Consider the following 115,343-nt stretch of genomic DNA (forward strand, 5'->3'; position numbering starts at 1 on the left):
GCAAAACAGGCCCTCGGGACCAAAACCATTGCAGCCACAATCTGGGAGGCGGCAAAGCGAGGGTTGATTGACGATAGCAGCGAAGAGTTCATCAGTGATAAGTGACGACTGTCACTGTTGGCGGTCCCGATGAAGCGGCGATAGATATCGGCGAACGGGCAGTAGCAAATGCGAAAATTGATGTAGATTCAAGGGAAATCGTGACGGTGTGGCCAGGTGCACCCAAAAAAGACCAGGGTATGTTTATCTATCCGGTCGAAAAAGTTGCGCCTCAGTCACTTCACAATCTAACAGGGCCACCAACAACCACCCGCTGAGTAGCACAAATGGCAACTGCCGGCAAAAGCGAAGCATTCAGCGAACCAAAAGCTTTTGATGTTACCGGCCGTCGCAGGCGGTGCTATTTGTGAAAAGCCCGCAGCCGGCCTCGAACCACTGCCCTGATAAGCACCTGACACCACTTTTTATTGATTGCTTTTCGAAGACTCCGTATGATTCCGTCGCGTAAATGGTAAACCGTTTTGCCGCTGGGGCGGCGCTCCCTTAAAGTACGGGGCCATCTTAAGACCTGTCGATGGAAAGACCAGGACCGGCAGTTTTATCCTGCAAATACCTTCGATATATTCGTTGCCGGTATCATCGGCTTTTTACCTATAATCGCCCGACGGCAAACGAATACCCGAAACATCCACTTATCAGGACAGTCTGGCTATGCGTTACCTTTTGGTTCTAATATCCTTGTTTTTGATCTACCCCTCTCACGCGACTGAGCGCGCCGTCGACTTCACCGCACCCGAACTGCCGCAGAGCGGACATATCGTGATACCGGTTCGCGAAGGCCTGCAGTGGACAACGGCTGGTCAACAGGCGGATCAGCGCTTGAACGCCGCGCTGAGTCGCGCTGCCGAAAACGCCGGCTTTACCGGCAAGGCAGGCAAAACGTTGACACTGTTCAGCGTCGGCGACTATGCCAGGATCGACCTGGTCGGCGTTGCCCCGACGCCCCTGACTCAGGCCGAACTACAGGACTTTGGTGGTGCTGTGGCGACGGCCATCAAAAAGGACAGTGGTCTCGATATCCAGATATTAGCCGAGGGCATCGAGACCGGGGTCGGCAATCCCGGTGCCCATATCGCGCTTGGCTTTCAGTTGGGAGACTATGCCTTCAAGCGCTATAAGCGCACCAAGGGCACGGACCGCCAGCAGGGTCGCGTGGTCATCCTGGTGGGCAACGCCGAAAGCTCGGCTGCTCACTACCGGGAAGAACTGGCTCATTTGGCAAAAGGCGTGGCATTCGCCCGGGACATCGGCAACGAGCCGGGTAATGTTATTTACCCCGAGAGCTTTGTCGAGCGCACCAGGACTGCCATGAAAGGCCTGCGCCGGGTCAAGATTGAGGTTATGGCGCAGAATAAACTCGAGCGCCTCGGTATGGGCGCCCTTCTCGGCGTCGGCGCCGGCTCGGCACGGGAACCCCGTCTGTTGATTGTCGACTACCGGGGACGTGCCGGCGATGAGACAGATATGGCGCTGGTCGGCAAAGGTATCAGCTTTGACACCGGGGGTATTTCTATTAAACCCAACAAAAATATGTGGAAGATGAAGTCCGATCTTTCCGGCGCGGCCGCCGTGATGGGCACCCTTATGCAATTGGCCGCGCGGGAAGCCGCGGTCAATGTGGTGGCGGTTGCGGCGCTGGCGGAAAATATGCCCTCCGGCACCGCCATTCGCCCCGGCGATGTCCTCACCAGCCTGTCCGGCAAAACCATCGAGATTATGTCCACCGACGCAGAGGGCCGCCTGGTGCTCGCCGATGCGGTGACCTATGTCCAGCAACGCTATAAACCCGCCCTGCTGGTGGATGTTGCCACCCTGACCGGCTCAGCGGCACGGGCCCTGGGCGACGATTATGGCGCGCTTTTTACCCGTGACGATACGCTGACCGAACTATTTGCCAACGCCGGCACCCAAAGCGGCGAAACGGTCTGGCCACTGCCGTTGAACGCCGGCCACTATGAACAACTGGACTCCCTGATCGCCGATCTTAAAAATACCGCCGATAAACCGCCGGGCGCCAGCACCGGTGCGGCATTTATCGGCAGTTTTATCGATGCAGAACAGGCGTGGGTGCACCTCGATATCGCCGGGGTGGACTGGCGGGATAAAGCTTTACCCACAGTCCCGAAAGGACATGCCGGCTGGGGTGTTCGTCTGCTCGACCAGGTGATCCGAATACGGCTCAACCAGTAAATATCATAGCGCTACCTTCGCCCAGGGAGTGCCGCCCGGTGCGGGCCGCACCGGTACGCGACCACTGTGCCAGAGGTAAGGCCCGGCGGGGTGCGCTGTCCCACCATTTGGGCAAACGTCAAAAACCAGGGAGCCTGATCAGTGGCGCTGACAATGACTGAATCCAACACAAAGGTGATCCAGGCTCGAGCAGCCATCGCTAACGCTAAAATTCTGGAGCGGCTCAGCGCCTTCAAACCCGAGATTGTCAGCACCATCTTCGTTGAGTTCGATGTGGAAGACAGCGATATCGATATTATCTGTCGCTACATGCACAAACCGCGCTTTGTCGATACCCTAAAATCATTTTATGGCGACAGTGAGCAGTTTTCCTGTGATATTCGTAACGACCATGTTTTAAGCCGATTTTACTACCAAGGCTTTTTGTTCGAGATCTACGGTTCGACATTGCCCGTCAATGAGCAAATGGCCTATCAACACTATAAAGTCATGCAACGCTTGTCGAAGATGGGCGGCAAACGTTTTCAACAACAGGTCAGGCATAAAAAGCGCAACGGCTTTAAAACTGAACCGGCCATCGCATCGCTGTTACAGCTCAGCGGGAATCCCTATCAAGCTGTGCTTGCGCTCAACGACCATTCAGACATTGAACTGGCGGGCTACCTCAAACACTGCGTGTAGCCAAACCCGCCAAACGACGTAATACCCATCAGATTTTATACGGCCAATTTGCCAGTTGCCGCCGACTGAAGCCCTGTTGTCCGTCGCCACCGTCAGCGCGCCGCAGCGCCTGAATAATTTCCCTGCGCGTATCGCGCGGATCGATGACCTTGTCGATTAAATTGCGCCCGGCCGCCGACCAGGGTGCCGTGCCCTCGGCCAGCGCCGCCACTGCCTCCTCGCGGGCCAGTTCGGGGTCCTCAGCCTGTTGCAACTTGCGCCCGAAAGCTACATTGACCGCGACCTCGGGCGCCATAAACGAAATGTCCGCGGTCGGCCAGGCCAGCAACACATCGTTGTTGGCACGCCCGCCCGACATATTGCAGTGTGCCATACCGTAGGACTTGCGCACCACGATGCTCACCCGCGGCACCGTACTCTGGGCCAGACATTCGATAAACTGCATAATCCGATTCGGCATCTTGCGCTCCTCGGCCGCCCGCCCGACCAGGAACCCGGGTGTATCGTGCAGGAATACCAGCGGAATATGGTAGGCGTCGCACAGACAGATAAACGACACCGCTTTCTCACAGGCGCCCGGTCCCATGGCACCGGCAGTCACCATGGGGTTGTTGGCCAGGAAACCCACCACCCGACCGTCGATACGGGCCAATGCGGTAATCAGGCTGCCGTCATAATAGGGTTTCAATTCGAGCAGGCTGTCCATATCGGCAATCAGCGCCAACAGGTCGTGCATATCATAGGCCTGTTTGCGATCGGCGGGCACGATGTCGAAGACACCGTCGAGCAATGCGGTCGCCGGCTCCGCGCAGGCAATCCGGGGCGGCAATTGTGCGGCGTTGGCCGGCAGATAATCCAGCACCCGGCGAATCAACGCCAGGCAGTGGGGCTCGTCATCGGCAACTAAATCCACCAGACCGGTCTGGCGGGCATGCATCTCCCAACTGCCGAGTTCCGCGTGACTGCTGGTTTCACCGGTGGCCACCTCGAGGATAGCGGTACCGCCCACCGCCATCACCGACCCCTTCACCTGCACCACGATATCGGAGATAGACGCATACCAGGTGGGGCCGCCAAAGCAATCGCCCATAATGGCGGTAATCATGGGTACGGCGCGATTGCGCGCCGGCAGTTCACTCGGATACGACAAGCGCATCATACCGGTGGACCCCATGATATCGGGTACCCGCGCGCCGCCGGCATCACCCAGATAAACACAGGGGTAGCCCTTGTCCTTGGCATAACCAAACAGCTTGCCGGTTTTATTGGTTCCCACATAACCGCCGGCACCGGCCAACACGGTAACATCGTCGGCGCCCACCGCCACCGTGCGGGTATTAATGCTGCCGAAGCCGGTAATCTTGCCGTCGGCGGGAGTCTTCGCTTCCATACCAGGCCATTCACCGACTGCCAGCAGTCCGTATTCGTCGAAACTGTCCGCGTCCAACAGCGCATCGATACGCTGGCGGGCATTGAGGCGTCCTTTGTCGCGCTGGCGTGCCAGCTTGGCTTCCCCACCCATGGCAAGTGCCTGCCGGCGGCGGCGCGCCAGTTCCGCCACACCGTAACGACTGTCCACCCCATCATCCCCATTCTCACTCATGGCATCACCTCGATCTCTTCCAGAGCAACCAGTAACGTATCGGCCTCTACCGTATCACCGGCCGCAACCCATACTTTTTCCACCCTGCTTCGGGTCTGGGCTCGCGTGGTCGACTCCATCTTCATCGACTCCATAACCACCAGCGGCGCGCCCCGCTCCACCTGCTGGCCGGCACTTACCAACACCTCCACCACCCGCCCCGGCATCGGCGCGCGGTAACCGCCGTGCTGATGGCGAGTTGACGCCAGCGTAAACCGCGACGCCAGGGGCAAGTACAGGCTGCCGGTGGCGATGCTGTGTAAGGCAATCGCATCTCGCGCCACCCGCAGGGTGTAAACGGCACGCACCCCATCGATCGACAGGTCGAAGCGCACTACCCCGGCGGGCAGCACCTCAACCCCCACTATGTCAACGGCGAAGTGTCGATCTCCGAGGCAGGCATCGAAAACCGGCGTCCGGTTCGCCACCGGGCGCGGTTCAACCTGTACCACCACCTCCCGATCCAGCCAGTGAAACCTGACGGTCGTCGCCCCGGTGCCGGCAGGCAGGACAGGGTTGCGAGTGCGCGGTTCGGACAGATCACGATGATGCTCGCAGTACCCCACTGCCGCAGCGATCAACGCACACTGGGCCACGGCGCCCCGCGGTCGATTGCTCAAGTGTTCGGCGTGTTGCTGCAAAAACCGGGTGTGGGTACGGGCGGCGCCAAACGCCGGCAACTGCAATACACTGCGCAGATAATGCTGGTTAGTGGTGAGGCCCAACAGCACACATCGCTCCAGGTGGTAGCTCAGCGCTCGCAGCGCCTGCGTGCGGTCTTCCGCCCAGCTAATCAGGCGCGCTAACAAAGGGTCGTAAAAACTGCTCACCGTTTGACCACTGTGGATACCGCCATCGATACGCAGTCCCGCGCCGCCAGCCGGTTGCCAGTAATCAATGGTGCCGGTTTGCGGGCTGAACCGGCGGTCCGGGTCTTCGGCATACCAGCGGCACTCGATAGCATGTCCGCGTATAGTGAGATCGGCCTGGGCCAGTGTCAGCGCCCGGCCTTCGGCAATGCGTATCTGCCACTGCACGATATCGATCCCGGTGATGGCTTCAGTCACCGCATGCTCCACCTGCAGGCGGGTATTCATTTCCAGAAAATAGAACTCGGCGTCGGCCTCCGGCAGGCCATTATCCACCAGCAGGAATTCGACGGTGCCGGCACCGGTGTAGTCCACGGCACGGGCGATGGCGACTACCGCCTCGCCCAGGCGGCGGCGTAAAACAGCGCCGAGCCCCGGGGCGGGCGCCTCTTCGATAACTTTTTGCTGGCGGCGCTGAATCGAGCATTCCCGCTCGAACAGGTGGATGATGTTACCCTGCCCGTCGGCCAGCACCTGGATTTCGATATGCCGCACGCGCTCAAAATAGCGCTCCAACAGCACGCTGTCGTCATTGAATGCGCGCCGGGCTTCGTTACGGGCGGCGGTCAGTGCCGCCGCAAAGGCATCGCGATGTTCGACCAGCCGCATACCAACACCGCCGCCACCGGCGGAAGCCTTGATCAACAGCGGGTAGCCGATCGTGTCAGCCACCTGTAACAGATGTTGTGGGGATTGGTCGGCGCCGTGATAACCGGGCACCACCGGCAGTTGTTGCGACTCGACCAGGGCCCTGGCAGCAATTTTGGAGCCCATGCGCTCGATCGCGGCGGCGGCCGGTCCGATAAAGGTAATATTCGCCTCGGCGCAACGCGCGGCAAACACCGCATTTTCTGACAAGAATCCGTAACCCGGATGGATCGCATCGGCATCGCTGCGACGAGCCGCCTCCAACACTGCATCGATATTCAAGTAGGTGTCGGCCGCCAGATCGCCCGGCAGGCGCACCGCGGTATCCGCCGCCCGGCAATGCAGACTGCCGGCGTCGCTGTCGGCGTAAACGGCGATAGTGGTGATATGCAACTCCCGGCAAGCCGCGGCAATGCGAACGGCGATTTCACCGCGGTTGGCGATGAGCAATCGTTTTATCATGGTATTTCAGTCAATTGCGAATCAAATTTTGAGGCCGGAATTATGGCCACGGGGTTGCGGCGGCCAACAATTTATTTGGTGTATAGCGGTTTATTCACTCTGCTTATGTCGATATTTTTTATACCCGGCGGCGTTAGCCGGCACCTGGTGTCACCGTATCCCGGCGTCCCCGGTAGATTTCCGTGAATATTACCCAGGCGCCCGGTGAAATAGTGCGATGACTTCGCCATGTGGCGACAGTCGTTATAAGAACACCCTGCGGCTGTAACCACAACTTTACACGCTGTGCCGAAATACTTTACAAAAACTTCTATACCTAACTGTAAGTAATTGATATTTAACACTATTTATAATTGGAACGGTCCTTGCTCACGATGAAGTTGCTCCTGCAAATTGCAGTTGCTCCTGCAAATCGCAGCGCATCGCCACCGGTGATGTCGCGGGAACGCGGTAAGTATTTTAAGTATGGAGGTCGCAAGGCATGTTTACATCCAACAATTTCAGTCTCAATCTGGCCGCTCTGGCTACGATGTTTATCGCCGCCTTATTAACAGCCGGCGTTACGCAAGCGGCACCGGCCACCGCCGTACCCGCCGCGCTCGAGCGCGGTGCTCAACTGCCCGGTGAACAACTGCTGGCATCGGGCCTGGAACTGCTCGCGGGGGCGGAAACTGGCAGTACTGCTCTGTTGCTCAATAGCCGGCGCCCGAGCCCGACATTTGGTTCGCTGAACCCGGCCACCATCGACCTGGCCCATACCACGCTGGATGTTTTTGACGCTGTGCCGATTGCCGACCGGGCTACCGCCGATGGCTTTGTCGCGACCCCGGACGGCAGACTGTTTGCCGCGTTTCTCGAACCTGGTGTCGTGGAGGACGGCGCGCTGCTGCTGGCGGCCACTGCGGCTGCGCGGCAACCTGAAGAGGAAGAAATCGTGGATACGGCGATACTGGCCGGTGCAACCCCGGAACCTGGGACGCTGGTGTTACTGGCACTCGGCCTGGCCTCGCTGGTGGTCGCTAGAAATCGCGCTTGAATCGCGGGCTCTGTCCCGTCGCATTTCACGGCCCGCCCCGACTGCTATTCTGACAGGCGGACCGCAAAATGCATTTCGGCTTACGGTGAATCAGGCAACCCGGGAATTCGCCGCGTCTATCATCGTCGAAGAGAGCAGCGCATAAGCTTGCGTCCAGGCCGCTTTAACCTCATCGTTGAAATCTTCGCCCAAACCCTGTTCCAGCGTCCATAACAGCGCCTCACCGACGGTGGCATAGTGACGATTCTCTACCCCGTAACCGACATGGCGCAGAGCCAGGTCCTGCAATGCCGGCACCAGTTCCTCGAGCTGCGTAAGTTTGCTCACCACCGTGCCGATCATACGCATCAACTTAACACCCTGCGCTTTCATATCGCCGGTGAACAGAGGCTGGACTGTCGGATCGAGAGCGAACAGCCGGTCGTAGAACAACTGCGCGGCGGTCTCCGAAATGGGCACGACCTTGGCAAAAGTCGATCGGACCAATGTAATTTGTTCGGGAGTCACTTTTTTTCTCCTGGGTTTTGCTTTCACAACCCGGTTGCAGCGAGACATCCTGCCGGTGTTTGATTTTTGACACCGGCTAGTCGCGCGCTCGCAGGACATTTGACTGTGCCGTGATAATGTCACTGTTCAGCCGCAATCACCGGACCTCTACCACTGCAATCGCAGACAAGTACCCACAGTATAGACACGCCTGACACCACGGCTAGCGCAGGCCGGAAAAATCCTGGAAAAGCAATTGCCCCGCGCCGGCCGACACAGCCGCCACACTGCCGATAACGTCACGCGTCGACGTTGAGGCGCACAGCAGAACCATGATAACAACCCCGACAAAGCCCAACCTGGGGTACGAAAACCTTTCGCCTGAGTCCATTATCGAGCAAAATAGCGTGCACGTAATTATTGGCGTCGTACCCGGCCCGACCGCGGTGTCCGCCCGGCGCCCGGACACTTTGGCATTGGAGTACCTACATGATTACCCTTTACGGTTTTGCCGCCAGCAACTACTACAATATTGTTAAACATACGCTGCTGGCCAAGGAGATAGACTTTACCGAGACAGTGGTCTACACCGGCAATAAAGGTGACGATTACCTGTCCAAGAGTCCCATGGGTAAAGTGCCTTGTATAGAAACTGAGCAAGGCTGCCTGTCCGAGTCCAGTGTCATCATCGATTATCTGGAAGACGCCTATCCCGAAAAACCCTTGTACCCGAGCGATCCGTTTGCGCGGGCGAAAGTGAGGCAGATCACAAAAATTGCGGAACTCTACATCGAATTACCGGCCCGGCGTCATATTCCTGAGGTAGTGGCGAAGACGCCCAGACTGGAGGAAGCTTATAAGGAAGCGGGCGGAGTCATCAAAAAAGGGCTCAGGGCACTGGACCGACTGCGCGGCGATGGCCAGTTTCTGTTTGGCGATAAATTGACCTATGCGGATATCTACACGCGCTATTGTCTAAAAGTCGGCAAGCTGGTCGGCTATAAGATTTACGACTGGGACATACTGGAAGACTTCGAGCGGTTAAAGGCCTGGGATCGGGCCATGGCGGAGGATCCCATCTCCCGCAAGGTGGATGCCGACGCTGCCGCAGCGCAGGAGGCTTTTTTCGCCAAAGTCAGACAACAAACCTGAAGCGAAAAACGCCGCTGCAGGTGACCGGTTGCCGCTGGTTTGACACGCCGGTATTGCAAAGCGTTATCACGGGTTGAACGCTTTATAGCCCGACGGGAAGGACAAAGCCCTAGTTATAGTCCACCGGCGGCGCAATCGATACCGGTTTTACTCGCCGTCTTCATCACCCTCGTCGCGATAGCGCTGCGTCGACCGCCAGCCCTCATGGACCAACTGGTTCTCAAGCTCAATCAGCCGGTCGGTTGCCGCTTCGATCTGATCGTTTAGCACCGCATTGGAAAACTCTTCATCAAACGGCCAGCGCTGTTTACTCCAGCGCTTTTCAAGCGCGGTAAACTGACCCCTTTCCTCCGCCTGAATTAATAGGCTGCCCCAAGCCGTTTGTTCGAGTCGCGCAGCTTCCAGCCGTTGCCGGCAGCTCACAACGTCGCCATCCTGACCCGGTCCACAGAAAAAGTTCTCCCGTTCATCCTTCTTTTTATCATCACGCCCCATTTTCGCTTGAGTGGTGGTCATCAATCTGTTACCCGCCATTGCCTAATCGGTTATCTGACTGCCGCCGGTGCCGGCATCACACGCCTAAACCGTCGCCAAAAACCAACACATAAAACCTCGGTAAAGCTTGAGACAGCCCTAATGTACCAAACCGCAACTCCATAGTCCTATTTAGTATCGAGATGAATTTAACAATACTATTTTTTTATATGTAAATATGTACTATTTAATGCATAGAAGAATATTTTTAAAATGTATTTTTATACATATTTAAAATAACGAGAGCACTTTTGCCATGACAGAAAACTATATATGGGAATGCAAAGGGCCGAAAGGAACTTTAGAATCCATGGTAACTGAGACTTTAAAACCGACAAATCAGGAAGATAAATTGAAATTGACGACTCACCAATTTGATATCGCAGTGGTTGAAATGCCGCGTTTATCAGAAAAAATGCGCGAGGCGATGTGGCGCGTTGTCGTCAACGGCGACTCGCAACGAGAAGTGGCCGTCAGTATGGACCTCTATCAAAATCATCTGAACACCAACATCAACAACCTCAGGGCAATTTACCTGGCCAAGGTTGAGGAGAATGGTTTTGTCTCCAGAGAGATGCTGGTCCCCGTCCATCTGGCACAGGCCATCGAGGACATTGAAGTGTCCACCACCAGACACTTGCTGGAGTATCAGCAGATCCAGCGCAAATTGAAACAACAGCCCGACTCGGAGCCGGAACAGAGTGACTAATCCGACCGACCGGTTGGTTCTCGCTGACTACTCGCAGACCCGATCACAAACCAAAGGTCCGCTGTGAAACCTGAATTCACGATCCCCTTGCAGTACTAACGACTGCTCAACAGCCAAAAAAGTATCAATCCTTGCGGCAATACTCTCACCTGCGGCAACTTTCTCCGCCAGACCCAGATAATCCTGGTAGTGACGCGCCTCAGACTTCAACAGCGACAGATAAAAAGTTTTTAATTCCTCATCGAGGTGGGGCGCAAGCTTGGCAAACCGCTCGCAGGAGCGCGCTTCGATGACCGCACCGACAATCAGCGTATCGATTAACCTGCCCGGCTCAGTGCTGCGCACCGACTTGCGCAGCTCGGCGGCATAGCGCGAGGCACTTATCTGCCGGTAGTCGATGCCACGTTTTTCCATCAGCGCAATCACCTGCTCAAAATGTCGCAACTCTTCCCGCGCCAGACGTGACATTTTATTGAGCAGCTCAAAGTCGTCCACATACCGGTACATCAGATTCATGGCAGTGCTGGCGGCCTTTTTTTCACAGTTGGCGTGATCGATCAGCAACAGCGCCGGATTTTCCAGGGCGGTGGCGATCCAGTCGTCGGGCGTTTCGCAGCGCAAAAACTGCACGATATGATCGATTGGCGTCATAGACAAACCTGGCGAATTTCACCCGGGGCAATATAGCGGTCGTAGTGGGCACAGGAAAGTGTGTAGTAATCGGCATCGATCATTTCCTTGATCCTGACCAGTCCGATATTCCTGCTGGCCGGTTGCAGCCGCAGACCATAGGCATCAAGATCGGCGATCTGACTGGCGCCGGCGCGCAGCAGGTCAAATACCCAACAATAGGGATTGCGGCTGCGATCAAAACGAATTTGCTGGTGCTCGATCTGGGCCAACAATCGGGTCTCATCCACAATCTCGAGGCGGGTCTGCACCACCTGGGTCAGAAAGCCCTCCAGCCGCCGGGCAATAGTGGCGCGCTGACTGTGGGTATAGGCGTTCCAATCGATGACCTCGTGGGCGAAGCGCTTGCAACCGCGACACACAGCATCGCCGATGCCGGTCGAGCAAATGCCCACGCAGGGGGTGCGGATTGGTTTAATCATAAAGCAGTGAAACACGGTTTTGGCGCTGTCGGGTCCAGATAATACCAGCGACTGCACCGGGGTGCCTTAGTTTTGTCATATCGGTTAAATGGCAACGGGTAACCTCATTACATCGACGTCGTCGTTTGCACCCGTGATTATAAAGGTAACAATAACGGGAAAAGTGATGAGGGCAGACTCGGGCGGATACCAGATGCAAGACTTGCGCATCCCCCTGGGGTGAGGCTGCCTGCACAGGAAAACCAGCGGCAAGAGGTCGCCGGCGCAGCGCCTGACCCGGTTCGCATCCAAGCCCCACATCCAACTGAACCGGATCGGAGGGACTGTTCTATAGTAATACAACGACTGACAACTATATCACCCGAGCGGGAGCCGGTGTCGCAATGCAGTGCAAAGCCCCTCCTAAGTCGTTGATTTTACTATTAACTTAACAGCCAACTGCGAATAGTGTAAAATCTCGGCCCCGCTGCGGGGCGTTGCGGCCCCGATTCATCGATGTGGCTATCATAGAGTGAGGAACACAACCGTGCTTGAAGCTTACCGTAAACATGTGGAAGAACGCTCAGCAGAAGGCGTCCCCCCCAAGCCCCTGGACGCCCAACAGGTCGCCGAGTTAGTAGAGTTGCTGAAAAATCCACCTGCCGGTGAAGAAGGCACACTCCTCGATCTGATCACCCACCGGGTTCCTCCCGGCGTCGATGAGGCCGCCTATGTCAAGGCCGGCTTCCTCAGCGCCATTATCAAAGGCGAAGCCAGTTCCCCGCTGATCAGCGAAGCCGCCGCGGTGCAACTGCTCGGCGGTATGCACGGCGGTTATAATATTGAAACCCTGGTGGAGCTGCTCGATAACGCCGAACTCGGCGGCCTCGCTGCCGGGGAACTCAAACATACACTGTTGATGTTTGACGCCTTTCACGACGTCAATGAAAAAGCCGAAGCCGGCAACGAGCAAGCCAAAGCCGTCCTGCAATCCTGGGCCGAGGCCGAGTGGTTCACCAGTCGCCCCAAGGTCCCCGAGAGCATCAAGGTCACCGTTTTCAAAGTTACGGGTGAAACCAATACCGATGACCTCTCCCCTGCCCAGGACGCCTGGTCGCGACCCGATATCCCGCTGCACGCCAATGCCATGTATAAAATGGAGCGCGAGGGCCTCACCCCCGACCAGCCCGGCACCCTGGGTCCCCTCAAGCAAATCGAAGCCATCAAGGCCAAGGGCTACCCGGTGGCCATGGTGGGCGATGTGGTGGGCACCGGCTCATCCCGCAAATCCGCTACCAACTCCGTGCTCTGGTTCTTCGGCGACGACCTGCCCGGCGTGCCCAACAAGCGCGGTGGCGGCATCTGTATCGGCGGCAAAGTGGCGCCGATCTTCTACAACACCATGGAAGATGCCGGCGCCCTGGTGTTCGAGGCACCGGTGGACGAGCTGAAGATGGGCGACATCATCGAAATTCGACCCTACGACGGCAAAATTCTGTCGGAAGGCGGCGAAGTATTGTCGGAGTTTGCCCTCAAGTCCGACGTGCTGCTGGATGAGGTGCAGGCCGGCGGCCGTATTCCGCTGATTATCGGCCGCGGCCTGACCAGTAAAGCCCGCGAGGCGCTGGGCCTCGGCGAGTCGACGGCCTTTCGCAAACCGGCGCAACCCACCGATACCGGCAAGGGTTATACGCTGGCCCAGAAAATGGTCGGCCGCGCCTGCGGTGTGGAGGGCATACGTCCCGGCACCTATTGCGAGCCGAAAATGACCACGGTGGGATCTCAGGACACCACCGGACCCATGACCCGCGACGAACTCAAAGACCTCGCCTGCCTGGGCTTTTCCGCCGACCTGACAATGCAGTCCTTCTGCCACACGGCCGCCTACCCCAAACCCGTGGATATCGATACCCAGCATTCTCTGCCGGACTTCATCATGAACCGCGGCGGCGTTTCGTTGCGCCCCGGCGACGGTATCATTCACAGTTGGCTCAACCGTATGCTGCTGCCCGACACCGTAGGTACCGGCGGCGACTCCCACACGCGTTTTCCGATCGGTATTTCTTTTCCGGCCGGCTCCGGTCTGGTGGCGTTCGCCGCCGCCACCGGTGTCATGCCGCTGGATATGCCGGAGTCGGTGCTGGTGCGCTTCAAGGGCGAGATGCAACCGGGCATTACGCTGCGCGACCTGGTGCACGCCATTCCCTACTACGCCATTAAGCAGGGCCTGCTGACGGTAGAGAAAAAAGGTAAGAAAAATATTTTCTCCGGCCGCGTCCTGGAGATTGAGGGGCTGCCCGATCTGAAGGTGGAGCAGGCATTTGAACTGTCCGACGCCTCCGCCGAGCGCTCCGCCGCCGGTTGCACGATCAAACTGGACGAAGCGCCGATTCGCGAATACCTGACCTCCAATGTGACGCTGCTGCGCTCGATGATCAAAAACGGTTACGGCGATGTTCGCACCCTCGAGCGCCGCGCCCGCAGTATGGAACAATGGCTCGACAATCCCGAACTGATGGCGGCCGATGCCGACGCCGAATACGCCGCCGTTATCGATATCGATCTGGCCGAGATCAAAGAGCCGATTCTCTGCTGCCCCAATGACCCGGACGACGCCAGACCGCTGTCGGAAGTTCAGGGCGACACGATCGACGAAGTGTTTATCGGCTCCTGCATGACCAATATCGGTCACTTCCGCGCCGCCGGCAAACTACTCGACGCCACTGACGAAGAACTCTCCACCCGCCTGTGGCTGGCACCGCCGACCAAGATGGACGCACACCAGTTGATGGAAGAGGGTTTTTACAATATCTACGGCCGCAAGGGTGCGCGTATGGAAATGCCCGGCTGTTCTCTGTGCATGGGCAATCAGGCGCGTATCGCACCCAAGTCCACAGCCATTTCGACCTCGACGCGCAACTTCCCCAACCGCCTCGGTGCCGGCGCCAATGTTTATCTCGGCTCGGCCGAATTGGCGGCGGTAGCAGCGGTCATGGGTAAGCTGCCGACACCGGCAGAGTATCTGGCGTACGCCAACAAAATCAACAGTATGGCGGGCGATATTTACCGCTATCTCAATTTCAACGAGATACAGGCTTTCCAGGACGCCGCCGACGAGGGCAAGAAGATTGCCGCGGTTGAAATTCAGGAGGTCGCTGTGTAAGCCGCCTCGCCAGGCGCAGGGTGCGGTGTAAAAAGCCGGCGGCCCTCACGGTAAAAAAACCCGCCTGCCCGGCGGGTTTTTTATTTCCCGGCGCAGCGATGAAAACGCCACAGTGCGGTTAAGAGAAGGCTAGTGCTTCGACCAATAAAGATTTTCACCTAAGCGACCTCAGTGCAACCGAAGTGAAAATCTTTTCTGATCAAAGCACTAGGTTGCTCAACACAAAACAAGTCACCAGGCTAACCACCATCACCCCGATAAAATTCAACACCACCCCTACTCTCGCCATCTCTGTAATGGTAAACAAGCCGCTGCTGTAGGCCACCGCGTTGGGCGGTGTCGCCACCGGCAGCATAAACGCGCAACTGCAACTGATGACCGCCGGTACCATCAGCAGCGCCGGCTCGATGCCGGCGGCCAAGGCCGCCGCCGCCAGCAGCGGCATCAACAACACCGCGGTGGCCGCATTACTGGTGACCTCGGTCAGAAACGTCACCGCCAGGCAAATAAGCCCCAGTGTTACCAGCAGCGGCAAGGCCACAAAGCCAGACAGGGATTCGCCGATGGACTGACTCAAACCGGTGGCGGAAAAACTCCGGGCAATACAGATGCCCGATCCGAATAAAATCAAAATCCCCCAGGGAATCCGCTCGGCACTCTGCCAGTCCAACAGTTTTCCACCTTTGCCGTTGGGAATTAAAAACAGGGCGATGGCCGCCAGCAAGCCGACGCTGGCATCATTGGCCGAATTCAAACCCGCCAGTTCGCTCCAGCCGCCAAACGGCTCCTTGCGCGTAATCCACAACAACGCCGTCACCGAAAATACCGCCAGCATGCGTTTTTCCTCCGCGCGCCAGCGACCCACATCCGGCAGTACCAAGGGCTCGGCGCGAGCCAGCCGGCGGGTAATCCACCAGCAGATGATCGGCAGGAACACCAGCGTTACCGGCAACGCCATGCCCATCCACTGCGTAAAACTCAACTCCGTGCCGGTGGTTTCCTGGTAGACCTGCATAAACACCAGGTTGGTGGGTGTGCCTATCGGCGTGGCGACACCGCCCACACTCGCGCCGTAGGCAATACCCAACATCACCGCAACAGCGAGCAGGCGATCGCGGCTCTGTTCAAGCACCGCCAGCGCGATGGGCAGCAACATCAGCGCCGTGGCGGTATTGGAAATCCACATACTTAGCACCGCCGCGGCCAACATAAAACCCGCCACCAGTCGCCAACCGCCGGCCGCACCGGTCAGGTTCACCATCGCCAGCGCCAGGCGCCGGTGGGCGCCGCTTTTTTCCATCGACGCCGAGAGCATAAACCCTGCCAGCATCAACAGCACAATCGGACTGCCGTAGGCCTGCCCCACCTGCGCCGGGGTCAACACCCCTGTCAGCGTAAACACAGCAATCGGAATCAACGCGGTGGCGGCAATGGGCAGCGCTTCAAAAATCCACCACACGGCACAGAGCACCGTCACACCGGCGGCGATAGCGGCGTCCATCGGCCAGGCGTTGGCTTGCATGGCAATCACAGTAATCAACGCCAGGGTGGGACCAGAAAACAAAGCAGCACGTTTTACCATTTTTTCACTCTACTGTTTTTATCTAAAAATAGTGTCTGAAAATAATGTCTGAAAGCTTTTTCCGCCGCGCCGGGCCGCTTGCCGGGTCAGGAGAGTTTTGTCGGCCGGAGCAGTTTTAGGCCGCCAGATCGCACCACCGGGTTGGTGCGACACCTCGGCAATAGCCGGGTTAAAGCAGCCACAAACTCAACAACCAAACCACGAACGCCGCGATGGAACCCTGTACCAGGGAACCGAGGGTTTGCAGTTTATATCCCTGCTGCACGGTCATACCCGAGAACTGGGTAACCACCCAAAAATAACTGTCGTTGGCGTGGGACACGACCATGGAGCCGGCGCCGATGGCCACCACCACCAACGCCTTGGCCACCGCCGTGTCGAAACCGAGGCTGTCCATCAACGGCGCCAGCAGACTGGCGGTGGTAACAATGGCGACGGTCGAGGAGCCCTGGGCGGTTTTAATCGCAGCGGCAACCAGAAACGGCAGCAGTATCCCCAACTGCCAGTCCGCCATGCGAGCGCCGATCACCTCGCCGATTTGCGAGGCCTGTAAGACACTGCCGAAGGCACCGCCCGCGCCGGTGATCACAATAATCACCGCAGCGGCGGCAATCGCCTCGCCGATCCAGCCGCGATCGGAGAGAATCCTGGCATCGAGGCGTCGCGGAATCGCCAATACCAGCATCACGCCAATCAACAGCGCCACCGATGGCTGCCCCACGAACACCAGGAAGTTGACCCACTGCCCATCGGCAAAGGGCCGGCTCGGCAACTCGGCGATCGAGCGCAGCACAATCAAGCCGATCGGAAACAAAATCGGCAGCGCCGCGGCCAGCGCCGAGGGCTGCTTGCTTGACATCAGCTCCCACTCCTGCAACTCGTCGCGGCCGGCATCGGCGCCTTCGCCGAGCGTCACTTTGGAAGCCACATAAACCGCAAACAGAATACCGCCGATCAACGCCACCAGGCTGACCACCAGCCCCCACACGATAACCAGCCCCAGGTCGGCCTCGAGAATACCGGCGGCGGCGACCGGCCCCGGCGTCGGCGGCACCATCGAATGAGTGGCGAACAACCCCAGGCTCAACGCCACCGCCCCCGCCGCCAGCGAACCGCCGGCCTTTTTAACCAGGGCTTTATTTACCGGCGACAACAGCACGAAGCCCGAATCGCAGAACACCGGCATGGACACCAGATACCCGACCACGCCCATGGTCGGGGTGGTGTTTTTCTTACCGGTCAAACGCAGCACCGCCTGGGCGATTTGCTGCGCACCACCCGACTTCTGCAAAAAAGTACCGATAATGGAGCCCCCGACAATGACGATGCCGATATAGCCGATGGTATCGCCAAAACCCCGATTGACCGCCGCGACCACTTCGACCAGCGGCATACCGCTGAAAACACCAAAGCCGAATGCGGCAAAAACCAGGGCGGCGAAGGGATGCAGTTTGTAGACACTGGTGGATACGACAATGAATAACACGGCGACTATAAGCAGCGCGATCAACGACATAGGCCGATCTCTCCGAAAAAGTTTCCCCACTGATACCGGAAGCGACCATGACCTCCAGCTAGCGGACGGGTTGTTATTGGGTTGTTATTGAAACTTGGATGCATTGTAATTATTATTAACCAAATTCAAGGCAAAAGGCTATAGTGTTATTTTTACTACATATCGTGACAGCAATAGTAGCACTGTTTTGAGTCATACATATATCCCGATACAAAACTGGATTCCGTGCCCGGGGTGATGGCAAACTGGCTCTTTACGCCACCCGCCGGGCGAGACCCCGACGCAACACCGTTGCATAACTGCCGGGCAGCGCGAGGCGAGTGATAAAATGCCGTCGCAGTGGTTTGGCTGTTATGAAGCAGTGTCTAAATACCTGAGTAACACTTCCAAACACCAGCAATGATAGAGAGGCGCAGTGGCAACCATTTCAGATTTACTGAAGTTCAATTGGAACGAGCTGACCAAAAGCGACAAAAAGGTCGGGCGTGCACTCTTGTCGGCCTACCCACTGGCGGGCCTCGAAACCCTGGCGGATTTGGCGGAACGGGCGCAGGTCAGCGTGCCCTCGGTGATTCGCTGTATCAAGAAGCTCGGCTTTGACGGCTATCCGGAATTCCAAAAGGCGCTGCACCGGGAAATTCAGATCGCCATGAGCAGCCTGCTCACCACCGACAACAGCGGCACGCCCGCAGCGCCGGAAACCCAGCACGACGTCGATGACGGGGTGCGCCTGTTGCAGCAGTCGATTGCGGAAACGTTCGATCGGGTACAACTCTCAGAGCTGCGCGCCGTGGCAAACCTGTTATCAGACCCCCGCAGCCGAATCCTGGTTGTGGGCGGTATCGTCAGTCAGGTACTGGCCCGGTACTTTCACACCTATATGATCCGTATTCGCCCCAATATCGATTTGGTGGAGAACAATCCCCTCGAACGCTCGGAGCGCCTGCTGGATATCAACAAAAAAGACATAGTCGTGGTGTTCGATTTTCCCAACTATGACAACGACAATATTTCCTTCGCGCGACTGGCAAAGGAACGCAACGCCGCCGTCGTGCTGTTTACCGACCAGGCCATGTCCCCGATCTCCAATTTTGCGGACTCGGTGATTACCTCCAGTACCAAATCGGCCTCCCTGTTCAACTCCATGGTACCCGCCATGTCGATTCTCGAAGCCCTGTTTTCGGAGTTGGTGCTGATTATCGGCACCAAAGCCCGCGATCGGATCAAACGCCTGTCCGGCGTGCCGGGGGATGTGGCGGTAAACTGGGACCGGGAACACGACGACGATGTCAAAGCCGGTGCTCACCACAGTCTGATCGGCCGCCTCACCTGAAGGCAGGTCCTTTAGGGTACTGCCACCACCGCTATCCACTTCTTAATGCCTAACGGCACCTGCGGTCACTCGCTCTCTCACTGTATAGATCGGCCAGACCCGGATGGCACTCGATTCAGGTACCTAGTTGTGATGGTGCTTAAGCGAAAGTGTGCTAATTGATCGGTCTGCCTCTGGAGGGCACTTTCAGAAACACGCCGTGAACCCGTCCATGGGGGCTTCACGACAGCATCCCTGCTGTCGAGAGTTTCTGAAAGTGCCCTCCAGAGGCAGACCTACCCTCGTATCTTTAACCAAGGTCGGTGTGGCTAAAGTCAAGGTCAATAAACTGTACAAATCTGTTTAAGTCCCATCACAACTAGGTACCTGAATCGAGCGCCATCGCGACCAGCCCCCTGTCACCGAAGATTACTGCTAGACGTTCATATCTTCATGTTATATATTTTACAAAATATAAAAAATTTATATATTTTGTAGTTTAAAAATACAAAAAATAATACTGATGTACCCGATACATCAGAAAAAGCAGTGACAGAGCGATGAGGAGAGTTATGAAAACCCAATCAAAAGTTCTTTATAAACAAGAACTTAAAAAAACCTATAGATATATCCTGGATACCCTGAGACCCGCCTTTGCCGTGCCGGCACTGATGTTATCGCTGGGCGTGGCCGCCCAGGACGGCGGGGTCATCGGGCGGGTCACAGACCCCGACAACAACAAGCTCCAGGGCGCCGTGGTGATGATCGAGACGCTCGGGAGAAGAGTGGTCACCGACGCCGAAGGGCGCTTTCGCCTGCAGGGCCTGCCGGACGGCACCTACCAGGTCACCGTCGACTACCTCGGCTTCGAGCCGATCGAGGGCAGCGTCACCATCGCGGGCGGCGATGCCGTCAGTCAAGATTTCCGCTTTGGGGAAGACACTGTCGAGTTGGAGGTTATCGAAGTGGTCGGCAGCCGCGCCGCCATTATGTCGGCGCTGAACCAGGAGCGCGCCTCCGACACCCTGAAGACCATTATCGCCTCCAGCGATGCGGGCAAGTTTGCCGACCAGAATATCGCCGAAGCCCTGCAGCGACTGCCGGGTATTTCCATTGAGCGTTCCGACGGCGAAGGGCGCTTTGTCAGTGTGCGCGGGCTGGGTCCGAATTTCACCAACGTCAAGCTGAACGGCGCCCGCGTGCCCTCGACCGAAACCGCGCCCGACCGCGACCGGGCGGTGGCCCTGGATATCATACCGTCGGAGTTATTGGAGAACCTGGAGGTCAGCAAAGTCGTCACCGCCGCCGACGACGGCGATACCATCGGCGGCACGGTATCGATCCGCAGCCTGTCGGCGTTTCAGCGCGACGGCCAGTATGTCTCCTACAAAGCTGAACTGGGTTACGACGAGCGCGCCGAGGAAGACGCCTACAAAGCCTCGCTGATTTACTCGAACCTGTTTGCCGACAACACCTTCGGTATCGCCATCTCGCTGACCGCTCAGGATCGGGACTACCTGATCGAAAATATCGAGGGCGACGAAGGCGACGGCATTCTCGATCTCGACGGTACGGAAACCCTCGGGCGCCTGGACCTGCGCACGCTGGACCTGGGCCGCGAGCGCCGCTCGGCCAATATCAATCTGGATTACCGGCCCACCGATTCGGCCCGCTATTTTGCCCGTTTTACCCACTCCTACCTGCTGGAAACCGAATTCCGCAACCGGGTATCGAACCAGTTTCGCGACGACCCGGAACTCTCGGGAACCAACCGGGGCCGCGGCGACAACCTGCGCGTGCGCAAAGAGTTTCGCGACCAGGATGAAGAGCAGGAAATTCAGACCATCTCCATCGGCGGTGAAAACTTTGTCGGTCCCTGGAGCTTCGCCTACAACGCCTCCTTCTCCGAAGCGACTCGCGAGGAGGACGATTTTCGCGCGCGTTTCCAAAACCGCAGAATCGACAATGTCAACTTCCGGTTCGGCACTGACAGCTATCTATTGGAACCCGCAACCCCCGCAGACCTGGCCGATTTCAACGATCGCAGCGACTACGAATTCGATCGCTTTCGCATCACCACCGAAGACTCCGAGGACAAGAACACCGAGTTCACGCTCGACGTGCACAGGGATATGGACTGGGGCAACCTTAAGTTCGGCGCCAAGTACTTCAAACATGAAAAAGTCAACGATATTGAAAACAACGAGTACGAGGACGCCTTCAACGAGGCCGAGGATATTACGCTCGCCGATTTCCAGGCGTTTACACCGGATTTCTCCCTCGGCGACTGGGGTCCCGGCGCCCGGGTTCCGGAGGTTATCAATTTCTATCAACGCCAGTTTGCCCAGGGTAACGTGGATGCCACCGACGACGGCGATATCCGCGACAACCTGATCGACGGCTTTGTCAACGACTACGATTCCGAGGAGGAAATCCTTGCCGTCTACGCCCTGGGTAATTTCAATATCGGCGAGAACATGGTCTTGAATGCCGGTGCCCGGGTGGAGCAAACCGATTTCAGTTCCGCCGGCTTTGTCGTCAACACCGGCGATTTCAGCGGCGCTCTCGCCAGCCCGGTCAGATTCGACAAGGACTATACCGATGTGATGCCGTCGGCGAATCTGCGCTGGAACATCCGCGACGACCTGGTCTTTCGGGCCGGGATTTTCCGCTCCGTGGTACGTCCGTCCTTTGCCCGCAACAATCCCGGTATCGCCGTGGATTTTGACGAACTGGACAATGAACTCAACGTGCAGGCGGGTAATCCGAACCTCGAGCCCTTCAGCGCCAACAACCTCGACCTGAACCTGGCCTGGTATCCGGAAGCAGTGGTGGCGGTGTTGCAGGCGGGTATTTTTTACAAAGATATCGACGACTTTATCTTCCGCGCGACCGTCGATGAGGACTCCCGTGTCGGGCAGGAAATTATTAATCGTTCCGGCGATCCCCGTTTCGCCACCGCATCGGATATCGATATCCGCACCTCGCTCAACGGCGAGTCGGCCAAGGTCACGGGGCTGGAACTGTCCTACTACCAGGAACTGCCCGCCGGCTTTAACATTGCCGCCAACGCCACCTTTGTCGACAGCGAAGCCGATTTGGAAACGCGGCAGGTGTCGCTGATCGGCCAGGCCGACGTCACCGGTAACCTCACGCTCGGCTGGGCCGATGAGAAATGGGACCTGCGCCTGAGCGCTGCTTACACCGACGACTTTCTGGTGCGTATCAATGATGAAGAGAACGTCAACAACGATTCTTATACCAATGCGCGGACCCAGGTCGACTTCGATCTCAAATACCAACTCAACGACCGGGTGCAGATTTACTTCGACGCGCTTAACCTGACCGAGCAAGAAGAATTCAATGAGTTCCGTTCCAGTGGTTCGGGTTTCGTGCAACAGTACCAGAACATTGAGCGGACTTTTCTGATTGGGGTGCGCGGTAGTTTTAAGTAACGGCTGGGGTTTATTTGGCGAATTAATACCAATCGGCCCGACTCTTGCCACTCAACCTCCGGGGACTCTACGCCAGCATCCGGGCTGGCGAAGGTCTCGAACCCTTGCACCCGGTAAGGACCTTATATCGAGGTCCTCCCTTTCCTGGTTAGGCACCCTCGCGGTGCCTTTTTTTATCCGTTTTCTCGCTAGTTCAACAGCGGATCGCCAAGCTCCAGCACGTGTACCGCCAATAGTCCCAACAACCCCACCACCACGATATAGTAAAGCATTGGCAGTATGGTCTTGCGCAGGGTCGCACCCTCGCGGCCCAACAATCCGACAGTGGCCGAAGCGGCTACCACATTATGGATGGCGATCATATTACCGGCGGCCGCACCGACCGACTGCAAGGCGACAATCAGCACACCCGACATCTTCAAACTCTCAGCCACCCCGTGTTGAAACAGCGCAAACATCAGATTGCTGACCGTATTACTGCCGGCGATAAAAGCGCCCAGCGCGCCTATGGCCGGCGCCAGCAACGGCCATACCGCGCCGGTTTTGATCGCCACCCACTCGGCCATGGCAATCGGCATACTCGGCAGGTCCAGCGCGTTAACACCCGAGTGAATATAAATACGCACCATCGGAATGGTGAACACCAGCACGAAGCCCGCTCCCAGCAACAACCGGGCGGAATCGCCGACGGCCCCTTTGAGCGCTTTGGCGGACATCTTATGCAGCCAAACAGTAATGGCCACCACCACAATAAAAACAAACGCGGGCAGATACAGCGGCGTGGTCGCGGCATTGATACCGGTGCCAAGAATATCGCTCCAACTGAGGGTCACACTTTTCAGCCAGTCGCCAACCGGCAGATCGCGCAGGCGCGTCAGTACCAGCAGCAGCGCGACCAGCAGGTAAGGTGTCCAGGCCCGGGCATAGGACATGGCGGGTCGATCAGTTGGGGGCGGAGCTTCGACCTTCAAGGTACCTATCCACTCTGCCGGCCACTGGGAGGTCGGGGCGAAGTCCCAGCGATCCGCCGGCACCAGAAATTTTCGATGGGCGGCAAAGGTTACCAATGCCATACCGGTCAAGGCGCCGATAATCGAGGGAAACTCGGGTCCCAGCAACAACCCGGTGAGCGTATAGGGCAAGGTGAACGCCAGCCCCCCGAACAGGGCGAAAGGAAGAATAGACAAACCCTCAGTCCAGGATTTGTTGCGTCCAAAAAAGCGGGTCATCATCATCACCATTAACAACGGCATCGCGGTGCCGGCAATCGCGTGCAATATCACCGCCTTGGCACTGATCAGCAGCAGATAATCATTGAAGATCAAGCCAACCTCAGCCAACTGCGCGTTGAGCGCGGGGTTTTCCAGACCGCCGGCGATCCCCACCAGCACCGGCGTGCCGGCCGCGCCGAACGTCACCGGCGTGCTCTGCGCCATCATCCCGAGCATCACCGCCGCCATCGCCGGAAACCCGAGCGCCACCAGCAGCGGCGCGGCAATGGCCGCCGGGGTGCCGAAACCCGCCGCCCCTTCGATAAAACAGGCAAACAACCAGGCAATAATCACCACCTGCACCCGCCGATCATCGCTGATAGTGTCAAAGCCGCTGCGAATCACGGCAATGGCACCGGATCGCTGCAACGTATTCAACAGCAGGATTGCGCCAAAAATAATCAACAGAATATTCCCGGTGATAAACAGCCCCTCGATACTGGCCGCCACGATATGCACCAGCGGCACCTGCCAGGCGAACCCGGCAATCACAGCGGCGCAAATAAAAACCGCCGGCATGGCTTTCAGCGCCGGCATTTTGCAACCGACCAGCAACACGCCGGCCAGTAAAATCGGCACGACGGCCAGTAACGCCTGAAGCGGCAGACTCATGGTAACGCACTCCTGTCGGGTAGCAGGGCGATCGGGTTGGATAGATGTGCGACTGGCCGGAAGCCATTAATCACGCATGTATTAAAAATTACATATTGTTGTTTATTTTTACAGAATGGTTTAAATTTAACACGCCTGCCCAATTTATCAAAACGATAAAAGCAGCTATAAAAACAACATTATTCGATGTGGGAGAGCGCATGAGTATCGCGAGCTACACTACGGCTCTGCTGGTGACGGCAGGGCTATTGCTGCACTGTCCGCCGGTTCTGGCCGGGGGCAAACTCGGACTGAATCATATCTGGTCGCGACTGGCAGACCTGAACGGCGAACTGGGGTCGGTCGAATCGGCGGAGTTTTCCCCGGACAGTCGCTACATTGTCTCCGGCACAAAATTTGATAACAGCGTGCGCATCTTCCGCACCGCCGACGGTCATCAACTGTGGGAACATACCCTGGCCCAGGAAATCGAACGGGTGGCCTGGACCCGCGACGGCCGCCAGGTGTGTTCCGTCAGCGAGGACGGTATGCTAAATGTGTTCGACGTCGACACTGGCCGTATTGTTTTCAGCCACGAACACGGCAACGGAATCGACGGTCTCAGCGCCTCCCACGATGGCAAGTACCTGGTAACGGGACGGGAGAGAATCAACGGCAAGGGCGTCAGCAAAGTCTTTCGCACCGGCGATTGGTCGCTGGTAAAAGAATTACCCCACCCGGGCACGGTCAACGAGCTGGACTTCTCATCGGACGATAAATATCTGGCCGCCGCGGGTGATTTTCACGTGAGGATATGGCGTGTCAGCGACTGGAAACTGCACAAAGAAATCAAACTGGATAAAAAACATTACTTTACCGACGCCAAGCACATTTATATCAACACCCGTTTCAACCCGGACGACAGTCTGCTGGCAGTGGGCGCGACCCAGGGTTACGTTTACTTTATCGATGTCGACACCGGCGAGATCATCCGGCGTATGAACAAATCGGGCCAGAAAACTGAAACCGTTGAGTGGACCAAGGACGGGCGTTATTTTTTAGTAGCGGGCCACGGCAGCAGTATCGATTTTTTTAAAGTCGAGCACATCCTGAATCGGGATATCGGCAACGACGCCATCCCCTATGCGCTGCGCGCACCGGTGACCGACTCCCTGGAATATATGGACTTCAACGCCGCCGGCACCCTGTTGACCACCGCCCACCAGGACGGCACCGTGCAACTGTGGACCTTTATGTCGGACGACCCGTTAATCAACCAGCGGCGCCACCGGCAGGTGCGCGCGGAGCAGGATGCCAAGGCGAAAAAGGCCGGCAAAAAAGTCGAATAGCGCCGGCCCAGTAGCGTCGAGCCGAGTTGACACCCCTATGTAGCGGTGAAAAGATCGATGCGGAAACAGCCCATGCAAAACAGTAACCCTAACTGTACTCGGAACCCACTGGCGCAATAACCTATCTCAATCCGGAGGCTTTCATCACTATGAATCGACGCGCATTTTTTAAAAGCACCGCGACCCCCCTGTCGCTGGCAGTGGCGGGCAGCCTGGCGCCCCTGGCAGCGCCGGTGCTGGCCCGGGAGCGGGGCCAGGCAAAGATCGCTCAGGTTGAGGCCTTTGCCGTGCCGAAAGCTATCTATGCCAAAGTCACCGATGACGCCGGTAACACCGGCTGGGGTGAATGCGGCCACGATGGCGGTGCGCTGGTGGCGGGCGTCGTCAAACAGTACCTGCGACCTGAATTGATCGGCGGCGATGTGTTCGATACCGAGCCCCTGTGGGCCAAACAGTTTCACGAAATCGATGAAATCGGCCCGGGCGGCCTGGCTTCACAGGCAATGGCAGGGGTGGATGCGGCGCTGTGGGACCTGCGCGGCAAACTGCTGGGCGTTCCCGTCTACAAACTGATTGGCGGCAAGTTCCGCAGCAAGTTTCCGATTTACGGTTCCTTCAGCCGCAGTAAAGGCCGCGGTAAATATCGCACGCCAGAGGAGTGCGCGCGCTACGCCGAAGACCTGATGGAAGACGGCTTTCAAGCCATTAAACTGCGGCTCGGTATCCGCGAGGAAAACCAAGACCCCGCCGATGACCCCGCCCTGCCCTGCGCCAAAGCCGTGCGCAACGTCATCGGCGACGATGTGCCGCTCTATGTGGATGCCAACAACGGTTACTCACCGGCCCGAGCCATTCAAATCGGTCGCGCCCTGATCGATGAATGCAATGTGTCGGTGTTCGAGGAGCCCGTGGCCCAATATCAATACGGTTCCTTGGCCAAGGTCGCCGAGGCACTGCCGATGTTTATCGCCGGCGGCGAACACGAGTACACCAAGTGGGCGTTTCGCGATCTTATCCTGCACGGCAAGGTCACGCTGCTCACTCCCGATGTCAGCAAACTGGCCGGCATCACCGAGGCCAAGAAGGTTGCGGCCCTGGCGGAAGTCTTCGACTTGCCGATGTCCGTCCACAACGCCCGGCCGACGTTGCTGACCGCCGCGCACTGGCACTACGTGGCCAGTTGCCAGAGCGCCCACCGCCCCCAGGAGCACCCGGGCAACAAACGCCACAGTCATTTGTGGAAATACTTCGAGAATAAAATTACCGTTAGCGACGGTTATGGTTATGTCTCTGAGGAACCCGGTCTCGGTCTGATCGTCAATGAAGCGGCTATCAGGCGCGATCAGTTGGGTGTTTGAGCAAGCGCCAGTGGGACGCCTGCAACTTAGCAACTGATTAAATTCACTGCGGTATATCGATCCAGTAATATGTACTTAAGTTGCTAAGTTGCAGGCGTCCCGAATGGCACTGCCTTAAGCGTATTTTCATGGGTTTATCGATCGCCGAACCAGTCGCATCGACCTCGATTAGGCGTACTGAAGGGAGGTCTGGCTCTGGCTGAAGCCTTCAGAAACTCTCGACAGCAGGGATGCTGTCGGGAAATCCCCATGGACGGGTTTACGATGTGTTTCTGAAGGCTTCAGCCAGAGCTAGACCGGTCAACTAGCACATAGTTGCTTAAGGCAGTGCCATTCCAGGCGTCCCCAACCTATAATGCGGTTCACACCCACCCCCCAGCCAGCGGAATCACCTGCCCCACCATATGCCGGGTCCGGGGCAGAGCCAGATACAGGGCCAGCTCCGCCGTTTCACCCGCCTCTCCCACCCGCTTGGCGGGCACCATCTGTTGCAAGTGCGCCTTGAATTTATCGGTGGTGATAAAACCCTCGGGGTAATAAGTATCGTTCTTGATATAGTTCTGCGCAATCGCATTGACCTGCACATTGAACTTCGCCAGCTCCAGCCCCACCGCGCGAATAAACGCATTCTGGGCACCGCGGGCGGCGCAGTAACCACTGGCATGGGGTATGCCGCGCAGGGGCGCGGCGCTGGTAATGGCGATAATCTTGCCGCTGCCAGCCTCCTTCATCGCGCCGGCAAAGTGTCGCACCACGCGCATCAAGGGATGCACCAGGCTGTCAAACAACGCAAACCAATCGCCATCCTCGATAGTGTCGACCGCGGCGGTAAGCGGCGGCTGGGCGAAATTGGCAATTAATACATCGGTGGGCCCGGCCCGCTGTGCCAGCGCCTCTACATCCGCGGCACTGGCAAGGGCCCCGGTGTCGGCAACAATCTCAGCACCGGCAGCGCCAAAACGCGCGGCAATAGCCGGCCCCATATAGCGATCAGCGGCGGTGACAACCACCTTGGCACCGGATAAGTCTGTCATATCACACCTCCGTTGGGCGGCAGAGAAAACATGGGCATGCACGCCGGGGAATTACAACGCGATTGCGGCGGCGCGGGCTGGCAGTATTCAGATCTCAAAAAACTCGGTAATCGTGTCTTTTTCCCACATAGCGTCTTGGTAACCGAGCTCAATCAATTCGTTGCAAAACGACTTCGCAAACAGCAGATAGCTGGCCGCCGCCGCGCCGCCGCCGCTGGCCGTGGCGCCGGTCGAGCGCATAAAAAAGCGCATGCTTTTCGGCAGGTAGCGGATTTTGCGTCCGGCGATTTTATCCAGTTCCCGCGACGGTGAAATAACCAGACTTTTAACCGGCCGCAGCGGCATACCAGCCGCCAGGCGATCCTCCTCGGAAATCATTTCCAGCAAGTCGTTAACCCGATCCAGATGCTCGATATCCCCTTCCAGACTATCGATAAAAGCACTGTTAAACATATGCCCGATAATCTGCGCAATGGACGGGGAATGCCTGGGCGGCACCCGCCGTTTGCCCCACTGGGCCGGATTGCGGTTGCTGCTCACCCCGATCACAAACACCCGGTCGGCGCCCAGGTGCAGCGCCGGGCTGATCGGCGCCAGTTGTCGCATGGCACCGTCACCGTAGTATTCCCGGTCGATACAGACCGTGGGGAATATCGTCGGGATGGCGGCGGAGGCGATCAGGTGGTCCACCGTCAAACGGGTGGGCCGGCCCACCCGGCGGTAGCGGCGCCAGCCGGCCAGGTCCGGGCGCCCCTGAAAGAAACTGACCGATTCACCGGAGGTGTAACCCATGGCGGTGACACAGACCGCCTCCAGATCGCCCTCGGCAACGGCGACATCGATATTGTCGAAATCGATGGTGGTCCGCAAAAATTCCCACAGCGGTGTGTTGTCGAGCAGGGCGATGGGCGTGCGCCCCACCCCCTGGTTAAACAGCGAGAACACCATGCGCGCAATCCCACGGCTGAGGTCGCGCCAGCCGGTGCGGAAAATTTTCTCGATCTCGATGTTTTCCCAGATATTGTGCAGGTCGTCCACCGCATCGCTGAACTTGCCGGCGTGGGTGGCCAAAGCCAGGGCATTGATGGCACCGGCGGAGGTACCGCAGATAATGGGAAACGGATTGTGGGCAGATGCGGGCAGAAGCTCGTTGAGCGCGGTCAATACACCGACCTGGTAGGCGGCCCTGGCACCGCCGCCGGACAGGATCAAGGCCCCTTTACTCGTGTTTGTCTCGGAATCCGGTAACTCGCTTGCCTCTGCCTGCGTCATGAATCAGCCTGAAAATCCTTGTCGTTGCTTTTAGTATTGTGTGCCTTGGGCGATTGGGCAACCAATCGGGTATGATCGGTCACCCGCCGGCACTCAGGCCGCCGCAGAGGTCTCCTTTTCTTTCAACTCGCGACGCAGGATTTTGCCCACATTGGATTTGGGTAGATCGTCGCTAAATTCGATAAAACGGGGCACCTTGTAAGCCGTCAGATTCTCACGGCAATAGTCACGGATGGTTTCCGCTGTTACGGCGCTGTCGGATACCACCACAAACAGCTTCACCGCCTCGCCACTCTTCTCATCGGCGACACCGATGGCCGCCGCCTCCAACACCGCCGGGTGCTGGCAGACCACGTCTTCGATTTCATTGGGATAGACGTTGAAACCGGAGACAATGATCATGTCTTTCTTGCGGTCGACGATACGCAGGTAACCGTCCTCCTGCAACACCGCCATATCGCCGGTTTTCAGCCAGCCCTCCCCATCCAGTATCTCGGCGGTGGCCTCGGGCCGCTGCCAGTAGCCCTTCATGACCTGGGGCCCGCGCACGCACAGCTCACCGGCCTCGCCGGCGGGCAACGTCCGGCCCTGCTCGTCGATGATCTTCAACTCGGTCTCGGGCAAGGGCGTACCGACGGTGCCGCGCTGAATGGCGCCGGGGGGATTTGAGCTGACGGTGGGCGAAGTCTCGGTCAAACCATATCCCTCGGACGGTTCGATACCGGTGACTTCCTTCCATTTGGAAGCAGCGTCCTCGGTCAGCGCCATACCGCCGGAGGACGTAATGCGCAGCGCACTGAAATCGAGGTCCCGGAACCCGGGGTCCCGCACCAGCGCATTAAACAGCGTATTGAGCCCGACAAAACCGGTAATCCGATGGCCGCGCAACGCTTTCACGACGCTCGGGATGTCGCGGGGGTTGGGGATCAGGATGCTGTGGCAGCCGACGCTGGCCAGCCCCACGCAATGCAGGTTAAACGCGTAAATATGGTACAGCGGCAGGGGCGCCACAAACACATCGGCACCTTTATTCAGGGTCTCTTCCACGTGCAGCAGTACCTGTTCCATATTGGACACCAGGTTGCGGTGGGTCAGCATCGCGCCTTTGGCCACGCCGGTGGTGCCGCCGGTGTACTGCAGCGCCAAGATGTCCTCGGGCGCCCGCGCCACGGCCTGGAATTGGCCACTGGCTCCCAGGCGCATCGCGGTGCGCCAGGTGATCTGGTTGGGATAGCTGAACGACGGCACCATCTTCTTCAGGTATTTCACCGCCGTATTGATCAGCACCCGCTTGAGCGGCGGATGCAGGTCGGCGATTTCGGTGACAATCACCTCCTTGACCGGGGTATCGGCAATCACCTTGGCGGCGGTGTCGGCAATATTAGCCAGCACCACCAGCGCTTTGGCACCGGAATCATTTAACTGATGTTTGATTTCCCGGGCGGTGTAGAGAGGATTGGTGTTGACTATCACCAGCCCGGCCCGCAGGGCGCCGTAAAGTGCCACCGGGTATTGCAGGATATTGGGCATCTGCAGGGCGATGCGGTCGCCGGGTTTCAGGTCAGTGCAATTTTGCAGGAAGTGGGCGAACTGGGCGCTGAGGCGGTCCAATTCGGCATATGACAGGGTGTGCCCCAGACAGGTGAAGGCGGCATTGTCCGCGTACTCTCGAAAAGTCTCATCTAAGACCTCGGTAACCGTGCGATTATTATTTAACACAAACTCTCCCCCAACTCGGTCGCTCATCGTTTATCGTCGTTGTAACCAGTATCGTCATCACCGTGGCCATGACCATCACTATCGTGGTAGCCACAATCACAGCAGGGTTTTCGCCGAGCCATCTACCGGCTTAATTTCCGACGCCGTAAAAGGCAGATGCGGCGAAAGCTAAAACACATCGAAAAAAGGACCACTCTGCCGAGTAGCCCTTTTGACTGTTCGTATATTAACGGGTTATGCCGCGAGAAAAAAGCTTGTCGAGGGCGGTCGCCAGGCGCATATCGCCATTGACCTTGACCTTGCCGAAGATAAACGCCTGGGCACCGCTGAAGGTCCCGTCGAGCACGCTGGTCAGTACGTCCAGGTCCATCGCCAGGGTAACGGACGGCGCCTGATGCTCACCCTCGCAGAGTTCACAGCGGCCGTCCACCACGGTCAGGTAGTAGTCGCCGGCGTCGGGGATATAGAACTGAAACACCTCGTCCATACCGGCGGCGGCACTGGCGTCAAAACGCTCAGTCAGGCGACTGAGCGCTTCCGATTGACACGCCATGCTGGCAGCCCCGGTCGGTTAAAAGGCAAACGCTTCGGCATCCAGGTCCATCAGGTTGCCGGCGCCGGACTTGATCGTGGTCTCCAGCGTCTGGGTGCGGGGCAGAATCCGCTGGAAGTAAAAGCGAGCGGTTTGCACCTTGGATTCGTAGAAAGCCCGATCGCCGTCACCCTCGGCCAGTTTGGCCTGGGCCACCGAAGCCGCCAGCGCCCAGAAATAGGCCAGGGTTACATAGCCGGAGAACATCAGGTAGTCCACCGAAGCGGCTCCCACCTCGTCGGGGTTCTCCAGGGCGACGCCACCAATATGCAGCGTCAGTTCGCCCCATTTGGCATTCAACTCCGCCAGCGGTGCGATAAACGGCTCCATCTCGGCATTGCCTTCCTGGGCCTGGCAGAACTTGTGTACCATTTTGGTGAATACCCGCAGCGTCTCACCCTGGGTCATCAACACCTTGCGACCGAGCAGATCGAGGGCCTGGATGCCGGTGGTGCCCTCGTAGAGCATGGCGATACGGCAGTCGCGCACGTTTTGCTCCATGCCCCACTCCTGGATAAAACCGTGGCCGCCGAAGCACTGCAGCCCGAGGTTGGCCGCCTCGAAACCGACTTCGGTCAGGAAGGCCTTGGCGATGGGGGTCAACAGACTCAACAGGTCATCGGCCGCCTTGCGATCCTCTTCGCTCTCGGCGTGCTCGCTGCGATCCACCTGCTGCGCGGCAAAATAAATCAGCATGCGACCGCCCTCGGCAAATGCCTTCTGGGTCAACAGCATACGGCGTACATCCGGGTGCACAATAATCGGGTCGGCGGCGCCGTCGGGATTTTTCGGACCCGACAGCGAGCGCATCTGCAGGCGCTCGCGGGCGTACTCCAGTGACTTCTGGAACCCCAACTCGGCGTGGGCCAGCCCCTGGATCGCCGTGCCGATACGGGCCGCGTTCATAAACGTGAACATGCAATTCAGGCCCCGGTTGGGCGGACCGATCAGGTAGCCCCTGGCGCCGTCGAAGTTCAACACGCAGGTGGCGTTGCCGTGAATACCCATCTTGTGTTCGATGGAACCGCAGACCACACCGTTGCGGTCGCCGGCACTGCCATCGCCAGCGGGCAGGTGCTTGGGCACGATAAACAGGGAGATGCCCTTGGTGCCGGCGGGAGCATCGGGCAGGCGCGCCAGCACAATATGGACGATGTTCTCCGCCATGTCGTGTTCGCCCGCTGAAATAAAGATCTTGGTACCGCTGATACTGTAGGAGCCGTCGGCGTTGGGTTCGGCCTTGGTGCGCAGCATACCCAGGTCGGTGCCGCAATGGGGCTCGGTGAGACACATGGTGCCGGTCCAGGCACCCTCCACCAGTTTTGTCAGGTAGGTCTGTTTCTGGTCGTCGGTGCCGTGGGCGCTGAGGGTGTTCATGGCACCGTGGGAAAGTCCCGGGTACATCCCCCAGGACCAGTTGGCGGAGCCGACCATCTCGCTCAGCAAAATACCCAGCGAATGGGGCAGACCCTGGCCACCGTGGGCACTGTCGTGGGTCATGGAGGGCCAGCCGGCCTCCACGTATTGCTGGTAGGCCTCTTTGAATCCCGTCGGCGTGGTCACTACGCCGTCGTTCCACTGGCAACCTTCCTGGTCGCCCACCGCATTCAGGGGCGCCAGTACGTTTTCACAAAACTTGGCGTTTTCTTCGAGGATGGCACTGACCACATCGGTGGATGCCTCTTCACAGCCGGGGGTGTTCTGGTAATGCTGCTCGAATCCGAGTACTTCGTAGAGCGCGAAGTGCATATCGCGCAGCGGGGCTTTGTAGTCACTCATCCTGCTTCAACCTCTGAACTGGTTAGAAAACTTGTGTAAATGGCCTGAATATTACGTCTGCGACTGACGGGTAGTACAGCGATGCGCAGAGAATCCCTGATTACCAGTTTAGCCTCAATAGCGAAATCAACCATATTAGCTGACAAATCTGCCTGAGCCCAGCCACTGCGGCTGACTCGAGGGTCTTCGCCGCCGCGTCTCAGTTGAGCAGGCCGCGGCGGTATTCCCCCGGCGTGATACCGGTCCACTTTTTGAAAGCGCGAAAGAAGGCGCTGGTTTCATCAAATCCCAAGCGCTCGGCAATGGTACCGTTGGTAAAGTCCGGGCAACCCAAATAGTGAAATGCCGCCTCCATGCGACACTCGTCTTTCAGTTTTTGGTAAGAGGTGTTTTCGCTCTGCAATTTGCGCCTGAGCGTGGTCACCGAGAGATTCAACCGCGACGCCACCTCTTCGGCACCGGGCATGGTATGGCTCACATCTTTCGACAATATCGCCCGCACTTTACCCTTGACGCTGTGCTGAGCACTGTCGTTGATCACCAGGTGGTAGGGTGCGGAGCGCAAAAAGTCCTCCAGGGTTTCCTGGTTCTGCACAATCGGGTAATCCAGATAAGCCAGCGGGAATTCAAACCCGTTGAACGCCTGCTCGAACTTCAGGGTGGCCGGGTAGGACTCCGCCAACTCGCGAAACTCCTCCGGGCAGGGAAACGAAAAATGCAAACTGGCCAGCGGGATTTCCTGCCCGATGAGCCAGCAGTTGAAGCGGTGCCAGACCGCCAGCGAGGTGCGAATCTGGTTGGGATTGGCCAGTGCCTGCAGCGTCTCGAATTCATCCTGCGACACGGAGCGGATCGGCGCCATCTGTACCCGCGCCAGGTTTTTGCTTTCATCGACCTGCAACTGCGAGCGCACCCGCATGCCGCGACAGATTTCTGAAAACTCGCCGGCGCGCACCATCGCCTGGCGCAGGTCGCTGCAATGCAACACCGTCAGGCACATCAGGCGAAACGAACCGAGCCGCACCCGCCCGCCCACGAACATGCCGAAACACTCATCCTGCATCACGCGCATGACACGCTGGTACAGCTGCCCGTATTTGACGGCGGAAAAATGCAGGCTGGTATCGATATCGGTACGGGCAATGTCCAGTTCGTCAAGCAGGCTGTCCACATCGCAACCCTGTTGCCGGGCCGCGTCGATCAGCGATTGCGCATAAGCGGTGGGAACGCTGGTGGTATCAGGTGTCATGACAGGCGCTGGTTATAATCCTTTTCAATAAAAAAGTGAATTTATAAATTGTTGAAGGGTTATCGCACAGTCAAGGGCGCTGAGACAACTTCCTGATCAACACGACACAGACCGTTCCCAGCAGCGCGGCCAGGATAATGACCGCCAAGCCGACGATACACAACAGCAGGAAACGCAGCACCGCCTCGCCCGGTAAACCCCACGCCCACATCGCCGCCGCAACAAACGCCGCGCAGGCAAGCATGCTGACGGCCAACACAGAGCGGCTCTTGCCGCCGCGCTTGCCCAGTAGTCTGCTAAACAACATGAGATCGATCCAATACCCCTCGGCTCTCGGCTGCCACATTGTCCGGGTTTAGCCGGAGATAGTCCAGTCAACACTGTGGCGATATTCCGCACAGTGGAATGCACGGTTCAACAATGATATAAGTAGACCCGTCAGTCCTACCGCTCGGTCTGTCATTTTTTTGGTTTGACTCGATAGTGATTCGATAGTGATTCGATAGTGATTCGATAGTGATTCGATAGTGACTCGATGGCGCGACTCGAGAGTCCAGCCCGCTTGGCAGGTCTATCAGGTCTCTTTTACAGGCCCTTTTAGAGAGCATCGATTGAGAAACGAAACCGGTGTCCTGGATTCCGGACAACGTTTGAGCATCCAACTTAAGCGTTTCGACCGGCAGTCTCATCAGAGAGGGTTGGCGGTATCAACGGAGACCTCCACTCAACGCGTTTGCACGGGGAGCATATAGTCATGGCACAAACCCGCGAAGTTCCCGCCAACGGCCTGGGCTCCCTGGCGGAGCTTCAGGCCTATGAAGCCACGCCCATTCGCGAGCGCTTCCCCTGGCAAACCAGTTACCAACTGATCGAACAGGCCGCGCAGCGCTACGGCGCGGAACCCTGTTTGAAACAACTGCTGCACGGCGGCCGCGACGAGCAGCCGCTCACGATCAGTTATGCCGGCCTGTTCCAGCGCGTCAATCAAAGTGCGCGCCTGCTGCAGGACCTCGGGGTCACAGCCACCAGCCCGGTGGCCATCCTGCTGCCGATTCTGCCGCAGACTCACTTCGCCATCTGGGGTGCCCAGGCGGTGGGCATTTCCAATCCCATCAATCCGCTGCTCGACGCCGGCCATATCGCCGAAATCCTTAACGAAAGCAAAGCGGCGCATTTAATCGCCATAGGTCCGGCACTGGCACCGGATCTGTGGCAGAAAGTCTGCGAGGTCGCCCGGCGCTGCCCGCAATTGACCCACATATTGTGTGTGAATTCGATCTCGGCAAGCGCACCCGAGGCGCCGCCGGCGGCAGAGCTGACGCCGGCACTGGAGGCCATCCGCGTAGTGGATTTCGACAGCGCTATCGCCGCACAATCCCCCGCACCGCTGCCGGCACAGCAGGCACCCGGCGGCGATCGGGTGGCCGCCTACTTCCACACCGGCGGCACCACAGGTCGCCCCAAAATTGCGCGCCTCACCCATCACAATATGGCGGTGATCGTGCAGACCTACTCCTATCTGTCGCAACACAAGGGGCGTTTCCATATTCCCCTGGGGCTGCCCATGTTCCATATTTACGGAACAGTGATCATGGGGCTCGGCTGTATTTACGACGGCCGCTGCGCGGTCTTACTGACACCGAGCGGCTTTCGCAATCCGCAGGTCATCGAAAATTTCTGGCACCACATTTCCCGATTCCAGGCCCCGGTATTCGCCGCCGTCCCCACCCTGCTCGCACGCCTGCTGGAAGTGCCCTGCCACGACGATATCACCTGCCTCACCGACGTTTCCAGCGGCGCCTCGCCGCTGGCGCCCTCGCTAAAACGTAAGTTCGAACAGCGCTTCGATGTAGTGATCACCGAGGGCTATGGAATGACCGAAACCGCCGGCCTGATTTCGCGCTGCCTGGCGGAGCTGCCGGCGCCCACCGGCAGCGTCGGGTTGCGCATTCCCTACCTGACGCTGCAGGTTGCCCACCTGGAAGGCAACCGGATCAGCCATCGCTGCGCGCCGGGGGAAACCGGCACTGTGCTGGTCAAAGGCCCGGGCGTTTTTGCCGGTTACCTCAATGCCGCGGACAACGCCGGGGCCTGGGTCGACAGCAAGTGGTTCAACACCGGTGATCTGGGCTACCAGGACCAACAGGGCTATGTGTTTCTGACCGGGCGGGCCAAGGACCTGATCATCCGCGGCGGCCACAATATCGACCCGCAGTTGATCGAGGAACCGCTCGGCAGCCACGCCGACGTCCTCGACTGCGTCGCGGTGGCACAACCCGACCGTTACGCCGGCGAAGTGCCGGTCGCCTATGTGACGCTGCGCGCCGGCGCGACCGCCGATATCGAGGAATTGCTCGACCATTGCAGTGCGCGTATCTCCGAACGCGCCGCAGTGCCAAAACGTATCGAGGTGCTCGACACCATTCCACTGACGGCGGTGGGTAAAGTGTTTAAACCACCGCTGCGGGAAAAGGCCGCGCACTGGGCTCTGGCAGAGGCTTTGGAAGGTCGGGTCGAGGCGGCGGATATCCGCGTGGAAACGGATAAAAAGCGGGGCTTGACCGCAACCATTACCGTGCCGGAAGACCAGTCGGAGGCGGAGCTGCGTGAACAACTCACGGGGTTTTCAGTTTCGGTGCTATGGCAGTAACGCTTTTAGTTGTACTACATTGGGTTGTAGTGGTGGGTTGTACCGAGTTGTAACGGTTGCCGAATAGTTTGTGCCGATAGTGATCGGTCTCGGTTAAGAATACTGCAGGTAGGTCTGCCTCTGGCTGGGGCTTTCAGAAACTCTCGACAGCAGGGATGCTGTCGTGAAGTTCCCAGGGACGGGTTCACAACGTGTTTCTGAAAGCCCCAGCCAGAGGCAGACCGGTCAAGTGGCACGCTTCCGCTTAAGTACCACCACCAAAAGTAGGCGCTTTAGGCGGAAGTAGGCGCCTGAAGCAAGTCCCATTCTGGTCTGCACCACACCGGGCCAGGATCTTAGCTCGCACTGTGCCGGCTTGGACGGTGCCGTTCGTGTGGAATGGATTGTTTTCAGTGATACTGGTGTTTAATTTTTTTGTTGTTCCCGCGACGGAAACAACGGTAATCAGATGAGGATATTTTTCTATGGCTATGCCAACAGCTTTGCAGGGGCGCCTGCGTTTGCCCGTTATCGCGGCACCGATGTTTATCGTCTCGGGACCGGAACTGGTTATCGCCGAGTGCCAGGCGGGGGTGGTGGGTTCCTTTCCGGCGCTCAACGCCCGCCCCCAAGCGCTGCTGGAGGAATGGATTACCCGTATTAAAACCGAACTGGCGGCGTTTCAAAGCGCCCATCCCGAGCGCCCGGTGGCACCCTTTGCCGTCAACCAGATCGTGCACCACTCCAACGACCGCCTGGCGGCGGACTGGGATACGATTATCGCCCACGAGGTGCCGGTGATTATCACCAGCCTGCGCGCACCCGACCCCGATGTGATCGAACGTATTCACGCCTACGGCGGTATTATTCTTCACGATGTCATCAATGTCCGCCACGCTAAAAAAGCCGCCGCGGCCGGTGTCGACGGCCTGATTCTGGTCTGTGCCGGCGCCGGTGGCCACGCCGGTACCAACAGTCCCTTCGCCCTGGTCAGCGAGGTCAGGGCGTTTTTCGACGGCGCCGTGATTCTGTCCGGTGCCATCGCCAACGGGGATGCAGTTCTCTCGGCCCAGGCCCTGGGCGCCGATCTCGCGTATATGGGCACGCGTTTTATCGCCACCCGCGAAGCCAACGCCGATGCCACCTACAAAGAGATGCTGGTGCAGCACGCCACCGACGATATCGTCTACACCAATCTGTTTACCGGCGTGCACGGCAACTACCTCAAACCCAGTATCGAAGCCGCCGGCCTCGACCCGAATGATCTGCCGCAATCAGACAAAACCAAAATGAACTTCGGCAGCGGTGGCAACACCGGCGCCAAAGCCTGGAAAGATATCTGGGGTGCCGGCCAGGGACTGGGGTCGATCGAGGACGTGCCCGCTGTAGGCGAGTTGGTTGACCGGCTGGAGAACGAGTACCGCGCAGCCGCACAGCGGCTCAATCGCACGCTTGAACAACAAACCGGCTGAACGCCGGCTCCCCGGTGCGACAAAATACCACACTGACACGCGTTTAAAACCCGATAGAATTGCCTGCGCAAAATGCGGGACGGATTGGATGGCATTACCTTAAGAAAAAATGTGCCAATTGATCGGTAAAGATAGCGTGAGGGTCGATAAATTGCGCAAATTCGCTTAAGGCAGTGCCATTCGGGGCGGGTTTGTTTTGACAAAAAATAATCCCATCAACAATCGCCGCCTGTCGTACACGGACGACTTATAAGAGCTGCGTATACCGACCAGGTATAGCAACCGTGTATACGAACTTCGGTTCCAGCAAATACGATACCCGCCTACCGCAGCTACTAATGTTGGCAGTCTTGCCTTGAGACCCGATTATGAGTTTGATGAAAACACCGCTTAGGATCGCCCTCGCCACCGTCAGCGCAGGAATCTGCTGCGCCGCCGCTGCAGCTCAGAACCCTCCACAGCAGCCGGCGGCGATGATGGAAGAAGTCACCGTGACCGGCACTCGCATTGAACGCACCGATATCGACAGTGTCGGCCCGGTGACAGTCATCACTGAAACGGAGATTGAGGCAACAGGCATTACGTCGCTGGAAGTTCTGTTACAGCGCCTGCCTGCCGCAGCCGGATTCGGCGGCAACCAGACCAGCGCCTACTGGGTTTCCAACGGCTGGGGCACGCCGCAGATCAATTTGCGTGGTCTCGGCATCAATCGCACCCTGGTATTGGTGAACGGGCGCCGCGTGGTGTTCGGCGGCACCGGCGCCAACAGCAGTGTCGATCTGTCGATGATCCCGATGTCGCTAATCGGGCGTATCGAGGTCCTGAAAGACGGCGCCTCCGCCACCTACGGGGCCGATGCCATGGCCGGCGTAGTCAACCTGATAACCAAACCATCGGTACAGGGTTTTGAGATCGAGGGTAAATTCGGTATGACCGCGGAGAACGACGGCGAGGAGAACCTGCTCGATTTGACCTGGGGCAGGTCCGGCGCCTGGGGCGACCTGATGGTAAACCTGAGTTACCAGGACAACGACGCCTCACCGCTCGCCGACCGGGTGCCCTGCCCGCTGGCCTCGACCAGCGCCACCGCCTGCAGCGGCAGCTCCTCGACCATCGGGGGCCGCACCACCTTGCCGGCCGGCGCCCTATTGCCCGACGGCAGCGTGTTGACGGAACCGACCCGGATTAACTTCAATCAAACGCCGGGGGGTGACGGCGACTTCTATGAAGTCTTCGACAGCGCCCGGCACGGCTTTAACTACAATCCCTATTTCAATGCCGTACAACCCATCGAGCGCTTGAGCTTCACCACCCTCGGCAGCTATGCCCTGTCGGATACCACGCGTTGGTTTACCGAGTTGATGTACACCCGCCGCGATTCCACTCAGCCGGCCTCGCCGGCGACCCTGCGCGATATCGCCTACGCCGCCGATCACCCCACCAATCCCACCGGTGTCGACTTTGTGCTCGAGCGCCGCCGGCTGCTGGAAAACGGGGCCCGGCGGTTCGAACAGGACGTGAAAACCTGGCGTGTCGTGACCGGTATCGAGGGCGATATCAACGACGACTGGTCCTATGATCTGGCCCTCAACTGGGGCCGCAACACCGCCACTGACGCCATCACCAACAATATCAATATGCGCAGAGTCGGCGCGACGCTGGATACCGATTTGTGTGGCGCCAACGGTATTCCGTGCGCCGACTACATCGGCTTTGGCGACGTCACGGCAGAGGTCCTGGATTACATTGTCTTCAACCAGGAGGGCACCGGCGGCAATAAGCAGATCAGCTTCAGCGCCAATATCACCGGCGCCGTGCTGGCACTGCCGGCGGGGTCATTGCGTTTTGCCGGCGGTCTCGAATGGCGCGAAGACAAAGGCTGGCGCGATCCCGATCCGCTGGTGCTGGCGGGCATTGCGCTCGGCAACCAGGCCGATGCCATTGCCGGTGAAATCGAGGCCAGGGAAGTTTACGGCGAAGTGCACATTCCCGTAGTCAGCGGCTTGCCCTGGGTGCAGGCGCTGGACCTGGACCTGGCGCTGCGCCATTCGGACTACGACCTGTTCGGCGACGAGAGCACCTACAAGGCGGGTCTCAACTGGCAAATCACTGACGCCGTCAAACTGCGCGGCACTCTGACCACCGCATTCAGGGCACCCAATGTGCCCGAACTGTTCGGCGGCGTTTCCGAGGGCAACCTGACCACGGCGGACCCCTGCTCAGGCTATGCGGCGCTGAGTCCGTCGAGTGTCGTCTACCAAAACTGCCGGGCCGCCGGCGTACCACTTAACTACAACCAGTTGGGCAGCACCATCCTCACCGATCGCGGCGGCAATCCCGAGTTGCAACCGGAGAGCGCCGACACCTATACCCTGGGACTGGTGCTCGAGCCGCTGCCAGGACTGTCCGTGACCATCGACTATTTCGATATCGATATCGACGATGCGGTGCGCGAGATTTCAGGCTCCAATAAGCTGGCCACCTGCTACAACTCAGCGGGACTGTCCCACGAGTTCTGCGCGCCCTCACACCACACCCGCAACACCGCCAACGGCGATATCAACTTTCTGTCGACACAAAAGTTCAATACCGGCAGAGAGGTTATGCAGGGTGTCGACTTCGGCGCTGTATACCGCTTCGAAGCCGCCGGTTTATCCAATACGCTGGACTTGCAAACCACCTACTTGAAAAAATACGAATCCATCGCTTTCGATGGGGACCAACCCACCGTTATCGACGGCTTTATCGGCGACGGCAACGGCGGTTACCCGCAATGGCGGGCCAACGCCTCCTTAACCACCCGCGGTGATCGCTGGTCGGGTACCTATTCCGTGCAGATGATCGGCGAGGGCGAAGACTTCAATGCGACAACGGGCATAGGTTCGCGGATGCCGAGTGTGTTCTATCACAACACCCAGTTTTCCTATGCGGTGAGCGATGCTGTCAATGTCAGTGTCGGTATCGACAACCTGTTTGATCGGGAAGCGCCCCGGGTGGCCAGTTGGACCGATGGCAATACGGACACCATGACCTATGATCTGGCCGGTCGGCGCGGTTATATTCGCCTGACGTATAAAATAGATTGAGCACACTCTTTACAGACAGCCATCAAGTGAAAACAACGATGATACCGGCCCGCCGCGCCCGTAAACTGCACCGCCGGTTAAACCTGATCATCGGCCTGCAGGTACTGCTGTGGTCGGTCAGCGGTTTTTATATGGTGGTTGTCAAGCTGGATTTTATTCGCGGCAACCACTTGGTTCAGCACCTCGATACACCGCTGGCCGGTAACACCGCTGAACTCGTACCCACGACGCAATTGCTGAATCGCTTCGAGCAGGTGGAATCGATTTCCCTGCGCTCGGTGCTGGATCATCCCCACTATATCCTGAAAGCAAAAGCCGGTAGCTACTTAATCGATGCGGTGAGCGGTACCCAGCGCTCGCCCGTCGACGCCGCTATGGCGACAACCCTGGCACAGCATTACTACAGCGGCGATGCCTCTGTCACTGAAGTCACGCTTATCAGCGCAAACCCGCCGAGTGAACTCTATTCCCGCAGTCTGCCACTGTGGCGGGTTAACTTCGACGACCGCATCAATACCAGTTTTTATATCGATCCTCACACGGCACAACTGATCACCCGCCGCCACGATTTCTGGCGTATTTTCGACTTTTTCTGGATGCTGCACATTATGGACTACGATGACCGTTCGGATGTCGACAACAACCTTTTACGCGCGGCGATACTCCTCGGGATAGCCAGTCTGGTGACCGGCACCGTCCTGTTGTTTTACAACCTAAGAACCCGCCGGCAACAGCGGCTGCAACGCCGCTAGGACGCCAGCTATGCACCTTCTGAAAAGCGTTCACAAATGGCTGAGCCTGGTTATCGCCATTCAACTCGGACTCTGGTTGTTGAGTGGCTTGGTATTTAATATTCTCGATCCGCAACAGGTGAGCGGCGAGGCCCTGTCGGCAAAACCCACTGCAGCGACAATCGCCAACGCCGGACCTTTGCTCAATCACCAGGATATCATCGCGCTGTATGGGCAGGGGGCCGTGCGGGATATCAACCTCCACACCCTCCTCGGCCGCAGTGTCTACCGGGTGACACTGCCCGACCGCATCGATCTCTACGATGCCGGCACCGGCGCCAGGCTGGTGGTGACGGCAACCCTGGCACGCCAGATTGCACAACGGGATTACCTTGGCAATCCCGCCGATATCGCATCGATCAGCAAAATCCAGGCGCCCACATTGGAAACCCGGCGCCACCGGGGGCCTGTCTGGCAGGTAGCGATCGATGACAGGGCTAACACAACCTTGTATATATCCGCCGAGGACGGCGACCTGCTGGAGCGACGCAACGACACCTGGCGGCTGTTCGATTTTTTCTGGATGCTTCATATCATGGACTACCGGGGGCGCCAGGACTTCAACCATCTGCTGGTGATTGTCGCGGCGTTCGGTTGTCTGTGGCTGGCGATATCCGGCTGCATTTTACTGGTGAACAGTTTCTCTCTACCCGGCAGCGGTTTTCTCACCCGCCGGCGCCGCCGTACGGTTCCGGTTCAAGTGTACAATCAAACGGGCTCACTGGCGCGCGAGCTGAGATTGCCGACCGGCGCTACACTGATTGATGCACTGGCCCAACAGGGTATCGAACTGCCGTCCCTCTGCGGTGGCGGCGGCAACTGCGGCCAGTGCCTGGTGCGCATACAAGCCGAGGCACCGGTGAGCGCAGACGACCGCCGGCTGATTGCGACCGAGCGGCTCGCCGCCGGCTATCGGTTGGCCTGCCGGCAGCGGGTTGACAACCCTATCGCAGTGGAGCTGGCCGGCGCACCGACAACCGGGAGCCGCAGAATCGGTATCGAGAAGTAGCGGAATCGAGAAATAACGGTACCCGTTGATAGATGCAACGGGTGAAACTCGCAGGCGCGGCCGCGTTGGCAACAGAACGACTGAGTGATACTCTGCGCACAGGTTAACCATCTATCGAGTCGTTCATCCACCCTCCCCGCGAGGCACCTATGGCAGAGAAATTACCCACCAAGAGCTTCCAAATAAAATGTTCATGTGGTGCGCTGCAGGGCAGCGCCGATGTCGTGCCCGCTGACGGCAACAGCCGGCTATCCTGCTACTGCGACGACTGCCAGTCGTTTGTACATTTTTTGGGCCGCGCCGCGGAAGTGCTTGACGGAAACGGCGGCACCGAGGTCTACCAGATGGCGCCGGTGCGGGTGCAGATTGGCCACGGCAGCGAACATCTGGGGTGTGTGCGGCTGCGACCAAAAGGTTTACTGCGCTGGTATGCGACCTGCTGTAATACCCCGCTCGGCAATACCGTGGCCACGCAGCAGGTGCCCTTTGTCGGTCTGGTTACCGCTTGCATCGATCAAACGGCTATCGGCGAGTCGCTCGACGCCCTGCTGGGACCGCCAAAAAAAGGTGTCCACGGTCGCTTCGCCAAAGGTGATCGCAGTGGGCTCAATGCCTATGAGAAAGCACCCCTGGGGATGATTTTCAGCGCGCTCGGCAAGATATTGATGCGGCGGCTGCGGGGGGCGCATAAACCCTCGCCCTTTTTTGACGGGGAGACCGGTGCGCCGGTGGCCGAACCTAAGGTACTGAGTGAAGCGGAACTGCGGGAGGTGGAAGGCCGGCGTGATAGCTGGGTGGAAGGCCGGTTATAGTCAGGTGGATCTTCCCCCAAAAAACCAACTACAAAGACACATTTATGACGACCTCAGGCTCACCCATGATTAGAAGCGTATTGATGCTGGTAGTTGTTCATATTGCTTTTATGAAAAGTGCTTATGCAACGACGTACATGTGGAATAACTGTTCATTGCCCGTGTATGCGTACCCATATGGTCTAGAGAAACACCGGATAGTCATCGAGAATATTACCGATAAATGGCTAGCCGATTATATCGGTGAAAAGCGTATAGAAAGGTCGGAAGTCGAGTCAAAACTGGTTGGAATGCCAAATCTCGAAGTAGATCTCAGTGTTCTCGCAGAAGAGGATATTAAGAAGTTGGCAGAGCAGGCATTTATGCATCTAAAAATCAAGAAACAGCTTAACACAATGCCAAACTACCCTGACTCTCCGCCTAAAGATCTCTTTTCTAAGGTGAGACTCCTATATGTTGTGGATCTATTTAGGGCAGCGGGTAAAGAAGTTCAGGAAAAGGAAGGTATAGAAGCTAATTTCTCGCCACACTATTTTTCCGCTTGTGAATATGACCATAGTTTAATCAATAGGGTGGCAAAAAAGACGTTGGAAAATATTAGAGACGGAAAGTTCTGATGATTAATTAATAGGTGACGGAGGGATTAAAAACTGAACAGCAAGGTCAGCTGATCAAAATTTAATCCCTCCGTCCACTTTACGCTCTACTCACCTTTTCCAGCTTGGCAAAAAGGTGGGGCCGATAGCTGGAAAAGGAGCTGTGGGCAGTTGGAATCGAGGTGGGCCGGATGGCGCTTTGTGTGGTGGTTTTGATGTAGGGGAGTGGCACCATCCTAAGGGGTCGGAGTAAATAAATTTAGACCAGAAAAAGCCTGGTCAAAATTTATTTACTCCGACCCCGCACCGTGCCATTGGGACAGGTGCCTCTAGCGAAGCACTAGAAACCCACCTTGGCAAAACAGGCGCCATAGGGCGGCAGCGTTATTTTCTGCACCGAGCAGGTCGCGCCCTCAAAACCGTGGCCCGACAAGAGCGTAACCTCCCAGCCCTCCGGTACGTGCACCGTCTTGGCCTGGTTACTGAGATTGAAACTGGCCAGCATGTGGTCCCGCTCGTAAGTCCGCGAAAACGCCAACACATCCTCCGGCGCATCGATAAACGCAATATCCCCCAACCGCAGCGCCGGTTGCTGCCGGCGCCACTGCATAAACCTGCGATAGGCGTTGAGCACCGAATCATTGGCCGAAGTCTGCACCTCAAAAGCACGACTGCGATGCTGCTCCGGGGTCGGCAGCCAGGGAGCGACTTTGGAAAAACCCGCCGCTACCCCCTCGGTGCTCCAGGGCATGGGCGTGCGACAGCCGTCGCGCCCCTTGAACATGGGCCAAAACGCCACACCGTAGGGGTCCTGAATATGCTCGGGCCGGATCTCCGCCTCAGTCAGCCCCAACTCCTCGCCCTGGTAACTGCACACGCTGCCGCGCAGTGAACACAGCAGCGCCGTCAGCATTTTCGCCAGGTCGTCGCTGGGATTGTCGCCGCCCCAGCGGGTCAGCACCCGTTTGACATCGTGGTTGCCGAGCGACCAGCAGGGCCAGCCATCGGTCAGGTTGTGCTCGAAACTCTCCACGGTCTCACGGATATAACGGGCGGAGAAGTCATCCACCAACAACTCGAAGCTGTAGGCCATATGCAAGCGCGAGTCGCCGGCGGTGTACTCGGCCATGGTCTTGATGGAATCTTCAGAGGATATTTCCCCCAGGCTCACGACACCCGGGTAGCGGTCCAGCAGCGCCCGCAGGGATTCCAGAAACGCCAGGTTTTCCGGCCGGGTGTTGTCGTAGATGTGGTACTGGGCGGCGTAGGGATTGTCTTCGCTGAAACCGCGCCCCTTGCGCGCCTCCTCGGGCTTGGCCGGGTTGTTGCGCAGTTGGCGGTCGTGAAAACAAAAATTGATGGCGTCCAGGCGCAGGCCGTCGACACCGCGCTGCAGCCAGAACTCCACCTCATCGAGTATCTGCGCCTGCAGCGCCGGGTTGTGAAAGTTGAGGTCGGGCTGGCTGTCGAGAAAATTGTGCAGGTAGTACTGCCGCCGCCGCGAATCCCACTGCCAGGCCGGGCCGCCAAAGATGGACAGCCAGTTGTTGGGCGGCGTGCCGTCGGCTTTGGGATCGGCCCAGACATACCAGTCGGCCTTGGGGTTGTCGCGGCTGGTGCGACTCTCTTTAAACCAGGCGTGCTGGTCGGAGGTGTGACTCAACACCTGATCGATAATCACCCGGATACCGGCATCGTGGGCGCGTTCGATAAGCCTGTCGAAATCCTCGAGCGAGCCAAACAGCGGGTCCACCGCGCGGTAATCACTGATGTCGTAACCGAAGTCCTTCATCGGCGAGGTAAAAAACGGCGACACCCAAATAGCGTCCACCCCCAGACTGGCAATATAGTCGAGCTTGTCGATGATGCCGCGCAGATCACCGACACCGTCGCCGTTGCTGTCCATGAAGCTTCTGGGGTAAATCTGGTAGATGACCGCCCCCTTCCACCACACTGCTTTATTCATAGCTCACCTTATTCATAACTCACCCCGTTTATAACCCCACCCAAGACCCGCGATCCTGACCTTAGTGTCCCGGCGAACCGCTGTGTTATTGATAGCTCAACGCCTGCTATTGATAGCTGCCGATCCCTGCCCAAGTGCCGTCGGGCGCGGGTCCGGCCTATATTCAGTTACGTTAACTGCTGGGGCGCGCCGGGTGCAATAGATTACATACGTATTCATGGGGCCGGCGCCGGCCGCGGCCAAACCGGTATCGCCGGGGCTGCGGTGAATACGTATGCACGCTATTGTTTTCGCCGCAGTCGAGTGCTTATTATGGCCTCTGTCGCGGGGACTCCTCCCTTCACCCTGCGGCAAAACGGGTTCGGCGATTCTCATGTTCATCCATGTCAATCGCCGAATTTTTAGGCCGCCGGCGCCAGCAGCGGCGCTGACGGTACTGACTGACAATGACTACAATAACCAGCAAACCCGAAATAACCAGCAAACCCGAAATAACCAGTAAACCAGAGCTAAGCGTCCTACAAATCTGGAACATGTGTTTCGGCTTTCTCGGTATCCAGATTGGTTTTGCCCTGCAAAACGCCAACGTTAGCCGTATTTTTCAGACCCTCGGCGCCTCCATCGAAGACCTGCCGATTCTCTGGGTCGCAGCACCGGTGACCGGCCTGTTGGTGCAGCCCATTATCGGCTACATGAGCGACCGCACCTGGAACGGTCTGGGGCGGCGCCGGCCCTTCTTTCTGGTCGGCGCGCTGCTGGCATCGTTCTCACTTTTCTTCATGCCCAACTCGCCCGGCCTCTGGATCGCCGCCGGCACCCTGTGGATTATGGACGCCTCCATCAATATCGCCATGGAACCGTTTCGCGCCTTTGTCGGCGATATGCTGCCGGAACGACAGCGCACCACCGGCTTTGCCATGCAGAGCTTTTTTATCAGCGTCGGCGCCGTGCTCGCCTCCGCCGCGCCCTGGATGATGACCAACTGGCTGGACGTGGCCAATACGGCGCCGCCGGGGCAGATACCGGACTCGGTGCACTACTCTTTTTATATCGGCGGCGCGGCGCTGCTGGTGGCCGTACTGTGGACGGTGGTGAGCACTAAAGAGTACTCCCCCGAGCAACTGGAAGCGTTCGGCGGGCCGGAAGAGACCGCGGCAAGGGCGACAAGCACCGGCGCGCGCAGCGGTGACCAATACCGGCGCGCCGGCTTTGTCTGGCTGACGGTGGGGCTGGCATTTTCATGGTTTATCACCGAGCGGGCACTGGACAAGGAACTGTATATTCTCGGCATAGGTATCGCGCTGTTTGGCGTTGTTCAACTGATCGCCAACCAACTGCAAAAACGGCGCCTGACAGACAACGGTTTTTACCATATCGTCGACGACCTGTTCCATATGCCGAAGACCATGAAACAGCTAGCCGTGGTGCAGTTTTTTTCCTGGTTTGCGTTTTTCGCGTTCTGGATTTACACCACGCCGGCGGTGACCGACTACCACTACGGCAGCCGCGACCCGAGCAGCGCCCTGTATAACGAGGGCGCCAACTGGGTGGGGATTCTGATGGCGGCTTACAATGTCTTCGCGGCGCTGGCGGCCTTCTCGATTCCGCTACTGGCCCGCTACACCAACCGCCGCATCGCCCATATGGTGAGCCTTATGCTGGGCGGTCTGGGTCTGTTTTCGTTTTTGGTGATCAAAGACCCCAACTACCTGATCCTGTCGATGGTGGGCGTGGGTATCGCCTGGGCCTCGGTGGTGTCGGTGCCCTACTCCATTTTGGCGAGCGCCCTGCCGGCCAAAAAAATGGGCGTATATATGGGGATTTTCAATTTCTTTATCGTCATCCCACAAATTCTGGCTGCCAGTGTGCTCGGGTTTTTGCTTAAAGTGCTGTTTGACGGCGAGCCCATCTACGCCCTGGTGCTCGGCGGCACCAGTATGCTGCTCGGCGCCGCGGCGGTGTTGATGGTCGATGAGAAAACCATTCGCTACGACAGCCCGGCGACGGCGGTCGAAAAGCCTGCACGGCAAAATCTCGGCACCGGTTAACTCATTTACCGCGACGCTTTTATCAGGGCACTTTGCCACTGCGCCGGAGCATTAAGACGGTTGGTGCCAATTTATTGCTGCCTACTCCGGTCCGATTGCCCTTGATGAAGAATACCGTGGGTAGGTCTGCCAGCGAATTGGCACAACCTCGCTTCGGTGCCACCACCCAATGCAGGCGCCTGCAACAAGTATCATTCTTCACGAACACCGCGCACGGTCGATACGCATTGACCGGCCGATACCACCTGCAATCACCAGGTCCTAACCAGCGCCGCAGGACCCGCGCACGATCAATCTGGCCTCGAGCAACTGCGACGCCACCGCTTCACCATCCACCAGTTTAAGCAGGTTCTTCACCAACAATTCGCCGGCCACTTTGGTGTCCTGCTGCACCGTGGTCAGCGGCGGATGGGTGTAGGACGCCGTGGGGATATCGTCAAAACCCACTACGGCAACATCCCCCGGCACCTCGGCACCGGCTTCCTGCAATGCCTTGATAGCGCCGATGGCAATCAGGTCGCTGGCACCGAACACCGCGTCAAACGCCAGCCCCGAGGCGCGCAACCGGCACAGGGCCTGGTAACCGGCTGCCTCTGAGGTCTCGGCATCGACCTGCAAACGCGCGTCCACGGCGATACCGGCGTCTTCAAGGGCATGCCGGTAGCCCTGGTAACGTTCGCGAAATTCCGGTGCATGTTCGTCGGCGCCGCCCAGAAACGCAATGCGCCGGCGGCCGAGACCGAGCAGATGTTTTACTGCCCGGTAAGCGCCGTCCTGGTTGTCGCAGCCGACGAAGATACCGGGCTGCTCCGGCATCACCGGCCCCCAGGTCACGAAGTGGGCTCCCTCCTGCTCCAGCTTGGCAATGCGCTGGGAATAGGTGATGTAATCGCCGTAACCCAAAAAGATAATACCGTCGGCGCGGTGGGAGTCTTCGTAATCGGCCTGCCAGTCGGCGCTGGACTGCTGGAAAGAAATCAGCAGATCGTAGCCGCAGTTGGCGGTGGCGCGGGTAATGCTGCCCAACATGGAGAGAAAAAACGGGTTGATCAGTGAGTCGCCGGTGCCCGGGTCCTCGCAAAACAACAGGGCGATGGTTTTAGAGTCCTTGGAGCGCAGATTGCGGGCGTTGATATCGACTTTGTAATTGAGTTCCCGGGCAATGGACTGCACCTTGTCGCGGGTCTCTTTGCTCACCAGGGGACTGTCGCGCAGGGCACGGGACACCGTGGATTGGGAGACCCCCGCCAGGTAGGCAATATCAAACGATGTCGGCTTGTCCCCTTTCATGGTTCGCTGGTGCAGTTCACGGCTTGCGGGTGCGGGTCACAGCTCGCTGGCGCCGCCCGAACTACCGGTGTCTCCTCGTCGCTCCGCAGTGCGCGTCGCCCGCGGGTCGGGCCGCGAGACTGGCGCTGATATGGCTATTATTTTGATCTGCAACCGCCAGCCCGGCAAACAGAGCGACGGCGCTACCGGAGATATTACTGCCAAACTGCACAGGATACAAAGACCGCCGCTGACTGGCCCGACTCTGGCGCCGGTCAGGAAAAGGGGCTGTCGTGACTCCACTCGCAACGCACCCGCATGGCACCGGAACCGGGCACATGGGCGTCGCTCTCGCTTTCCCAGGTAAAGGTGTGGGTACCGGACAACTCGGTCTCCAGATGCACCGTCGCCGAGACCCAGTAGAGTTTGCTGAGCAGGTCTTCAAACTTGGCGATCCACTGCTCCCACTCGTATTCCACGGCCTTGTAGGATGCTCCAAAATGCATCACTTCCGTCTGGTAGCTGCCGAGGCTGGCCTCGGGCCGGGGGATGGCAAACATCTCCTGGCACAGAAACGGCCAGTCGTCGGCCTTTGGCAACTGCAACATCACTTCGCGGTTGCTGCGCCGCCGCGTCGCGTCGTTCAGGCACGGCGCCGCATCTTTTATACAGCCGTAGACAATCGATTCCTGATCCATTGTTTCCCCCATGAGAAATCGCTCCCCCCCGTTTAAAAAAACCACCAGCCCGAACTGTCGAGCCGCTCCTGGCAGGTGGCCAGTTGACGGCGGTAACTGTGGGACCTGGCCGAGACCTTTTTGGCCACCTGCTTCAACCAGCCTTTGTTTTTGAAGGTGCGCCGCTGAAAGCCGCCGTGCCCCTCGTGATAGGCGAGATACAGATGGTAAGTATCGTCGGCGGCGATCTTGTTGCGCTTGCGGCTTTGGGCGTTATACCAACCGATAAAATCGATGGCATCCTCGAAATCATCGCGGTCCGCACCCCAATTGCCGGTGGACTTCTTGTACCAGTCCCACGTGGTGTCTTTGGCCTGGGGAAATCCATAGGCGCTGCTTTTGCGCGGGCCGGGAAATATCCACAAAATCCGGGTGCGCGGCGGCTTGGCCTTGGGTCGAAAACGCGACTCCTGGTGCATGATGGCCATCATCACGGGGATGGACGAACCCCACTCTTTCTGGGCCGCCTTGGCGTCTTTGTACCAGCCTTTTTTTTCGTCGAAGATATCGCAGACATTGTTCACTTTTTTCGGCGGCGAGGTCACGCAGCCGGACAGCCACAGGCAGGCTAACAACAGGGCGAATCGATACGTAGTTGCAAACCGATACATAGTCACAGCGCCCCGTGCCGCTTCAACAGGTCGATCATCGCCGCTTCATCCATTACATCCACGCCCAACTCCTGAGCTTTGGTCAGTTTCGAACCGGCGCCGGGGCCGGCTACCACATGGTGGGTCTTGGCCGAGACACTGCCCGCCACCTTGGCGCCCAGGTCCTGGAGTTTGGCCTTGGCGTCGCTGCGGGACATTATCGCTAAAGTCCCGGTCAAGACAAAGGTCAATCCCGCCAGCGGCGCCGGCGGTCGCTCGGCCACCTCGATATCGGGCCAATGAACACCGGCCTCGCGCAGCGCCGCCACCGCCTCCACATTGTGCGGCTGTTGGAAGAATTCGGCAACAAAATGCGCCACCACCGGTCCCACATCGTTCACCGCCAGCAGTTCCTCTTCACTGGCCGCGGCGATCTTCTCGAGGGTACCGAAGTAGTTGGCGAGATTGCGCGCCGTGGTTTCGCCCACTTCGCGAATCCCGAGGGCAAACAGAAAGCGCGGCAGCGCCGTGGATTTTGATTGCTCCAGCGCCGCCAGCAGATTGTCGGCGGACTTGGCACCCATGCGCTCGAGCGCGGCCAACTGCTCGTGGGTCAGGTGGTACAGGTCGGCTACCGAATTGATCAGCTTCTCATCGACCAGTTGTTCCACCAGCTTATCGCCCAGGCCCTCAATATCCATCGCCTTGCGTGAGGCGAAGTGTTTGATCGCCTGTTTGCGCTGGGCTTCGCAGATCAGGCCGCCGGTGCAGCGCGCCACCGCCTCGTCCTCCAGCGTCTCCACCGGCGAGTCGCACACCGGGCAGCGATCCGGAAACACGATTGTCGCGGCATTTTTAGGCCGCTTTTTCTCCACCACGCCAACCACCTGGGGAATCACATCGCCGGCGCGGCGCACAATCACGGTGTCACCGATACGCAGGCCGAGCCGCTCGATCTCGTCGCGGTTGTGCAGGGTGGCATTGGCGACATTGGCGCCGCCGACAAACACCGGCTCGAGCCGGGCCACCGGTGTTACCGCGCCGGTGCGCCCCACCTGGAATTCCACATCCAACAGGCGGGTCACCTCTTCCTGGGCCGGAAATTTATAGGCAATCGCCCAGCGCGGCGCCTTGGAAACGAAGCCGAGCAGGTCCTGCTGGCGGCGACTGTTGACCTTAAACACGATACCGTCGATATCGTAAGGTAGCGTATCCCGCCGGACGGCCAGCCGCTGGTAGTAGTCGATGCAGGCGTCGATACCCTCGACTTCCGCCATTTCGCTGTTGATCAGAAAACCCCAGCGACGCAATGCCTGTAACACCTCGGTGTGTTTTTCCGGCAGCTCGCCGCCGCTAAACCAACCGACGCTGTAGGCGCACATTTCCAGGGGGCGCTCGGCGGTGAGGCGGGAGTCCAGTTGCCGCAGGCTGCCGGCGGCGGCGTTGCGCGGATTGACGAACAGCTTTTCACCCTTGTCCCGGGCCGCCTGATTGAGCGCGGCAAAGCCCGCCTTGGGCATGTAAATTTCACCGCGCACTTCCAGCTGCGCCGGATAGCCCGTCCCCAGCAACCGCAAGGGTATGGTGTCGATGGTGCGCACATTCTGGGTGATATCCTCGCCGGTGGTGCCGTCGCCACGGGTGGCACCGCGCACCAGCACGCCGTCCTCGTAGCGCAAGCTGACGGCGATGCCGTCGAGCTTGGGTTCGCAGCCATAGGCCACCAACGCCCCCTCCTGCAGATCGCCGGCGGCGATCAGGCGCTCCAGCACCCGGCGATTGAAATCCGTCAGCTCCTCCGGGCCGAAGGCATTGTCGAGCGACAACATCGGCACTTCGTGGCGCACCTGCGCAAACGCCTCCAGCGGCGCGGCGCCGACCCGCTGGGTGGGTGAATCCGGGGTGATCAGCGCGGGATTTTGCTGCTCCAGTGCCTGCAGTTCCCGCAGCAGGCGGTCGTATTCAGCGTCCGGCACCTCGGGATCGTCGAGGACGTAGTAACGGTAGTTGTGGTAGTTGAGCTGTTCTTTCAGGGAGGCGAGTTGTTTGCACGTTTGCTGGGACATCGACATAGATTCTATTTCGTCCTATCCCTTCGATAACTGCCTGCGCTCAAAATCCTGCACCCGCTGGCGGCCGTGCTCCATGGTCTGCTGGGTCATCACGCTGCGGTTTTCGTCTTTCAATTCGCCGCCGAGATCGTCGCACAGGGCCTGCGCGGTAGCGACCATGCGATTGTAGGCCGCCAGGCTGTCGGCACCCAGGGGCAGCGTGAGAAACAGACTGACACCCGGCGTCTCGAATTGCTGCATGGTGTTCAGGTCGAAGGTGCCCGGCACCACGATATTGGCCATGCTGAAGAGGATTTCCCCCTCGCCCTGCTCGTCTTCATGGCAGTGAAAAATATTCATGGCGCCAAAGCGCAAACCACAGGACAGCACCGCATCCAACAATGTCGGCCCCTTGAAACGCTCGCCGCCGGGCGCCATGACGTTGATCACTAGCACCTCTTCGGCCTCTACGGCCGGCGCTTCGGGCTGCGCCGCCGGCGGCTCTTCAACGGCCGGCGGCGGCTCGGCGACCGGCGCGGTGTCGAGTTCGTCGAGCGCGGTTTCACCCAGGCTCGGCTCGATGCGTTCGGCCTCGCTGGCGGCTTCGCCGGCATCCACCGATTCCATCAGCATGGGGACGGATTCATCGAGATTGAGGGTGACCTGTTCGGGAATGCGGTAGTGTTTGCGGCCGGCGGTGGTTTTGGATGCTTCGAACGCGGCGCGCACATTTTCGTTAAGCGCCTCGGCGGCTTTCTCATCGCGGGTGATAACGCGGGCACCGCCACTCGGCAACTCGCTGCCGTAGCTCTCCAGGTCTTCCCTTTCGGCGCCGGTCTGCATGCTCAGGGACATACGGATATTGCTTTTGCGCGCCTGCCGCATACGCCGGTAACCGTCCAGCAATACGCCGACGATCAACAGCACGATAATGATGGTCAACCATTCCCGCATCCCCATTTCCATTGGCTACCACGCCCCCCTCTCGCAAATCGATTTGTCGCCCCGGCGATAACCCCTACCTGCCCGTTACGTTTGGCGAACTTTATATCACACTGACTGGCTACACGGCAGCCAGTTCCGCCGCTTCGTCAACATCTACAGTCACCAGGCGCGAGACCCCCGGTTCATGCATGGTGACACCCAGTAACTGATGGGCCATCTCCATGGCAATTTTGTTGTGGGTAATATAGATGAACTGCACATGTTCGGCCATTTCCTGCACCATGCGGGCGTAGCGGCCGACATTGGCGTCGTCCAGCGGCGCGTCCACCTCGTCGAGCATACAGAAAGGCGCCGGGTTGAGGCGGAAGATGGAAAATACCAGGGCGATGGCCGTCAGCGCCTTTTCGCCGCCGGACAGCAGGTGGATAGTGCTGTTGCGCTTGCCCGGCGGGCGCGCCATGATGGCGATGCCGGTATCGAGCAGGTCCTCACCGGTCAGTTCCAGGTAGGCGTGGCCGCCGCCGAACACCTTCGGGAACAGCTCCTGCAGGCCGCTGTTGACCTGGTCGAACGTTTCCTTGAAACGGGTGCGGGTCTCGCGGTCGATCCGCTTGATGGCGTTTTCCAGGGTTTCCAGGGCCTCCATCAGGTCGTCGTTTTGCGTGTCCAGGTAGTGCTTGCGCTCGGCCTCGGATTTGTACTCGTCGATGGCCGCCAGGTTGATGGGACCGAGGCGGGTAATGCGGTTGCCGATGCGCTCCAGCTCTTGCTCCATGGGGCCCTCCTCGGCGTCCTCCGGCAACTGCTCGAGCAGGGTCGGCAGGTGGAAGTTCTCCTCCACTATCTGCGCCTCGAGGGTCTGGCGCTGTACGTCCAGGGTCTTGGCCTCGATACGGGCCTGTTCCAGTTGCCCGCGCACCGCCTGTACGTCCTGCTCGGCACGGTTGCGCTCCTGTTCCGCGGCGCGCAGTTTATGCTCGACCTCCTCCATCGCGCGCCGGGCGTCGGCCAACTCGCTCTCCACCTCCAGGCGCTTGGCCAGGTTGGCCTCCAGTTCGAGCTGGTGCTCCTCGATGGGATCGCGGTTTTCACCGAGACTGGCCTGCAGTTGCTCGCGTCGCTCCTGCAGCCGTTGGGTCTGCTCGCGCAGGCGGCCGAGGCCCTGGCGAATGGCGTCCAGTTGGGTTTTCACCGACTGGTGACGCATGGCCAGTTCGTGTTCTTTGTCTTTGTCGTGGCGGGCGCGCTGGCGCGCCTGATCCAGTTTGGCACGAATATCATCGCGCTGGTTTAACAGGGCTTCGCGGCGATCGGTGTCGCGCTCCATCGCCTCGATCGCCTCCTGCAGAATCATGCGCGCCTCGGAGAGATTTTCCCCCTCGTGCTCCATCTGCTCGCGGGCTTCCTGAATCTCGCTCTCGACCCGCTGGCGGCGTACGGCGATCTGCTCTACGCGCACCTGCTTGGCACTCAGCTGCGAGCGCAGCTCGCCGTAGCGGCGGCTGTGCTCGTCGGCTTCGCGGCGCAGGGTTTCCCGTTGTTGCTCGAGGGTTTTCACCTCCTCGACGGCCGTCTCCAGTGCCTGGCTGAGGCGCTCCACCTCGGCCTCCTGGCTGGCGATACCGGCGTCGAGCTCCTCCAGTTCCTGCTTGCGGGCAATCACCCCGGAGGTGGCGTCGGTCTCGCGCGACACCCGCAGCCAGTTGGGGCCCAGCCACAGGCCGTCTTTGGTGATCACCGATTCGTGGGCGCCGAGCTGTGGCCGCAGCGCCAGCGCGCCGGCCAGGTCGTCGGCGGTATAGATGCCGCTCAGCACACCGTCCAGTTGGCACTCGGCAGCCACTTTGGTGCTCAGCAGGCGCTCGCCCGGCAGGCCGCCGGCCGCTGGCGCCGGTACCCGGGCCGCCGTGTCCAGCAGCACCAGTTCGCCCTGCTGCAAATTGCCGATTACCCCGGCGACACTGTCCAGGGTCTCGATACAGACCGCCTGCAAGGTGTTGCCGAGAGCGGTTTCCACCGCCAGGTCCCAACCGTCGCTGACCTTCAGGTCGGCGGCGAGCCGGGCGCGATCGGCCAGCCCCTGTTGTTCCAGCCAGGCGCCGACAGCCTCGCTGCGCTCCCCCAAGGCCGCCTGCTGCAGTGCCTCCAGCGAGGCGTGGCGGCCGCGCATGGCCTGCAGCTCGGTGCGCGCCCGGTCCAGGTCGCCGGAGCGGGCGTGGTTATCGTCGCGCAACTGGCTGATGTCATCGTTGAGCTGCTCGATACGCCCGCGTTTGGCGTCGGCCTCCAGGTCCAGCTCCGCCAACTGCTCGGTGAGCAGCCCGATTTCCTCCTCGGCGGGGCCGGCGCTGAGATTGGATTTCTCCTCGGTCAGCTTTTCGATGCGCGCCAGCAGGCGGGTCTGCACCTGCTCCAGATGTTGGATACGGGACTGCTGTACCTCGGCGCGCTGGCGCGGTTCGGCGGCGGTCTGGTTGAAACTGTCCCACTCGCCCTGCCAGTGCTGCATCGCCTCTTCGGCGCCGAGCAGGGCTTCGCCGGAATCCTGCTCCGCCGCCTTGATCAGCTCCAGCTCCGGCTCGATCTCCAGCAGCTCCGCCTCCCAGCCCTCGGCCTTACGGCTGTCACTGAGCAGGTGCTCCTCGGTCTCGCGGCAGTCGCGGTCGGTCTGCTCCAGGTCGGTCTGCAACTGGCGGGTGCGCTCGCGGGCGTGCTGGATGGTCTGCTCGATGCGGGCGATATCGCTGCCAACGGCATAGAAACGCCCCTGCACCTCGTTAAACTTGTCGCTCAGTTCGGTGTAGTTCAGGCGGTATTTTTCAATCTCGGTGTCTTTGCCGAGTTGGTCGGTGACGAAAGATTCGACTTTCACCTCAAGATCGCGAATGCGCGCCTGCTGGGCGCCGGCCTGGGTGTCCAGGTTTTTGTAGCGCAGGGCCTGTAACTGGGCCTTGAGCAGGCGTTCCTCTTTTTTGAATTCGGTATACTTTTCCGCCGCCTGGGCCTGGCGTTCCAGACGCGACAACTGCCGCTCCAGCTCTTCGCGGATATCGGTGAGGCGCTCGAGGTTTTCCTGGGTGCGACGCATGCGGTTTTCGGTGTCACGGCGGCGCTCCTTGTATTTGGAAATACCCGCCGCCTCCTCGATATAAACCCGCAGTTCCTCCGGCTTGGCCTCGATCAGCCGCGAGATCATACCCTGCTCGATAATGGCGTAGCTGCGCGGCCCCAATCCGGTGCCGAGGAAAATATCGGTGATATCCCGGCGGCGGCACTTGTTGCCGTTGAGGTAATAGGTGTTTTGACTGTCGCGGGTCACTTTGCGCCTGACGGAGATTTCGCTGTAGCTGGCATATTCCCCCACCAGGGTGCCGGCGCTGTTGTCGAATACCAGTTCGATCGACGCCTGCCCCACCGGCTTGCGCCCACCGGAGCCGTTGAAAATCACATCGGTCATGGACTCGCCGCGCAGATTTTTGGCGGAAGACTCCCCCATCACCCAGCGCACGGCATCGATGATATTGGATTTGCCGCAACCGTTGGGGCCGACGACGGCGCCCAGATTGCTTGGAAAGGATACGGTGGTTGGGTCTACAAAAGACTTAAAGCCGGCCAGCTTTATACACTTCAAGCGCATGAAATCGTTTCACTCAAAAACTTTGCGTTCTTCTTCACTGTTGTTTTAACTACTTTTTTCCGATAGATGTTGTGCGACTAGTTTAGATGTTTTGCCTGTGGGCGTTTTGCGACCGTTCACTGTTTTTCTGTTACTGGTCGGCTTTTCTGTTGCTGCTTAGCCATTCAATGACTTCTTATTAACTCATTGTTTTTAATACACTTACAGCCGGCATTCAAACAGTGACCGGCGGTTCCCACGCCCACCGGCAACACCGTTACCGGCTGCGGCCCAACCATGTGTCCAACTCGTGTGTTCAACTCATGTGTCCAAGCGGCCTCCGACAACAGGTAACGACCGCGATGGACGGCCGTAAGGCGGGGATTCTACACGCATTGTGCGGGAATGACGACTGCGGGGTGACGGGTGACTGGGTCAGGGGATTTGGGTGTCAATCACCAGCTCGACCGCCCCGCTCAGCTCGGCGGCGCTGACCGGCCCGCGGGTGGCCTGCCAGTCGCCCGGCTGCGGTGCAGGCTGGCCCGACTGGGACAATCTGGCCACCAGTTCCAGTTGCGGAAAGCTGGCCAGGGTCATACCCGGCGCCATGGCCATGGACTCGTCCAGCACCACTTCGCGGGGTAGGTCCGCCACCGGAAAACGGGCGATAGCCAGGGGCATTTTCGGCCCCTGCCAGGCGCGGGCATAGACAAACACTACCTGCTCGGCACGGGTGGTGATCTGCTTGCCGAGGGACACATTGAGCTTAACCTGCAGCCCCGGCTCACCTGCGGACCCGGCCGCCGCCGGCGCGACTTCGGCGCCGGGCTCCGCAGCGCCCGCGACCAGCAATTGGCGGGCGCGCCCAATGCCGCCGGTCAGGGCCATGGCACTGGGCGCATCAGGCGCCAGGCGCGCCAGCGCCCGCTGCCAGAAGTCGATAGCCGTCTGGTATTCGGCCCGGTGAAAGGCGGCAATGCCGGCCAGACCCAGGGCCATATCGTTGTTCGGGTCCAGATTCAACGTCTGCGCCACCAGGCGTTCCACCTCCGGGGTAATGCGATTATCGGCGGCCAGGAACAACGTCTGCGCCAGTTCCGCCATCACCCGGCTGGCGCTGGGATCGCGCTCGATAATGGCCCGGTAAGCGGTGGTGGCGGCGTCGTAATCCTGCAGCTCCAGCGCGGTACGGGCGAGCAGGAACCAGTTTTGCAGATTGTCCGGCTGTGCGGCCAGGCGCTGCTGCAGCCGCGTCACCAGGGCCTGGACTCGCTCGCGGTCGGGCTCCTTGCCGGTATGTTGGTCCATCAGGCTCTGGCGCCGGTTCTCCAGCGCCATCTGCTCGATGGCCCAGTCTTCGCTGGCACCCAATTGGAAGTAGAGCCACACAGTCGCCAGCGGCACCGCCAGGGCGGTTACGACCAGCCCGGTGTTGGCCCGTGCCCACCGGCCCCGGGCGGGGGCCGCCCCAGTGTCGGTTTGCGGTGCGCTGTCTTCGAGCAGCGCGCGGTCCGCCTCCAGCTTTAACTGCTGGAACTGGTCGGCGTCGATATCGCCGCGCTCGTGCGCCTGGGCCAGCTCATCCACATGCTGCCGGTAGAGTTCGACATTGGAGCGGCCGCGCGCCGGCCCGCCCTCTCCGCTGACCGGCCCCACCATCTGCCTTAACACCGGCCAGAGAACAAAGACCATCGCACCCAGCGCCAATACCACAAAACCCGCCCACAACAACGCCATAGGTGCTAACCCTTCTCCTGTGTCTTAGAGTCTTGAGTCGAAGAGCCCGGGGCTCCCTCCTCGCTGGTGAGCAACTGCTCCAGTTGCCGGCGCTCCTGCTCGGTCAGCGTCTCCAGCGTCGTCAAGGTATCACCGGCGTCGGTGCGCACCCGGCGGCGGCGCAGAATCAACGCAAAAACCAGCATACCCAGACCCACCAGCACCAGCGGCAGGCCCCAGAGCACAGCGGTATTTCGCTGCAGCGGCGGCCGGTACAATACATAGTCGCCGTAGCGGCTGACCATAAAATCGACAATTTGCGGATCGCTTTTGCCCTCCTGCAAAAGGCGGTATAACTCCCGGCGCAGGTCTTTGGCGATAGGGGCATCGGAACCGGCGAGGTTTTGATTCTGGCACTTGGGGCAGCGCAGCTCCTCGACGAAATAGCGGTAGCGCTGGCGTTCGGTTTCACTGCTGAAATCGTAGACATCGACCGCCGCCAGGGCCGGCAGCGAGACCAGCATGATCAGGAAACAACTACCGTGGAGAAGGGTTCGAGAGATCAATACATTGCCCGCCTGGATTGAGGAAGCCGAAGTATATCAGTCACCTATCACTGCGCCTACCGATCCACGGGCAATAAGTGTGGCGCTGTGAACTACATTTGCACCGCACTGGAAACAGGTTGAAACTACGCCGCGACAACCTTGTGGCTACTTGCAGCTAGTTGTGACTCAATATGGCGACTTACTGTTGCAACTGACTACTGTCACTTACCCTCACAACGACATCGCAATGACAGCCTGCCCGACGCCTCAGGCAAAGGCGCCGCGACTGGCCCGGCAGACAACAATGCTCGGCTCGAGGCCGCTGACCTGCGGGTAATGCTGCTGCACCTGTTCCACCACCAACGCCTGCAAAGCGGCCGGCACCAGTGCCACCACACAACCGCCGAAGCCACCGCCGGTCATGCGCACCCCGCCACGGGTGCCCACCACAGCTTTGATAATGTCGACCAGTGCATCGATGGCGGGCACGGTAATCTCGAAATCGTCGCGCATCGAGGCGTGGGACGCTTCCATTAACCGGCCCATGGCCTCGAGGTCGCCGCCGGACAGGGCTTCGGCGGCATCCAGGGTGCGCTGGTTTTCGGTAATCACGTGGTGGGCGCGGCGATAGGCAACGGGATCGAGCTGGTTCTGCGCCCGGGCCAACTGGTTGAGGGAGACATCGCGCAATGCCGCCACCTGAAAGTGCGATGCGACCTGCTCACACTGGGCGCGGCGGACGTTATAGGCGCTGTCGACCAGCCCGCGTTTGACATTGGAATTGACCACCAGCAGCGACATATCCGCCGGCAGCGGCACGGCGCGGGTTTGCAGCGAGCGGCAGTCCAGCAGCAATGCACAGCCCGCCTCGCCGAGACAGGAAATCAACTGGTCCATAATGCCGCAGTTACAGCCGACAAAGTCGTTCTCCGCCGCCTGCCCAACCCGGGCCGCCTGCACACCGTCGATGGCGGCGCCGGCGAGGCGGGTCAGGGCGCTGACACTCACAGTTTCGAGCGCCGCTGAACTGCTGAGGCCCGCCCCCTGGGGCACATTGCCGGCGATAACCAGGTCGGCGCCGCAGAGGGGGTAATCGCGGTTTAGCAGCTCCCGCACCACCCCGCGCAGGTAATTGCTCCAGGGGGCCGCGGCATCGGTCTCGATCGTGGCATCCAGGCGGAAGCTCACCCGGGACGGCTCACCGCCGGCACCCGACTGGTTGAGGGCGATAGCATTAATGCGCCGGTCCTCGCGGGGTGCGGCAGCCATCCAGATACGGTAGTCGATGGCCGCCGGCAACACGAAACCGTCATTGTAATCCGTGTGTTCGCCGATCAGGTTAACGCGACCGGGGGCGGAGAAAACCGACTGCGGCGGGCGCTCAAAGTGCTGTTCAAATGCATTGCCGACCGCCGGCCCCAGATTGCCTGTATCCACCTTCATTGAGAATCTCCGTTAACCGCGGGCGGCCTGGTAGTGCTCGGCCGGCAATGCCCGCAAGCGGGCGGCCGCCTGCTCGGCGGTCAAATCCCGCTGGCTTTCTGCCAGCATTTCGTAGCCCACCATAAACTTGCGCACCGTCGCCGAGCGCAGCAGTGGCGGATAGAAGTGTGCGTGCAGTTGCCAATCCGGCCGCGCCCGGCCCTCTTCCGGCGCGCCGTGCCAGCCCATCGAATAGGGAAAGGAGGTGTTGAACAGATTGTCGTAGCGGGTGGTGATTTGGCGGATGATATCTGCCAGGCTGTCGCGCTGTGCGTCGCCGAGGTCCGGCAGGCGGGCCACGGCGAATCTGGGCAGCAGCAGGGTTTCAAACGGCCAACAAGCCCAGTAAGGCACCACCACCAGCCAGTCGTCATTGGCCACTACCAGGCGCTCGCCACTGTCCCACTCGCGGCGGGCGTACGCCAGCAACAGGGCTTCGCCGGTGTCGCTGTGATAGGTCGACTGGTGCCGGTCCTCCCGTTCCGCCAGGGTCGGCAGGTGGCGCTGGGCCCAGACCTGGCCGTGGGGATGGGGATTGGAGCAGCCCATCATGGCGCCCTTGTTTTCGAAGACCTGCACCCATTGATAAGCGCGGCCCAGGTCTGCCACCTGCTCGGCCCAGCAGTCGACTACCTGGCGCACTTCGGCGCGACTCAGTTCCGGCAGGGTTTTACTGTGGTCGGGAGAAAAGCAGATAACCCGGCTGGTGCCCTGCTCCGCTTGCAGGCAAAACAACGGGTCATCGGTTTGCACCGGGGGCGTATCGGTTTTGATAGCGGCGAAATCGTTGGTAAAAACGTAGGTGCCTGAGTAATCGGGATTGACATCACCGGTGACCCGTTTGTTGCCGGGGCACAGGTAGCATTCCGGGTCATGGGCGGGCCTGGCCTCCAGGTCCGGTACTTCAGACTGGCCCTGCCAGGGGCGCTTGCTGCGATGGGGGGACACCAAAACCCAGTCTCCGGTGAGCGGATTGTAGCGACGATGCGGGTGTTCGGTGGGCTCAAATGTATCGGACATGCGTTCTCGGTCTGTGCTGTCTGTTACGGGTCTGGGGTGTCCGTTCTCGATCTGTGTTGCCGGTTGCGGGTCTGGGGTATTTTTTCTCGGTCTGTACTGTCTTGCCGCCCGGCGCCATCGCCCTTCTTCATTTACTCAGGTGTTGCCCAGTTTTTTGGCCGGATATAGCATGCCGGCAGCGTCCACAAACAATACTATCCTCGATAAGCCAGGACCGTCGATTATTATAATATAAATAAGACTATTTGCGAGTTGTAATCTGTAGTTGATCTGCAGCGCTCACAATATCGAGGCTGGGTGTCTACCCCGTCCTCTCTTCCCACCTTGAGCGCGGGGTTTAAATCGGGCTGGTTTGTGGGGCTAATTTTTTGAATTTTATAGAAAATTGATTGACCCTGGCGGTTTTATCATTAGAATACCCGGCTCCTGACTTGGGGTGGTTAGCTCAGCTGGGAGAGCGGCGCCCTTACAAGGCGTAGGTCACAGGTTCGATCCCTGTACCACCCACCAGGTCAGCTACGCGGACCGGTAGTTCAGCTGGTTAGAATGCCGGCCTGTCACGCCGGAGGTCGCGGGTTCGAGTCCCGTCCGGTCCGCCATTTATTCTTGTTTAAAATCAATGGGTTAGGTGATTTTTCGTATTTCCTGCCACGTTTTTGCCGCACTTTCATTTTTCTCCCTGTTCTTCGATCTTTGCCAGCTCCAGCTTGTCGTTTTCTGAGTTGATATATTTGCCGTAGATATTCAGTGTCATTTCCAATCCGTGACCAAGTTGGTTGGCGATAAATGCTGGATTGACGCCGGCGGTTAAGGCCAGACTGGCGTAGGCCCCCTGTGTCAGGATTGTTGTCGCCTCCAGTGAAATGGTGAAAAACTAGACAGGGGGCGGTATTGGGAATGATATGCCACGCTATTTTGCTGAGCGTAGAGCCGCGGTGCTGAAGAAGATGCTGCTACCCCACAACCTATCCATACCGGAGGTGGCGAGAGAGGAAGGCATTTGTGAAGGAACCTTGTACAATTGGCGCAACAAAGCCAGAGAACAAGGGAATCCTGTACCGGGAAGTGGGTGAAGACTTGCGGCCATTGGCGACACGACCGGAGTCGAGCGACAAACTGACAAAGCAGGAGCGCGAGCGGATCATCGAGGTGTGTAATGAACCCGAGTTTGCCAGTTTGCCGCCGAGTCAGATTGTACCGCGCCTGGCCGATCGCGGTGAATATATCGCCTTGGAATCGAGCTTTTATCGCGTGTTGAAAGCGGCCGATCAGCTTCATTGTCGTGGGCGAGCCAAGGCACGCCAAAAGCCCAAGGCGCCGACGACACACGTGGCACAAGCGCTGAATGAAGTCTGGTCGTGGGATGTGACCTATCTGCCGTCACGAGTGCGAGGACAGTTCTACTTCCTGTATCTGGTGGAGGACATCTACAGCCGTAAGGGTGTGGGCTGGGAGGTTCATGAGCAGGAATCGGGCGAAGATGCCGCGACGCTCATACAGCGAGCGGTGATGCGGGAACAGTGCTTCCGCCAACCGCTGGTGTTGCACGCGGACAACGGCGCGCCGATGAAATCGCAGACCTTGCAGGTGAAGTTGAATGAACTGGGCATCACGCCATCGCACAGCCGACCGCGCGTGAGTAACGACAATCCGTTTTCAGAGTCGCTATTCCGGACATTGAAGTACTGTCCCAGTTGGCCTTCACAAGGCTTTGAGTCGCTGGAGAGCGCGAGGCAATGGGCTGAGGAGTTTATGCACTGGTATAACCATCAGCATCGCCACAGTGGCATCAGGTTTGTCACACCTGCCCAGAGGCATGCAGGAAAGGATGGGGAAATACTGTCGAACCGCAAGCGGATTTACGAGCAGGCAAAACGGCAAAATCCGCAACGATGGTCTGGTGACACCAGGAATTGGGAGCCGGTTGGGGAGATCGCTTTAAACCCGCAGCGGACTGATTCTAAGGAAGAGTTAGCTGCGTAAACGAAAAAAGACGACAACAATCTTGAAAAACGCCGAATATAAGGAATTTCCATTACTTCTCTTGTGCGAGGAGGCTCATGCATATATCCCAAGAGATTCTTCTATGGAATTTTCTGGCGCTAGAAAATCTATGGAGAGAATTGCCAAAGAAGGGAGGAAGTATGGTGTCGGGTTAGGGGTTGTCAGTCAAAGACCACATGAGCTCTCTGAAACCGTTTTGGCACAATGTGGTTCTTTTATATGTCTTAGGATTACAAATCCCACAGACCAAAACTATGTTAAGAATCTTGTTCCAGAAGGGGAGAGAGATTTAGTTGATATTTTGTCCGGGTTGGGGCGAGGCGAATGTATGGCTCTTGGCGAGGCCGTACCATTACCAACTAGAGTGCAGTTCTATAAAGCTGATCCTGTTCCTAATAGTGATGATATTGATTTTTATCAAAAATGGATTGAAGGCCCTGATGACCTCAATGTTGCAGATACTGTTGATAAATGGCGAAAGCAAGAACGCTCCGATTAGGTTCGATAAAATTCAATGTGTGGGTTTTCCTTCCTATCTCGGGAATGTGGCAGCAAGACCGTTTAAAGTGCCTAAGCTAATTCTACGATGACACTTATCGCGATAGCACGTCATCGATAAGGATTGTTCGTATTATGAAATACATTCACCAGATCATAACAACACTGAATCGGTATATCGTTCTGATAGAGACCATTCGTGAAGAGCAGGTGCACAGAGTATTTACTGGGGATGAATTTAATCGCATAGCCACCCGTGTACTGAAGAACAATGCGACGGGCGATATATTTAAAGCCAAAGCTGATCTCCTGCAAGCCAAGGTGATTCGTGAAGCACCCCGTGTAGAAGGTTCGTTTCAGCTCGATAGGCGAGTGAGTCGTTTCCTCAATGAGATGGCTGAGCAAGAGTCGATTGGCTTATCAGGTAATATCCGAATCGAGGTGGAACAGCTTTCCAGTTTGATCGCCCAGTTGTCCGATGCAATTGCTCGAAACGACAAGCTGAATTCGGATCAATACCTTGAGCAGATGGATTTGCGTTTATCCAATCTTCAGAATCAGTCGTCTGTGAACGAAAAGGCGATTCTCAGGGCAGTTGAAAAGTCGAAAAGTTATCCGCCCAGTTTTACGGTAAAACAACGTTATAAAGAGGCCAATGACCTGTGGGAGCAGTACATCATTCCGATGCTGGAAATGATCGAGCCTCAAGGCATTTTTAGCCGCACGCTGACAGAGCTGGAAAATAAATTGCGCAGTTATCGGCGTGATGGCCAGCTTATGCTAGTCACTCAGCGGGAGACTATGGAACAGGTAATTTTCCGAATACTAGACTTAAGAGCAGAAATGTCATCAAGCATTCACCGCTCGCAAATAAAACTAGCACCCTTGCGAGAAGCGTACCGAAAAGCAACACGGCTATCGCGAAGTATTTCGGATGCCTTAACCTACCTGGCCAACACGCGCTTTAAATACGCCGATAATTTTCCGATACCGGATGTTTCGAAGCGTTACTCACCCGCATTAACCGATGGCGATACGGAAATTGATGCTTATATAGCAGGTTTGGCGCAATACTCTCCTGAGAAAACGTATTTGCCGGATGTTCAAGAAGGTGAGCGCGGAGCACCCACCTTATACCCTGATGTGCTCAATCAGCTTAAGGGGCGTGTGCCTATCAACGATACTTTCCAATGGCTATTGGATAATTATCCCGATATTTCGACAGCTTATATGCTGCAAATCTTTCTCAGATTAACCAGTATGGAGCCACAGTTGGCCTCTGCGATGAAGGAAAGAAAACGTTATGAAACATTGACCCATAGAATCGATATGCCGCGCCGCGAGCTGTCAGGGAAATAGTAATCAAGAATAAGAGGCTGTGATGGACGATAACGAATACTCACTAGAACGCGAAGCGGATGATTTCGGCGGTAGCTTATTCCCTTCGAGTATGGATTCGATGCTACCCAATGCCAAAGACATCTACCAAAAGTTGAGAAACGGAGTGCATATCACGAGCTTAGGCGAGGGTGGCGCATTGCTGTATCGAGAGTTGCAGAAAAGGGAAGCGTCTTATCAGCAATTGTTTACCCTGCTCGGCTATGAATTAGTGCATGATTCATCCGGCTTCTTTTATTTCAATAACACAGAGGAGCGCAGCGCTGCCTTGCTGAGTGCCACCAAGAAAGCGGCGTTGGTGATCTATACTTTATTTTCTTATTTGGAAGATCAAAATATTGACCCCGCCTATACACTCAGAGAGCAGCCTATTGCCTGGGCCTCTTTTACGGCTGCACAAACCTACCACCAAGATCTTTATCGTGATGCAGAGATACCTGATACGAGTGCCTTAAGAAAAAGTATCAATTGGTTGAAGGATAAAGGCTTCTGTATTGAGGATGGGGACAATATTCGGTTCTTATCCCCAGTTGAGCGTTTTTTACGCTCAGTGGAAAGTTGGTCGGCTTCGGGAGAACAGTCTGGTGGCATGGAGGTTGAGGGGTGAGTAATAGTCAAAGCATCAGTATCAAGTTTGGATTAACCCGACTGATATTGATTAACTCAGGCACCTATTTAGAAGGCCATATCCCACTGGATGCCGCCGTTTCGTTCTGTGGCCCCAACAACTTTGGTAAGTCGACAGGGATTAATGCGCTACAGTTTTTGCTTGTTCCTGATTTAAAAGGCGCGCAGTTCGAAGAATACACGATTGAGGAAAGCCGTAAATTCTACTTCCCATCGACCAGCAGTTTTATTCTGGTTGAAATCAATACGCCAACGGGCACCTGTGTGTTGGGCGCTGCCGGATTGGGGCCTGCTCAACTGTACAAGTTTGAGCATTTTACTTATCAAGCACCGTTAGACATTGCGCATTATCTCAACGAGGACAAGTCTATAGCCAATTACGCTGACTTCAAGCGAAATATGCTGGTTAAGAATGGTGTTACCATTAGTTCATTAAAATCATCTGATGTCGCAAGAGCCCTGTGCGGCGCTGACAATGAAAAACAGCTAAATTTGGGGCTAGTTCCGGTAGGCAGTCTTGAGCGGTTTAAGGTATTCCAGCGGCTGTGGCTGTCAGTGATTACTCAAAAACAAATAAAAGCGTCTGATATAAAACATGGCCTTTTGCAGGTTTTTAGCCTGGCTCTAAGTGTCCACAATGAAAAGCAATTTGAGGAGCTAAGGGCACAAGCCTTTTCTGACTATGATAAACAGCTGATACAACTGAATGCCCTGAGGGATTCAGGAGATGATATACGGTTGTTATCTGAAAAAATTGCAGAGGGTGATGCCGCGGTGTGGGAGCTCCATTATCTCTACCTCTATATTGAGGCAAATACCGCAACAGTACGCATTGACTTAGAAGACCGAGCGTCTAAATTAAACGAAAAAATTAAAAATGTGCATGAGCACCAAGGACATCTTCAGAAGCAGGTGAATGGGTATAGGAAAAAGGTTGAACAGCATGTCTCTGAAATCAGCAGATTGAATGTATGGTTAGATCAACATAAGAGAGAAGTAGAAGAAAAGGAATCGACGCTATGGACATCCACTGGCCATATTCTTTCAGAACTAGAGTCCGCTGAAGGTCACCGGGATTCACTGGCCGCGATGGTGAAAACCAGTGGCAACTATACCTTGGCCTCTGTACGAGAGAACCTTGAATCAGTTAGACGAAAGCTTGACGGCATTCAAGCGCTTATTGATGGTGATCCTGTGCTTTATACCTTTATCAGCAAGCATTGGCAGGATGAGGCAAAAGCGGATATTGGCAAGCTATTTGGCAATGAGATTTTTACCTTAAAAGTCGGATCGCTTGGTGGCAATGAGCCGATAAGAATGGAAGATAGCGCAGATCTATTCGACGTGCTGGACCCCGTCGTTGAGCTCATCGATAACGGTTTGCTCAAATACAATAACTTCGAGCTTGATTTGAACGCGTTGCCCGCAGGAAAAGACCTGAGCGCGTTTGATCAACAGCAGTTGGAAGGCAAGAAGATTGAACTACTTAAGGAAGTTAAACACTACGAGGATTTGATCAGTACTCTGGAAGATTTGGAAGAGGTCAAAGGAGAACACCAGAAGGCTAAACAACGCTGCAAAGAAATCACTGAAGATTTGAATTTATGGCGAAAGGTGGAAGGCGATGAGAATAAAGCAAAGGACGATACGGAGAAATTGTCGCTACTTGAAGAGGAAAAAAGAGAGCTCGGCATCCTGATTGATGGCCTGACAACAGAGATTAATCAGATCAGTACGGATCACGCTGAGGATATTGCACAGGCGCAAGAGCTTAATCGACAGCTATCCGAGCTGACTGACCTTGAGCGGCAAATCCACATACCTCTGGCGGACTGGCCGGAGGGTGTGCCAATTTCCAATTATTCCCCCGACGATAACCTCCTTTCAAATATGAGGCGTTACATTCAGCTCTTTAGTAGCTACAGAAACCTGGTTAGAGATTGTGAAAGCCTTTATATGCAGATTCAAAATCGTGGCTACCGGTCGGAAAGAAGCTTTGAAAGTAACATTGAGGGCTATAACCATCTATTGCAGGTTTGGGATGCGATAGAGGAAATGGAGACCAATGTACGGAACCAGAGGCTTGCAGGCTATTACACCATCGGCGCTCACTATCAAGGCTATCTTCAAGATTACGATAGGCTGGATGATGAGATCAATAAGTTGAACCGTGTGTTGCGTGGCAAGAAAATATCCAATCTCAAAGAGTTCAAGATTTTAATTAAACCCAATGAAAAGATCGTTAATTCGCTAAAAGCCATTGTTGAGGCCAGCGGCGCTTTAGAAAGTGGAGCGACGGGTAATCTGAATTTTGAAGGGGTGAGTGTGGATGAGGATAGTATCGAGGCTGCTATTAAATTAATACATCGGGCCGTCAGTAACAGTGATGAAGGCGATATCCGACTAGAAGATTTGTTTGAAGTGGGTTTTCATACGGTCAATAAAGACGGCAATACCCATGTTCACGAGACCCTCGATAAAGTGGGCTCTACCGGGACTCGACTGCCGCTAAAAATACTGACTATGATGTTTTTAATGACGCACATGGTCAGCTCAAGTAAGGGAAGAAATGACATCAGCTTACCTTATACGATTGATGAAGCTGCCGACTTGGACCCGGAAAATGGCCGGGCCTTGATTGAAAGCAGTCGCTCTCTGGGATTTGTTCCTCTGCTCACCTCCGTAAATCCGGTCGATTTGGCCAGCTATGCCATTGATTTGTCGCAGGCAGAATCAGGCAATGGTAAAGCGGCTTCGCTCGTTGTAAAACCTGAGCACTGGTGGGCGATGGAGCGAAAAGAACAGGCGACTGGCGGTCATGGCTAAATTTCGTTTCAGTGCTGCGACGATAAGGTCTCTCAACAAACTTCTTGATGAAGGGTTTGTATTGAAGAGTAGCTTGTCCAAGTCTGCGAAAGCGGAAATTGACGTACTGTTGGACAACAGCATCCTTCGCGTTGAAGGCAAGCGCATTGTGGTCAATCGGGAACCGGAACTATTGGAGTTGATGGCAGCTACGCCAGATTCTCCGGAAGAACTTGATCATGCCAGTGCTGCGAAGTTATTTGGCGACGCCCATAAAGGGGGGAGGCAGAAACAGTTTGCCATATTGGTACGATCCAGAGGGGATTGCGTGTGGAGGCGTTTGGATTCTGACGTCAGTGTGTCGGTGTCTGACATTTGCGATAAAACAGGCATAGCTTCAATAGTGATAGAGCCGAGTGATGATTGGTACAGTGATGAGACAATTGCCTTTGTAGAGAATGACTTCTGCCTATGGAATTGTCAGCGGTTTCCATTGCCCGAGGAAGTTACCTCAGTCATTGCTTATCACGGTATGGCAGATTCACGGTTGATTGATTGGCTTGGATTCCGAAAGCGAGCGCCGAAAGTTTTTTGGTGTCCTGATTATGATTATGTGGGATTGAATAATTATTTGAGAGCCAGCACGAAAGCTGATGTTCAGTTGTGGGTGCCTCCGACATTCGACTTATTGTTGGAATCGACGGCTGTTAATCCAGAGCGGCTTCGAAAACAAAAACATCTAGTGGAGAGCCTTCGTCAATCTAATGATCCTGATGTGCAAAAGGTGTTGTCTTCATTGATGGCTGCGGGTGGCGGAATTGATCATGAGGCATTCATCGAATGAAATGTATAAAGTTGGGAGATGCATCACTGTCCTTGGTAGGCGGAAGGCGAATGAAGTGACCCGGGAAGTGCCTATGAAACCTAGGTCAGTCCATAATTCCGTTTAAAGAATCTAATAGTTTTGACTAGGTTGATAACCTTTTGAAAAAAATAATGTCCGAAATTGGCCGAAAGCGAACGTCAGCCTACTACCCACGGATTCAACAACTCCACTTTAGTCGCCACAAAATCATCAACATTCCGAGTAACAACCGTTATGCCATGAACCAATGCCGTTGCGGCAATCAATGCATCTCGATCTGAACGAGGGTCAGGCACATGGAGCCTGGCGCAGCATTGTGCAACAGCCGTGTCCACAGGCAGTATGCGCTCTGAAAAAGCGGGCAATACATGGGTATTAAGCCAGGAGCGTAATACGGCGCCCTGCGTAGGGTCTCGGCGTTCAATCAACAGAACACCGGTTTCAAGCTCCATAATGCTTATAACAGACAAGAAGAGGCTTGATGTTGCAACCTTATCTGCCCAGGCCAAGACATTTTTATCGATTTTGCCTGATTTGGCTTTCCTCAGTTCGGAAACAACATTGGTATCGAGCAAGTACATTATGAAAGGTCTGCTGGTCGATAGAGTTCTTTCCCTAGTTTGGGGGCTTCAAACTCAATCTCGGCGGCATCCGGCATGGCCAGTAAATCAACGATACTTGTCTCCTTATCAGAGATTTTTTGATATTCCTCGATGCTGAGTAATACATGTGCTGGTTGGCCACGGTCAGTGATAAATACAGGCCCATTCAATGCTTCTCGCTTGGCCTTGCTTACATCCTGGTTGAATTCTCGACTGGTGAGGGTGGTAATAGTCATGGTAAACCTCCTATCAGACTCCGATTGTAGGCACGTTACTACAAAAGTAGGCGAGCAGCAAATTTTTGTAGGTACGTACCTACATTAATATCATAATGAGAGTAAATGCACCTATTTGAGTTGACTAGAGCTTAGGAGTCTTGCCACACTTTTTGCCGCATTTAGTGTGAATCGATGTGATGTGTAGGAGATGATAAACAGAAAAAATCCTTTAAAATCAATACTATATCTACACCATGCTTCACCACAAAACACCCAAATCTGGATTCGAGTCCCGTCCGGTTCGCCATTATTCTTATTTAAAATCAATAGGTTAGGTGTTTTTACCTAATTCCTGTCCAGTTTTTGTCCAGTTTTTTTAAAGCGTCTATTTTGACGAGTTCTAAATTGTCGTCTTCGGACTTGGTGTATTTCGCATAGGTGCTGAAAAACCTTTCTACGATGTGGCCCAATTGTTGGTAGAGAAAGCCAACGAGCTAATTTCGGTGTCCTTTAAATAGCGAGATATCATAGATATTTTAGATATCCATGATATCATCCGTTATCAATGTAGAGAGGTGCTTATGACTGATATTCTAATCCGTGATATTGATGAGGCCCTGGATAAGGCATTAAAGGTAAGAGCGATAGAGCATGGCCGCACTCGTGAGGCCGAGATCAAGGACATTTTGAGGGCTGTGATTTCCGCAGGCCCCAAGAAACGCTCACTGGTTGACGCCATAATGGATATTCCAAAACTGGAAGCCGATGTGGATCATTTGTTTGAACGGTCCGGCAGCTCCGCCCGCCCTATGGATAAGTGATCGTGTATTTATTGGATACCAATGTGATATCACAGCTTGCTAAACGCCAGCCCGACACTGGCGTTGTGACTTTTATGAAAAAGGCTAAAAAGGAAAAGTCTACACTGTATTTGTCCGCTTTGACCATTGGTGAAATTAACAAGGGCATTGCCAAACTCGCTCGCTACAATGACCATCAACAAGCCGACAAACTAAGGCAATGGCAAGAGCGGTTAATAACAGATTTTGTTGATTCTTTATTGTCGGTAGATGTTGATACATCGATCATCTGGGGAGAGGTATTGGCGGCAACCGATGATACCAATGCTATTGATAAACTGATTGCGGCAACGGCGTTACAGTATGATTTAACCTTGGTGACACGCAATATTGATCATGTGAAGGGTACGGGTGCCAAATGTGTCAATCCGTTTATCTCGGTATAATATGTATTAGCTGGGATGTGACCTTGCAGAGATTGTCTGATTAGACCGCGACTCTTACACCTAAAAGCGGGAGGCTTACAAATTAGTTAGCTGGTTTTAGCTAATTCCTGTCCAGTTTTTTCCTAACCGCTAATTTTAGGCGGCTTCGGTGAGCCCGTTTTGCCGGCCAAACGGCTCTAAATTCCTGTCATTCACGCGCCCAAAATTTGCCGCACTCAGGCCCCACCCTTTGCACTGTTGAGGGAAATAAATTTAAAGAAACTAATAACGTCAGAACCAGACAATTAAATATGCAATAAACGACTTAGCCACGGGGGAATAGATTGGGCCTTTTTATGCAACAGCCCATTGCGATACCCTGCAACACGATTAATTGTGGCACTGCTTCCGGTTAACTCTTTAGCAATGGCGTCGGGTTCAACAACAGTAAGAAAGGGATGGTGGCGTCGATAGCCTGAGGTGAAAGTACTTTTCCCGGCACCATTGGGACCAGCTACCAGAAAGAAAAGCGGCTTAGACATACAAGTTCCTTTTGCTTAAGCCGTTATTATCGATTGCCTGTGCGAATGCGATTCTTGGCTTGGGCTGTTTCCCGCCGGGCTCTTTCTGAGTCTTCACGGCCCTGTTTGTTCATCAGTGCAATATTTTCAAGCTGCTCGGCGAAACGGCACATATCCCGCTCGGCCTGGGGGTGAGGTTTACTCGTTGGTCTTCGGACAGCCGTCAGCATCCAGACATGGGCCGCCAAGTGAATGCGTAAAAATCGGACCATCCTAAGTCTCCGAAGCGAATATCAAATATAAAAAAGTGATTTTCACAAATTACACGTTTTTAAGTTGATGAAGCGAAAACCGGTAGCACGCGTTCTTCGATCAGCTCTAAAGTCTTATCGTCTATGCCTCGCGCGCGAGCAGTAATAGCAATAACCAAATTCAGATCTTCGATCGATATCACATACTGACCACCACCGCCCCAGGCAAGCTTTACCACATACTTTTTATCGTCGACCTTCATATCGGTTCGCCAGAAAAAATATCCGTAAGCGAAATTGGAGAAATCGAAATCATCGTCAACGGGCTGCGCGACTTTGCTGGTCGCCTTATCGATAAATTCTTTCGGGATCAATTGCTGGTCATTCCATTTACCCTTGTTGATTACCAAGCTCCCCCACTTGACCATATCGCGCGAAGTCATCATGGCTCCAGACGCCGTTTCGGGCACACCACTGACGCTATTCGTCCAGTGATAAATCTTGATCGCCATTTTGTCGAGCAACTCATTTTTGATAAAATCACCAGCGGAACCGGGAACTACAGCATCCAGAACCAGCATTACAATGCTTGGGTCGGAGGCCTGGTACAAGTAGGTTTGAGAATCAGAAGAAATCGGCTTGCTATGAGTCAAATAAGTTTGAACCAGCTTTTGCCCTCTTAACTGTTCAGGGTTTTTCAATAAAGCTCTGAGCTTACCTCTTTCGATACGAACACCAGAGCGCATACTCATCAAATGATGAAGCGTGATACGGTTCGCACCTTCGACCAATTGCTTTCTATCCAATTCTTTGAAAAATGTGACCACAGGTTTGTCTAAATCCGCCATAGTCAGGTAACCCAACTGTATCGCCCGCCCTACCGCTAAAGCCGTGTAGGCTTTTGTCGCCGACGCTTGATAGTGAGGCAAATTGACACGACCGTGCGAATAGTAGGACTCAAACACGAGCTTATTGTTTTGGGCTATTAGCAGACTGTCATAAGGGTCGTGCTGATTATCGGCAATCTCCAGGGCCAGCTTATTAACAGTATCCTTTTCGGCACCGAGTTCACCGACAGAAATGCCATCTTTTCTATCAGCCGGCGCCGCGTCGATAAAAGCTTTTTCAAGTGGCGATATGGTTTTATCCAGGCTGGGAAAATCACTATTACTATCGAGCCCGTTTATTTCCGGTGCCAGGTTGTCATCTGCTCCGGCGAAATAGCTTATGCTACTGAGTAAGCTGACAGCGATTAGATTCATAATTTTTAAACTTGTAATCATCATCTATCCTAAACTCAATTTTCTAAAATTTAATGTCAAAAGACCGTTTAATATCGCATGAATAATGCCGATTAGGGTTTGAGTCGGTCCGCCAGCCAGTAGATGCTGCGAACCGATGTTTTTGGAAAAGCCGTAGTATGGTCAGCTGATTCAATGACCGCTGACTCCAGGGATAAATTGGCAATTTTACGGCTTTTTAGTTGACTGACGAATATCGCTACCTTGTCGCTCAGCTTCTCTTCTAAGGCGCCGTGAGAAATAAAAACATTCGTCTGCTTTAGCAGGTCTTTTGAGACTTTATGAGAACCGGGTTCAAACAGTGAAGTTAGATAAGGACCAAACCATGGACTACCGATAATGTAATTTTTAAATGTATCCGGTTGGCTAAGCAAGGTATAGGCGCCAAAAAGCCCACCGACCGAGTAGCCGAAATAAGTGCGGTTATCTGGGTTCGCGCGGTAACTGCTTTCGATATACTTGATGACCTCACTTCGGAGAAATGTGAGATACTTATGGGCCTCACCTTTGCTATCTTTGCCCAGCGCCGGCACCAGGTCCCGACCTCTGCTCGACCATTCATGTTTTGCCGCTGCTAAGTTTTTCTGCCAGGTGATACCGACTAAAATGGCGTCTTCGATCACATATTCTACAGTTGCGGAGAGTATTTCAACGTGCCACATGGCGTCGGTAAAATAAATAACCGGGTGCTTTTTGTCGCCACTTTTATCATAGCCCCCGGGTAATTTAATCAACAGCTCATATTCTCTACCGGTGTTGGGATCCTGAATGGGTACTACCTGGATTCGGGGCAATTCCAGGGACTTCTGCTCGCCTGCCTTAAGGGTTGTTAAAGGTAGCAGAAAGAGAAAGACGACTAGTAAACGCTTTTTCATGTCGATGTTCATACCGTTACATATGATCCGAGAAGCGCTCAATATAAATAAACTGGCTTTAAAATACCTGACGTCCATCTGACTTTTAGATGACGTTGTGCTGACGCCATTTAACGCTTAGTTATCAAGTAGTTACAAATTCAGCTTTAGCTGTAATCAGAGTTTATGCTAGTATCGGCTTCAGGTTTTGATCTCACTTTCCAGCATCAAATTTCGTCCAGGTAAGCACATCGATGGCTTTACAGTATTGGGTGGGTGACTTTTTCGTCGACTTGTCCAGGAATCAAGTCACCCGAAACGGGCAATCTCAAACGATTCCCCCAAAAGCCCTCGCCGTTTTAACATATCTGGCGAAACACCAACGAAAAGTCGTGAGCCACGACGAGTTACTCGCCGGAGTCTGGCCCGATACGATAGTCACGCCAAACACGCTGCAGAGAAGTATCGCGCAACTCAGAAAAGCGCTGGGCGGAGATCGAAAATTACAATCATATATTAAAACTCACGCCAAACAGGGTTATAGCCTGGAATGCGATATTGTCTGGCAAGGTGACTCGGACGCCAAAGGTGGATCAGCGCCATATGGAGAGGTCGCCTCTTCTGCTTCCGCTGAACCCCAAGTAAACGAAAAACCTGAGAAACCGGATCATCAGCCCAAGGTTCGTAAACCAAGCAGACATCTAATCATTGCTATTATAGGATTCGCATTTTTGGGTTTTGTTGGGTTCAAATTTAATGCGCCCAAGCAGAGTTCGCAGCTCGTCTTTGACAGGTTACAGTCGATAACCGCGACCGACCATAAAGAATTTAACGCCGCTTACTCGCCCGACGGGCAATACATTCTGTTTCATCGCTATTTAGATAAACTCTGTGTCAATAAAATCTGGGCCAGGAATATACACACCCAAAAAGAAATTCAATTAACCGCGGACTGGGGCACTTACGGACGCCATACATTATCGCCCGACGGCAAGGCACTCGTATTTATTTCAGCGGAGGATTGCACCAAACCAGTAACCCAGAACGTGTGTTACGATCTGGTGAGTTTGGATTTCCAAAAGGCTATAGAGAGCCCACAGTCGCCAACCGTTTTAATGCGCTGTAAAAACTCCGAAATTAGAAATCCCGTATGGTTAAACGACAATAACCTCGCCATTTTGCAAAAGTTGTCCAATCGTTGGCAGTTGATCAATTATTCAATCAGTGATAATACGAGTCACGTCCTTTACGAGTTGGATGATGGAAATTTAGTCGACTTTGATTACTCGAATAGCGAAGGTTTAATCGCCATAACCAGCAATCGCCAGGACGGTCGACTTTATTTGGATCTGCTTAATCATGGCAGGCAAATTTTGTCCAGTCACCCGGTAGATTACCCAGATGAAATACCGGAACACATGAATATTTACCCTAATTTTTCCCCATTAGAAAGGCGGTTAATCTTCAGCACAGGTCGACGACTCTTCTCTCTGTCTTATGACGGCAAAGTCAACAAGATCGACTTACCCCTGGACCAACCTGTCGGCTCGCCAAATTTTCATCCGCACGGGCAAAGGGCGCTCTTGATTAAGGGTCGGTACGATAGTGATATCGCATCGATTCCACTGAGTCAGCCTGAACTAATCAGCGCGCTGGTAGAGGCAGACGTCAGTGAAATCTATCCAAGCACAACGCGGTCGGTTTTGGGAGAGGACAATGGCGTTTTCCAGCCCAATGGCAATTTGATCGGATTTAGCTCTGAACGCTCTGGTGAGGACCAGGTATGGGTAGCCGATGGCCGGGATTTACGGCAACTCACCCAGTTTCAGATGGATACCACTATTTATGGAATGGACTGGGCGGCCGACGGTCAAAGCATTCTGGTAAACGCTAACAAAAAACTCACTCAGGTTTTTCTGGATGGCGGCAAAAGAGACTTTTTATTAGCGCATCCTGTTACCCGGCTATTTCAGTGGGATAGTGAAAATAACAACGCGTTATTATCTATGAAAATTAAAGGGATAACGAAGTTCGCAGAAGTTAATTTAAATCGTTTGGAAGTTACGGTCATCAACGAAAAACAGATTAACTGGGCGCAAAAAAGCGACGACGGTCGACTAATTTACATGGACCGTATGAACCGATTCTGGCAGCCTGGTCCCGCAGAAGATCAACTCATTGAAAAGCTGGTCGTCCAGGGGAGTGAAAAAAGATTTGTTATCAAAGATAATATAATTTACGCAATTAATCGCAACAATCAATTGTGGTCGTATAACCTTAATACTGACGACTTTAATCTAATTAGAGAAATGCATAAGGACGTTGATTATCTAACGGATATTAATCAGACAAATCTGCTTATTACCTATGTTGTTTCAGCAAAAAAAGAAGTGGCAGAACTTTTTTTGCGCGAATAAAACACTTCACACTCCTTGCGCCACACTAAAGGGATGCATTTAATTCACAGTAGTGTCTCCATAGGTTAGTGTTTGCACCCTTCGTTTGCCAAGAAGTGATGCGGCATCCCGACTTTTGCTTTTTTAAGATCTCTCACTCTGCAGTGTCCGGAGCGAACGATCTGCCCTTCTTGCTGCGGTGTGAGTCTGGATCGATATAGGGTATCCTTACCCTACTTTAATCGACATCTGAATATGGGGTTATCATCAATGAAATTACCGTACCTTATTATGCTTTCCTGTTTTTGTTTACCAGCCGCTTTTGCCAACACAACAGTTTCATCAATCCCAACACACGATGCTTTTTTCAGTGCAATCAGCAAACTCTGCGGTAAAGCCTTTTCCGGCACCGTAACGCTGGATAACCATAACGATGATAGCTTTGCCGATAAAAAACTCATTATGCACGTTAGACGATGTGACCAAAAACAGCTGCAAGTCCCTTTTCATGTTGGAGATGATGCCTCGCGCACCTGGCTAATTACTAAAACGGGATCGGGCTTGTCACTTAAACACGATCACAGACGCAAAGATGGCACAGAAGATACCCTCACTCTGTATGGCGGCCATACCATTGATGCTGGTTGGGCGCAAGTACAGTCTTTCCCCGCCGATCAATATTCAAAAGAACTGTTTGTGGAAAATGCTATTCCACAATCCAACGGCAACACATGGCAAATGTATATCTACCCGGAGCAGTTTACTTACAGGCTGATACGGCAGGGCCGCGAATTTAGGGTGGATTTTGATCTAACCAATCCCGTTAAGCCACCACCGGCACCGTGGGGGTATAACTAAGCACTTAACCAAACACGCGGATGTTTTAGTCTAGTAACCCCGGGACATCGGTAAGCAGCCTCAGATGATAGGACAGCCACTCCATAATCATTGGAATTTCAGCCCTGGAAACACAGTGCCCCTCATAATTGTCATAGATCATCAGCTTACCCTGGACTGAAGCATCCGTAACCAACTGACTCTCCCCGTGTGGCACCAATGGATCTGCATGGGTATTAATAGTCAGAATGGGTGTATTAGTCACATTTTTTTTCCCGAGCAGGCCCTGCTCGACAAGGGAGATCGGCAAGCTTTTGGAAAGCAGGTTTAACAGATCGCCCGGTGTGGCACGGACACGGTCAATATAGGTTTCGCCCTGGAAATCCTGCAATAATGCTTGCAAACTTGGCGTTAGCATTGATCGATTAAACTCATCAATCTCTCTTTTTGATAATCGCCTGTTATTATACGCCTCTATCATATCGTGGAGTTCATATTGCGGCGGAATACCACCAGCCAGCTTGAGAGCATAAAGGGTATGCATAGGGCCACAGCTATTGACCACGGCAGCAACATCGCCACGATGTTTACCCAACGCTAACCTCACTGTGGTAAGACCTGCCAGGCTTTCTGACCACACGCCAATACGTTTGTTGTCAAAACGCTTGTCGCCAAGCACTCGTTTGAGAACAGCAACATGATGCTTGTCGTAATTCACATCGACGACACCATCGTTACCGGTACCGGGAGAATCATAGGCTATCATCGCCGTGCCGGTAGCGTTGATTGTTTCTGAAAGAGGATAAAATTCGGTACTCAATACATCCATGCCTCCCGTTTTTAAAATAACCGGCATAGTTTTGGAGTGATGCCTGGTTGGAAAATGCACAAAGGCCTTAAAACTCGCACCATCCACCTCTAAATGCCACACTTCCATGGGAACCGCAAAATACCGGCCGGCCAGGCTATACATTTCAAATGCCTTTGCCAGCGCTGCTCTGGCATATTTGTCTCTCAAATGAGGGTAGCTGGCTTGTGTGTAATAGGTCGACGCTTGCAGAAACGACTTTCGAGCTGCAACGATATTGCCTTTACGCTCGTATTCAAGTCCGGCTTTATAGGCTTCGTTGCCAATATTACTCCATTCGTAAACCCAATGACCCGGGCCATACTCAATAATGGTGTCGAATTTATCGCCATATCGCCGCTTCCCCGTGGCATTTTCAATCTTTTCCAGCGCACCTTTAACTACATCCCAATCAGCACCCTCCCATTCCCACATGCCTTTGCGCACCGAACGCCACCAGTTATCACCGTAGGCCTCAGGCGCAGCTTCCGCAGAGGTTGCCGGTGAAGTCGCTGCCGACTGAACCGCAATGACCTCACTGGCACTACCGAATGACAATATCGTTGCCAAAATACCGATCAGCGCCTTCAAACGGTTTAATGAAAATCTCGACTTGGTTAATAACTTCATTCACAGTCTCCCTATTGGCATAGTCTGAAATTTCTTTTGACGTACTGGCAATACCCGTTTGCAAAGAGCAGAGCAACGCCGACAAATAACCGGCGTACTCTCTATGGACAGGATAAGCATGAAATAATGGACTGCAGGCTTTCAAGTGCGTAATTCCCTAAACCTACAGCTAGTTTCTCCGGGTTACATACCCAGAAAATAGGTAAACGTCAATCCGGATGTCCTGGGCGCCGCTGCGTATCTGACAAGAGAATTCTCTGGCGACGAATCGCCTCGGCTGCTTCCGTTGGACAGCCAGTACTTCGAATCCGCTACGTTTCGAACCCAGGCTTCAATCTCCCAGCGTCCACTGTCTGGCTGGTAGTTAACACTAATATTGGCAACATCCCAGTCTTCTAAATTGGCAATAGGCTTCAGACCCTGAGCACCCGGTACACTCGACGTTTCACCCTCCCAGGAATAATCGGCATGTACCCCAAACCGACCGCCTGAAACAGGCATCACGTAATCCGCTGAAACACTGTACTTCCACTCCGGAACACCGTTAACCCGCCGGCCTTCGTTATCGGGATTACTTTCAAACTCCGTATATTCAGAGTCGATATAGCCCGCACTGACACCCAGTGTCAGGTTTTTAATAAGCAAGGCAACAATCTCAAGCTCCGCGCCTCGAATATCAGCAGTTGCATTAAAGACCATGGGAGCTCCGCCCGACGTTACAATGGTAGTTTGCAGGTTTTCATAGTCCATATCGAAGATAGAAAAGTTTAGCTGCAGGCGAGACGCAAGGGTGGTTTTAATACCAACTTCAGTATTGGCAACATCCTCCGGCTCAAAAGCTGTGCGCGCAAGTGCCGCTGACGCGCTGGTGCCGTTAAAGCCGCCACTCTTAAAACCTTCGCTATACTGGGCAAACAACAAGGTTTCATCGTTTAGATCATACTCAAAGCCAAACTTAAGCGTTACATCATCCCATCTTTCAGTCGCCTGTATATCGTAAAGCTCCTCGATGACCGGGGTGTCTCCCGGTTCAAAAAACGCCAGGCTGTTAGACAAACCCAAGGTTTTTTCTTCTTCTGTCCAGCGCAAACCTGATGTTACTCGAGCAGCATCGGTCAAACTGACTGTCACCTGACCAAAAGCAGCGTAGGCTTCAGTCTCGATTTCCTGGTCCCACCCCAACGAATGGCGCATGTCAACAGCCCCACCCGTCAGCAGGGCGGCAACATCATCACCATAGAACCTTACGTCGCGTGCGCCGTCTTCAATAAAATAGTAAAGGCCGGCCGTCCACTCCAGCTTTCCGCCCAACGACAGACCACCTTCCGGCGTTGAAGAGAAACGAACCTCGAAACTCCCCCATTCTGAATCTTCCTGGTGGCTTTCATTAAACAAACTTATTGGCGCCTGATCACGATCGGCATCCAGATCCAACTCCGAACCCCGATAGCCAAAAATATAAGCGGCGTCAAAGTCGTCGTGTATTACATCCGCACGCAACATCAACCCCCAGTTCTCCACTTGTTCTTTGCCATCATTGTCAATATTGGATTCGTAGAACCGCGTTGCGGGCTCACCCGAACCATCCAGCACACCGAACATTGCCAGGAGTTCATGTGTTTGAGTCATGTAGCCCCCTTCGGGACCGACATTCATCATGGTGGGGTCACCATCCTGAACTTCGGCATCGGCGGTAAAGCTGATCTCAATAGCCTTATTGACCGAGTATCTCAAGCCCACCCGCCCGGCACGCACATGCTCACCGTTGCCTTTCTGCCCGCTCTTGACATTTTTCATATAGCCGTCGGCATCTTCCGATACGAATGAAAATTTACCCGAAAGCTTGTCATCAACCAGCGGACCGGAAATATAGGCTTTAACATTGTGAATGTTGCGGTCTCCAAGTTCAGCAGAAACTTTTCCCTCGAAATAATCGCTTGGCTTTTTGGTAATAAAATTAATGGAGCCGCCGGCGGTATTTCGCCCGTAAAGAGTCCCCTGGGGTCCGCGCAAAACCTCAATACGCTCAAGATCAAACAGCGCGCCACCAGAAGCTGCCATACGGGGCAGGTAAATATCATCAATAAAAACCCCGACGCCTGACTCTACACTAATATCATCGTTGGTCTCCCCAACGCCACGAATATTGAATGCCGTATTGCCTTTAGACTGACTCTTGATAGTCAGCCCCGGGATAAAGTTTTGCAGATCGTTAACATCTTTAATACCCAGCCTCTCTGCGGCATCTCCAGTGATGGCTGATACTGATGCAGGAATATCCTGAATATTTTCGCTGCGCCGCTCAGCAGTGACAACAACCTCCTCCAACGCCAGTTCTTCACCGTCACTGTAGGCCCCTTGTGTCATTACTGACAACAACGCCATACACAAACCATTTTTTTTATATGTCGAAATGCTCATTGCATCTGCCCTCAGGATGATTATATTTTTGTTTATCACCTATCAAAGACCAAGAGAGATATCGCCAGGAGTGGAAACCAAGCCTGTACTATATAGATCGAAACTGAAGTCAACCTTAGGTCCAGGCTCGCAAATATAACGAAATAGAATAACGAGCAACCCTCGCTAGATGATTCTAACGAGGAAAACGAGTTTCAACCCTTTTGCGAGTAAGAGCGCTATTAAAATCGGTGGCTTTAATCGATAGCCGCCAGGGAGCGAAGAATAAAATCGATGCAAGGCGGTAGCATCGGAAACGAACAAGTTTGCAATACACAAGACAATAGCGATTCACTTATGCACTTTGGCGGGTCATCTTAAGCTGCCAGCAAGCACTTTTCAGAAAATAATGCGCACTTCAAACCCTTCAGAGGATTTCAGGTTTGTGAGCGTAACAGTCGCCTTATGGAGATCAGCAATACGTTTCACAATCGACATACCCAAGCCAGAGCCCGCAACTTGCGTTTTCGGCCCGCGAAAAAATGGGTCGTAAATGCTCTCGCGGACCTCATCTGAAATCCCTGGCCCGGAATCGGCGACAACCAGTGCAACCCCATCATCGCAATCCGCCACCTGAACTGATACACGCCCGCCGCTAGGTGTGTACTTAATAGCGTTATCCACAAGGTTCCTCACCAATACACTGAGTAACCCGTCTTGACCAACGATGAAGTGATGTCCATCATCACCTATGCTGAGATCAATATTCCGATCCAAGGCGCAGTCAGCCATCTCGGACAAGACATCTATAACAATGTGCTGCAGGTTGGTCCTGTGAAACCGGCTTTCAACCGCATTGGGGTTGACTCGTGACAGGTCAAGCAACTGAGTAACCAGATGTGCCGCGGATTTCACCCTGACCAATATCCTGTCAAGCATCTCAACAGTTTCCTCACTCCTGGCCCCGCGCCTCGCTACCTGAACCTCGGTCTTCAGGGCTGCCAACGGTGTCCTTAATTCGTGTGCGGCATTGTCGGTAAAACGCCGTTCGCTGGTCAGCGCCGAATCCAGCCTCACCAGCAAGTCGTTCAGGGCAACTATTAATGGCTTGATTTCCAGCGGTACTGTGTCTGTCGCGATTAAATCCAGCTTATCATGGGCTCGACTTTGTATTTCCTGTGTAACATTTTTAAACAGCGCCGTACCGGACCTCACAGAGACATAGATACATAAGAAAACAACAGGTAGCGCGACAAAAATCGGCCAAATAATTTCAAAGACAAAGGTGTAAAGCGGCTCATGCAGCTCTGACAAGCGCTGCCCGTTTATAACCCAGGTGTCATAGTCACTATCATATTCATAGAGCGCCCGCCATTGCTCACCATCGATAACGACATCCTTGAAGCCAGTGCCGGCAGGAAAAGGAAAACTTGGAGCCCCCCTGCTTTGTATCACCAATATCCCATGTCTGTAGATCTGCATCGGTGTCGGATTAACCAACTCATGGGTAATATCGTCAGGCCCACCAAATCTTGTATACTGAAGAACATCGATAATTTCTCGGCTTAATATCCGTACCTGACCGGAAGTCTCCTTCAAACGAGCATCAAACTGTTGAATAACAAAATGCCTGCTAACGACAATGGCGCTCACCAACAGAACCAGCCAGACTAGAAACAGCGAGACCGTCAAATAGACATATAAGCGCTGACGAATCGAATTCACTACGACCTATTCTCCAGGCGATAGCCGATATTGCGCAGCATTTTTATTTTATCTTTGCCAAACTTTTTCCTGAGGGCGGAGATATAGACTTCCACCGTATTACTACCCACCTCTTCGTCCCAACTATAAATCGACTCGACAATTTTTGTCTTGGAAACAAATCTTCCGGAGTTCTCCATTAGCAGTTGCAAAATCATAAACTCTTTCTGGGGAAGTTCAATGGAAACCCCATCCTTCATAACCTGATGACTGGCAGGATCAAGAGAAATATCTGCAAAGGTCAATACTGAGGCCGCGCGATCACCCAGTCTGCGCTCCAGAGATCGCAATCGGGCAAATAGCTCTTCAATATCAAAGGGTTTAATAATGTAGTCATCGGCTCCGCGGTCAAGGCCTTTTACTCGGTCACTGATAGCATCACGAGCTGTAACAACTAAAATTGGTGTTTTGTTACCCGTCCCCCTGAGCTCTTCCAGCAAGTCCAACCCAAAAGCATCCGGAAGGACCAGATCTAATAAAATGGCTTTATACTCGGTGACGAAAAGCGTGGCCCTGGCCTCCTTTGCTGACTTCACCCAGTCCACGGCATACCCCTCCTGCCTCAGCCCCTTCATCACGGACTCACCCAGGAGGTTATCATCTTCGATTAGCAGTAAGCGCATTTATCTATATCCAGGCAACAGTTTTCGGTACATTTTCCAACGTTTAAGCGTAAATTACTGAGATTTTCTCATAGCCATGCACAATTTTCGAATCCCGGCCGGCCCACTATTCTTAGGTGCCAATGACAAATGACATACAACGCGAGGTTTATGGATGGCAGCACGGCTTTGTTCGAGGGTTGCAAGGAAGCAGCGGATTTCGATTTTGTCTCAGAATATCAGGCGGCCCAGCCAGCCCGAACCCTGTTAGGCACCGCGCTCGTTGACCGTGCTGGCGCCACGGAGAATGATGGCAACGGCCCGACTTTCGTATACGGGCGTGAAAGCACCCACAATTGCTTCCTCCCCACGCCTTGGCTTTGGGGCACCAAGCGATTTGCAATTTTGGCAGCAATGGCGATTAACTACGCGAGTGACGCTGGAGACCGGACCAGTTACTTGATCAGAGGCGGACGCGATGGCTACGCCCAGAGCATAACATACGTGCGCTGGACGGCCGTCTCCGTCCCGCAGTCCACCCGCCCTTGGGCTACCGGCTATTGATATCGTACTACTGAGTGGGTCGAGGCGTCGCCACCTCTGTTCAGGCGGTATGCCGGCGCCGTATAGCCTCGTCAAGGCGTTCGATAGCCTGCTCGACCTTGCTGAGTTCTTCGGCGGTAACACGGGAAATCTCCGTTAGGACTTCAGAGTTTTCCAACTGCAGCGCCTGTTCTTCGAGGTCGGCTTCCAGCCCCCGGCCGTAGTCCTTTTTGATCGCGTTCAGGCGCTCCAGCAATTCGTCGCGCCGGCCGACGAGTTGTGTTTTTCTGGTACTTAACTCGGTTTCGCTGGGCATAGGGTTTGTCTCGAGATGTTTTAGCGGATTGTAGTGGTCTGCAGCGGTTAATTGCAAAGTGCCGTCATACCGGGCCACCACCCGTATCGGGGGCGTTTGCGGTTAGACACGCCTAGTTGACAATTTTCCAGCTCCCATCGGGTTGGCGACAGGCGGTACCGTAGAGCTGCTCATTTTCCCCGCCGATAACCGCCTCAAGACTATACTCACGGCAGGGCCCCCCACTCTGCTCGTAAGTTCGCGTGGGCGTTACCGTATACTGGCTTTGGGTATCGGGATTGCGCCAGGTACTCGGCACACCGGTTCTTACCGTCTCCAGCGAATGGCCGACCTTGAGGCGGTCGGTATCATCCATCGAGCGGCCGATAGCACCGCCGATGGAGGTGCCGATCAGGGTGCCGACTATGGTAGCCGCCGTCTGGCCGCGACCTTCGCCCACTCCCTGGCCGATCAGTCCACCCATAATACCGCCGATAATCATACCGGCCTGCTCGTTCGGGCCCTGGTTGGTGGCACACCCGGCTGCTAACAAGCAACAGCAAACCAGCGCCGGTATACATTTGCGCTTCATGCTAACCCCCTGGAAAGTGAACTAATCAAGTCAAAATGATGTTAGTGGCCTCAGCCGTTGAGGTATTGACGCCGATCAACAGACTTTCCAACAAACCGCATATTGTCAGCAGCCAGCTTGAGCACCTCATTATCCGGCTGTGCACCGGTGCGGGATGCCGGCCGCCAGTAGGAAGGCCCGGTGACCCCCCTGCCCCCTCCACCGCCCCTGCGCAGCGCCACCAAACCCGAATCATGACCTGCAGATCCCAGATCTGACCAGCTCGTGGATTTCGATCATCAGCCCGGGATCAGAAAATTTGACAGCGCTGGTCATTTGTTGCTATGGTCCATGCTAATAATAGTCCAGCAGCCTATCGTTGCCTGGGCAATATAATAGAAAACACGATATAAGAGACAATGTAGGGGCTAACTAATGATAATACGCAAAAGCTCCCCACCAACCGTGGGTACCGGAATCCAACTCAAACGAACCGCCATTTCGGTTGCTGTTGCGGCCAGCTTGTCCGGCGCTGTCCATTCGCAGCCCGGCGACGCTGACAGCATAGAGGAAGTTGTCGTAACGGGTTACCGCAAATCCCTCGAAGATGCGATGAACTACAAACGCAACAACTACGGGGTTGTGGATGCCATCAACGCCGAGGACATCGGCAAGTTCCCGAATACAAACCTGGCTGAGGCCCTCCAGCGAATTCCGGGCGTATCCATCAACCGCGTCAATGGTGAAGGCTCTCAAATCACCGTTCGAGGTTTTGGCCCCGACTTCAACCAGGTCACGCTGAACGGTCGCTCACTGCCCACTGCCGACGTCCCGGTTGTGGGTGGCGGTACTGACGGCCAGGGGACCAGTGGTGCCGGTCGCGCGTTCGACTTTTCAAACCTCGCCGCCGACGGTATTCAGACTCTTGAAGTCTATAAAACGGGTAGAGCCAATGTAGCATCCGGCGGTATCGGTGCCACCATCAACGTCGTTACCCGCCGCCCGCTGGACAATCCGGGCTTACAGGCCGCGATAAGTGCCAAGGCGATAGCGGATACATCCGTCGATCGCGGCGACAGCGTCACCCCTGAAATCGGCGGCAACTTCAGTTGGACCAATGAAGACGAGACGTTCGGTATTGGCCTGGTCGGCAGCTTCACTGAGCGCGACAGTGCGGCGGCGAGCGCTACCTCGGCCAATTGGAATGTCGTCACCTTCGCCGACTTCCAGGATTTCATAACACCGGACACAGTGTTAACGAATGCACCCACCGACCCGGAGGCACTGGTAGCGCTGCCGCGTGACAGCCGCTATCACTTCTCCGAGTTTACCGGCGAACGTATGAATGGCCAGTTGGTGGTGCAGTTTGCGCCGAGCGACCGGCTGCGCATGACAGCCGATTACACCTTTGCCGAAAATGAGGCGGAGGAAGAGCGCTACGATGTCTCCAACTGGTTCAATCGACCTTTTACGGAGGTTGTATTCGATGACAGCCCCGTGCAATCAACCATTTTTCTGAGGGAGAATGCCGACAATAAAGGCGCGGCAATGCAGCAGACACTGCGGGCGACCAAGGATGAGCTGGATTCATTCGGCTTCAACGTAGAGTTTGACCTCGCCGATAACCTGACCCTCACTTTTGATGCACACAGCTCGGAAGCCACCGTAAAACCGAATGCGCCCGGGGGATACAGTCGCATTAATGTCGGTCTCGATATGAAATATGCGCCTGTCGATGGGACCCTCTCGCAAGCTGTGGACTATAGCGGCGACATCCCGATTCAAATCATCGAGTTGATCTCGACATCCGGCAATTCATCGTTGGATAGCGCCGCGCTGGCGGCGCTGGCTGTAGATACGGCGCGAGCGGCCAGCCAGGTTGCGAATCTGCGAACGATCACACAGGAAAACGAGATCGATCAATTCGATATAAGAGCGGACTGGGAACTCGATGCAAACTCAAACCTGACTGTCGGTGCCAACTACCGCAGCCAGACAAACGTCACGGACAACACGGCCTATCGCCAGATCCTCGGTAACTGGGGTGCTGAGAATCCGGGTGATGTGGAAGCTCTGGCCGGTGCCGGTATTCTAGAGGAGTTCTGTGTATCCTGTCGCTTCGAAGACTTCACCATCGGTGGCGCCAGTTTGGATGGCAACACGCGCAATTCTGTCGTTTACGGGGTTCGCGGTAACGCCGCTGATATCTTTGAGGCCCTGAGTCCAGCTTATGCGGCAGGTTACAACGGTGCTGACCCGCGCCCGCTGGATGTAACCAATAGCGATTTCGACGAAATTGAAGAAGATGTGCTGGCACTGTATGTACAGTTCAGTCACGAGTTCCAGATTGCCGGTCGCAATGCACACCTGCACATTGGTATGCGTTATGAGGATACGGAGGTGAGCTCAAGCACCAGCTCATTGCCGACAGCGCGTATCGATTGGCAGGGGAATAATGACTTCGCGACCTTCGCCTCAACATCGGCGGCCGGCCTCAAGGCAGACACAGCCTACGATCACTTTTTGCCAAGTGTCGACTTTGAGCTGGATGTCACTGAAGACGTCAAAGTGCGTGCCTCCTACAGTAAAACAATAGCGCGGCCAAGGTATGACAATCTGTTTGCCAGCGGCACTGTGCGCGCACCCAATGGACCAACGGCGCTGGCAGGTAACCTGGCGACGGCAGAGCAAGGCAACCCTGGTTTACTGCCACTGGAATCGGATAATGTCGATGTTTCCGTCGAATGGTATTTCGACGAGTCGAGCTATGTCTCTATCGGGCTGTTCGATAAGAGCGTGCGCAACTTTGTCGGCCGGGAGACGGTGTCGGAATCCTTGTTTGGCTTGCGCGATGTGAGCTCCGGTGCAGAGGGTACGCGATCCGGCGCCGCCCTTGACCTGTTGGACGCCGTTGGCGCAGACCTGAATGAGGACAACCTGTTTGCGGCAACCGTGTATATTGACACCTTGGATTCGATCGCTGCGGCACAGGCCGAATTTGTGGCTAACCAGGGTGCTGATGGCAATATCCTTCCGGCCGTCTATGAACAACTGGAACTGGATGCCGATCTGTCCCCCAATGCCGATGACCCGTTATTCGCCATCGCCGTAAACAGGCCTTTGAATAACAGGGATGCCTCGATCGATGGTGTCGAAATCCAAGGTCAACATTTCTTCGGTGACACCGGTTTTGGCATCACCGCCAGTTATACGGTGGTCAATGGCGACGTGGGATTCAATGTCGCCGGCGCCCCGGATACCAGTCAGTTTGCCCTGACGGGTTTGAGTGACACCGCCAATGTCACCTTGATTTACGAGAAGTATGGCATCTCGGCGCGCCTCGCCTACAACTGGCGGGATGAATTCCTCTCAAACACCAATGATGACAGTGGCTTCAATAACCCGATTTTCGTCGAGGAATACGGCCAAGTCGATCTGAGTATAGGCTATGAGATCACCGACCAACTCTCGGTGTCATTCGCGGGCATCAACCTTAACGAAGAGAGTTCGAGAAACTTCGCCCGCTCGCGAACCGATATGCAGTTCCTCCGTGAAAATGCAGCCAGGTACTATCTCGGTTTACGCTATAAATTCTAAGCTTCGGAGCGAAGTAGACCTGGGGCGGGGCCACATTGATTGTGGCCCAAACAGCACTCGCTTCAGGCACCTACTTTCGGTGGTTGTGGTACCTCGACAAATACGTGCCAATTGATCGGTCTGCCTCTGGGTGGCGTTTTCAGAAACACGCCGTGAACCCATCCCTGGGGCTCGCCTAAAGCGCCTACTGTTGGTCACGACAGCATCCCTGCTGTCGAGAGTTTCTGAAAACGCCACCCAGAGGCAAACCTACCCCCGGTATTTTTAATCAAGTTCAGTAAGGACCCCATAAGGGTCGATGAGCGGTGTAGATCCTATTAAGTATCATCACCAAAAGTAGGCGCCTGAAGCGAAGGTAGGCATCTGAAGCAAGTACCATTGGATTGTGACCCCTCTTTTTTCAAGCCCTGTAGTTTAAATGAAACGCGATATAAGACCTGCACTATCCGGGCACTGACTTCACCACTTTGCTAAATCGGCGGCAACTATGGCAGAATGTATTTCGGCCAGATTAAGCGGTAAATGAGAGTCACCGGCCGGGATTCTTTAATGCCACCCATTTCATAAAGATCAATCGGGGGATGTCTGCGCGATGCCAAGGTTTACCGCACTTGATCACGTAACTCACAGCAGCCTGAAAGTCAAAATCCGGTATGGCGCGGCATTTGGCAACAACGTCAATCAGACGCTTGTATTTCCCACCGAATTTCAGGCGCTACAACGAGAGTACCCCCTCTTCTTTCGCCAGTCGGATGACCGCAAGTTCTATGCCGTCGCTCTACTGGGTCTCGATAAAGATGAAAATCTATTTATAGAGGCAGACCACTGGAACGCAAGATACGTACCGGCGATGCATATGCGAGGTCCACTGACACTCAAACTGCGGGGGGCTGAAAGCGGTAGCGCAGAACCAGCCGACCCGATTGTTAGCATCGACATGGATGACGCCAGGGTAAACAATGACGAAGGAGAGAACCTATTTCTGACCCACGGGGGATATTCACCCTATTTTGAAGAGATGTTACAGGTGCTGCGTAGAATTCACGTGGGAGCCGAGATCGTCGATGACTTCTTTGCCCATCTGCAGTCATTTGATTTAATTGAACCCGTGACAGTCGAGGCCAGCTTTGGCGAAACAATGAAATATACCGTGCCCGATGTCTTTACGGTCAGCAAATCACGCATGCAGGCGTTGACGGGCGACGAGCTGCATAAACTCAACCAGTTGGGCCTGTTGGAACACTGCTTTGCGGTGATATCGTCGGCTGGCAACATGTCACGCCTGGTCGATATGAAGGCCCTCAAGAAAAGCCAAACCCGTTGAGCTGAGAGAATAACCGGCCACTGCCATGAGAGTGGAGAGAAAAACCAACACTATCGAAGGTCTTCAGTTCGCAGAGGTGGACTTCGACGCACTCATTGCTGGCGGTGAGCCCTGTATTGTGAAAGGCGCCCTGGCCGGTTGCCCCCTGGTGACCGCCGGCCGCGCATCGGACCGGGCGGCAATGTCGCATTTATCCGCTTTTGCCAATGAGCGGCCGGTTCTGATTTATACAGCCGGCGCTGAAGCCAAAACCCGGTTTTTCTACAATCCGCAGATGGACGGGTTAAACTTTACGACTGAATACATGCCCCTGGCTGAGTTTTTTGAGACACTGAACAATGAAAAGCTCGAGGGAACCGGCGCTGCTTTTTACGTGGGCTCCGCGGAACTCGACAATCATTTTCCCGGTCTGGTGGCAAACGATGGCCTGGCACCTAGCGGCCAGTTGTTTACGGAACATCCGCCCCGCGTGGGTATCTGGCTGGGCAATAGAACCACGGCGGCCACTCACTTCGACGTGTCAAATAATATCGCGGCCTGTATGGTCGGGCGGCGGCGCTTTACCCTGTTCCCACCGGATCAAGTGGAAAACCTCTATCCCGGACCTTTAGAGCCGACACCGGGCGGCCAGGTGGTGAGCATGGTCGACCTGAATGCACCGGATTTCAAACAATTCCCAAATGCGGAAAAAGCCTTGCAGCAGGCGCAGGTTGCCGACCTGGAGGCCGGCGATGTTTTAGTCTACCCGGCCATGTGGTGGCATCAGGTCGAGGCGCTAGCGGATTTCAACGTCCTGATTAACTACTGGTGGAACCCTGTCTCCCCTTTTATGGATGATCCGATGAACACGCTTTTGCATGCGCTGCTAAGTCTGCGCGATCGACCAGCCTCTGAAAAAAGTGCCTGGCGCAGTCTTTTTGACTACTATGTTTTTGGGGATTCAAATAGAGCCCGCGAGCATTTGCCCGAGTATATCCAGGGGCCCTTGGCCCCCATGACTGATATAACAGCGAGGCGGCTGCGAGCCAAACTGCTAAAGAAACTCAACCGGTAGTGAACTCCAGCACCAAATAAAAGGAGCAGGATCTATGGTCCAGACTGTCCGCAAAGTAGTGATTGCCGGTGGTGGAACGGCCGGTTGGATAGCGGCGGCGACCTTGTCGAGCCAGTTGAGTCGCCTGCTCGATATTACGCTGATTGAATCCGATGCTATTGGCACCGTCGGTGTGGGCGAAGCGACGATTCCGACCCAGAAGGCCTTTCATCGATTAATTGGGATCGATGAACAGGCGTTTATGCGCGCCACCCGGGCCAGTTTTAAACTTGGCATCGCTTTTGAAAACTGGGGACAGTTAGGTGACCGCTATATCCATTCTTTTGGCAAGATCGGCCGATCGACCTGGATGGGCGATTTTCAGCATATGTGGCATTACGCAAAATCGCAGGGATGGGCCGGTGATATGGATGATTATTGCTTTGAACTACAAGCTGCCGAGGCCGGAAAATTCGCGACTTCGCCGGATTCACAAATAAGTTATGCCTATCACCTCGACGCCAGTCTTTATGCAAAGTTTCTAAGGACCTTCAGCGAAGAGCGCGGCGCAAAACGCCTGGAAGGCAAAATCAAACAGGTACACACCCATCCTGATACCGGATTTATCGAGAGCCTGGACCTTGAAGACGGGCAGTCCGTAGCGGGTGATTTGTTTATCGATTGTACAGGCTTTCGCGCCCTGCTGATCAACGGGGCGCTCGGCGTCGACTACGAGGATTGGAGTCATTGGCTGCCCATGAATTCGGCCCTGGCTGTGCAAACCAAACTCTCCGGGGACATACTGCCTTATACGCGATCGATTGCCCGTAAGGCCGGCTGGCAATGGCGGATTCCTTTACAGCATCGTGTCGGCAACGGACATGTCTACTGCAGCGATCATCTGTCCGATGACGAGGCGCACGCTATATTGATGGACAACCTTGACGGAGAATTGGTTTCGCAGCCGCGCCCTATTCGCTTTCTGACCGGCAAACGCAAAGAGGCCTGGGCCAAGAACTGTATCGCACTGGGACTGTCCAGCGGATTCCTGGAACCTCTGGAATCCACCAGTATTCACCTTATTCAAATCGGTGCGACCAGGCTCGTGCAAATGTTTCCTTTCAATGGTGTCAGCGAGGCGCTCAGAAATCACTACAACAGTTATTCCACTGCAGAGCTGGAAAGCATTCGCGACTTTCTTATACTTCACTATAAACTGAATCGGCGCCAGGACTCTGCATTTTGGCAGGAAAGGGCTGCACTCGAAGTGCCGGATACACTGAAACACCGGATGGAACTCTACGCAGACGCCGCCATCGCCTACCAGGATGATTCAGACTTGTTTCGGGTGGACTCCTGGAACCAGGTAATGCGCGGTCAGGGCCTGGACAGTCACGGCTATCACCCCATGGGCCGTCTCGTGGCGAATGGCCAACTGCAAGCAGCCCTGGCAGATTTGAAAGCCGGCATTGACCGCAGTGTGAAGAACATGCCCACGCATGCTGACTTTCTGCGCCAGTACTGTGCTGTCGAAGTATGAATACCGCCAAGCCTGTAAGTTCGATTCTTATTGTGGGTGGCGGTACCGCAGGCTGGCTGACGGCGGCGATTCTTGCAGGCAAGCACCCTTATAGCGAAGGGGGCGGACTGCAAATCACCTTGATCGAAGCGCCGGATATCCCGATTATCGGCGTTGGCGAGGGAACCTGGCCGGGCATGCGGGCGACCTTGCACACTGCGGGTATAAAGGAAGTCGACTTCCTGAAAGCGTGTGATGCCTCCTTCAAACAGGGCTCTAAATTTGTGGGCTGGAAGACCGGCGAAGCGCAGGACTACTACTATCATCCCTTCGAACTGCCGCAGGGGTTCTTCGAGGGAAATCTTGCCCAGCACTGGGTCGATACCCAACCATCCGTATCGCTTTCCAAACTGGTCTGCGTGCAGGAGTACCTTTGCGAGAGAGATCTGTCGCCGAAGTTACGCAGCTCGGGCAATTACTCGGGCGTCGCCAACTATGGCTATCATTTAAACGCCGGTAAGTTTTCCGACTTCCTGAAAAACCATTGCACTGAGAACCTGGGCGTCCGCCTGGTCTACGACAAAGTCACTGGCGTTGTATCACAAAGCGATGGTGATATTGCCGGGGTGTGCACAGAAAAGTCCGGTGAGCTGCAGGCCGATTTGTTTGTCGATTGCACCGGTTTTAGATCGCTGCTCTTAGGGCAGCACTACGGCGTGAGGTTTATCGACAAGTGCGCGCAGTTCCCCATCAATTCAGCCCTGGCGGTGCAAGTGCCCTATGCGGACCACGAGCCGGTCAAATCGACGACCATCGCCACCGCCCGGGAAGCCGGCTGGATTTGGGATATCGGGCTTTCCAGCCGGCGCGGCGTCGGTTATGTCTATTCCAATAGCCACCTCCCACCAGAACAGGCGGCAGCGCAGCTACAAGCCTACCTCGGGATCGACAACCAGGCCTTTGAGCAACTCGAACCACGCCGTATCCCAATCAACCCGGGCCATCGGGAAAAGTTCTGGCACCACAACTGCGTAGCCGTGGGTTTGGCGGCGGGTTTTCTGGAACCCCTGGAAGCCTCGGCCATCATGTTGATCGAAGCCTCGGCAACTATGCTTGCCGATCAAATGCCAACCACCCGGGCGGCTATGGATATCGTCTCGAAACGCTTCAACAAGCGCTTTCTCTACCGGTGGGAACGTGTTATTGACTTCCTAAAATTGCACTATGTGTTGTCGGATCGCCAACAGCCTTTTTGGCGCGAAGCCGCGTCCCGGTCAACATTGTCAGCACGGCTTCAAGAAGATTTGTCACTGTGGCGATACCAGGCACCCTGGAAGACAGACTTTGACAGCCTGGAAGAGGCTTTCCCGGCGGCGAGCTATCAATATGTGCTCTACGGCATGCAGTTTGAAACCCAATCGAATCCCCGCAGAAACTCGCCGTCAGTCAGCGAATTCTCGAGGAAAGCGATAGATACCGTGTCCCGCAATGCGGGTCTGCTGGCCTCCAAAGTGGAGAGCAACAGGGCGCTACTGGACCTGATACGGGCGCAATGACCCGGGATTAAAGTTCGTTGGCGAATAGATATAAGCACAGCACCCCGGGTTATTGCGGCGTGCTACTGCTTACTCAGTAGTATCACCCAGTCTTGCCGGGCACTGTCAGGCGGATCTCCAAGCGACTGCAGCGCTCCACCCTGTAGTGTAGTTAAGGTGCCTTGCCGAAGACCGCCGCCGCGAATGGGATCGAACCACTGGATCGTGTAGCCCCCACTCAACTCAGTCCCATCAAAAACACGCTTTGCATCCCCAGGCGAGTAGATCACATATTCCTGTCCCGGCAATCCCCCACAGTAACCGTTCCAAGCGCCCTCCCCCGCTATGCGCTCATTGCAGGGCCGGTAGTCCCAGTAACGTCGGTCCGATGAGAAAAAATCGAGTGCTATTCGCGTCAACTGCCATAGACGGTGCCGCAGGCGCCAGTCCTCTGAACTCAGGTCATTGGCGGGATAGTGCGCGCCAAAATACCACTCCACACCTGCGGCGCCGCCCAGAATCGCACCCCAGAGGGCATGTTGTCGCAGGCTGTCGTGATTCGGGTCCTCGGAGTCCGGCAAAGCGCCGGTGTGCCACTTGCCAATCTCATCCATGGTGATCAGCCATTCCCGGCCTGCGTCTCTGGACAGTTGCCGCCATTCGGCAATTTCTGCATTCACCCGTTGTCGCTCATCAACCTGGAACGACACCCCTTCGAGCGCCTTGAGACCCAACAGCGGCCCGAGTATTTCATGTTTTGCCGCCGCACTGGAGTGCGTGTGGATAACCAGGGGGTGGCCGTAGGGATCGCTGGCGGAGAGGTAGTTCGCCATGGCTTTTCGCTGCGCATCCGTCTGGGCATGGGGAGAGAAGTCCGCGGGGCCGTTTTCCTCGCCCAAATTCCAGACCAGACCGAGGTGATGGCCGAAGCGCGCAATCAGTTCCCGGTAATACAGTTTGCGCAAACGCCCCGTGTCACCGTCATCCAACAGGCGCTCATTCTCGGTTTCTTGCGTCACCAGGTGTAACAGGATGCCTTGTGACTGCATATGCTGGAACACGATTTCCCACTGGTCGAGTTTGCTGCAGTCAAACCGTTCAAAATCGGTGGCGCTGGCAAATGGCCAGACATCATTGCCGTCACCACCGAGGTTGAGTGTCAGGAAATACACCGCATTCATACCCATGGCGCTGAGATAATTCACTGCGCCAATGATGCCCTTACCGCGGTTGTCGCCCCAGACAGGGTCTCCCAGGCGCCAATCCCTTAAATGCGGTTTGTAGTGATGCATGTTGTTATCGCGGACCGCTTCGCCCTCGCGCGCGCTGGTGGCGGCGAGCGAGGTGCCATCGAAGCCGGTGAAACCGAGAAAATTCTCAGGACTGTTGGCCCCGCCCTTTAACCAGTGTTCACCCGACCCGGCGAATTGGAAATAGCCGCCGCCGGCAACCAAGCGGCCCTTTGCGCGAAAATCCCGGCCGCTTTTGTCGGAGGGCACAACCAGAAAATGGCCGGTGGATTCTGCCAGCGGGGCAAGTCTGCCAGCGTTCGGATCGTCATCGATCGCGATATCTGCGCCGTGGCCGAGTTCGGCACGATATTTCCACAGCCCCTCCCGATCTGGTGTAAATCGCGCCTGCCAAACGCTGCCGGCATCCGCCCCTGTGTTCGCCGCATCGCCATCGGCAGCGAAGAAACCGCGAATTCTGTAGGAAGTGTCCTTATGCTCGAAGGTGACTGTTAAGCGGTAGTCTGTGAAAGGGTTGTCGGTCGCACTCTCAGCCGTCATCGGCCCGTTGAACGACAGCGTCAACGTGTGCCAGCGTTGGTGTATCAGCGTTGCATCCGGCTGTGTTTTGTCAGAATCTGCTGCGCCGGACGGGGTTTCAGAGACCGGCGCCGGTGTCGAACTGCTTTCTGACCGTTTGGCAGCCGGTAGCTTGAGTCTTTCGACCGATGACAATTCCGGTTCGCCGCCGCGTTTACCACTGCCCGACACGGTATACAGGTAGCCATCGCGAATAGCGAGGCCCGATCCATGGCGGCCGACATTGAGACCTGGCCAGTTCGCCCAGGTCCCGGTTCGCGTGTCGTAAACCTCGATTTCATTGTGGGCCGTGATCTGCCTGGCGGATTCGCCTCCGGCGATAATGACTTTTTCACCCCATGCAATCGCCATATTGCCGGCACGGGGGGTGGGAACGGCAAGACTTTTTGTCACCGGCAGCCAACGATTTTGTTTAAAATCGAAAACGTTGCCGTATTGCGTCACCAGGTTGAACGTCTCACCGGTCGCCTGGGAGGAACGCCGCCCGGCGAAGACATACAGCCTGTCTCCCACCACTACCGCCTGGAAGTGATCCCTGGCATTGGGTGCATCGGGTAATGCCTGCCACTGACCGGTAACAGGATCATATTCATCAAGCCAGGGTTGGTAGCCACCGCGATGACCATCGGTTATGCCGCCGACCACATAGATCTTGTTGTTGTAGACCACGGCACCGGCACCACCGCGGCGGCGCGATTCAGGAATCTCGTGAGTGAACTCGAAACGGTCTTCCGCAGGATAGTATTTGATCACCCGGTCAACGGGTGTTTCACCGGGATAGCCTCCGGTCATCGCGCCGATGATATAAATGGCATTGCCCAGGGAGACGGCTTGAAAGTGATGTAGCTCTAAAGGCGTTGAAGACCGCTGCGTCCATTGGTGCGTGGCGGGATCGAAGGCCTCGACGGGGTTAACGCGGCGCCCGCCCAGCAAATAGAAAACGCCCTGATGTTCAACAAAAGCGGCTTCATGGCGGGGTGTCAGGGTACCCTGCGCCTCTACTACCTGCCATCCATCAGGTACCGATGTACAGGCACTTAAGAGACAGGCAGATACTACTGCCAGCATCGCTCGTGTGCGCAACCAGATGCATGCCAACTGTTTTATCGGGGTCATTAGTCTGGGTCCACCAGTGCCGGTCCGGTAGACTGCCGGATAATCAGTTCCGCATCGACGACAACCCGCAGTTCTTGTGGTTTCTCGTTGCGCACCAGACGAATCAATTCCTCTGCAGCAAGTTTCGCCATGGCCTCGAGAGGCTGCCTTACCGTAGTCAACTGTGGCCAAACCTGTTTGGCAACCGGAATATCATCGAAACCGGCGATCGAAACATCGCCCGGAATTTGCAGACGGCGTTCATGGGCCACTTTCATCACACCAGTGGCCATATGATCATTTGCACAAAAGATGGCTGTCGGGCGCGGCCGTTGCCGCAGCAGTTGAACGCCGCAGTCGATACCGGATTCAAAGGTATTCTCGCCCTGCACAACCAGTGCGTCATTGACCTTGAGTTTGACTTCCGCCATGCCGTCCAGGTATCCCAGATAACGGTCCGCCATCGCTTTGTGGTCGGGGTGGCTGCGCACAAAGGCTATTCGCTGGTGACCGAGGCGAGACAAGTGCCGAACCATGTTTTTGCAGATCTCGCGATCGTTTGTACACACGGCCCAGTCCGTCTCGTCTTCCGGTTCATGGGAAATAGCGACGTTTACAACACCGTGCTCGATCAACAGTTCGCGGATACCGGCGACATCCGATACCGGGGGTACCAGGACCAGACCGTCGACGCGCTTGCTCGCAATGAAGTCACCAATATTGTCAAGCAGTGACGGGCTGTCATAACTGCAAGGATGAATCAGCAGGTCGTAATGCTCGGGGCGGCAGGCGCTGAGTACGCCATTTTGGATGCTGGTGATATAACTCGAACTGGCATTGTAGATAAGGCCGATAAGATAGGTTTGATTGCTGGCCAGCATGCGCGCGGGCGAATTGGGCCGGTAACCGAGTGTCTGCATCGCCGCCTCAACCCGGGCCCGGGTAGCCGGTTTGACATTCGGCGCGCGGTTCAGGACTCGGGACACGGTTTTCATCGACACCCCGGCGTTCTCGGCAACATCGGTGATTGTCGCAGGACGGTCAAGTGGGTGCTTGTCTGTGGTGCTCGTCATACAAACCTGTCCATCGTTACTTATTGCAAAATAAAATTTCGGGCGCTATCTGCGTAACTGGCTAACGCACTGGTACTTTGACAAATAAAGGCTTTCACCCAAAACGGGGTTTGGTGTCCTTAGCTGACACGGTCTCGATCCGGGGACAGCCCTTCGGGACACGCTGTCAATACCCGCAAGCGGGCACAACCCGAAATCATAGTTTTCGGGCGTTGCGCGGACGAAGCAGTGCTTCGCTGATTCACGCTCCACCCCTGTAAGCTCTGTGCCAGCATCCCTGCTGGCGAAGGTCCCGAAGGACTGTCCCCGGATCGAGACCTCAGTGCAACCGACGTGAAAATATTCTCTGGTCAAAGCACGAGTTGAGCATCCTGCACGCCGCTTGAATGTCCAGCGCTGCCATTTTAAGCAATTACGCTGTCACCGTCGAGCCTTCTGTAGTGATGTGCTTTTTTATTGAATGGGTATGATTTTTACTTGCCACACTGCTGCGCAGTGAATGTTACTCGACGAGGGTCAACTCGCCAAACACACTGGCATCGATATATCCCCGGTTGCGGTCGCCGTCGACCGGCTTGATGGCAACATCACCCATAAAATGCTGGCGACCACGCGCGTCATCGGCATCACAATAGGCCACCATAAACCCTAATTTTTTACCCGCCGCTAACGTCACGCGCGATGATAAATCGTCGCCATAAACATGGCTGTCGTTGTGCACGGCGATACGTACCTCCCAATACAGCGAGTTGCTCATCTGAGTACCGGCTGTCGCCTCAGCTTTTGCACTCCCCTTCACACTGCGTCGCCAGCGCGCCTCGATATGACCCGGGAACAGACGCGGGCTAACCTGGCCACGGGACGGTGCGATATCGACCGCCTGGTTATCCAGTGCAATATGATAAGCAAAGGCATTGAAGTCTTCGAGGTGATTGCCGCCGCTGGCATCCTCATCGATAAAGATTTCCAGCGTGTCATCATCCCAGTACTGCACCAGCGGGTCGGCACGGGCATCGATCAGGATATCGTCATCGATCTCTGCCAGCAGGTAAAGGTATGCGGGGGTCCAAACCAGCTTATAGCGGCCACTGAAGTCAGTGGGGGACGGCATGCTGCCAAGCACCCGCTGATCCAGTTCACGCCAGTTGGCCTGCTGCCAGGCGGCATCCGACGGATCGCCATCGATAACCGGTGCTGTTGCGGTGCGTGGCGCTTCGAATGCGAGCGCTCCCCCGGCAATCAGTAACGCACTAGTGATGAGTGGTAACCGCATGGCCCGTATCTCCTGTAATTGTACCTTGGGCAATAAAGTCAACGACCCTGGCAGACGCCTGCGCCATCAGCGCTTCCCGGTCCAGGGCCGTAAGTGTAACGACATCGGCTTCGCCATCGGTTGGCTGCAGCGCCTCGAACTGGCTGTCGAGCAGTTCAGCGTTCATATAGTGATGTTCGCGTTCCCGCAGCCGTCGCGCAATAGTTTCACGAGGTGCATCGAGATGTAGAAACAGTGTACGCAGGCCGCAGCTTCGCAGCTGCTCGCGATGCGCGCGTCTCAGCGCGCTGTGTGCCAGTACGCAGCCGATGCCGCGTTCAGCACAAGTGCTGAGTTGCCGGCAAACAGCCTGCATCCAAGGGGCGCGGTCCGCATCTGTCAACGCCGCACCTGCCTGCATCTTTTGTTTGTTGCTGAGACTGTGCAGATCATCCGCCTCGATCAGGGTCAGTTCGAACTTCGCCGCCAATATCTGTGCACTGGTCGACTTGCCAGCGCCGCTGACGCCCATACAGACGATAAGCGGCGGCGTCACTTTGAATCTCCCGGCGCTACGTCGGGAGTTCCCACTTCTGCGCTAAAGGCTTTTGATTCAGGGCTGAGGGCTCTTGATTCGGAGCTGAAGGCTCCTGATCCCGAGCTGTGGGCTCCTGATTCCGAGCTGAGGGCTCCCGGCAGCAACACCTTGACGCTGTAGCATTTGCCGGCTTCGATATCACGAATAATACCGTCGGTCACAACCTTGTCACCGACCGTCAATGTTGTTTTATCCACACTGTCGTCGCGTTGCATTTGTATATCAAACGTCGCTCCACGGAAGTGGCGTGTAACGTCTGCGCGCTGCCAATGCGCCGGCAATTGAGGAGCCACCTGTAATCCGCCTGCAGTGCCCCCTGCGCCACCATCATCCACAATACCGCGCAGCCCAAACAACTGCTCGACGATAATCCGGTAGAGCCAGCTACAGGCACCCGTGTTAAACAATTGGCTGGACCGGCCGGCCGTGCGCGGAAACTGCTTTACCGCACCGCGGTAGTAGTTTGGTATAAACACCGGCAGCTGCCCGCGTTGAAGGCAGTGCTCGTCACCGGGCCCGGGAATGATTCGCCGCAGCTCTGTGAACGCGCGATCGCTGTCGGCGATAGCGTAGAGCGCATAAATGCAGAACATTCCCGCATGATTGTAGACCGCACCGTTCTCACCGGTGCCCGGGTGTTTTTGCGTCACCCGCCCGATATGCTCTCGCATCGAGGTGTAGGACGGTGCCAACACCATCGGACCAAACGGGGTTTCGAGATGTTCGCGCACGGCGGCCTTGATTTTTTCCTGTTGCTGCGGTGTTGCGACACCGGACATCAGAGCCCAGCTCTGTGGGTTAAGCCAGATTTTCCCCTCCTCGTCGCTACTGACACCTAACGCAGTCCCGGCGTCGGAAATACCACGGGCAAACCAGTCGCCGTCCCACAAGTGCTGCTGTGCGGCTGCGGTAAATTTTTCCGCGGCGGTGCGCATCTCAACGGATAAGTTTTCAAGCCGGACTGCCTTGGTGATGTCTGCCCAGATAGTCAGCGCGTGCACCGTGGCGATGGTCAGCCAGCCGGACACGCCCTTCCCCTGGTGCCCGACCATATTCAAGGGATCGCACCAGTCGCCCTGCGCAATCAGGCTTAAGCCCCGGTGGTCGCTGTTGTTGATCAGCCAACGCATCGCCCGCGTCACCCGTTCCAGCACACTAAGCGACTCGCCGTGGCTCTCGACCCATTCGTCCAGCAATGCATAATCGCCTGTTTCATCGAGGTAAGTCTGTAGTGTTATGGGGAGCCAGACACAATGGTCGGTATGGGGCACCTGATTGATATACTTGAGCTCACTGCCATTTGACAGCACCACGCCCTCTGGCAGTGCGCCGTCAGCCTTCTGCTGTGCGAGGGTTTGCAGAATCGCCGCACGGGAGTGTCCCGGCTCAATATAGGCCATACCCATTGCGTCTTGCAGGTAATTTCGGGTTTGCGGATCGGTAGTCAGCCGGTTTGTATCACCGTGGTAAAACACCTGCCGATTGAGCCAGTGATTAACGAAATTGTCGAGTTCCGCATCCGGCGTGCTGATCGAGATGCAACCCTGACGCTGTTCCTGAAACGCTTTTACCTCCGCTTGAGCGGCTTCAAAGCCACCACTGGCGAGGTACGTTGTTCGAAGTACTTTCGCCTGTTCACCGTTGCGGACCGGTGCAAATACAAAGCGGTATTCCCGACACTCACCCGGTGCCAGATTCAGCCGGTACTGGAGCGCTGCGATCGGCGTCTCGTAAATCGCATCGCCATTGTGAAGCCCGCCATTTTCCACACCGTCGGGGTGCTGGATTCCCCCCTCGCCTTCAAAGACGTCGCGGCAGGCCTCCCATGCGCTCGGCCTCTCTCCATGCAACAACACTGTCCAGTCTTTAAGTGTCTTGATGTGCGGGTAGTCTTCGAGTTTCTGGTAAGGTGTTATCGATCTGGCGACTATACCACCCAGTTCAGAGCTGTAGGCCGCCGACTGATTCATCCAGCTCATATAGCCAATGCTGAAACAGGGAAACAGGTCGAGTCTGCGCGGCTTGCCGGAATCGTTGTGTACTTCGATGGTCCAGAGTTCTGCCACATCATCGAGGGGAAGCGCGACAGACATGCGTATACCGATGTCGTTTTTGCGCAGGCGCCACTGCGCATCGCTGCGCCCGGCGGAGAACACGAAGTCGTCAGGTTCTGCGCGCACAGGCTCGTGTGGTGCCGAGAAAACACTGCCTGTCTCCCGATCGCGAATATAGGCAAAACGCCCCGGATGATGCGCATACTGCGGCTGTTCCGGCTGCATAAAGGTCTTGTGCTCAAGCAGGGGCGCGTGGGAGTATTTTGATGGTTCCGGCTGCATATGTTGAGCAACCGCAAACCCCCGGCAGTTGAGTTGTAGCAGCATATTCCGATTCCACAGGAAGGTGCTGGCCTGAGGCATCGCCTTCGGACAGCGCAACTCGTAGCGCTCGCCGCCGTCGACCGGTTTAAGCAGTTTCTTCATGTCGATGTTCAAGTTCTTCTTGAATAGTTTGCAACTGGGCCCCCGTCAGCGAGTAGAAACGCGTGACGATCACAGCCAGCAGCGCGAACGCGCCGGGCACTGCTGTCTGCAACAGTGCGATGCCGTGCTGCGACGCCCCGCTCTGGGCTTCATTGGCGACATAGCCGATCGCCGCCAACACCCAAAGCATGCCCGCGGACCCGAAAGAGCCCCCCAGCTTTTGGGAAAATGTCGCGGCGGAGAATGTCATCGCGGTAGCGCGACGCCCGTTCTTCCATTCGTTATAGTCCGCCGTATCGGCGTACATCGACCAGGTCAGCGGCGATTTCGGACCCAGTGCCAGGCTGATCAGGATATTCAGCGTGAACATGGCCCAGATCATGTCCTTGGGAACAAAATAGAAGCTGATCGACAACACGCCGACGATGCCCATCAACAGCATCAAAAGCTTCGATTTATCCATAAAACGCGTCATCACCGGCGCCAGCAGGGCGCCGGCAGCATAGGCGACCATTTGCCAGAACAGGTAGTTGGGCAGCAGATCGGGACGCTCGACGTAGTACTTGAAATAGTAATAGGCAGAGCCGGCGCGCATAGTGATGGTCATCATAATAACCATTGCCAGCACGAACAGGATCAGCCACGGCCGGTTGCGCAGCAGGTCACCAATATCCGCCAGCGGCTTAGTTTTCTGCATCGGCGGTGGTGCGATACGCTCTTTGGTGGTCGCAAATGTGATGCAGAAGATTATCGCGGCGATAGCGCCGTACAGGAGCATGGTCAGTTGCCAGCCGAGAACGTCATCGCCGCCGCCAAAGTGTTCGACCAGCGGTAACGTAAACTTGTTGACCAGGGCGCCGCCGGTGAAAGCAAAAAAGAATCGCGCGCTGATCAGGGTCGTGCGCTCCTGGCTACTTGCCGTCATCACCCCCGACAGCGCTGAATAGGGTGTGTTGAGCACTGTGTACAACACCATCATTGCCGTGTAAGTGACGTAAGCCCAGATCAGCTTGCCGCCCGCCGGCAGGTCCGGCGTGGTAAATGTCAATACGGCTGCCGCGGCCATGGGCACACCGGCAAACAGCAGGTAGGGCCGAAACTTGCCGAAGCGTGTGTTGGTCCGATCGGCGATGCCGCCCATGAGCGGGTCGGTAAACGCGTCGACAATCTTGGTGGTAAACAACATAGTGCCGGCTGCTGCCGCAGAGATGCCGAAAACATCCGTATAGAACGCGGCGAGAAATGAGGCTATGGTTGTCCAGTACAGATTGAAACCCAAGTCGCCGGCACCAAAGCCAAGCCTCTCGCGCCACTGCAGCCGGACCTGGCGACTGCCGGCGCTCACGACAAGCGCTCCACCGCGCGGCCCGCCCCGCCATCACCCAAGGTCGCAGCCTTACAACTCAGTTCCGACATTTACGCTTTAGCCCCAGCATTGTTTTGGCGTCCTCGACTACAGGTTATTCTTGCTTTTAATGCAAAATGACAACGCAAGACATTATTGAATGAAGTAAATGCATTTGCAAGAAGAATATTAAGCGGTTCTTTACAATCACTAAGCGGAGCCTGCTGTAAAAACCGCTAAACAGGCATTCGATGTTTTTGCGGCTACCATGACAGGGGTAGACATACTTTGTTTAAACAGCCTCCACTCTGAAGCGTTCGAGAGAAACGCCGATCAAACTCTCCGGGCGGACGCAGCCTCAGTGGCACCGGGCGCTGATCTCGCCAGGGGCCGGTCGCCAGGCGACATCCGTGCCGCTGTTCACGTCGTATAAGGCCAGTGAGAAAGCGATCTCGAAGCCTTCCACAACCTCCATTACAAAAAACTATCAATCAGACTGATTATATTAATTGGACCTATGATTTCTGGGTTGTTTAACTGCCCCAGTACAGTGATCGACCTGAATATTACACGCAATCCACTCCGGTGGGTCCCTATCCCAGGGGGTACTGTGATTAAACGTATCCCTCGACAGGAGGCAACACTATGACCGACTCTCACTCTGGCAAGTGCCCGGTAATGGGCCATGCACCCGACCACACCGCCGGCGGCGGCACCTCAAACCGAGACTGGTGGCCGAACCAGTTGAAGCTCAACATCCTGCACCAGCACTCCCCCCTGTCCGACCCCATGGGCGCGTCGTTTAGCTACGCCGAGGCGTTCAAGGGCCTCGATCTGGATGCCGTGCGCAACGACCTCTATGCCTTGATGACCGATTCGCAAGACTGGTGGCCGGCCGACTATGGGCACTACGGCCCCCTGTTCATTCGCATGGCGTGGCACAGCGCCGGTACCTATCGCACCGGCGACGGTCGTGGCGGCGCCGCATCCGGCAGCCAGCGATTTGCACCGCTCAACAGCTGGCCCGATAACGGTAACCTCGACAAGGCACGCCGGCTGCTCTGGCCGATCAAGCAGAAGTACGGCAAAGCCATCTCCTGGGCCGACCTGATGATCCTGGCAGGCAACTGCGCCCTGGAATCGATGGGATTTAAGACCTTCGGTTTCGCCGGCGGGCGCGCAGATGTCTGGGAGCCCGAGGAGGATATTTACTGGGGCACGGAGGAGACCTGGCTTGGGGACAAGCGCTACAGCGGTGATCGAGACCTCGAAAACCCACTCGCTGCGGTGCAGATGGGCCTTATTTACGTAAATCCGGAAGGACCCAACGGCAACCCGGACCCGCTCGCCTCAGCCCGGGATATTCGCGAAACCTTCGCCCGCATGGCAATGGACGACGAAGAAACAGTGGCATTGATTGCCGGCGGGCATACTTTTGGTAAAACCCACGGCGCCGGCGATCCGGCGCACGTCGGCCGCGAACCGGAAGGCGCAGCCATCGAGGAGCAGGGTCTCGGTTGGAAAAACAGCCTTGGCAGCGGCAAAGGCGGTGACACCATCACCAGCGGTCTGGAGGGCGCCTGGACCGCGACCCCGATCCGGTGGGACAACGCTTACTTCGATACGCTGTTCGGCTACGAGTGGGAGTTGGTAAAAAGCCCTGCCGGCGCGCAGCAATGGGCGCCGAAGGATGGAGCCGCAGCGGACACCGTGCCGGATGCGCACGATGCATCGAAGCGACACGCACCGATGATGGCGACGACGGACATCGCACTGAGGGTAGACCCGATCTACGCACCGATTTCGAAGCACTTTCACGAAAACCCGGCGGCGTTCGCCGACGCCTTCGCCCGGGCCTGGTACAAGCTGACACATCGCGATATGGGTCCGCGCACCCGGCTTTTAGGCCCGCTGGTGCCCGCTGAAGAGTTGCTGTGGCAGGACCCCGTTCCCGCCGTCGACCACGCGCTGATCGACGAGGGCGATGTGGCCACCCTCAAGGCTCGTGTTCTCGAGTCAGGCCTTTCCATATCCCAGTTGGTCTCGACCGCCTGGGCATCGGCGGCCACTTTCCGCGGCTCCGATAAACGCGGTGGGGCGAACGGCGCACGGATTCGTCTGGCGCCGCAGAAAGACTGGGAGGTGAACCAGCCGGCGCAACTGGCGTCTGCACTGGAGACCCTGGAAGCGGTCCGCCATGCGTTCAACAGCGCGCAGTCCGGCGACAAGCGGATATCGCTCGCCGACCTGATTGTGCTGGGGGGTTGCGCCGCTGTCGAGGCGGCCGCAAAGAGGGCCGGACACGACGTAACCGTCCCCTTTACACCAGGGCGCACCGATGCCTCGCAAGAGCAGACCGATGTCGAATCTTTCGCGGTGTTAGAGCCGGTGGCGGACGGCTTCCGCAACTACCTCAAAACCCAATACAGCGTCTCGGCAGAGGAGCTGCTGCTGGATCGGGCGCAATTGTTGACGCTGACTGCCCCGGAGATGACGGTGCTTACCGGTGGTATGCGGGCCCTCAACGCCAACGCCGGCGGCGCCCAACACGGTGTTTTCACCGAGCGGCCGGAGGTGCTTAGCAATGACTTTTTCGTCAATCTGCTCGATATGGGCACGGTTTGGAAGCCGGTCCCGGACGCTGGAGATGTGTTCGAGGGAGTCGATCGCAAAACGGGAAAACTGAAGTGGACCGGCACCCGTGTCGATCTTATCTTCGGTTCAAACTCCCAACTGCGGGCTATCGCCGAGGTTTACGGCTGTGAGGATTCCCAGGCGCGGTTTGTCCGTGACTTTGTGGCGGCGTGGGACAAGGTGATGAACCTGGACCGCTTTGACCTAGAGCAGTCCTGACGACAATGACTTCGACGGCTTCTAAAGTGCATTCTGACAGGGTAATCACACTATTGAGGTAAACCTTGCGTAAATCAGCACTCTTTATCGCTATCTGTCTTATCGGCGGGACTATCGCCACCATTGTAGTTGCCGAGATAATCGCTGCTCCGCAACAGCGGATTGTCGGCCCTCCACCCGACAATCTGCCGGCCGAGTCCGTGTTTATTGAGCGGGAACAAGCATCACCTGTTGCCGGGTGGTTTATCGCCGGTCGTCCAAACCATCCCGGTATTTTGCTCTTGCACGGTATTCGCGCAGACCGCCGCAGTATGCTTGGCCGGGCCTATTTTCTGTATGAGGCTGGCTACTCGGTATTGTTAATTGACATGCAGGCACACGGCGAGACACCGGGCAGCTATATAACCTTCGGCTATCGCGAGTCCTATGACGTCCACGCCGCGCTAAGGTATTTGCGGGCGCGCCTGCCCGATCAGCCGCTGGGCATTGTTGGCGTATCGTTAGGGGGCGCGGCTGTATTACTTGGTGAAAAACCGGTCAACGCGGATGCGCTGGTGCTTGAGGCGGTCTATAGCGCTTTGGATCAGGCCGTTCAGAATCGGCTTACAATCCGGCTGGGAGAGGTTGGCCGCTTATTGGCACCACTACTTCTCTGGCAGGTCGAGCCCCGACTGGGAATTGCTGTTGAATCACTATCACCCGTTTCATCCATATCGGCATTAACAGCCCCGATAATGATTGTCGCGGGAACTGAGGATAAACGTACCCGACCTGACGAAACTGAAAAACTTTTTTCTCTGGCGCCCGAGCCTAAACAACTTTACTGGGTACAAGGCGCCCGACATGAAGATTTGCACCAGTACCAACCGCAAGAGTACGAGCACAAGGTTCTGGCTTTCTTTGATAAATATTTACGACCAACTGTCGACGAATAACACGCCAACCTATCTTTATTCGTTGTCAACTGTTGGTAGAGAAAGCAACCTGACACAGGCAAACCGACTATTGCAGATCCGCATCCTGTGAAATTTGTAGTGCAGAAGAGAAACTCACATAATATTTAAACTCAAGCAGATTACCCGCCGGGTCTTTAACGATATATTTACCTGACTCTAAATCGGTGCCATCACCTTTAACGGTTGGCGGCAGTTGGAAGCCGACTCCCCCGGCAGTGAGCTTCTGTGCAATAGACTGCCAGTGTGTTTTTTCAAGGATTGGACCAAAATGGTCAATTGGCCTCGCCGCCATACCCGGTCGCTCCTGGTGCAGGGTGAGTTGATGGCCAAAGAAAACAATATCAATCCATGTTCCGGCATCACGCCCCACTTTACAACCGAGCAGGTTTACATAAAATTCTCTCGACTGCTCCAGGTCGGGAACCACAAAGGATAAATGAAACGGTTTTATCACGATTTCTCCATTCTCGGCAGTGCCGGCGCTTTGCCCATGGTAAAACAGCGGAACAAAGCGGTACTTTCTTTTCGCCCCCTTGCTTCACCGACTATTTTTTGCTCGAGTGTCGATTTATATCATGGTACTGCCACAACACATTGATAACCTTCCATTCACTGTCCTTATTCTTATAGAGATGCATATAATCAATCCAGTCATCAACCGTCAGCTTTACTGAGGCGGTGCGCTTGTCAATATCCAGTATACTAATTTCAACCCTTGGATTTTTCGGAAATTTGGTACCGTCTTTATTGTAACTTCCGGCAAGTTTAACCATATCGCCGTAGTTAGTCTCCAAGATGAACTCACTCCCCTCTTTATCCAACCAATAAGTTCTCTTGACCAGTTTTTTATCCAATCCCCGCACTATCAATTCCGGCTTCACTTTATGCTGGGCTTCAATATAGTCGAGCACCGCTCTCTCGATAAACTCGACATCCCGTGAACCGTCGGCAACAACCACAGGAGAATTAACAACACTAAAAACCAGCAGCAAAATACGAAACATAAATCACCCTGTCTCAATTAACGTCGTCACCGGGAACTGGGGCAAGCCCAATTTGGCGGACGCCTGGCAAGTGACCGGCAAACACCGGGATTCATTATTTCTATTCGAGCACACAATCCATCTCCGTCTCCACCAGCCACGTCGGTTCAATAAAGCGACTCACCTCAACAAACGTACAGGCCGGCCTGATTTCAGCAAACAGCTCTCCATGGGCTTTTGCCGCCTCAGCCCAACGCGATATATCGGTCAGCATAATACGGGTTCGAATAATGTCTTTTGATTGACCACCCGCTTGTTCAATAGCTCGAATGGATAGTGCCAAACAATGCCTGGTTTGGCCATAGACGTCATCAATATATACCGTTTCGCCATTCTCAATGGGAGCCGTACCGGCGACAGATATTATATTCCCCACTCTGCATGCTCTCGAAAATCCGATCGATTCTTCCAGAGGGGAACCTGAGCTTACCCGCGTTCTCATTGGATTCCTCTGCTTATTCCTCTGCTTATTCCTCTGCTTATTCCTCTGCTTATTCCTCTGCTTATTCCTCTACTTATTCCTCTACTTATTCCTCTACTCACTTCCTCACCTGTTCCTCATTTCGCTCGGGCTCCCGCCCGGCAGTGTAGCGACTTGAGGCGGTGCCATTCCCTTCGAATAGTAACCGGATACGGTAGTCAGATACAATAAGAGCGGTTGGAAAACGACCCACGGCAACCCCGGACCAGTGGTTGATGCGTCTGTATTCACTGATAGCCGTTAACCAAAGGTAGGGGCTGCTCGAGGTCAAAGCGGTGCAAGTTCACCACCTTGTCCCAAACCGCCACAAAGTCACCTTTCTCACAGCAAGAAAACATGGACAAAAATCAAAATACCATTAAAAATACTGCTGCTACAGCGCCTTAAAGATCCACAACATCACACACTGAGGGAATAATTGCCGGAACAAAGAGAACGGGAAAAACCCGATACCCGTGTCCGGCATTTTTATCAAGAAACCTATACTCCGGGAAAGACTATGAGGCCGTTTTTCGTCGACAGCTACGAAGGTATTCAGCAACCACCTGCGAACGCCAGCTACATCATCCGCTCGCATCTTTCCAGAGGCAAGACACAGGTGTGTTCACCCAAAATCTCCACCAAAATGCTGCTGTCGGGAGCGGAGGTCTACACGAGCACAGAAAGCCGCTTTTCTATTCGGCAAGGCCAGTTCCTCATCACAGCACCCGCTGAGGAACTCGAACTCACGATAGCATCCTCTGCGGTCGGGTGCTGTTTTTATATGGATGTGGATTATGTTCACCGCTTGACAGCAGAAATGATATCGGCAGACCTGGAAGGCGGTGATGGCGAAGTCCCGGCTGTCACCACCACCCGGCTACCCCTCAACGGATCGCAACTGGGTCTGTCCATGCTCGCCGTTGCCAACCATAGACTCGATCCGGACGCCGATGTACTGGCGACATCGCTCGCGGAGACAACGGTCTATCTATCACATCTGCGCGCAAACCTGCCCTGCCGCCGGCAGAGCACGCAACGCGAGTTGGTTGCACGCCTCGAAGTTGCGCGAACCTTCCTGATCGAGGCGCAGGACAGAGCGGTATCCCTGCGCGAACTTGAAAGCGCCTGCTGCCTGTCCCGCTTCCATCTCAACCGATCATTTGCCCGTGTTTACGGCACACCGCCGCTAAGGTTTCACCAGAACCTGAGGCTCGATGCCGCGCGTGAGCGTTTGGGTGCCGGCGAACCACAACGCACCATCGCCGAGGATTTGGGCTTTTCGGCACTATCGTCCTTCTCCAGAGCCTATCGACGTCGCCACCACCACGCCCCCTCTGCGGACCAGCCAAAATAAGCAATCTCGGTACGCGGCGAACGGCATAGAATTCATTACAGTGTCTGGTGACCGCACTACACACTGTAAAAATCTATACATCAAACCGAAAACCCGCTGCTTGACCAACGAAAGGACACCGGGCGTGAAACCACTATTGCTAATTCTGGCGACAACCGTGCTGACGGCTTGCGCTGCCACACCACCGCTTATCGCAGACAGCGGCTTTGCCGCCCCGGCACTGGCTCACTGCGCGACGGATTTGCGTTACCTCAACCAGGTCGGCGGCTGGCAGGCAACCTGGCCTCGCCAATGGCAGGACGTTATTGCAGCCGGGCCCGAAACTGCGGCGCAGGCCGCCGCAACCTGGTCCGCCGTGCCGGCTGCACTGGCGGCAGCCATCGACAGGCTGCGTCTGGGCCTGCGAACACAGCAAACGGCACCGCGCGCTGTTGTTCTGCGCGTGCAGCAGCAAGTGCAGGCGCTGGCCACCGATCTGGCCGCCGCAGATTCAGGCTACCTGTTCCAAAACACCGGGCATGAAAACGCCAGGCGCTGGAACCGACTCGTCAAGTCAGGGATTGCGCCCGCAGTCGCCGGGTTCGAGCAGTTTCTGCGCGCCGAATACCTGCCTGCGGCCCGCCCGTTTGCGGGTCTCGGCAAGATCGACGGCGGTGCGGGGTGCTTTGCCGACGCCGTCACCTGGTGGACCACGTTAAGTCTGCCGGCAGATGAGATTGAAGCCGCAGGCCGGCGACTGCTGCGGGACACCCGCGCCGAACTGCTGTTAACGGGAAACAACGGCGACACGGTGGACACTATACTCGCGCGGCTGCGCTCGGCGGCTGCTAATGATCACACCACCGCCGACGATTTGACCGCTATTTCAGAGGCCGCACTGGCCCGGGCTCGGAGCATGGCCCCGTCAGTATTCACAAAGCGGACCCAAAGCAAGATAGTCGTGGTCGCCATGCCGCAACATCTGCAGGCATCGGCGCCGGCGGGCTTTTACGGCAGGCCCCGAGACGCGGCACCGGCCCGCTACCTTATCAACCCGTCCCGTCCCAACGAGCGGCGCCTGATGGCGGAGGTCATCGCTTTCCACGAGGGGATACCGGGTCACCATCTATGGTTTACCTATCCCCGCGAACAATCGTCCACCGGTTACAATGCGGGCATTCTGGAGGGCTGGGCTATCTATGCGGAATATCTCGCCGACGAGATGGGCCTGTATTCGACACCTTTTGATCGGCAGGGAATGATCGCCAAACACCTGTGGGCCGCCAGCCGCCTGGTTGTCGAACCGGGCTTACACCTGCGGGGCTGGTCGCGCGAGCAGGCTGTCGAGTTTATGCTGGCAAACACCGCACTGTCCCGCACCGAGATTGAAATCGAAGTGGATCGCTATATTGCCATGCCCGGCCAGTCGCTCGCCTATATGCTCGGGGCCGATTTGCTGCTCTGCGAACGCGAACTGGCCCGTAAAGCGTTGGGTGAACGATTTTCCCTCAAGGCGTTCCACGATATCGTGCTGGAACCCGGCGTGCGCTCCCTGCCGCGCTTGCGCGCCGAGATTCGCACTTGGGTTAAGGAGACAACGCAGAGCGCCGGGAATTTTTAGAAGCCAGCAGCCACCGCCAGCCGCTGCGGATATTTTCCCGCAACTGCAACGCGCAGGGTGTCACGATCAGGGTCAGCACGGTGGCAAACGTGAGTCCGAAAATAACCACTGTGGCCAGGCTGCGCCACCATTGGGTGGCGGGCGCACCGATGGAGATATGCCGCTCGATCAGGTCGATATTCATACCCAGCAACATCGGCATCAACCCCAGCGCGGTGGTCACCGTGGTCAAAATCACCGGCCGCAACCGCGCCACGCCGGTGCGCAAAATCGCTTCACTGGTCGAGGCGTAACGTTGTTTCAAGCGATCAAAGGTGTCTATCAAAACGATATTGTCATTGACCACCACACCCGCCAACGCAATCATCCCGGTGCCGGTCACCACAGTGGAAAAGGCCTGGTCCGTCACCAACAGCCCTAGTAAAGCGCCGACAGTCGACAGCACCACAGCGGACAAAATCAAAGCGGCGTTGTAAAAGTTATTGAACTGCGTGACTAAAATAATCGCCATGATAAACAGCGCAATGGCAAATGCCTGCAATAAAAACCCCTGGGCTTCACGCTGTTCCTCATCCTCGCCCTTGAAACTCACGGCAATGCGGGAATCGAGGTCGGCATCGCGGGCAACCCAGCGTTTGATATGTTGCATGGTGTCGTCCACCAGCACCCCGGCCGCCACATCGGCCCGCACCGTCATCACCCGCTCCCCATCGGCGCGGTGTAACGTGCTGACTTTGGGCTGGGGTGTGCGGGTCACAAAGTTACTGACCGGTACCGCACCCTGCGCCGTTACCACCCGCACCTTATCCAGTTGTTCCACCGTGCGCTGGGCCGGCGGATAGCGCACCAGAATATCCAACTCGTCGTCACTGTCGTCGGGCCGGTAGGTGCCCACCTCCAACCCGGTGGTCACCAACTTGGTGGCATCGCCTACCGCGGTGAGATCGAGGTTGAATTTGGCCGCCTGCGCCCGATCGATACTCAACTCCCATTGGATACCCGGCACCGGCAGGTCGTCCTCGATATCCACCACGCCGGGCAGCGTTTCCAAAAACTGCCTGACCTCGGCAACCGCCGCCGGCAGCAACTCGGGCGCGGCGGACGCCAGTTGCACTTGTATGGGTTTGCCGATCGGCGGGCCCGGCTCCTGTTCGC

The 115,343-nt window shown here is 55.9% G+C and carries 88 protein-coding genes, 2 tRNA genes and 1 pseudogene (2 of these 91 running past the window's edge); 42 read left to right on the forward strand and 49 right to left on the reverse strand.

Annotated features, from left to right (window positions below; genetic code table 11):
- The 4 genes from FKG94_RS13625 to FKG94_RS13640 form a co-directional block, all read left to right on the forward strand.
- On the forward strand, positions 1–105 hold the final stretch of the coding sequence (locus tag FKG94_RS13625) for a helix-turn-helix transcriptional regulator (RefSeq protein ID WP_142904893.1). 762 nt of this gene lie to the left of the window's left edge; 105 of the gene's 867 nt are visible here — the last part of the coding sequence; its start codon lies off the left edge, out of view; it ends in the stop codon at positions 103–105.
- Positions 102–317, forward strand: coding sequence for a hypothetical protein (locus tag FKG94_RS13630; RefSeq protein WP_142904894.1), 216 nt, complete (start codon positions 102–104; stop codon positions 315–317). The genes FKG94_RS13625 and FKG94_RS13630 overlap by 4 nt, the downstream gene beginning before the upstream one ends.
- 394 nt (positions 318–711) lie before the next feature.
- Entirely contained in the window at positions 712–2,250 is a 1,539-nt protein-coding gene (locus FKG94_RS13635; protein WP_142904895.1) for a leucyl aminopeptidase, read from the forward strand.
- Positions 2,251–2,403: 153 nt separating this feature from the next.
- Positions 2,404–2,931, forward strand: a complete 528-nt coding sequence (locus FKG94_RS13640; protein WP_142904896.1) for a DUF4269 domain-containing protein — start codon at positions 2,404–2,406, stop codon at positions 2,929–2,931.
- A 28-nt stretch (positions 2,932–2,959) separates the two neighbouring features.
- Here FKG94_RS13640 and FKG94_RS13645 read toward each other — a convergent pair whose 3' ends face one another.
- Both FKG94_RS13645 and FKG94_RS13650 read right to left on the reverse strand, forming a co-directional pair.
- Positions 2,960–4,534: an acyl-CoA carboxylase subunit beta gene (locus tag FKG94_RS13645; protein ID WP_142904897.1), complete on the reverse strand. Its 1,575-nt coding sequence runs from the start codon at positions 4,532–4,534 to the stop codon at positions 2,960–2,962.
- Positions 4,531–6,552, reverse strand: a complete 2,022-nt coding sequence (locus FKG94_RS13650) for an ATP-binding protein (protein WP_142904898.1) — start codon at positions 6,550–6,552, stop codon at positions 4,531–4,533. The genes FKG94_RS13645 and FKG94_RS13650 overlap by 4 nt, the downstream gene beginning before the upstream one ends.
- A gap of 481 nt (positions 6,553–7,033) precedes the next feature.
- Here FKG94_RS13650 and FKG94_RS13655 point away from each other — a divergent pair, with 481 nt between their 5' ends.
- Positions 7,034–7,588 (forward strand): PEP-CTERM sorting domain-containing protein, encoded by a 555-nt coding sequence (locus FKG94_RS13655; protein ID WP_142904899.1) that lies wholly within the window; start codon positions 7,034–7,036, stop codon positions 7,586–7,588.
- A gap of 90 nt (positions 7,589–7,678) precedes the next feature.
- On the opposite strand, the gene FKG94_RS13660 is transcribed toward FKG94_RS13655, so the two are convergent.
- Positions 7,679–8,095: a globin family protein gene (locus FKG94_RS13660; RefSeq protein ID WP_142904900.1), complete on the reverse strand. Its 417-nt coding sequence runs from the start codon at positions 8,093–8,095 to the stop codon at positions 7,679–7,681.
- 468 nt (positions 8,096–8,563) lie between these two features.
- On the opposite strand from FKG94_RS13660, the gene FKG94_RS13665 reads away from it, so the two are divergent.
- On the forward strand, positions 8,564–9,226 hold the full coding sequence (locus FKG94_RS13665) for a glutathione S-transferase family protein (RefSeq protein WP_179957644.1): 663 nt from the start codon (positions 8,564–8,566) through the stop codon (positions 9,224–9,226).
- A 147-nt stretch (positions 9,227–9,373) separates the two neighbouring features.
- Here the strand turns inward: FKG94_RS13665 and FKG94_RS13670 are convergent, their stop codons facing one another.
- Positions 9,374–9,745 (reverse strand): hypothetical protein, encoded by a 372-nt coding sequence (locus FKG94_RS13670; protein ID WP_142904901.1) that lies wholly within the window; start codon positions 9,743–9,745, stop codon positions 9,374–9,376.
- 271 nt (positions 9,746–10,016) lie between these two features.
- Between FKG94_RS13670 and FKG94_RS13675 the strand changes: the two genes are divergently transcribed.
- Positions 10,017–10,469, forward strand: coding sequence for a TrfB-related DNA-binding protein (locus tag FKG94_RS13675; protein ID WP_142904902.1), 453 nt, complete (start codon positions 10,017–10,019; stop codon positions 10,467–10,469).
- Positions 10,470–10,496: 27 nt separating this feature from the next.
- Here the strand turns inward: FKG94_RS13675 and FKG94_RS13680 are convergent, their stop codons facing one another.
- Together FKG94_RS13680 and FKG94_RS13685 are read right to left on the reverse strand one after the other, a co-directional pair.
- On the reverse strand, positions 10,497–11,120 hold the full coding sequence (locus tag FKG94_RS13680) for a MiaE family protein (RefSeq protein WP_142904903.1): 624 nt from the start codon (positions 11,118–11,120) through the stop codon (positions 10,497–10,499).
- On the reverse strand, positions 11,117–11,581 hold the full coding sequence (locus FKG94_RS13685; RefSeq protein ID WP_142904904.1) for a DUF1289 domain-containing protein: 465 nt from the start codon (positions 11,579–11,581) through the stop codon (positions 11,117–11,119). Before FKG94_RS13685 ends, FKG94_RS13680 begins: the two co-directional genes overlap by 4 nt.
- Positions 11,582–12,107: 526 nt before the next feature.
- On the opposite strand from FKG94_RS13685, the gene acnB reads away from it, so the two are divergent.
- Positions 12,108–14,723, forward strand: a complete 2,616-nt coding sequence (gene acnB, locus FKG94_RS13690) for a bifunctional aconitate hydratase 2/2-methylisocitrate dehydratase (RefSeq protein ID WP_142904905.1) — start codon at positions 12,108–12,110, stop codon at positions 14,721–14,723.
- Between the two features lie 199 nt (positions 14,724–14,922).
- On the opposite strand, the gene FKG94_RS13695 is transcribed toward acnB, so the two are convergent.
- Positions 14,923–16,305: an SLC13 family permease gene (locus FKG94_RS13695; RefSeq protein ID WP_142904906.1), complete on the reverse strand. Its 1,383-nt coding sequence runs from the start codon at positions 16,303–16,305 to the stop codon at positions 14,923–14,925.
- Between the two features lie 169 nt (positions 16,306–16,474).
- Positions 16,475–17,821 (reverse strand): GntP family permease, encoded by a 1,347-nt coding sequence (locus FKG94_RS13700; RefSeq protein ID WP_142904907.1) that lies wholly within the window; start codon positions 17,819–17,821, stop codon positions 16,475–16,477.
- Positions 17,822–18,236: 415 nt separating this feature from the next.
- Here FKG94_RS13700 and FKG94_RS13705 point away from each other — a divergent pair, with 415 nt between their 5' ends.
- Both FKG94_RS13705 and FKG94_RS13710 read left to right on the forward strand, forming a co-directional pair.
- A complete protein-coding gene (locus FKG94_RS13705) occupies positions 18,237–19,154 on the forward strand; it encodes a MurR/RpiR family transcriptional regulator (RefSeq protein ID WP_142904908.1) in 918 nt (305 codons plus the stop codon).
- Between the two features lie 551 nt (positions 19,155–19,705).
- On the forward strand, positions 19,706–22,588 hold the full coding sequence (locus tag FKG94_RS13710) for a TonB-dependent receptor (RefSeq protein WP_179957645.1): 2,883 nt from the start codon (positions 19,706–19,708) through the stop codon (positions 22,586–22,588).
- 188 nt (positions 22,589–22,776) lie between these two features.
- Here the strand turns inward: FKG94_RS13710 and FKG94_RS13715 are convergent, their stop codons facing one another.
- Positions 22,777–24,471 carry an L-lactate permease gene (locus tag FKG94_RS13715; RefSeq protein WP_142904910.1) on the reverse strand — a complete coding sequence of 565 codons (1,695 nt, stop codon included), beginning with the start codon at positions 24,469–24,471 and terminating at the stop codon, positions 22,777–22,779.
- Positions 24,472–24,671: 200 nt separating this feature from the next.
- Here FKG94_RS13715 and FKG94_RS13720 point away from each other — a divergent pair, with 200 nt between their 5' ends.
- Both FKG94_RS13720 and FKG94_RS13725 read left to right on the forward strand, forming a co-directional pair.
- On the forward strand, positions 24,672–25,799 hold the full coding sequence (locus FKG94_RS13720; protein ID WP_179957646.1) for a WD40 repeat domain-containing protein: 1,128 nt from the start codon (positions 24,672–24,674) through the stop codon (positions 25,797–25,799).
- Between the two features lie 149 nt (positions 25,800–25,948).
- Positions 25,949–27,157: a mandelate racemase/muconate lactonizing enzyme family protein gene (locus FKG94_RS13725; RefSeq protein ID WP_142904912.1), complete on the forward strand. Its 1,209-nt coding sequence runs from the start codon at positions 25,949–25,951 to the stop codon at positions 27,155–27,157.
- Positions 27,158–27,519: 362 nt separating this feature from the next.
- On the opposite strand, the gene FKG94_RS13730 is transcribed toward FKG94_RS13725, so the two are convergent.
- The 7 genes from FKG94_RS13730 to FKG94_RS13760 form a co-directional block, all read right to left on the reverse strand.
- Positions 27,520–28,191: an SDR family oxidoreductase gene (locus tag FKG94_RS13730; protein WP_142904913.1), complete on the reverse strand. Its 672-nt coding sequence runs from the start codon at positions 28,189–28,191 to the stop codon at positions 27,520–27,522.
- Between the two features lie 87 nt (positions 28,192–28,278).
- Positions 28,279–29,463: a patatin-like phospholipase family protein gene (locus tag FKG94_RS13735; protein ID WP_142904914.1), complete on the reverse strand. Its 1,185-nt coding sequence runs from the start codon at positions 29,461–29,463 to the stop codon at positions 28,279–28,281.
- A 93-nt stretch (positions 29,464–29,556) separates the two neighbouring features.
- Positions 29,557–31,209, reverse strand: coding sequence for an AMP-binding protein (locus FKG94_RS13740; RefSeq protein WP_142904915.1), 1,653 nt, complete (start codon positions 31,207–31,209; stop codon positions 29,557–29,559).
- 199 nt (positions 31,210–31,408) lie between these two features.
- Positions 31,409–31,735 (reverse strand): SCP2 sterol-binding domain-containing protein, encoded by a 327-nt coding sequence (locus FKG94_RS13745; RefSeq protein ID WP_142904916.1) that lies wholly within the window; start codon positions 31,733–31,735, stop codon positions 31,409–31,411.
- 18 nt (positions 31,736–31,753) lie between these two features.
- Positions 31,754–33,553 carry an acyl-CoA dehydrogenase C-terminal domain-containing protein gene (locus FKG94_RS13750; RefSeq protein WP_142904917.1) on the reverse strand — a complete coding sequence of 600 codons (1,800 nt, stop codon included), beginning with the start codon at positions 33,551–33,553 and terminating at the stop codon, positions 31,754–31,756.
- A gap of 199 nt (positions 33,554–33,752) precedes the next feature.
- A complete protein-coding gene (locus FKG94_RS13755) occupies positions 33,753–34,802 on the reverse strand; it encodes an AraC family transcriptional regulator (protein WP_142904918.1) in 1,050 nt (349 codons plus the stop codon).
- A gap of 70 nt (positions 34,803–34,872) precedes the next feature.
- A complete protein-coding gene (locus FKG94_RS13760) occupies positions 34,873–35,109 on the reverse strand; it encodes a hypothetical protein (RefSeq protein ID WP_142904919.1) in 237 nt (78 codons plus the stop codon).
- A 447-nt stretch (positions 35,110–35,556) separates the two neighbouring features.
- Between FKG94_RS13760 and FKG94_RS13765 the strand changes: the two genes are divergently transcribed.
- The 7 genes from FKG94_RS13765 (at position 35,557) to FKG94_RS13795 (ending at position 45,218) form a co-directional block, all read left to right on the forward strand.
- Positions 35,557–37,452: an acyl-CoA synthetase gene (locus FKG94_RS13765; RefSeq protein ID WP_142904920.1), complete on the forward strand. Its 1,896-nt coding sequence runs from the start codon at positions 35,557–35,559 to the stop codon at positions 37,450–37,452.
- A gap of 464 nt (positions 37,453–37,916) precedes the next feature.
- Positions 37,917–38,903: an NAD(P)H-dependent flavin oxidoreductase gene (locus tag FKG94_RS13770; RefSeq protein ID WP_142904921.1), complete on the forward strand. Its 987-nt coding sequence runs from the start codon at positions 37,917–37,919 to the stop codon at positions 38,901–38,903.
- Positions 38,904–39,271: 368 nt separating this feature from the next.
- Positions 39,272–41,989, forward strand: coding sequence for a TonB-dependent receptor (locus FKG94_RS13775; protein ID WP_142904922.1), 2,718 nt, complete (start codon positions 39,272–39,274; stop codon positions 41,987–41,989).
- Positions 41,990–42,015: 26 nt separating this feature from the next.
- The gene (locus FKG94_RS13780) at positions 42,016–42,741 is read left to right on the forward strand and encodes a hypothetical protein (RefSeq protein ID WP_142904923.1); all 726 of its coding nucleotides are present in this window, start codon (positions 42,016–42,018) and stop codon (positions 42,739–42,741) included.
- Positions 42,742–42,751: 10 nt separating this feature from the next.
- The gene (locus FKG94_RS13785; protein ID WP_142904924.1) at positions 42,752–43,789 is read left to right on the forward strand and encodes a 2Fe-2S iron-sulfur cluster-binding protein; all 1,038 of its coding nucleotides are present in this window, start codon (positions 42,752–42,754) and stop codon (positions 43,787–43,789) included.
- A gap of 149 nt (positions 43,790–43,938) precedes the next feature.
- The gene (locus tag FKG94_RS13790; protein ID WP_142904925.1) at positions 43,939–44,601 is read left to right on the forward strand and encodes a DUF6151 family protein; all 663 of its coding nucleotides are present in this window, start codon (positions 43,939–43,941) and stop codon (positions 44,599–44,601) included.
- 44 nt (positions 44,602–44,645) lie between these two features.
- Positions 44,646–45,218 carry a hypothetical protein gene (locus FKG94_RS13795; protein WP_142904926.1) on the forward strand — a complete coding sequence of 191 codons (573 nt, stop codon included), beginning with the start codon at positions 44,646–44,648 and terminating at the stop codon, positions 45,216–45,218.
- Positions 45,219–45,537: 319 nt separating this feature from the next.
- Here FKG94_RS13795 and FKG94_RS13800 read toward each other — a convergent pair whose 3' ends face one another.
- Complete coding sequence (locus FKG94_RS13800; protein WP_142904927.1) at positions 45,538–47,163, reverse strand: alpha-glucosidase family protein; 1,626 nt, start codon at positions 47,161–47,163, stop codon at positions 45,538–45,540.
- Between the two features lie 446 nt (positions 47,164–47,609).
- Here FKG94_RS13800 and FKG94_RS13805 point away from each other — a divergent pair, with 446 nt between their 5' ends.
- Complete coding sequence (locus tag FKG94_RS13805; RefSeq protein WP_142904928.1) at positions 47,610–49,211, forward strand: MFS transporter; 1,602 nt, start codon at positions 47,610–47,612, stop codon at positions 49,209–49,211.
- Between the two features lie 261 nt (positions 49,212–49,472).
- On the opposite strand, the gene FKG94_RS13810 is transcribed toward FKG94_RS13805, so the two are convergent.
- The 10 genes from FKG94_RS13810 to FKG94_RS13855 all read right to left on the reverse strand — a co-directional run bounded on the left by FKG94_RS13810 (position 49,473) and on the right by FKG94_RS13855 (position 63,185).
- The gene (locus FKG94_RS13810; protein ID WP_142904929.1) at positions 49,473–50,501 is read right to left on the reverse strand and encodes a LacI family DNA-binding transcriptional regulator; all 1,029 of its coding nucleotides are present in this window, start codon (positions 50,499–50,501) and stop codon (positions 49,473–49,475) included.
- 254 nt (positions 50,502–50,755) lie between these two features.
- Positions 50,756–51,178, reverse strand: a complete 423-nt coding sequence (locus FKG94_RS13815) for a hypothetical protein (protein ID WP_142905066.1) — start codon at positions 51,176–51,178, stop codon at positions 50,756–50,758.
- Positions 51,179–51,210: 32 nt separating this feature from the next.
- Positions 51,211–51,828, reverse strand: a complete 618-nt coding sequence (locus FKG94_RS13820) for a transglycosylase SLT domain-containing protein (protein ID WP_142904930.1) — start codon at positions 51,826–51,828, stop codon at positions 51,211–51,213.
- A gap of 2 nt (positions 51,829–51,830) precedes the next feature.
- The gene (ligA, locus tag FKG94_RS13825; protein ID WP_142904931.1) at positions 51,831–53,879 is read right to left on the reverse strand and encodes an NAD-dependent DNA ligase LigA; all 2,049 of its coding nucleotides are present in this window, start codon (positions 53,877–53,879) and stop codon (positions 51,831–51,833) included.
- A 15-nt stretch (positions 53,880–53,894) separates the two neighbouring features.
- Positions 53,895–54,824, reverse strand: coding sequence for a cell division protein ZipA (gene zipA, locus FKG94_RS13830; RefSeq protein WP_246125146.1), 930 nt, complete (start codon positions 54,822–54,824; stop codon positions 53,895–53,897).
- A 97-nt stretch (positions 54,825–54,921) separates the two neighbouring features.
- Positions 54,922–58,440: a chromosome segregation protein SMC gene (gene smc / locus FKG94_RS13835; RefSeq protein WP_142904932.1), complete on the reverse strand. Its 3,519-nt coding sequence runs from the start codon at positions 58,438–58,440 to the stop codon at positions 54,922–54,924.
- A 414-nt stretch (positions 58,441–58,854) separates the two neighbouring features.
- Positions 58,855–60,156 carry a c-type cytochrome biogenesis protein CcmI gene (gene ccmI / locus FKG94_RS13840; RefSeq protein ID WP_142904933.1) on the reverse strand — a complete coding sequence of 434 codons (1,302 nt, stop codon included), beginning with the start codon at positions 60,154–60,156 and terminating at the stop codon, positions 58,855–58,857.
- A gap of 5 nt (positions 60,157–60,161) precedes the next feature.
- Entirely contained in the window at positions 60,162–60,659 is a 498-nt protein-coding gene (locus FKG94_RS13845) for a cytochrome c-type biogenesis protein (RefSeq protein WP_142904934.1), read from the reverse strand.
- Positions 60,660–60,950: 291 nt separating this feature from the next.
- Positions 60,951–62,126 carry a galactokinase gene (gene galK / locus FKG94_RS13850; protein WP_142904935.1) on the reverse strand — a complete coding sequence of 392 codons (1,176 nt, stop codon included), beginning with the start codon at positions 62,124–62,126 and terminating at the stop codon, positions 60,951–60,953.
- Between the two features lie 12 nt (positions 62,127–62,138).
- Positions 62,139–63,185: a UDP-glucose--hexose-1-phosphate uridylyltransferase gene (locus FKG94_RS13855; RefSeq protein ID WP_142904936.1), complete on the reverse strand. Its 1,047-nt coding sequence runs from the start codon at positions 63,183–63,185 to the stop codon at positions 62,139–62,141.
- Between the two features lie 434 nt (positions 63,186–63,619).
- On the opposite strand from FKG94_RS13855, the gene FKG94_RS13860 reads away from it, so the two are divergent.
- The 9 genes and pseudogenes from FKG94_RS13860 to FKG94_RS13895 all read left to right on the forward strand — a co-directional run bounded on the left by FKG94_RS13860 (position 63,620) and on the right by FKG94_RS13895 (position 71,361).
- A tRNA-Val gene (locus tag FKG94_RS13860) sits at positions 63,620–63,695 on the forward strand.
- Positions 63,696–63,707: 12 nt separating this feature from the next.
- Positions 63,708–63,784: transfer RNA gene (locus FKG94_RS13865), tRNA-Asp, on the forward strand.
- A 348-nt stretch (positions 63,785–64,132) separates the two neighbouring features.
- Entirely contained in the window at positions 64,133–64,258 is a 126-nt protein-coding gene (locus tag FKG94_RS29200) for a transposase (RefSeq protein WP_246125167.1), read from the forward strand.
- A pseudogene (locus FKG94_RS13870) lies at positions 64,251–65,168 on the forward strand (IS3 family transposase); the annotation flags it as partial. The gene FKG94_RS29200 and the pseudogene FKG94_RS13870, both read left to right, overlap by 8 nt.
- 103 nt (positions 65,169–65,271) lie before the next feature.
- The gene (locus FKG94_RS13875; protein WP_142904937.1) at positions 65,272–65,688 is read left to right on the forward strand and encodes an ATP-binding protein; all 417 of its coding nucleotides are present in this window, start codon (positions 65,272–65,274) and stop codon (positions 65,686–65,688) included.
- Positions 65,689–65,822: 134 nt separating this feature from the next.
- Positions 65,823–67,046, forward strand: coding sequence for a hypothetical protein (locus FKG94_RS13880; RefSeq protein ID WP_142904938.1), 1,224 nt, complete (start codon positions 65,823–65,825; stop codon positions 67,044–67,046).
- Positions 67,047–67,068: 22 nt separating this feature from the next.
- Positions 67,069–67,692, forward strand: coding sequence for a condensin complex protein MksE (locus FKG94_RS13885; RefSeq protein WP_142904939.1), 624 nt, complete (start codon positions 67,069–67,071; stop codon positions 67,690–67,692).
- On the forward strand, positions 67,689–70,538 hold the full coding sequence (locus FKG94_RS13890) for a hypothetical protein (protein ID WP_142904940.1): 2,850 nt from the start codon (positions 67,689–67,691) through the stop codon (positions 70,536–70,538). The genes FKG94_RS13885 and FKG94_RS13890 overlap by 4 nt, the downstream gene beginning before the upstream one ends.
- Positions 70,531–71,361 (forward strand): hypothetical protein, encoded by an 831-nt coding sequence (locus tag FKG94_RS13895; RefSeq protein WP_142904941.1) that lies wholly within the window; start codon positions 70,531–70,533, stop codon positions 71,359–71,361. Before FKG94_RS13890 ends, FKG94_RS13895 begins: the two co-directional genes overlap by 8 nt.
- Before the next feature lie 179 nt (positions 71,362–71,540).
- On the opposite strand, the gene FKG94_RS13900 is transcribed toward FKG94_RS13895, so the two are convergent.
- Positions 71,541–71,963: a type II toxin-antitoxin system VapC family toxin gene (locus tag FKG94_RS13900; protein WP_142904942.1), complete on the reverse strand. Its 423-nt coding sequence runs from the start codon at positions 71,961–71,963 to the stop codon at positions 71,541–71,543.
- Complete coding sequence (locus tag FKG94_RS13905) at positions 71,963–72,220, reverse strand: type II toxin-antitoxin system Phd/YefM family antitoxin (protein WP_142904943.1); 258 nt, start codon at positions 72,218–72,220, stop codon at positions 71,963–71,965. Before FKG94_RS13905 ends, FKG94_RS13900 begins: the two co-directional genes overlap by 1 nt.
- A gap of 563 nt (positions 72,221–72,783) precedes the next feature.
- Between FKG94_RS13905 and FKG94_RS13910 the strand changes: the two genes are divergently transcribed.
- Both FKG94_RS13910 and FKG94_RS13915 read left to right on the forward strand, forming a co-directional pair.
- Complete coding sequence (locus FKG94_RS13910; RefSeq protein ID WP_142904944.1) at positions 72,784–73,023, forward strand: FitA-like ribbon-helix-helix domain-containing protein; 240 nt, start codon at positions 72,784–72,786, stop codon at positions 73,021–73,023.
- A 2-nt stretch (positions 73,024–73,025) separates the two neighbouring features.
- A complete protein-coding gene (locus FKG94_RS13915; protein WP_179957647.1) occupies positions 73,026–73,448 on the forward strand; it encodes a type II toxin-antitoxin system VapC family toxin in 423 nt (140 codons plus the stop codon).
- A gap of 284 nt (positions 73,449–73,732) precedes the next feature.
- Here FKG94_RS13915 and FKG94_RS13920 read toward each other — a convergent pair whose 3' ends face one another.
- From FKG94_RS13920 to FKG94_RS13935, 4 genes are all read right to left on the reverse strand, one after another.
- Positions 73,733–73,969: a hypothetical protein gene (locus tag FKG94_RS13920; RefSeq protein WP_142904946.1), complete on the reverse strand. Its 237-nt coding sequence runs from the start codon at positions 73,967–73,969 to the stop codon at positions 73,733–73,735.
- A 26-nt stretch (positions 73,970–73,995) separates the two neighbouring features.
- Positions 73,996–74,220, reverse strand: coding sequence for a hypothetical protein (locus tag FKG94_RS13925; protein ID WP_142904947.1), 225 nt, complete (start codon positions 74,218–74,220; stop codon positions 73,996–73,998).
- Positions 74,221–74,279: 59 nt separating this feature from the next.
- On the reverse strand, positions 74,280–75,482 hold the full coding sequence (locus tag FKG94_RS13930; RefSeq protein ID WP_142905068.1) for a serine hydrolase domain-containing protein: 1,203 nt from the start codon (positions 75,480–75,482) through the stop codon (positions 74,280–74,282).
- A 71-nt stretch (positions 75,483–75,553) separates the two neighbouring features.
- Positions 75,554–76,387, reverse strand: coding sequence for an alpha/beta hydrolase (locus FKG94_RS13935; protein ID WP_218943527.1), 834 nt, complete (start codon positions 76,385–76,387; stop codon positions 75,554–75,556).
- A gap of 221 nt (positions 76,388–76,608) precedes the next feature.
- Between FKG94_RS13935 and FKG94_RS13940 the strand changes: the two genes are divergently transcribed.
- Both FKG94_RS13940 and FKG94_RS13945 read left to right on the forward strand, forming a co-directional pair.
- Positions 76,609–78,771: a winged helix-turn-helix domain-containing protein gene (locus FKG94_RS13940; protein ID WP_142904948.1), complete on the forward strand. Its 2,163-nt coding sequence runs from the start codon at positions 76,609–76,611 to the stop codon at positions 78,769–78,771.
- Positions 78,772–79,020: 249 nt separating this feature from the next.
- Entirely contained in the window at positions 79,021–79,608 is a 588-nt protein-coding gene (locus tag FKG94_RS13945) for a hypothetical protein (RefSeq protein ID WP_179957648.1), read from the forward strand.
- 25 nt (positions 79,609–79,633) lie between these two features.
- On the opposite strand, the gene FKG94_RS13950 is transcribed toward FKG94_RS13945, so the two are convergent.
- The 6 genes from FKG94_RS13950 to FKG94_RS13975 form a co-directional block, all read right to left on the reverse strand.
- Positions 79,634–81,064, reverse strand: coding sequence for an alpha/beta hydrolase (locus tag FKG94_RS13950; protein ID WP_142904949.1), 1,431 nt, complete (start codon positions 81,062–81,064; stop codon positions 79,634–79,636).
- Positions 81,065–81,247: 183 nt separating this feature from the next.
- Positions 81,248–83,485: a TonB-dependent receptor gene (locus FKG94_RS13955; RefSeq protein ID WP_142904950.1), complete on the reverse strand. Its 2,238-nt coding sequence runs from the start codon at positions 83,483–83,485 to the stop codon at positions 81,248–81,250.
- A gap of 378 nt (positions 83,486–83,863) precedes the next feature.
- Positions 83,864–85,189: an ATP-binding protein gene (locus tag FKG94_RS13960; RefSeq protein WP_142904951.1), complete on the reverse strand. Its 1,326-nt coding sequence runs from the start codon at positions 85,187–85,189 to the stop codon at positions 83,864–83,866.
- The gene (locus FKG94_RS13965) at positions 85,189–85,851 is read right to left on the reverse strand and encodes a response regulator (RefSeq protein ID WP_142904952.1); all 663 of its coding nucleotides are present in this window, start codon (positions 85,849–85,851) and stop codon (positions 85,189–85,191) included. The genes FKG94_RS13960 and FKG94_RS13965 overlap by 1 nt, the downstream gene beginning before the upstream one ends.
- A gap of 583 nt (positions 85,852–86,434) precedes the next feature.
- Entirely contained in the window at positions 86,435–86,689 is a 255-nt protein-coding gene (locus tag FKG94_RS13970) for a hypothetical protein (protein WP_142904953.1), read from the reverse strand.
- Between the two features lie 112 nt (positions 86,690–86,801).
- The gene (locus FKG94_RS13975) at positions 86,802–87,260 is read right to left on the reverse strand and encodes an RT0821/Lpp0805 family surface protein (protein WP_142904954.1); all 459 of its coding nucleotides are present in this window, start codon (positions 87,258–87,260) and stop codon (positions 86,802–86,804) included.
- Positions 87,261–87,674: 414 nt separating this feature from the next.
- Between FKG94_RS13975 and FKG94_RS13980 the strand changes: the two genes are divergently transcribed.
- From FKG94_RS13980 to FKG94_RS14000, 5 genes are all read left to right on the forward strand, one after another.
- The gene (locus tag FKG94_RS13980; protein ID WP_142904955.1) at positions 87,675–90,836 is read left to right on the forward strand and encodes a TonB-dependent receptor; all 3,162 of its coding nucleotides are present in this window, start codon (positions 87,675–87,677) and stop codon (positions 90,834–90,836) included.
- 592 nt (positions 90,837–91,428) lie between these two features.
- Positions 91,429–92,160: a SapC family protein gene (locus FKG94_RS13985; protein ID WP_142904956.1), complete on the forward strand. Its 732-nt coding sequence runs from the start codon at positions 91,429–91,431 to the stop codon at positions 92,158–92,160.
- A 25-nt stretch (positions 92,161–92,185) separates the two neighbouring features.
- Positions 92,186–93,214 carry a cupin-like domain-containing protein gene (locus FKG94_RS13990; RefSeq protein ID WP_142904957.1) on the forward strand — a complete coding sequence of 343 codons (1,029 nt, stop codon included), beginning with the start codon at positions 92,186–92,188 and terminating at the stop codon, positions 93,212–93,214.
- Between the two features lie 34 nt (positions 93,215–93,248).
- Positions 93,249–94,733 (forward strand): tryptophan halogenase family protein, encoded by a 1,485-nt coding sequence (locus FKG94_RS13995; RefSeq protein ID WP_142904958.1) that lies wholly within the window; start codon positions 93,249–93,251, stop codon positions 94,731–94,733.
- Entirely contained in the window at positions 94,730–96,268 is a 1,539-nt protein-coding gene (locus FKG94_RS14000) for a tryptophan halogenase family protein (protein WP_142904959.1), read from the forward strand. The genes FKG94_RS13995 and FKG94_RS14000 overlap by 4 nt, the downstream gene beginning before the upstream one ends.
- A 62-nt stretch (positions 96,269–96,330) precedes the next feature.
- Here FKG94_RS14000 and FKG94_RS14005 read toward each other — a convergent pair whose 3' ends face one another.
- The 6 genes from FKG94_RS14005 to FKG94_RS14030 form a co-directional block, all read right to left on the reverse strand.
- Positions 96,331–99,192, reverse strand: coding sequence for a Kelch repeat-containing protein (locus FKG94_RS14005; protein WP_142904960.1), 2,862 nt, complete (start codon positions 99,190–99,192; stop codon positions 96,331–96,333).
- Positions 99,192–100,244 (reverse strand): LacI family DNA-binding transcriptional regulator, encoded by a 1,053-nt coding sequence (locus FKG94_RS14010; RefSeq protein ID WP_142904961.1) that lies wholly within the window; start codon positions 100,242–100,244, stop codon positions 99,192–99,194. Before FKG94_RS14010 ends, FKG94_RS14005 begins: the two co-directional genes overlap by 1 nt.
- A 502-nt stretch (positions 100,245–100,746) precedes the next feature.
- A complete protein-coding gene (locus FKG94_RS14015) occupies positions 100,747–101,517 on the reverse strand; it encodes a sugar-binding protein (RefSeq protein WP_142904962.1) in 771 nt (256 codons plus the stop codon).
- Entirely contained in the window at positions 101,495–102,052 is a 558-nt protein-coding gene (locus tag FKG94_RS14020; protein WP_142904963.1) for a gluconokinase, read from the reverse strand. The genes FKG94_RS14015 and FKG94_RS14020 overlap by 23 nt, the downstream gene beginning before the upstream one ends.
- On the reverse strand, positions 102,049–104,574 hold the full coding sequence (locus FKG94_RS14025; RefSeq protein WP_142904964.1) for a GH36-type glycosyl hydrolase domain-containing protein: 2,526 nt from the start codon (positions 104,572–104,574) through the stop codon (positions 102,049–102,051). Before FKG94_RS14025 ends, FKG94_RS14020 begins: the two co-directional genes overlap by 4 nt.
- Entirely contained in the window at positions 104,558–105,919 is a 1,362-nt protein-coding gene (locus FKG94_RS14030) for an MFS transporter (protein WP_142904965.1), read from the reverse strand. Before FKG94_RS14030 ends, FKG94_RS14025 begins: the two co-directional genes overlap by 17 nt.
- A gap of 645 nt (positions 105,920–106,564) precedes the next feature.
- Between FKG94_RS14030 and katG the strand changes: the two genes are divergently transcribed.
- Both katG and FKG94_RS14040 read left to right on the forward strand, forming a co-directional pair.
- Positions 106,565–108,772, forward strand: a complete 2,208-nt coding sequence (gene katG, locus FKG94_RS14035) for a catalase/peroxidase HPI (RefSeq protein WP_142904966.1) — start codon at positions 106,565–106,567, stop codon at positions 108,770–108,772.
- A gap of 65 nt (positions 108,773–108,837) precedes the next feature.
- Positions 108,838–109,707, forward strand: coding sequence for an alpha/beta hydrolase (locus FKG94_RS14040; RefSeq protein WP_142904967.1), 870 nt, complete (start codon positions 108,838–108,840; stop codon positions 109,705–109,707).
- A gap of 67 nt (positions 109,708–109,774) precedes the next feature.
- On the opposite strand, the gene FKG94_RS14045 is transcribed toward FKG94_RS14040, so the two are convergent.
- The 3 genes from FKG94_RS14045 to FKG94_RS14055 form a co-directional block, all read right to left on the reverse strand.
- Positions 109,775–110,182 carry a VOC family protein gene (locus FKG94_RS14045; RefSeq protein ID WP_179957649.1) on the reverse strand — a complete coding sequence of 136 codons (408 nt, stop codon included), beginning with the start codon at positions 110,180–110,182 and terminating at the stop codon, positions 109,775–109,777.
- Positions 110,183–110,273: 91 nt separating this feature from the next.
- The gene (locus tag FKG94_RS14050) at positions 110,274–110,732 is read right to left on the reverse strand and encodes a nuclear transport factor 2 family protein (protein ID WP_142904969.1); all 459 of its coding nucleotides are present in this window, start codon (positions 110,730–110,732) and stop codon (positions 110,274–110,276) included.
- A 100-nt stretch (positions 110,733–110,832) separates the two neighbouring features.
- The gene (locus FKG94_RS14055) at positions 110,833–111,213 is read right to left on the reverse strand and encodes a RidA family protein (RefSeq protein ID WP_142904970.1); all 381 of its coding nucleotides are present in this window, start codon (positions 111,211–111,213) and stop codon (positions 110,833–110,835) included.
- Positions 111,214–111,751: 538 nt separating this feature from the next.
- Here FKG94_RS14055 and FKG94_RS14060 point away from each other — a divergent pair.
- Complete coding sequence (locus tag FKG94_RS14060; RefSeq protein ID WP_142904971.1) at positions 111,752–112,588, forward strand: AraC family transcriptional regulator; 837 nt, start codon at positions 111,752–111,754, stop codon at positions 112,586–112,588.
- A gap of 124 nt (positions 112,589–112,712) precedes the next feature.
- The gene (locus tag FKG94_RS14065) at positions 112,713–114,188 is read left to right on the forward strand and encodes a DUF885 domain-containing protein (RefSeq protein ID WP_179957650.1); all 1,476 of its coding nucleotides are present in this window, start codon (positions 112,713–112,715) and stop codon (positions 114,186–114,188) included.
- On the opposite strand, the gene FKG94_RS14070 is transcribed toward FKG94_RS14065, so the two are convergent.
- On the reverse strand, positions 114,154–115,343 hold the 3' portion of the coding sequence (locus tag FKG94_RS14070) for an efflux RND transporter permease subunit (RefSeq protein ID WP_246125148.1). Its footprint extends 1,972 nt past the window's final position; only the last 1,190 of its 3,162 coding nucleotides appear in the window; its start codon lies beyond the right edge, outside the window; its stop codon occupies positions 114,154–114,156. The genes FKG94_RS14065 and FKG94_RS14070 overlap by 35 nt on opposite strands.

Source organism: Exilibacterium tricleocarpae (genome assembly GCF_007004655.1).
Taxonomy (GTDB): Bacteria; Pseudomonadota; Gammaproteobacteria; order Pseudomonadales; family Cellvibrionaceae; genus Exilibacterium; species Exilibacterium tricleocarpae.

Coding starts and splice junctions, on each gene's coding strand:
- FKG94_RS13635 (WP_142904895.1), top strand. CDS start 712: ATGCGTTACCTTTTGGTTCTAATATCCTTGTTTTTGATCTACCCCTCT.
- FKG94_RS13640 (WP_142904896.1), top strand. CDS start 2,404: ATGACTGAATCCAACACAAAGGTGATCCAGGCTCGAGCAGCCATCGCT.
- FKG94_RS13645 (WP_142904897.1), bottom strand. CDS start 4,534: ATGAGTGAGAATGGGGATGATGGGGTGGACAGTCGTTACGGTGTGGCG.
- FKG94_RS13650 (WP_142904898.1), bottom strand. CDS start 6,552: ATGATAAAACGATTGCTCATCGCCAACCGCGGTGAAATCGCCGTTCGC.
- FKG94_RS13655 (WP_142904899.1), top strand. CDS start 7,034: ATGTTTACATCCAACAATTTCAGTCTCAATCTGGCCGCTCTGGCTACG.
- FKG94_RS13665 (WP_179957644.1), top strand. CDS start 8,564: ATGATTACCCTTTACGGTTTTGCCGCCAGCAACTACTACAATATTGTT.
- FKG94_RS13675 (WP_142904902.1), top strand. CDS start 10,017: ATGACAGAAAACTATATATGGGAATGCAAAGGGCCGAAAGGAACTTTA.
- FKG94_RS13680 (WP_142904903.1), bottom strand. CDS start 11,120: ATGACGCCAATCGATCATATCGTGCAGTTTTTGCGCTGCGAAACGCCC.
- FKG94_RS13685 (WP_142904904.1), bottom strand. CDS start 11,581: ATGATTAAACCAATCCGCACCCCCTGCGTGGGCATTTGCTCGACCGGC.
- FKG94_RS13695 (WP_142904906.1), bottom strand. CDS start 16,305: ATGGTAAAACGTGCTGCTTTGTTTTCTGGTCCCACCCTGGCGTTGATT.
- FKG94_RS13700 (WP_142904907.1), bottom strand. CDS start 17,821: ATGTCGTTGATCGCGCTGCTTATAGTCGCCGTGTTATTCATTGTCGTA.
- FKG94_RS13710 (WP_179957645.1), top strand. CDS start 19,706: ATGAAAACCCAATCAAAAGTTCTTTATAAACAAGAACTTAAAAAAACC.
- FKG94_RS13715 (WP_142904910.1), bottom strand. CDS start 24,471: ATGAGTCTGCCGCTTCAGGCGTTACTGGCCGTCGTGCCGATTTTACTG.
- FKG94_RS13720 (WP_179957646.1), top strand. CDS start 24,672: ATGAGTATCGCGAGCTACACTACGGCTCTGCTGGTGACGGCAGGGCTA.
- FKG94_RS13725 (WP_142904912.1), top strand. CDS start 25,949: ATGAATCGACGCGCATTTTTTAAAAGCACCGCGACCCCCCTGTCGCTG.
- FKG94_RS13730 (WP_142904913.1), bottom strand. CDS start 28,191: ATGACAGACTTATCCGGTGCCAAGGTGGTTGTCACCGCCGCTGATCGC.
- FKG94_RS13735 (WP_142904914.1), bottom strand. CDS start 29,463: ATGACGCAGGCAGAGGCAAGCGAGTTACCGGATTCCGAGACAAACACG.
- FKG94_RS13740 (WP_142904915.1), bottom strand. CDS start 31,209: ATGAGCGACCGAGTTGGGGGAGAGTTTGTGTTAAATAATAATCGCACG.
- FKG94_RS13745 (WP_142904916.1), bottom strand. CDS start 31,735: ATGGCGTGTCAATCGGAAGCGCTCAGTCGCCTGACTGAGCGTTTTGAC.
- FKG94_RS13750 (WP_142904917.1), bottom strand. CDS start 33,553: ATGAGTGACTACAAAGCCCCGCTGCGCGATATGCACTTCGCGCTCTAC.
- FKG94_RS13755 (WP_142904918.1), bottom strand. CDS start 34,802: ATGACACCTGATACCACCAGCGTTCCCACCGCTTATGCGCAATCGCTG.
- FKG94_RS13760 (WP_142904919.1), bottom strand. CDS start 35,109: ATGTTGTTTAGCAGACTACTGGGCAAGCGCGGCGGCAAGAGCCGCTCT.
- FKG94_RS13765 (WP_142904920.1), top strand. CDS start 35,557: ATGGCACAAACCCGCGAAGTTCCCGCCAACGGCCTGGGCTCCCTGGCG.
- FKG94_RS13770 (WP_142904921.1), top strand. CDS start 37,917: ATGGCTATGCCAACAGCTTTGCAGGGGCGCCTGCGTTTGCCCGTTATC.
- FKG94_RS13775 (WP_142904922.1), top strand. CDS start 39,272: ATGAGTTTGATGAAAACACCGCTTAGGATCGCCCTCGCCACCGTCAGC.
- FKG94_RS13785 (WP_142904924.1), top strand. CDS start 42,752: ATGCACCTTCTGAAAAGCGTTCACAAATGGCTGAGCCTGGTTATCGCC.
- FKG94_RS13790 (WP_142904925.1), top strand. CDS start 43,939: ATGGCAGAGAAATTACCCACCAAGAGCTTCCAAATAAAATGTTCATGT.
- FKG94_RS13795 (WP_142904926.1), top strand. CDS start 44,646: ATGACGACCTCAGGCTCACCCATGATTAGAAGCGTATTGATGCTGGTA.
- FKG94_RS13800 (WP_142904927.1), bottom strand. CDS start 47,163: ATGAATAAAGCAGTGTGGTGGAAGGGGGCGGTCATCTACCAGATTTAC.
- FKG94_RS13805 (WP_142904928.1), top strand. CDS start 47,610: ATGACTACAATAACCAGCAAACCCGAAATAACCAGCAAACCCGAAATA.
- FKG94_RS13810 (WP_142904929.1), bottom strand. CDS start 50,501: ATGAAAGGGGACAAGCCGACATCGTTTGATATTGCCTACCTGGCGGGG.
- FKG94_RS13815 (WP_142905066.1), bottom strand. CDS start 51,178: ATGGATCAGGAATCGATTGTCTACGGCTGTATAAAAGATGCGGCGCCG.
- FKG94_RS13820 (WP_142904930.1), bottom strand. CDS start 51,828: ATGTATCGGTTTGCAACTACGTATCGATTCGCCCTGTTGTTAGCCTGC.
- ligA (WP_142904931.1), bottom strand. CDS start 53,879: ATGTCGATGTCCCAGCAAACGTGCAAACAACTCGCCTCCCTGAAAGAA.
- zipA (WP_246125146.1), bottom strand. CDS start 54,824: ATGGAAATGGGGATGCGGGAATGGTTGACCATCATTATCGTGCTGTTG.
- smc (WP_142904932.1), bottom strand. CDS start 58,440: ATGCGCTTGAAGTGTATAAAGCTGGCCGGCTTTAAGTCTTTTGTAGAC.
- ccmI (WP_142904933.1), bottom strand. CDS start 60,156: ATGGCGTTGTTGTGGGCGGGTTTTGTGGTATTGGCGCTGGGTGCGATG.
- FKG94_RS13845 (WP_142904934.1), bottom strand. CDS start 60,659: ATGCTGGTCTCGCTGCCGGCCCTGGCGGCGGTCGATGTCTACGATTTC.
- galK (WP_142904935.1), bottom strand. CDS start 62,126: ATGAAGGTGGATACAGGCAATCTGGGGCCGGCGGTCGGCAATGCATTT.
- FKG94_RS13855 (WP_142904936.1), bottom strand. CDS start 63,185: ATGTCCGATACATTTGAGCCCACCGAACACCCGCATCGTCGCTACAAT.
- FKG94_RS29200 (WP_246125167.1), top strand. CDS start 64,133: ATGCTGCTACCCCACAACCTATCCATACCGGAGGTGGCGAGAGAGGAA.
- FKG94_RS13875 (WP_142904937.1), top strand. CDS start 65,272: ATGGAATTTTCTGGCGCTAGAAAATCTATGGAGAGAATTGCCAAAGAA.
- FKG94_RS13880 (WP_142904938.1), top strand. CDS start 65,823: ATGAAATACATTCACCAGATCATAACAACACTGAATCGGTATATCGTT.
- FKG94_RS13885 (WP_142904939.1), top strand. CDS start 67,069: ATGGACGATAACGAATACTCACTAGAACGCGAAGCGGATGATTTCGGC.
- FKG94_RS13895 (WP_142904941.1), top strand. CDS start 70,531: ATGGCTAAATTTCGTTTCAGTGCTGCGACGATAAGGTCTCTCAACAAA.
- FKG94_RS13900 (WP_142904942.1), bottom strand. CDS start 71,963: ATGTACTTGCTCGATACCAATGTTGTTTCCGAACTGAGGAAAGCCAAA.
- FKG94_RS13905 (WP_142904943.1), bottom strand. CDS start 72,220: ATGACTATTACCACCCTCACCAGTCGAGAATTCAACCAGGATGTAAGC.
- FKG94_RS13910 (WP_142904944.1), top strand. CDS start 72,784: ATGACTGATATTCTAATCCGTGATATTGATGAGGCCCTGGATAAGGCA.
- FKG94_RS13920 (WP_142904946.1), bottom strand. CDS start 73,969: ATGTCTAAGCCGCTTTTCTTTCTGGTAGCTGGTCCCAATGGTGCCGGG.
- FKG94_RS13925 (WP_142904947.1), bottom strand. CDS start 74,220: ATGGTCCGATTTTTACGCATTCACTTGGCGGCCCATGTCTGGATGCTG.
- FKG94_RS13930 (WP_142905068.1), bottom strand. CDS start 75,482: ATGATTACAAGTTTAAAAATTATGAATCTAATCGCTGTCAGCTTACTC.
- FKG94_RS13935 (WP_218943527.1), bottom strand. CDS start 76,387: ATGAACATCGACATGAAAAAGCGTTTACTAGTCGTCTTTCTCTTTCTG.
- FKG94_RS13940 (WP_142904948.1), top strand. CDS start 76,609: ATGGCTTTACAGTATTGGGTGGGTGACTTTTTCGTCGACTTGTCCAGG.
- FKG94_RS13945 (WP_179957648.1), top strand. CDS start 79,021: ATGAAATTACCGTACCTTATTATGCTTTCCTGTTTTTGTTTACCAGCC.
- FKG94_RS13950 (WP_142904949.1), bottom strand. CDS start 81,064: ATGAAGTTATTAACCAAGTCGAGATTTTCATTAAACCGTTTGAAGGCG.
- FKG94_RS13955 (WP_142904950.1), bottom strand. CDS start 83,485: ATGAGCATTTCGACATATAAAAAAAATGGTTTGTGTATGGCGTTGTTG.
- FKG94_RS13965 (WP_142904952.1), bottom strand. CDS start 85,851: ATGCGCTTACTGCTAATCGAAGATGATAACCTCCTGGGTGAGTCCGTG.
- FKG94_RS13970 (WP_142904953.1), bottom strand. CDS start 86,689: ATGCCCAGCGAAACCGAGTTAAGTACCAGAAAAACACAACTCGTCGGC.
- FKG94_RS13975 (WP_142904954.1), bottom strand. CDS start 87,260: ATGAAGCGCAAATGTATACCGGCGCTGGTTTGCTGTTGCTTGTTAGCA.
- FKG94_RS13980 (WP_142904955.1), top strand. CDS start 87,675: ATGATAATACGCAAAAGCTCCCCACCAACCGTGGGTACCGGAATCCAA.
- FKG94_RS13985 (WP_142904956.1), top strand. CDS start 91,429: ATGCCAAGGTTTACCGCACTTGATCACGTAACTCACAGCAGCCTGAAA.
- FKG94_RS13990 (WP_142904957.1), top strand. CDS start 92,186: ATGAGAGTGGAGAGAAAAACCAACACTATCGAAGGTCTTCAGTTCGCA.
- FKG94_RS13995 (WP_142904958.1), top strand. CDS start 93,249: ATGGTCCAGACTGTCCGCAAAGTAGTGATTGCCGGTGGTGGAACGGCC.
- FKG94_RS14000 (WP_142904959.1), top strand. CDS start 94,730: ATGAATACCGCCAAGCCTGTAAGTTCGATTCTTATTGTGGGTGGCGGT.
- FKG94_RS14005 (WP_142904960.1), bottom strand. CDS start 99,192: ATGACCCCGATAAAACAGTTGGCATGCATCTGGTTGCGCACACGAGCG.
- FKG94_RS14010 (WP_142904961.1), bottom strand. CDS start 100,244: ATGACGAGCACCACAGACAAGCACCCACTTGACCGTCCTGCGACAATC.
- FKG94_RS14015 (WP_142904962.1), bottom strand. CDS start 101,517: ATGCGGTTACCACTCATCACTAGTGCGTTACTGATTGCCGGGGGAGCG.
- FKG94_RS14025 (WP_142904964.1), bottom strand. CDS start 104,574: ATGAAGAAACTGCTTAAACCGGTCGACGGCGGCGAGCGCTACGAGTTG.
- katG (WP_142904966.1), top strand. CDS start 106,565: ATGACCGACTCTCACTCTGGCAAGTGCCCGGTAATGGGCCATGCACCC.
- FKG94_RS14050 (WP_142904969.1), bottom strand. CDS start 110,732: ATGTTTCGTATTTTGCTGCTGGTTTTTAGTGTTGTTAATTCTCCTGTG.
- FKG94_RS14055 (WP_142904970.1), bottom strand. CDS start 111,213: ATGAGAACGCGGGTAAGCTCAGGTTCCCCTCTGGAAGAATCGATCGGA.
- FKG94_RS14060 (WP_142904971.1), top strand. CDS start 111,752: ATGAGGCCGTTTTTCGTCGACAGCTACGAAGGTATTCAGCAACCACCT.